This window comes from Brevibacillus agri (assembly GCF_004117055.1).
Classification (GTDB): domain Bacteria; phylum Bacillota; class Bacilli; order Brevibacillales; family Brevibacillaceae; genus Brevibacillus; species Brevibacillus agri.
In genome coordinates this window covers 4,723,409-4,815,000 of the sequence record NZ_CP026363.1, presented here as the reverse complement: position 1 = coordinate 4,815,000, position 91,592 = coordinate 4,723,409, and the positions used below count along the sequence as shown (strand labels likewise).

General features: G+C 51.6%; 76 protein-coding genes, 1 tRNA gene, 7 pseudogenes, 2 CRISPR repeat arrays, 2 riboswitches and 1 other annotated feature (2 of these 89 running past the window's edge). Of the genes and pseudogenes, 56 read left to right on the top strand and 28 right to left on the bottom strand.

Going from position 1 to position 91,592, the window contains the following annotated elements; all coding sequences use genetic code 11:
- The 3 genes from BA6348_RS23535 to BA6348_RS23525 all read left to right on the top strand — a co-directional run.
- Positions 1–60: transfer RNA gene (locus BA6348_RS23535), tRNA-Leu, on the top strand (it extends 22 nt beyond the left edge of the window).
- Positions 61–653: 593 nt separating this feature from the next.
- Positions 654–1,481, top strand: coding sequence for a helix-turn-helix transcriptional regulator (locus BA6348_RS23530; protein WP_051353946.1), 828 nt, complete (start codon positions 654–656; stop codon positions 1,479–1,481).
- A gap of 157 nt (positions 1,482–1,638) precedes the next feature.
- Positions 1,639–3,384, top strand: a complete 1,746-nt coding sequence (locus tag BA6348_RS23525; RefSeq protein WP_007779997.1) for an ABC transporter ATP-binding protein — start codon at positions 1,639–1,641, stop codon at positions 3,382–3,384.
- Positions 3,385–3,489: 105 nt separating this feature from the next.
- Here BA6348_RS23525 and BA6348_RS23520 read toward each other — a convergent pair whose 3' ends face one another.
- Positions 3,490–3,951, bottom strand: coding sequence for a hypothetical protein (locus BA6348_RS23520; protein ID WP_237716599.1), 462 nt, complete (start codon positions 3,949–3,951; stop codon positions 3,490–3,492).
- A gap of 74 nt (positions 3,952–4,025) precedes the next feature.
- Positions 4,026–5,003, bottom strand: coding sequence for a hypothetical protein (locus BA6348_RS23515; RefSeq protein ID WP_148039208.1), 978 nt, complete (start codon positions 5,001–5,003; stop codon positions 4,026–4,028).
- A 211-nt stretch (positions 5,004–5,214) separates the two neighbouring features.
- On the opposite strand from BA6348_RS23515, the gene BA6348_RS23510 reads away from it, so the two are divergent.
- The 5 genes and pseudogenes from BA6348_RS23510 to BA6348_RS23490 all read left to right on the top strand — a co-directional run bounded on the left by BA6348_RS23510 (position 5,215) and on the right by BA6348_RS23490 (position 11,870).
- The gene (locus BA6348_RS23510) at positions 5,215–6,360 is read left to right on the top strand and encodes an IS4 family transposase (protein WP_025845287.1); all 1,146 of its coding nucleotides are present in this window, start codon (positions 5,215–5,217) and stop codon (positions 6,358–6,360) included.
- A 916-nt stretch (positions 6,361–7,276) separates the two neighbouring features.
- Positions 7,277–8,132 (top strand): annotated as a pseudogene (locus BA6348_RS28130) (helix-turn-helix domain-containing protein).
- A gap of 70 nt (positions 8,133–8,202) precedes the next feature.
- Positions 8,203–9,207, top strand: coding sequence for an ABC transporter substrate-binding protein (locus BA6348_RS23500; RefSeq protein ID WP_026557984.1), 1,005 nt, complete (start codon positions 8,203–8,205; stop codon positions 9,205–9,207).
- 101 nt (positions 9,208–9,308) lie between these two features.
- The gene (locus BA6348_RS23495) at positions 9,309–10,358 is read left to right on the top strand and encodes an NAD(P)/FAD-dependent oxidoreductase (RefSeq protein WP_005835405.1); all 1,050 of its coding nucleotides are present in this window, start codon (positions 9,309–9,311) and stop codon (positions 10,356–10,358) included.
- Positions 10,359–10,538: 180 nt separating this feature from the next.
- A complete protein-coding gene (locus BA6348_RS23490) occupies positions 10,539–11,870 on the top strand; it encodes a purine/pyrimidine permease (RefSeq protein WP_005835403.1) in 1,332 nt (443 codons plus the stop codon).
- Between the two features lie 15 nt (positions 11,871–11,885).
- Here the strand turns inward: BA6348_RS23490 and BA6348_RS23485 are convergent, their stop codons facing one another.
- A complete protein-coding gene (locus BA6348_RS23485) occupies positions 11,886–12,557 on the bottom strand; it encodes a B3/B4 domain-containing protein (protein WP_025847908.1) in 672 nt (223 codons plus the stop codon).
- Positions 12,558–12,715: 158 nt separating this feature from the next.
- Here BA6348_RS23485 and rnhA point away from each other — a divergent pair, with 158 nt between their 5' ends.
- The 4 genes from rnhA (at position 12,716) to BA6348_RS23465 (ending at position 16,229) form a co-directional block, all read left to right on the top strand.
- Positions 12,716–13,156 (top strand): ribonuclease HI, encoded by a 441-nt coding sequence (gene rnhA / locus BA6348_RS23480; RefSeq protein WP_007779986.1) that lies wholly within the window; start codon positions 12,716–12,718, stop codon positions 13,154–13,156.
- Positions 13,153–14,370 (top strand): tRNA epoxyqueuosine(34) reductase QueG, encoded by a 1,218-nt coding sequence (gene queG, locus BA6348_RS23475; RefSeq protein ID WP_026557983.1) that lies wholly within the window; start codon positions 13,153–13,155, stop codon positions 14,368–14,370. The genes rnhA and queG overlap by 4 nt, the downstream gene beginning before the upstream one ends.
- A gap of 173 nt (positions 14,371–14,543) precedes the next feature.
- Positions 14,544–15,092, top strand: a complete 549-nt coding sequence (locus BA6348_RS23470; RefSeq protein ID WP_005835393.1) for a methylated-DNA--[protein]-cysteine S-methyltransferase — start codon at positions 14,544–14,546, stop codon at positions 15,090–15,092.
- Between the two features lie 162 nt (positions 15,093–15,254).
- A complete protein-coding gene (locus tag BA6348_RS23465) occupies positions 15,255–16,229 on the top strand; it encodes an amidase domain-containing protein (RefSeq protein WP_122953498.1) in 975 nt (324 codons plus the stop codon).
- Between the two features lie 19 nt (positions 16,230–16,248).
- On the opposite strand, the gene BA6348_RS23460 is transcribed toward BA6348_RS23465, so the two are convergent.
- On the bottom strand, positions 16,249–16,956 hold the full coding sequence (locus BA6348_RS23460) for a ferric reductase-like transmembrane domain-containing protein (protein ID WP_122953497.1): 708 nt from the start codon (positions 16,954–16,956) through the stop codon (positions 16,249–16,251).
- Between the two features lie 159 nt (positions 16,957–17,115).
- On the opposite strand from BA6348_RS23460, the gene trmL reads away from it, so the two are divergent.
- The 5 genes and pseudogenes from trmL to BA6348_RS23440 all read left to right on the top strand — a co-directional run bounded on the left by trmL (position 17,116) and on the right by BA6348_RS23440 (position 20,283).
- Positions 17,116–17,586 carry a tRNA (uridine(34)/cytosine(34)/5-carboxymethylaminomethyluridine(34)-2'-O)-methyltransferase TrmL gene (gene trmL / locus BA6348_RS23455; protein WP_122953496.1) on the top strand — a complete coding sequence of 157 codons (471 nt, stop codon included), beginning with the start codon at positions 17,116–17,118 and terminating at the stop codon, positions 17,584–17,586.
- Positions 17,587–17,660: 74 nt separating this feature from the next.
- Positions 17,661–18,389: an HAD family hydrolase gene (locus BA6348_RS23450; RefSeq protein WP_005835386.1), complete on the top strand. Its 729-nt coding sequence runs from the start codon at positions 17,661–17,663 to the stop codon at positions 18,387–18,389.
- Positions 18,390–18,539: 150 nt separating this feature from the next.
- Complete coding sequence (locus tag BA6348_RS26910; RefSeq protein WP_165328965.1) at positions 18,540–18,698, top strand: hypothetical protein; 159 nt, start codon at positions 18,540–18,542, stop codon at positions 18,696–18,698.
- Between the two features lie 127 nt (positions 18,699–18,825).
- Positions 18,826–19,201 (top strand): annotated as a pseudogene (gene tnpA, locus BA6348_RS23445) (IS200/IS605 family transposase).
- A gap of 5 nt (positions 19,202–19,206) precedes the next feature.
- Complete coding sequence (locus BA6348_RS23440; RefSeq protein WP_129552241.1) at positions 19,207–20,283, top strand: RNA-guided endonuclease TnpB family protein; 1,077 nt, start codon at positions 19,207–19,209, stop codon at positions 20,281–20,283.
- A 522-nt stretch (positions 20,284–20,805) separates the two neighbouring features.
- Here the strand turns inward: BA6348_RS23440 and BA6348_RS23435 are convergent.
- Positions 20,806–21,006 carry a hypothetical protein gene (locus tag BA6348_RS23435; protein WP_007779969.1) on the bottom strand — a complete coding sequence of 67 codons (201 nt, stop codon included), beginning with the start codon at positions 21,004–21,006 and terminating at the stop codon, positions 20,806–20,808.
- A 367-nt stretch (positions 21,007–21,373) separates the two neighbouring features.
- Here BA6348_RS23435 and BA6348_RS23430 point away from each other — a divergent pair, with 367 nt between their 5' ends.
- Both BA6348_RS23430 and yhbH read left to right on the top strand, forming a co-directional pair.
- Entirely contained in the window at positions 21,374–23,272 is a 1,899-nt protein-coding gene (locus BA6348_RS23430; protein WP_025847917.1) for a PrkA family serine protein kinase, read from the top strand.
- A gap of 96 nt (positions 23,273–23,368) precedes the next feature.
- Positions 23,369–24,526: a sporulation protein YhbH gene (gene yhbH / locus BA6348_RS23425; RefSeq protein ID WP_005835378.1), complete on the top strand. Its 1,158-nt coding sequence runs from the start codon at positions 23,369–23,371 to the stop codon at positions 24,524–24,526.
- Positions 24,527–24,871: 345 nt separating this feature from the next.
- On the opposite strand, the gene BA6348_RS23420 is transcribed toward yhbH, so the two are convergent.
- The gene (locus BA6348_RS23420) at positions 24,872–25,660 is read right to left on the bottom strand and encodes an IS4 family transposase (protein ID WP_242507403.1); all 789 of its coding nucleotides are present in this window, start codon (positions 25,658–25,660) and stop codon (positions 24,872–24,874) included.
- A gap of 169 nt (positions 25,661–25,829) precedes the next feature.
- Between BA6348_RS23420 and BA6348_RS28125 the strand changes: the two genes are divergently transcribed.
- The 6 genes from BA6348_RS28125 (at position 25,830) to cas2 (ending at position 38,325) form a co-directional block, all read left to right on the top strand.
- Positions 25,830–26,036, top strand: coding sequence for an NAD(P)H-dependent oxidoreductase (locus BA6348_RS28125; protein WP_412677746.1), 207 nt, complete (start codon positions 25,830–25,832; stop codon positions 26,034–26,036).
- Between the two features lie 68 nt (positions 26,037–26,104).
- Positions 26,105–26,200, top strand: a complete 96-nt coding sequence (locus BA6348_RS28120) for a hypothetical protein (RefSeq protein WP_412677745.1) — start codon at positions 26,105–26,107, stop codon at positions 26,198–26,200.
- A 166-nt stretch (positions 26,201–26,366) separates the two neighbouring features.
- Positions 26,367–26,546: a MarR family winged helix-turn-helix transcriptional regulator gene (locus tag BA6348_RS23405; RefSeq protein ID WP_005835371.1), complete on the top strand. Its 180-nt coding sequence runs from the start codon at positions 26,367–26,369 to the stop codon at positions 26,544–26,546.
- A 552-nt stretch (positions 26,547–27,098) separates the two neighbouring features.
- Positions 27,099–32,390: direct repeats of the CRISPR family, unit length 36 nt; unit sequence GTTCGAAAGCTTAGTGGAAAGCTTCGGGATTAGCAC.
- 613 nt (positions 32,391–33,003) lie between these two features.
- The gene (cas12b, locus tag BA6348_RS23400) at positions 33,004–36,330 is read left to right on the top strand and encodes a type V CRISPR-associated protein Cas12b (RefSeq protein WP_026557978.1); all 3,327 of its coding nucleotides are present in this window, start codon (positions 33,004–33,006) and stop codon (positions 36,328–36,330) included.
- Positions 36,331–36,354: 24 nt separating this feature from the next.
- A complete protein-coding gene (cas4g/cas1g, locus tag BA6348_RS23395) occupies positions 36,355–38,022 on the top strand; it encodes a CRISPR-associated endonuclease Cas4g/Cas1g (protein WP_129552244.1) in 1,668 nt (555 codons plus the stop codon).
- Between the two features lie 9 nt (positions 38,023–38,031).
- Positions 38,032–38,325: a CRISPR-associated endonuclease Cas2 gene (gene cas2, locus BA6348_RS23390; RefSeq protein WP_005836160.1), complete on the top strand. Its 294-nt coding sequence runs from the start codon at positions 38,032–38,034 to the stop codon at positions 38,323–38,325.
- Positions 38,326–38,679: 354 nt separating this feature from the next.
- Positions 38,680–41,193: a CRISPR direct-repeat array (repeat unit 36 nt; unit sequence GTTCGAAAGCTTAGTGGAAAGCTTCGTGGTTAGCAC).
- Between the two features lie 78 nt (positions 41,194–41,271).
- On the opposite strand, the gene BA6348_RS23385 is transcribed toward cas2, so the two are convergent.
- Positions 41,272–41,760 (bottom strand): C40 family peptidase, encoded by a 489-nt coding sequence (locus tag BA6348_RS23385; protein WP_007780739.1) that lies wholly within the window; start codon positions 41,758–41,760, stop codon positions 41,272–41,274.
- Between the two features lie 112 nt (positions 41,761–41,872).
- Here BA6348_RS23385 and BA6348_RS23380 point away from each other — a divergent pair, with 112 nt between their 5' ends.
- A complete protein-coding gene (locus BA6348_RS23380; protein ID WP_122952423.1) occupies positions 41,873–42,181 on the top strand; it encodes a DUF3139 domain-containing protein in 309 nt (102 codons plus the stop codon).
- A gap of 1,005 nt (positions 42,182–43,186) precedes the next feature.
- On the opposite strand, the gene BA6348_RS23370 is transcribed toward BA6348_RS23380, so the two are convergent.
- From BA6348_RS23370 to BA6348_RS23360, 3 genes are all read right to left on the bottom strand, one after another.
- On the bottom strand, positions 43,187–44,788 hold the full coding sequence (locus BA6348_RS23370; RefSeq protein WP_005835274.1) for a sensor domain-containing diguanylate cyclase: 1,602 nt from the start codon (positions 44,786–44,788) through the stop codon (positions 43,187–43,189).
- A gap of 219 nt (positions 44,789–45,007) precedes the next feature.
- Positions 45,008–46,471 carry a methyl-accepting chemotaxis protein gene (locus tag BA6348_RS23365; protein WP_039971733.1) on the bottom strand — a complete coding sequence of 488 codons (1,464 nt, stop codon included), beginning with the start codon at positions 46,469–46,471 and terminating at the stop codon, positions 45,008–45,010.
- Position 46,472: 1 nt separating this feature from the next.
- A complete protein-coding gene (locus BA6348_RS23360; protein WP_005835270.1) occupies positions 46,473–47,021 on the bottom strand; it encodes a GNAT family N-acetyltransferase in 549 nt (182 codons plus the stop codon).
- Between the two features lie 161 nt (positions 47,022–47,182).
- Positions 47,183–47,266: riboswitch (cyclic di-GMP riboswitch) on the bottom strand.
- A gap of 283 nt (positions 47,267–47,549) precedes the next feature.
- On the opposite strand from BA6348_RS23360, the gene BA6348_RS23355 reads away from it, so the two are divergent.
- From BA6348_RS23355 to BA6348_RS23320, 8 genes are all read left to right on the top strand, one after another.
- Positions 47,550–47,732, top strand: a complete 183-nt coding sequence (locus BA6348_RS23355; protein ID WP_005835267.1) for a hypothetical protein — start codon at positions 47,550–47,552, stop codon at positions 47,730–47,732.
- Between the two features lie 133 nt (positions 47,733–47,865).
- Positions 47,866–48,675 (top strand): TrmB family transcriptional regulator, encoded by an 810-nt coding sequence (locus BA6348_RS23350; protein ID WP_005835265.1) that lies wholly within the window; start codon positions 47,866–47,868, stop codon positions 48,673–48,675.
- 125 nt (positions 48,676–48,800) lie between these two features.
- The gene (locus BA6348_RS23345; RefSeq protein WP_005835263.1) at positions 48,801–49,475 is read left to right on the top strand and encodes an AzlC family ABC transporter permease; all 675 of its coding nucleotides are present in this window, start codon (positions 48,801–48,803) and stop codon (positions 49,473–49,475) included.
- Entirely contained in the window at positions 49,466–49,798 is a 333-nt protein-coding gene (locus BA6348_RS23340) for an AzlD domain-containing protein (protein WP_007780718.1), read from the top strand. Before BA6348_RS23345 ends, BA6348_RS23340 begins: the two co-directional genes overlap by 10 nt.
- Positions 49,799–49,854: 56 nt before the next feature.
- Positions 49,855–50,562, top strand: coding sequence for a DNA alkylation repair protein (locus tag BA6348_RS23335; RefSeq protein WP_005835259.1), 708 nt, complete (start codon positions 49,855–49,857; stop codon positions 50,560–50,562).
- 224 nt (positions 50,563–50,786) lie between these two features.
- Positions 50,787–51,563 (top strand): amino acid ABC transporter substrate-binding protein, encoded by a 777-nt coding sequence (locus tag BA6348_RS23330; RefSeq protein WP_005835257.1) that lies wholly within the window; start codon positions 50,787–50,789, stop codon positions 51,561–51,563.
- Between the two features lie 123 nt (positions 51,564–51,686).
- The gene (locus tag BA6348_RS23325) at positions 51,687–52,346 is read left to right on the top strand and encodes an amino acid ABC transporter permease (protein WP_005835255.1); all 660 of its coding nucleotides are present in this window, start codon (positions 51,687–51,689) and stop codon (positions 52,344–52,346) included.
- A gap of 14 nt (positions 52,347–52,360) precedes the next feature.
- Positions 52,361–53,107, top strand: a complete 747-nt coding sequence (locus tag BA6348_RS23320; protein ID WP_005835253.1) for an amino acid ABC transporter ATP-binding protein — start codon at positions 52,361–52,363, stop codon at positions 53,105–53,107.
- 58 nt (positions 53,108–53,165) lie between these two features.
- On the opposite strand, the gene BA6348_RS23315 is transcribed toward BA6348_RS23320, so the two are convergent.
- On the bottom strand, positions 53,166–53,432 hold the full coding sequence (locus tag BA6348_RS23315) for a KTSC domain-containing protein (protein ID WP_007780706.1): 267 nt from the start codon (positions 53,430–53,432) through the stop codon (positions 53,166–53,168).
- Between the two features lie 449 nt (positions 53,433–53,881).
- Between BA6348_RS23315 and BA6348_RS23310 the strand changes: the two genes are divergently transcribed.
- The 6 genes and pseudogenes from BA6348_RS23310 to BA6348_RS23285 all read left to right on the top strand — a co-directional run bounded on the left by BA6348_RS23310 (position 53,882) and on the right by BA6348_RS23285 (position 59,400).
- Positions 53,882–54,208, top strand: coding sequence for a PadR family transcriptional regulator (locus BA6348_RS23310; protein WP_007780697.1), 327 nt, complete (start codon positions 53,882–53,884; stop codon positions 54,206–54,208).
- Positions 54,209–54,212: 4 nt separating this feature from the next.
- Positions 54,213–54,962, top strand: a complete 750-nt coding sequence (locus BA6348_RS23305) for a VanZ family protein (protein ID WP_005835247.1) — start codon at positions 54,213–54,215, stop codon at positions 54,960–54,962.
- 147 nt (positions 54,963–55,109) lie between these two features.
- Positions 55,110–57,444 (top strand): annotated as a pseudogene (locus tag BA6348_RS28115) (glycoside hydrolase).
- A pseudogene (locus tag BA6348_RS23295) lies at positions 57,396–57,533 on the top strand (SDR family oxidoreductase); the annotation flags it as partial. The pseudogenes BA6348_RS28115 and BA6348_RS23295, both read left to right, overlap by 49 nt.
- A 157-nt stretch (positions 57,534–57,690) precedes the next feature.
- Positions 57,691–57,939 carry a spore germination protein gene (locus BA6348_RS23290; protein ID WP_005835243.1) on the top strand — a complete coding sequence of 83 codons (249 nt, stop codon included), beginning with the start codon at positions 57,691–57,693 and terminating at the stop codon, positions 57,937–57,939.
- Between the two features lie 312 nt (positions 57,940–58,251).
- A complete protein-coding gene (locus tag BA6348_RS23285; RefSeq protein WP_005835241.1) occupies positions 58,252–59,400 on the top strand; it encodes an alpha-hydroxy-acid oxidizing protein in 1,149 nt (382 codons plus the stop codon).
- Positions 59,401–59,715: 315 nt separating this feature from the next.
- On the opposite strand, the gene BA6348_RS23280 is transcribed toward BA6348_RS23285, so the two are convergent.
- From BA6348_RS23280 to BA6348_RS23270, 3 genes are read right to left on the bottom strand one after another with little or no spacing between them, the layout of a single operon-like run.
- Positions 59,716–60,357 (bottom strand): DUF7687 domain-containing protein, encoded by a 642-nt coding sequence (locus tag BA6348_RS23280; RefSeq protein WP_005835239.1) that lies wholly within the window; start codon positions 60,355–60,357, stop codon positions 59,716–59,718.
- A gap of 18 nt (positions 60,358–60,375) precedes the next feature.
- Entirely contained in the window at positions 60,376–60,594 is a 219-nt protein-coding gene (locus tag BA6348_RS23275; RefSeq protein ID WP_005835237.1) for a DUF7690 domain-containing protein, read from the bottom strand.
- 5 nt (positions 60,595–60,599) lie between these two features.
- Positions 60,600–60,839, bottom strand: coding sequence for a helix-turn-helix domain-containing protein (locus BA6348_RS23270; RefSeq protein ID WP_005835235.1), 240 nt, complete (start codon positions 60,837–60,839; stop codon positions 60,600–60,602).
- A gap of 181 nt (positions 60,840–61,020) precedes the next feature.
- Between BA6348_RS23270 and BA6348_RS23265 the strand changes: the two genes are divergently transcribed.
- Positions 61,021–61,923, top strand: coding sequence for a DNA adenine methylase (locus BA6348_RS23265; RefSeq protein ID WP_005835233.1), 903 nt, complete (start codon positions 61,021–61,023; stop codon positions 61,921–61,923).
- 452 nt (positions 61,924–62,375) lie between these two features.
- Positions 62,376–64,490, top strand: coding sequence for a sensor domain-containing protein (locus BA6348_RS23260; RefSeq protein ID WP_005835231.1), 2,115 nt, complete (start codon positions 62,376–62,378; stop codon positions 64,488–64,490).
- Positions 64,491–64,578: 88 nt separating this feature from the next.
- Here the strand turns inward: BA6348_RS23260 and BA6348_RS23250 are convergent.
- From BA6348_RS23250 to BA6348_RS23230, 5 genes and pseudogenes are all read right to left on the bottom strand, one after another.
- Positions 64,579–65,292 (bottom strand): annotated as a pseudogene (locus tag BA6348_RS23250) (IS3 family transposase); the annotation flags it as partial.
- A gap of 135 nt (positions 65,293–65,427) precedes the next feature.
- Positions 65,428–66,066: a nicotinate-nucleotide adenylyltransferase gene (nadD, locus tag BA6348_RS23245; protein WP_005836174.1), complete on the bottom strand. Its 639-nt coding sequence runs from the start codon at positions 66,064–66,066 to the stop codon at positions 65,428–65,430.
- Positions 66,067–66,109: 43 nt separating this feature from the next.
- On the bottom strand, positions 66,110–66,655 hold the full coding sequence (locus tag BA6348_RS23240) for a cysteine hydrolase family protein (protein WP_005836175.1): 546 nt from the start codon (positions 66,653–66,655) through the stop codon (positions 66,110–66,112).
- A gap of 36 nt (positions 66,656–66,691) precedes the next feature.
- Complete coding sequence (locus tag BA6348_RS23235; protein WP_122952428.1) at positions 66,692–67,474, bottom strand: NUDIX hydrolase; 783 nt, start codon at positions 67,472–67,474, stop codon at positions 66,692–66,694.
- A 94-nt stretch (positions 67,475–67,568) separates the two neighbouring features.
- Positions 67,569–67,955 carry a hypothetical protein gene (locus tag BA6348_RS23230; protein WP_005836179.1) on the bottom strand — a complete coding sequence of 129 codons (387 nt, stop codon included), beginning with the start codon at positions 67,953–67,955 and terminating at the stop codon, positions 67,569–67,571.
- Positions 67,956–68,198: 243 nt separating this feature from the next.
- Positions 68,199–68,443: a binding site (T-box leader), on the top strand.
- Positions 68,444–68,523: 80 nt separating this feature from the next.
- Here BA6348_RS23230 and BA6348_RS23225 point away from each other — a divergent pair.
- The 6 genes and pseudogenes from BA6348_RS23225 to BA6348_RS23200 all read left to right on the top strand — a co-directional run bounded on the left by BA6348_RS23225 (position 68,524) and on the right by BA6348_RS23200 (position 73,227).
- Entirely contained in the window at positions 68,524–69,024 is a 501-nt protein-coding gene (locus BA6348_RS23225) for an Lrp/AsnC family transcriptional regulator (RefSeq protein WP_005836183.1), read from the top strand.
- The gene (locus BA6348_RS23220) at positions 69,021–70,202 is read left to right on the top strand and encodes an aminotransferase (RefSeq protein ID WP_005836185.1); all 1,182 of its coding nucleotides are present in this window, start codon (positions 69,021–69,023) and stop codon (positions 70,200–70,202) included. Before BA6348_RS23225 ends, BA6348_RS23220 begins: the two co-directional genes overlap by 4 nt.
- 283 nt (positions 70,203–70,485) lie before the next feature.
- Positions 70,486–71,009 (top strand): annotated as a pseudogene (locus BA6348_RS23215) (PAS domain S-box protein); the annotation flags it as partial.
- Between the two features lie 14 nt (positions 71,010–71,023).
- Entirely contained in the window at positions 71,024–71,359 is a 336-nt protein-coding gene (locus tag BA6348_RS23210) for a DUF1641 domain-containing protein (protein ID WP_007781542.1), read from the top strand.
- A gap of 20 nt (positions 71,360–71,379) precedes the next feature.
- Positions 71,380–72,430, top strand: a pseudogene (locus BA6348_RS23205) (rhodanese-like domain-containing protein).
- Positions 72,427–73,227, top strand: a complete 801-nt coding sequence (locus BA6348_RS23200; protein ID WP_122952429.1) for a sulfite exporter TauE/SafE family protein — start codon at positions 72,427–72,429, stop codon at positions 73,225–73,227. Before BA6348_RS23205 ends, BA6348_RS23200 begins: the two are co-directional and overlap by 4 nt.
- A gap of 84 nt (positions 73,228–73,311) precedes the next feature.
- On the opposite strand, the gene BA6348_RS23195 is transcribed toward BA6348_RS23200, so the two are convergent.
- Together BA6348_RS23195 and BA6348_RS23190 are read right to left on the bottom strand one after the other, a co-directional pair.
- Positions 73,312–73,980 (bottom strand): LrgB family protein, encoded by a 669-nt coding sequence (locus BA6348_RS23195; protein WP_005827033.1) that lies wholly within the window; start codon positions 73,978–73,980, stop codon positions 73,312–73,314.
- Positions 73,977–74,348, bottom strand: a complete 372-nt coding sequence (locus tag BA6348_RS23190; RefSeq protein ID WP_005827031.1) for a CidA/LrgA family protein — start codon at positions 74,346–74,348, stop codon at positions 73,977–73,979. The genes BA6348_RS23195 and BA6348_RS23190 overlap by 4 nt, the downstream gene beginning before the upstream one ends.
- Positions 74,349–74,461: 113 nt before the next feature.
- Here BA6348_RS23190 and cidR point away from each other — a divergent pair, with 113 nt between their 5' ends.
- Positions 74,462–75,373, top strand: a complete 912-nt coding sequence (gene cidR, locus BA6348_RS23185; protein ID WP_005827029.1) for a cidABC operon transcriptional activator CidR — start codon at positions 74,462–74,464, stop codon at positions 75,371–75,373.
- Between the two features lie 165 nt (positions 75,374–75,538).
- Here cidR and BA6348_RS23180 read toward each other — a convergent pair whose 3' ends face one another.
- From BA6348_RS23180 to BA6348_RS23170, 3 genes are all read right to left on the bottom strand, one after another.
- Positions 75,539–76,591, bottom strand: a complete 1,053-nt coding sequence (locus BA6348_RS23180) for a TolC family protein (RefSeq protein ID WP_122952430.1) — start codon at positions 76,589–76,591, stop codon at positions 75,539–75,541.
- Positions 76,592–76,784: 193 nt separating this feature from the next.
- Positions 76,785–78,227 carry an amino acid permease gene (locus BA6348_RS23175; RefSeq protein ID WP_122952434.1) on the bottom strand — a complete coding sequence of 481 codons (1,443 nt, stop codon included), beginning with the start codon at positions 78,225–78,227 and terminating at the stop codon, positions 76,785–76,787.
- A gap of 113 nt (positions 78,228–78,340) precedes the next feature.
- Positions 78,341–78,527, bottom strand: a riboswitch (Lysine riboswitch).
- A 115-nt stretch (positions 78,528–78,642) separates the two neighbouring features.
- Complete coding sequence (locus BA6348_RS23170; protein ID WP_005827022.1) at positions 78,643–78,951, bottom strand: hypothetical protein; 309 nt, start codon at positions 78,949–78,951, stop codon at positions 78,643–78,645.
- 196 nt (positions 78,952–79,147) lie between these two features.
- On the opposite strand from BA6348_RS23170, the gene BA6348_RS23165 reads away from it, so the two are divergent.
- Positions 79,148–79,705 (top strand): CGNR zinc finger domain-containing protein, encoded by a 558-nt coding sequence (locus BA6348_RS23165; protein ID WP_005827020.1) that lies wholly within the window; start codon positions 79,148–79,150, stop codon positions 79,703–79,705.
- Between the two features lie 100 nt (positions 79,706–79,805).
- Here BA6348_RS23165 and BA6348_RS23160 read toward each other — a convergent pair whose 3' ends face one another.
- On the bottom strand, positions 79,806–80,237 hold the full coding sequence (locus BA6348_RS23160) for an inositol monophosphatase family protein (RefSeq protein ID WP_122952431.1): 432 nt from the start codon (positions 80,235–80,237) through the stop codon (positions 79,806–79,808).
- A gap of 281 nt (positions 80,238–80,518) precedes the next feature.
- On the opposite strand from BA6348_RS23160, the gene BA6348_RS23155 reads away from it, so the two are divergent.
- Entirely contained in the window at positions 80,519–81,262 is a 744-nt protein-coding gene (locus tag BA6348_RS23155) for an alpha/beta fold hydrolase (RefSeq protein WP_007781574.1), read from the top strand.
- Here BA6348_RS23155 and BA6348_RS23150 read toward each other — a convergent pair.
- From BA6348_RS23150 to BA6348_RS23140, 3 genes are all read right to left on the bottom strand, one after another.
- On the bottom strand, positions 81,236–81,646 hold the full coding sequence (locus BA6348_RS23150) for a hypothetical protein (protein WP_007781577.1): 411 nt from the start codon (positions 81,644–81,646) through the stop codon (positions 81,236–81,238). The genes BA6348_RS23155 and BA6348_RS23150 overlap by 27 nt on opposite strands.
- A 42-nt stretch (positions 81,647–81,688) precedes the next feature.
- Positions 81,689–82,213, bottom strand: coding sequence for an ImmA/IrrE family metallo-endopeptidase (locus tag BA6348_RS23145; protein WP_005827010.1), 525 nt, complete (start codon positions 82,211–82,213; stop codon positions 81,689–81,691).
- A 69-nt stretch (positions 82,214–82,282) separates the two neighbouring features.
- Positions 82,283–82,729: a helix-turn-helix domain-containing protein gene (locus BA6348_RS23140; protein ID WP_122952432.1), complete on the bottom strand. Its 447-nt coding sequence runs from the start codon at positions 82,727–82,729 to the stop codon at positions 82,283–82,285.
- 300 nt (positions 82,730–83,029) lie between these two features.
- On the opposite strand from BA6348_RS23140, the gene BA6348_RS23135 reads away from it, so the two are divergent.
- From BA6348_RS23135 to BA6348_RS23115, 5 genes are all read left to right on the top strand, one after another.
- Entirely contained in the window at positions 83,030–84,952 is a 1,923-nt protein-coding gene (locus BA6348_RS23135) for a hypothetical protein (RefSeq protein WP_005827006.1), read from the top strand.
- 23 nt (positions 84,953–84,975) lie between these two features.
- The gene (locus tag BA6348_RS23130; protein WP_005827004.1) at positions 84,976–90,465 is read left to right on the top strand and encodes an RHS repeat-associated core domain-containing protein; all 5,490 of its coding nucleotides are present in this window, start codon (positions 84,976–84,978) and stop codon (positions 90,463–90,465) included.
- 17 nt (positions 90,466–90,482) lie between these two features.
- Positions 90,483–90,770, top strand: coding sequence for a hypothetical protein (locus BA6348_RS23125; protein ID WP_005827002.1), 288 nt, complete (start codon positions 90,483–90,485; stop codon positions 90,768–90,770).
- Positions 90,771–91,171: 401 nt separating this feature from the next.
- Positions 91,172–91,438 carry a hypothetical protein gene (locus BA6348_RS23120; protein ID WP_005827000.1) on the top strand — a complete coding sequence of 89 codons (267 nt, stop codon included), beginning with the start codon at positions 91,172–91,174 and terminating at the stop codon, positions 91,436–91,438.
- A protein-coding gene (locus tag BA6348_RS23115; protein WP_005826998.1) for a hypothetical protein crosses the window boundary here: on the top strand, positions 91,431–91,592 show its 5' portion. The gene runs 129 nt beyond the window's last position; the window shows 162 of its 291 coding nt (coding positions 1–162); it begins with the start codon at positions 91,431–91,433; its stop codon lies off the right edge, out of view. The genes BA6348_RS23120 and BA6348_RS23115 overlap by 8 nt, the downstream gene beginning before the upstream one ends.

The following is a 91,592-nucleotide window of genomic DNA, read 5'->3' as shown; positions in this document are numbered from 1 at the left end:
CGCGCGCGACTCAAAATCGTGAGGGAAACCGTGGGGGTTCAAGTCCCTTCACCGGCACCATTTCTGAAATCAAGCTCTAAGGATGAACATCCTTAGGGTTATTTTATTTGTTACGATCAACATGAAAAGCAGTATGTATCGCTCCATCTCCTGAAGCCGATCAGCAAGCAAGCGAACCGGATGCAACAGGTGACTGATTCGTTACACGCAAGAAATGAAGAAATCAGTCCTGCAAGCAGCCAGAAGACCAAGCTGTAGAGTTCGACAGTTTGGCCAAGTTGATTGGTTGAAAATGATAATCATTATCTATTATGATAAACGAGAACCGAAATTTTCACAAGAGGTAAATTGCAGATTTTGTGAGTAAAAATGTGTTCCAATGCCAGGTGCTACGCCGAGCGGAGTAACAGCGCGAGCCGCTGGCAACAACACCTGAACAGAAGAACCAGCGAGAGAAGAACCAAGCGAGGCTGGCGCTTGCCTGCCGATAGGAGAAGCGTGTGCGTGACCAAAGCTAGCCAAGCGTGAAGCATATCCATGCATGAAGCATATCCATGTGCTGGGTGGTTGCAGAGCTTTTCCTGGATGCGGTAGCGACCATGCCGCGCTTACATCCAACGGTTCTTTTGAGTAAAAAGCAAGGCGGGGTGCAAATGGAGAGAGCAAAGGTTGGTCTGTTGATCGACTATTACGCCAGGGGAGCCATTACACTCACCAGTGTATCCCTCGAAGAACGACAGCCGGGAATGAAATATTTTGGGGGACGAACCGGGCTGCATTCGGCATTTATTTTCCCTCTATCCGGGAGAGCCAAAATGTGGTTTGACGGCACGGGATACGATATGGAGCCGGGGATGGTCGTACACGCTGGCCCTGACATGGCGTTTGATCGCAAGGTGATCGGCGAGGAAAAGTGGGTCTACATTCTCGTGCTCTATCAGGTGAAGCACTGGGAGCTGGCTGATGCATGCGATTACGCCGGGCAGCATTACGGCTTGCACCTTGTCGAGCAGAGCGCCCGGCTGCAGGAGAAGCTGAGGCAGCTTGAGCGGTACTGGAACAGCCCCGGCGACTTGTACAAGCTGCGCGTAAAAGAGCTGTGGTACGGCATCTTGAACGAGCTGTTTTCGCTCGTGCTGTATCGCGCGCAAGACGAGGGGCGGCTATTGCTGGAGCGGCTGCTCGATTATATTCATAATCATTACATGGAAAACTTGAGCATGAATCGGCTTGCGGAAATGCACCAGATCAATGTCAACCGGCTCGCTTACCTGTTTCAGAAGCATTTGAAAATTAGTCCGGGTGAATATTTGAACAGATACAGACTTAACCAGGCGAAAAACTTGTTGAATATCGTGCACAGCCAATTGAGCATCAAGGAGGTGGCGCAAAGGACAGGCTTTTCCGATCCGTTGTATTTCAGCAAGCGCTTCAAAAAATACACCGGCCTGTCCCCGAGCGAGTTTCAACGGGATTCATGAATAATCCATATCGATTCATGAATGTGCCATTCTCTTTCACAAGGCACATTGCTATACTTATTGATGAAATTGATAATCATTATTGCAGTTGCGTTGACAAAAGCTTGCCGGGTCAGTACTGACAGGAGCGAACCCAACGCCAAAAGGGGGCCATTGATTGATTCGACGCTTTTTCTCCTACTACCGCCCGTATAAATGGTTGTTTGTGCTTGATTTTGGCTGCGCAATCATTGCCGGTTTGCTGGAGCTGGCGTTTCCGGTAGCGGTAAATGCTTTTATCGACGATTTGCTGCCGGGCGGGAAGTGGGGCATGATTTTGTGGGCTTCGCTTGGACTGCTCGCTTTGTATGCCTTGAACACATTGCTTATGTACATCGTCAACTACTGGGGGCATATGCTGGGCATCAACATCGAGACGGATATGCGGCGCAAGCTGTTTTCGCATATTCAGAAGCTGTCGTTCCGATTTTTTGACAATACGAAGACCGGGCATTTGATTGGTCGCTTGACAAACGACATGAACATGATTGGCGAAATGGCGCATCACGGACCGGAGGATTTGTTTATCGCGATCATGACGCTTGTCGGGTCGTTTGCGCTCATGCTGTCCATCAACTGGCAGCTTGCGGTTATCACCTTCATCGTTGTGCCGGCCATCATCTGGGTCGTCGTGTACTTCAACAAAAAAATGACCCAGGCGATCCACCAACTGTTTCGCGATGTGGGCGACTTCAACGCTCGCATTGAAGACAGCGTGGGTGGCATCCGTGTCGTCAAGGCGTTTGCCAACGAGAAGCACGAGGAAGCACAATTTGCTGTCAACAACGGGCGCTTTCGCCTGACCAAGCTCAGCTCCTACAAGCTGATTGCCAAAAACGGCTCGATCAGCTACATGATGATGCGCTTTGTCACTTTGTTTGTCATGGTGTGCGGAACCTGGTTCGTCATTCGCGAACAGCTTACGTACGGAGAGTTTGTCGGCTTTTTGTTGCTGACGAACGTGTTTTTCCGTCCGATTGAGAAGATCAACGCCATTGTGGAAAGTTATCCGCAAGGCTTCGCAGGCTTCAAGCGCTATACCGAATTGCTGGACACAGAGCCGGATGTGGCGGATGCTCCGGACGCGGTGGAAATGAAGCCGTTTCAGCGAGAGATTCGCTTCGACCAGGTCTCCTTCAGCTATGACGGAGAGAAAAAAGTGCTCGATCAGGTCGATCTGGTCATCCGCAAAGGAGAAACGATCGCGTTCGTCGGTCCGTCCGGTGCGGGCAAAACGACGCTCTGCAGCTTGCTGCCGCGGTTTTACGAGGTCGAGAGCGGTTCGATCAGCATTGACGGGGTGGACATCCGCCAGGTGACACAAGATTCGTTGCGCCGACAGATCGGGATTGTGCAGCAGGATGTGTTCCTGTTCGCGGGCACGATTCGCGAAAATATTTTGTATGGAAAACTGGAGGCGAGCGAGGAGGAAATCTGGGAAGCGGCACGGCGAGCGCGACTCGATGACTTTATTCGCGCGCAGGAGCTAGGCATGGAGACGGTGATCGGGGAGCGCGGCGTGAAGCTGTCCGGCGGTCAAAAGCAGCGGCTGGTGATTGCCCGCATGTTCCTGAAAAATCCGCCGATCCTGATTCTCGATGAAGCGACCTCGGCGCTGGATACGGAGACAGAGCTGGCGATTCAGCAATCGTTGGCAGAGCTGTCCAAAGGCCGGACGACGCTGGTGATCGCGCACAGGCTGGCGACGATCAAGGATGCAGACCGAATCGTCGTGGTGACGGGGGAGGGCATCGTCGAGCAGGGGCATCATCGCGAGCTGGTCGACGCAGGCGGTGTGTACAGCCGCTTGTATCAGGCGCAGTTTGGGGTATGGAATGGCTTGGAGGCTGTCAGCAAGCCGTAAAAAAATGAATACAGACGCAAAAATGGAAGCGGCCAGCAAAGCTCCTTCTACGTGTCCTTTTGCAACCGAACAGACCCTGCTGATTCAGTAAGGGTCTTTTGGAGGTTATGACGCAGTATGCTGCTTTAATGATCGCCTGACAAACAAGCCAATATAAAAAGATAAGCACGATAAAAGGGTGCCATATAGGATGTAATTGATGCCAAAAATATAATAAGGAAGCTCTTCGCTTAGAAGTACAAACGGGTCTGCTGGAGAGAATACATACGCGAAACAGACAGGTAAAAATTTTTCCAAAAGGAAGGAAGTAACTACGGTGGCAATAGCAACAGTATGAATATTTCGATTGTGAAAAAAATGTGCTCTCCAACCAAGAAGCAAAAAAGGAACGCAATTGACAAGGGTGCCTAGAAATAGTCCAGATCCGTTTTTATCCCGATCAGTCGGCAAATCCGTGACGATTGTAAAGCTGTATACGCCGATAAGAAAGACAATCGCGTATAAAGAAACGTATATCATCCCTATTTCCACTAGCGTTCGTAACCATCCAGATTTTGTTTTCGTCATGAAAGTTTCTCCTCTCGCAAAGGAAAAGTAAAGGTCTACAGTATGATTTTGCAGACCTTTATTTTTAAATGTAATCATTTGTTGAGAGTTTCCTTCTTCCAGTACAAACCAAATGCTGGTTGATCTTCAGTTTGCACTTCTACAGCAAAAACTTTATCATTTTTCATTATCTTTTTTAAGTCTTTTCCTTTAGCAGTACCTTCAATTTCAATAATACCCTTGAAGCTATAAGAAGCTTCTTTTTGAATGCTCTCTAAAACCTCTGGTTGAATTGTTTTTGTGCCGATAGTTACAATATTTTTTTCACTATCAATACCTCTGGCATACAATTCTGAAACCTCTAAATTATAATCGGAAACCAAATCGTAAAAACTGTCTATGCTCATAGGGTTCTTTAATGTAATCACAAATTGGTAATCATCGTTACTTTTGAACCTTTCCACTCTTTTGTTTACATTGTTTTTGTAGTTCTCTAAATCACCTTTCGTTTTGATTTTATCATATTCTCTATCCGCTAAAATTTCAGTATTCAAGACGAGAGCTTCTCTATTTGACACAGATGAAGGAGTTGATAACTGGCTATATTTAAATACTCCGAGAAGTTCGGCTGTACCAGCAACAGTGTTGTAGTCCCCTCCTGGATAAATTGGTGCTACACTAATTGATGCATAAGAAGAAACCTTGGGATCATTTGTCGTATTTACCACACCAAAGCTACTAGTTACATAGTAATTCGTGTTAGCACTAATACTCCATTGGTCTCTAGATACTGCTTCTAATTCATCATCTTTTCCATCACCATTGTCATCTTCGTAATCATATTTAGGGTCGGGCAAATTTGTAGAAATGAAAGAGCCATCAAACCCATTTTTTGATTCGTCACGAAAATCATAAGTTGGGTAATAGCTTATATAACGCATCATCTCACTTTTCTGATTTGCACTATATTTGAAATCTATCCGTGCTGTAATTTTTGGATAAGGATGAATCTTTAGTAACATTAAACGTTCCTGAGTAAGGCTTCCACCATATTGTTTTTTCATATGATCCATTATTTGACCATGTTGATGATGCGGCAAATACGGAAGTAGCTGAAAGACATATACTAAGTAATGCAGCTCCACTCACTAGCGTTGCATTAATCTTTTCCCATCATTCAAAATACACATAATCTTTGGTATTTGGTTGTCTAGGGAACAAAAAAATCCTTTACACTGGAAAGGTCAGGTAGTTCCTGTCCAAATCCAACGCAAAGGATAGCTCATGGACAAGAATACCCTATTTTCTTCATTTGGTAAATGGGTTGCACCCATCAATATTATGAAACTTCAACAACGAATTGACGAAACGGATCAAGACAAGTACGTGAAGAAGCTGACGACAAAAGCGTATCTTCTCCTATTTTTACATGCCCAACTTCAGCAACGCGAAGGGCTTCGAGCCATTGCTGACGATGTTCTATCAAAGAAATTTCAGCAAGAATTAGGACTGTCATCGATCAGCCCCGCACAGCTTAGTCGAAAAAACAATCGGGTAGAACCTGCTTTGCTTGAAGAAGTTTTTGTCGACCTTGTCCAGCAAATTCAACGCGTTTCCGGAAAAGCCTGCTCTCTTCGAAAACACATAAAGATCATTGATTCCACTACAATTGGATTATGTTTGCAAAAGTATAAGTGGGCAACCTTTCGCGAAACAAAGGCAGGAATCAAAATTCATCTTCGTCTCGTTTTCGCAAGCCAGGAGGATGTCTATCCTGAAAAGATTTCCCTAACTTGTGCCAAATCCAATGACCGCACCCAAATGGAGTCGCTGATTGATGAGATCGGAGCCATGTACGTCTTTGATCGAGGGTACGTGGATTATGAAAAGTTCGATGAGTATACCGATCAGGGCATCTTTTTTGCTTCACGTCTCAAGGATAACGCGGAAACTCGTCATTTGTATACTTTCAAAGTACCACCAGAAAGCTCCGTTTTATCTGACTCCATGATCCTTCTTGGAACGCCACAAAAACGGGTGGATAATGTGTTACGACTGATTGAAACGCATGATTCGAAAGGAAATCGTATTCGAATCATCACCAATCGGTTCGACTTAGAAGCAGAAGAATTGAGCGACATCTACCGTTGGCGCTGGCAAATAGAACTGTTTTTCAAATGGATGAAACAACACGCAAAGATCAAGACGTTCTATGGAACAAGTGAAAATGCGGTCTGGAATCAAGTTTTTCTCGCTCTCATTGCTTACTGCTTGTTGCTTCTTGTAAAGCTGGAAAGAAACAGTCAGCACAGTCTGCTGCAAATCAGTAGATGGCTCAAAGTGTTTCTCTGGCAGACCTTTGAACAATGGATAGGCAGAATGGATTACCAATCCAAACGAACATCCAGAGGGCGACAGAAAAGGAAGTAAGTGTTGTTTGTTGTTGTCGATGTTGTAATAAATGTATAAAACTACCAAATGGATAGTGGCTACCTTTTGCTTGGCTGTTCTCGTTTTTGGTTGTGAAGTTGAAAATGTCATTCAGAATAATTTGACAATAGATGGATTCATTTTTTATGCAACGCTAATGAGCTCCACTTAATAATCTTTTCTTAGATTTCATGAAAACATCTCCTATCTTCATTGGTTTGATTCAACAGATTGGTTTGGAATTATTTTGATTATTAGTTTATAGCAAAGTAATTGAAAAAAATGTCGAATTATATAATTAATTGAAAAAATGAACATTAAGTACTATTTTGTTCAAAGGGATTTAAAGCAATTAAAGGATAATAGTCCTGTGATATGCACATTGTAGGTGCCTTTGTATATTTGTTGTTCTAGGAACGAATGTGGACTCCAGGGGCGCTTCTATAAAACATCTCCTTTCCGGACCGACTCTTTCGGCCAACATATCTCGACTTTCGGAACCCTTTGGTATTTTACATAAGCGTGGTTAATTGGTGTATGAGGGGGAAACTAGGGCTGAAAGGGTGCTCGTATTGTTGAAAAAATTTTACCCTGCTTCAGGAATCTCTGTATTTCGTGATTGCCTGAAAATAGAGTTTCAAAAAATAGAGCCAATCTAGAATCTTTATGTTTAATGACTTTACTATTTGGAATTGAATGGGGAGTAATCGCGATAGCTACTCTGTTTTGCCCGTGCTATAGCCGACAACCAGACATCAGCAATGCGAGGAAAAGAAGGAAAGAGAAAAACAATAAGAATGATTCTCAATATCAATATAAGTATGATTAAGTTATGTGACTGCAACGGGACTCGTCCCAGCGGACGCGGGCGATGAGCGCATGGAGCAACGGCACTTGATGGCAGGAGGTGTGTGAAATGAAGATGGATATCAACATACTTGCCGAGCATTTTGCGCGTACCTCTTTTCGAGTGGAGCAAGTCTGTCGCTATGTGCGCGATCCGGGCATGAGTTGCGATGACTATACGGAAGCATTCCCAGGCTTTGTTTTTCCCTTGAGAGGAAAGGCCGAGTTTGATTTCAGCGGAACGTCCTATGCGCTGTCGCCGGGACATGTCGTGCATGGCGGTGCCCGTATGCCATTGAATCGGCGGGTTACGGGCAACAGTAAGTGGGAGTATTTGCTTGTTTTATACCGGGTTTGCGCGCCCGAGCCGTCCGGATTTTCCTTGAGTAGAGCGCATTTTCAGCTCACTCCGGGACAAAGCCCGCGCCTGATGGAGCTGCTTGAGCTTCTCTGGCGCTCCTCGAGGGAGCCGGGTGGGATTTCTGCCTTTCAGACGGAGACGTTGTTTCGCTGCGTCCTGGAGGAACTGTTCGTTTGTGCACGCAACCAGAGCAGCGATGGGGAGCAGGCACTGTTCGAGCAAGTATCCAGCTACATACATGAGCATTACATGGATGGGCTTAGTGTACGGGCGTTGGCGGAGCAAAACGACATCAACGAAAATCGCTTGTTCTACGTTTTCAAAAAATACGGGCATGGGCCCGGGCCCGGGCAAGTATTTGATGGCCTATCGGCTGAATCGGGCGAAGGAATGCCTGTTGGCGAACGACGCGCCGATCGGCGAGGTGGCGAAAAGCGTCGGCTATGCAGACGCCTTGTATTTCAGCCGCATTTTTAAAAAGCAGGTAGGGTTGTCTCCGGCCGAATTTCGCGGACGATTCAGGAAAAATCCATATGGAATTCAGGATGGCTCCATTCCTCTCTAAAATGCGTTTTGCTAAACTGACCGTAGCTTAGTTGGTCAAGCAAAACTCAAGTCACATCGGAGGAGTCAGAATGAAAACACTCATGAGACTATTCGTCACCCTTGCGCTTTTGGCGGGGATTTTAGCGGGTTGTGCCGGAACGCCGGAGACTAACCATAGTTCCGCAGCAAACAGTGCAGCACCAGCCAAAGAGGAAAGCGCCGCTCCCGAAAAAGCCGATCAGGAAACGGGAAAATGGCCGAGAACGTATGTAGATGCTCTTGGACGCGAGATTGTACTGGAAAAGAAACCGGAGAAAGTAGCGCTCTTATTTTTCCGCAATTTTGAGCATTTGTTTTTGTTGGACGAAGCCCCGGTAGCGGCGACAGACCTGGATGTTTTGCAGGAGTGGGAATCGCTCGCTCCGTACAAGGACAAACAGATCGTCGACATCGGCTCCATGACGAGCCCGAACCTGGAAAAGCTGCTGGAAGTCGGCCCTGACCTCATCATCATGGTTTCGGGGCGGTATGGAAGCTACGGCGACAAGCTGGAGAAAATCGCTCCGGTCGTAATGGTGGACAGCAATGAAAACAACTGGCAAGGCGCGCTGCGCGAGTACGGAAAAATTTTCGGCAAAGAGCAAAAGGCCGAGGATGAAATCAAGCGGATCGAAACGCTGATTGCCGATTCCAAAGAACAGTTGAAAGCGTTCAGCGACAAAACGTTTGGCGTGATTATGCTGGGTGACAAGCAGTTCTGGGGCTTTACCACGCAGTTTATTTTCAGCAAGGAAAGCGTCCTTGGGTTGAACCCGCCGAGCATATACGTAGATATGTCGACCAAAGGGGAGCAGATTTCCCTGGAAGGACTGGCGGCGATGAACCCGGACTACATATTTGTCGCTGATATCGGCGGCTCGTCCAAAAAGCTGCAAGGCTACCTGAAAAACCTGGAGAGCGATTCTGCCTGGAACTCGCTTCAAGCGATCAAGAACGGGCATATGTACGCACTGGACAGCTCGATTGCCGCGGGCGGACCGTTGGGAATTGAGCTTGGGGTGAAAACGATCGTGAAAAATATTTTGGCTAAATAAAATGCGTCGCTGATCGAGCAGCCGCCTCTGTGCAAGCATTGTGCAGGGGCCCTGTTGCTGCGTGCGCCCATTATGGATGGGAGTAAAGGAGAGATACACGGATGACGAACGAAGAATTGTATGACGTCACGATTATCGGCGGAGGGCCTGCTGGGCTGTTCGCATCATTTTACAGCGGTTTGAGAGAAATGAAGACGAAGCTGATCGAATATCAGCCAAGGCTGGGCGGGAAAGTCCACGTCTATCCCGAAAAAATGATTTGGGACGTCGGCGGCCTGACGCCAACACTGGGCGAAAAGCTGATTGAGCAGCTCGTTCAGCAAGGATTGACCTTCGATCCAACCGTCGTTTTGGGCCAAAAAGTGGAGCGGATCGAGCGGGACGAAACAGGCGTGTTCGTTTTGCACACTTCGGCAGGCGAGAAGCATTATAGCAAAACCGTCATTTTGGCCATTGGCGGAGGGATTTTGGAGCCGCAACGAATTGACTTGGAAGGCGCGGAAAAGTTCGAAGTATCCAATCTCAGCTATACCGTCAAGTCGTTGCGGCGCTTCAAGGACAAAACCGTCATCATCTCGGGCGGTGGAAACTCTGCGGTCGATTGGGCCAATGAGCTGGAGCCGATTGCCAAAAAAGTGTATGTGACGTATCGGAAAGAAGCGCTGTCCGGGCACGAAGCACAAGTTACGCAACTGTTGAAAAGCTCCGCCACATGCTTCTTCAACACGACGATCACGAAGCTGATTGCGGCTTCCAACCAGGAAAAAATTGAGCGGGTCGAGCTGACTAACCACGTGACGGGCGAGGTGCAGGAGCTGGCGATTGACGAAGTGATTATCAATCACGGCTACGAACGCGACAGATCGCTTCTGGAGAACAGCCAGGTGAAGCTGGAAATGGCGAACGAATACTTCCTGGCCGGCAAGACAAACGGCGCTACATCCGAGCCGGGGATTTTTGCGGCGGGAGATATTATCTCGTATGAAGGAAAAGTGCATCTGATTGCTGGAGCTTTTCACGACGCAGCAAATGCCGTCAACCAAGCCAAGCTGTACATTCAGCCGGAAGCGCATGCCAGCGGAATGGTTTCGTCCCACAATGAAATTTTCCAAAGCCGAAACCGCGAGCTGATTAAGCAAATGATAAAATAGTATTTGCAGGAAACGGAAGCCGCATGGGCGGCCAAAGCATAAGGGGTAAGAAATTTCTCGCAGAGAGTTTCTTGCCCCTTTGCATGTTTGCCGAAAAACCGGATGATGATATTCTTAACTGGAGACATTTAGTTGCATAGCTCATGATTGATTGGCGGCAAGAAAACGAGGTGGATTGTTTTGAAGTACGGATTGTATGACAGACCTCCAGTGGGCACGAGCATTCTCTCGGCCTTGCAATGGATGATCGTAGCTGTCTCCAGCAGTGTTGCCGTTCCGTTGATGATCGGGGACGTGTATGGGTTACAGGCAGACGAGATGAGCCATTTGATGCAGCAGACGATGTTTTTCATCGGGCTGGCTTCGCTTTTGCAAGTATGGATCGGACACCGTTATCCGATGCTGGAAGGACCGGCTGGATTGTGGTGGGGGATTTTTATCATTTTGGCGCAGCTCGGTGCGAGTGCAGGGCTGCAGCCGCGCGAGATCGGGCAATCGTTTCAGCTCGGGATGGCGTTGGCGGGCCTGCTGTTTATCGGCTTCGGGATGCTGGGCTGGATCGGCAAGCTGCAAAGATGGTTTACACCGCTTGTATCCGGCACGTATATGATTTTGCTGGCGATTTCTTTGTGCAGCAATATTTTGACCGGGATGCTGGGGATTGGCTTTCAGCATTCCAAAGAGGTGCAGCCGGGCGTAGCGCTCGTTTCCGTCGGCATCGTGGCGCTGGTCGTCTGGATCATGCGGACGAAGCGCTTTTCCAGCTTTGCGGTCCTGTTTGGCATGGTCGGCGGCTGGGTGCTTTACGCCGTATTGGGCTGGACGGAGCCTGTGCGGCCTGCGGATCAGTTGATCTCGTGGCCGAGCTTCTTTTTCTGGGGAACGCCGCGCTGGGACTGGGGCGTCGTCCTGACGAGCATGTTGACCGGATTTGTCCTGCTGACGAACCTGGTGACGAGTATGGTCGTGATGGGCAAGGCGACAAATACGGTGCCGACCGATTCCCAATACAACCGTGGCGGGGTGTTTACAGGGGTGTCTCACCTGCTTTCCGGCGTGAGCGGCGTCGTGGGGATGATCCCGCTTTCGCTGGCTGCCGCCGTGATCCAGACGACGCGCATGGCGTCGCGCCTGCCCTTCATGCTCGCGATGGTCGGGATGATGCTGATTGGCCTGCTCCCGACCGTCGCTCATTTTTTGGCGGCTTTGCCGACTCCGGTTGCCTATGCGGCGATGTTCATTTCGTACACGCAGCTTCTCGGGTTCGGTTTGAAAGATTACGTGACAGTCAAAATGGATGATCGGGCCATCACGGTCGGGGGCAGCTCGCTTCTGATCGGGATTGGCGTCATGTTTGTTCCGGCAGCCGCCTGGCAGAAGCTGCCTGCGCTGGTCAGCTTCCTGTTCGGCAACGGCTTGCTGCTCGGGGTAATCGTCTGTTTGCTCTTGGAGCACGTTGTTTTTCGCAAGCCAACTGACAGTCAGACACAAAAAGACGGCCACGCTGCATGACGGGCCGTCTTTTTATTAAGGCGAGGCGATGGCGCTGTGGGTCAGCTCGCCGCCGTTGATCTCGGTAAACATGCGGCCCACGGAGCCGATGATTTCGTCCTTTTTCTCAGTGGAAAGCTGCTCGTGGAAAAAGACGACTTGCAGCAGGTCCCGGCTTTGTTCGGTCACACAAGTTCGCTTGGAATCGACAATCGGACTGCCGAAGGCCCCCTGCTCGTCCGCGAGCAGCAGCTTTCCTTCCATGTGGACCTCGCGACCGTTCAATCCTTCGTACACGTCTGTTTCCCGGCCCAGACGGCAAGTGACGTCGCCTGTAAGCTGCTGCCGATCGTAAATCCCAAAGGGAAGCGCATGCAGGACGGAGAAGAAGTTGTTGACGTCTACGGCGCTGTTGATCCAGAAAAAAGGATTGCCCTGCAACAGACGGCGCAGCAGTGCCTCCGAGGAGGGGCGGTAGCGGGAAGGATCGATCCCCGCTTTTTTGAAGGCGGCTCGCCATTCGCGGATGCCTTCGATCTCGGCCAGGCGGGACAGCTCGTGCTCCAGGCGCAAGCTTTCTACAAAGTAGTTGATCCGGCCTTGCAGCATTTTTGGCGAGTCGCTGACAGATACGCCACTGTATTGCAAAATGCCGAGGGAAAAGGCGGGAAGGCGCTCGGTCACGGTAGAGTCGAGTTGTACGTTCATCATGATTCACTCCTTCTATAAAGAAAATTCGCTTGCGAACGACTATTTTTGCCAAAGCTTGGAACAGGACAGATTTCTCAAGTAGTATAGCAAAATATTTTTGTGGAAGCGACTAAGCTTCGATACAATAGAAGCAACAGAGGAGGTTTCCAAAGACGATGACAATGCGTGAAGTAGAGATTTATACAGACGGCGCCTGCTCTGGCAATCCCGGGCCGGGCGGCTGGGGTGCTGTCCTGATGTACGGCCAGCACATCAAGGAGATGTCCGGTGCCGAACCACATACAACGAACAACCGCATGGAGCTGCTTGCGCCGATCAAGGCGCTGTCCACGTTGAAAGAGCCTTGCAAGGTGACCTTGTACAGCGACAGCGCGTATTTGGTCAACTGCTTCAAGCAGGGCTGGTACAAGGGCTGGCTGAAAAACGGCTGGAAAAACAGCAAAGGCCAGCAGGTAGAGAATCAGGACTTGTGGAAAGAGCTGCTTCGGCTGATGGATATTCATCAAGTAGAGTACGTCAAGGTAAAAGGACATGCCGACAACAAGTGGAACAACCGCTGCGACGAGTTGGCGACGGGAGCGATCAAACAACTGTGATTGACGAGCAAGACTTGCGCTACTGGGAGCAGACGAAGCAGTCCATCATTGATTACGCCAAGGAGATCGGCATCGACAAGATCGGCTTTGCCAGCGCCGACCCTTTTTTGACGCTCAAGGAACGACTGATCGAGCACCGGGAAAAGGGGTATGAGTCAGGCTTTGAGGAGCCGGATTTGGAAAAGCGGACGAATCCCAGCCTGCTGTTGGAGGGTGCGCGTTCCTTGATTTCGATTGCGCTCGCCTACCCGTCCAAGCTGGAGAATCCGCCCAAGTCCGAGCCTGGCGCGTACCGGGGCATTTTGTGCCGGGCGGCCTGGGGAGTCGATTACCATCACGTGCTGCGCGACAAGCTGGACAAGCTCGGCAAATTCATTCAGGAGCTGGAGCCGGGTGCCAAAATCGAATCGATGGTAGACACGGGCGCGCTGTCTGATCGTGCTGTCGCCGAGCGGGCTGGCGTCGGATTCGTCGGCAAAAACTGTGCGGTGATTACGCCGGAGTTCGGCTCGTGGGTCTACCTGGGCGAGCTTTTGACGAATTTGCCGTTGCCGATCGACCACCCGATCGAAGAAGGCTGCGGCGATTGCAACATATGTGTAGACGCCTGTCCGACCGGGGCGCTTGTGCAGGGAGGCCAGCTCAACGCTCAGCGCTGTGTAGCGTTTTTGACTCAGGTAAAAGATTTCATTCCAGACGAATTTAGAGGAAAAATCGGCAATCGGCTGTACGGCTGTGATACTTGCCAAACCGTCTGCCCGAAAAACCGCCGGATCAACTCCAACCATCATCCCGAGTTTCAGCCTGATCCCGAGATTGCCAAGCCGCTCTTGATCCCGCTTCTGGAGATGAGCAACAAGGAGTTTAAGGAAAAGTTCGGCCTGTCTTCTTCATCGTGGCGCGGCAAAAAACCGATTCAGCGCAACGCGATTCTGGCCCTGGCCCACTTCAAGGATCGCACCGCGGTTCCTCATCTCGCCCGCCTGCTTGCGAACGATCCACGTCCGGTCATTCGCGGCACAGCAGCCTGGGCGCTGGGGAAAATCGGGGGAGCCGATGCAGAAGCGGCACTCGTGAGGGCACAGGAGACGGAGCAGGTGGCAGAGGTGCAGGACGAGATTGCGAAGGGGATGAAGCTGCTGGCGGAGCAAAGTGCGCAGGGGGAGAAGCAGCGGCGACAGGAACAGCAGGAACAGCAGGAACAACTCCCCTAGTCGCAGGCTGGTACGCTGGTGAAAAGCGCGAAAGCCGCTGTGACAGACAGACGTATGACAGGCTGGCTAACCTCTGGAAAAAGTCGCCTGAAGCCGCTGGCGCTTCGGGAGCGGACGAGCGATAGCAAGGCAGCCTGCGCTAAAAAATATTTGGGAGAGAGGGAGGATGTACGATGGCACAGGAAGTAGGCTACACCACAATGGAATCGCCAATTGGCCCGCTGCTGCTCGCTTCGACGGAGGAAGGCTTGTGCTACATCGACTTTGCGAACGAGGAAGAAGGACTGCCGCGCCTTGTTCGCTGGTGCAAAAAGACGCTTCTCGGAGTCACTCCGGAGAAAAACGAAGCGATCAATGAGCAGGCCAAGCTGCAGCTTGAGCAATATTTTGCCGGCGAGCGAACAGAGTTTGACGTTCCTACCGTCCTGTACGGCACTCCTTTTCAAAAAACTGTGTGGACTGAGTTGACGAATATTCCATACGGCGAAACCCGCTCCTACAAGGATATTGCCATCGCTATCGGAGCGGCCAAAGCGGTCCGGGCGATTGGCGGGGCGAACAATCGCAATCCGATCCCGGTAATCATCCCTTGCCACCGGGTTGTCGGCTCAAACGGCGCGCTCGTCGGCTACGGAGGCGGGCTGTCCATCAAAGAATTTTTGCTGTCGCACGAGGAAGGGCCGCTTTTTGCCCATGCGACCTCCAACCAAGCTGTCCGCTAGCCGGATGGCTTTTCTTTCTTCTGAATGCACTGTCCTTGACATATTCTTTTCGTGAGATGCCAGGTGAGCTCGTGGATGGGGAGTGAGCGTGCCCCGCGAGGCGAGCTGGCGGAAGGAACGACATGTCCAGGCATAGAACGCTGGGAAGAGGGGGAGCGACGGATGGAATGGCGTGCGTTTGTGCAACGGTACTTCGATGCCGTGCACCAATCGATTCTGGATGGACAACATCAGCGGCTGCTGCCTTTTTATCTGGAGCAAAAGCCGCTGCTGCAACAAGAATGGGAACGCATCCATCGCGCCCATCGGCAAATGCGCAAGCGGGGGGCCGCGCTTCGCGGCGTGAGCGGCCAGGTCAAGCCCGTCTGTTGGCTGGAGACGGATGCTGCGATGGACATCACGGTAGTCTGGACGGGCAAGAGCCGGTATCTGTTGAAAAACAAAACGTATGAAGAGGCGAGCAGACGGATGCTTCAGCTTCGTTTGGACAAAGCGGCAGGTCAGTGGGGAATTGTCGGCACGCGGGAGCAGCGAGGTGACCAGAAAAGCGAAGGGATAGAGGAACAGGAGCTGCGGGGCACGGCGTCGGTAACAGCCGTTGAAGAGGCGGTGTCGCAGCCGTTGCTCGTCGTCCACGGCGCGGGCGGCTATCGGGCGGATAAAGCAGTCGCCTATGCAGAACGGTACTGGAATACGACGAATCCCGCTTACCCGCGCTTCAACGATGATTGCACCAATTTTATATCGCAATGCTTGTACGCCGGGGGGATTCCCATGCTGATGTCCAAGGAACGTGGCAAAGGCTGGTGGATTCGCACCGGAAAAAGCGCGGACTGGAGCTATAGCTGGACGGTAGCGCACAGCTTGTACCTGTTGCTGAAATCAGGCGGGCCGCCGATGCGCGCTGTCGCCAAAAAGTCTGCCGCCGAGCTGGTTCCGGGCGACATCATTTGCTACGACTTTAACGGCGACGGACGTTTTCAGCACAATACGATTGTGGTCACGATGGACGCGAATATGATGCCGCTTGTCAACGCCCACACGACAGACAGCAGCATGCGCTACTGGGCGTATGAGGACTCGACTGCCTATACGCCCAGCATCCGTTATGCGTTTTTTCATATTCGCGGAGTGTAGGCGGCTTTGGCTTTGCAGGTTACCACCTGCGCTTGAGCACAGTTCGGCCAAACGAGAGGCTGCGAACGAACCAGACAACGACTGCGAAGACGAGCAGGTCGGAGAAGCTGTGCGGCTCTCCTTTGATCGATTGAATGTAGATCAGGCCGTGGAACAGGACGAGAAGAAACAGCCACGGATTGGCCAGATGCAGTCTTTTCCAGGCGGAGCTGCCCAACCATTTTTCCGCGCGTCCAGAGGAAGTGCACAAGAGCGCCAGCAAAAGGATGAAGGCGATCGCTCCCAAGTAGTTGGCGACACCCGTAAAGCTCCAGTTCGGAATCGGCCATACGCCGGACTCGGGAGGCGCATAAAGAAACAGGCGCAGCCACCCGCCCGTCTGGTCAGGCCGGGTGTCAGAGATCATGTACAGCTTCGGCTCTCCTTCAAACAGGATCAGCACGAGACAGACATGCAGGATGCCAGTCAGTCCGGCCCAGATGCCGACATCTCTGCGGATGGACAAGCAGGCAGCGGTCCAGCGTCCGGGCAGCCACGACTTGATCGGGCCAATCAAGAGGGTGAGACCGATCAGGAGAAACGAGAGGTAGCCTGCGATCATGCTGCACGCCTCCATAGCCGGGAAAGCGGAAAAGTCAGGCCACATCCATGCTGCGCCAATCAGGACGATCAAAAGAGACATTATGTGGGCGAGCAGGCGAAGCAGATGACGGCGGGGCGTATTCATGTCAGCGACACTCCTTTGCATCCGTTGTTTTCCCGTTAGATGCAACAGCCCCGCTGCATGTTACAGGCACTGGCTCGGTGGTCATGGCGCGGTTGGTTTATGTATAATAGAAGAGATTTGAAGGACCCAAGTTCGTCATATACAAGGAGTTTTGCTGATATGCCGCTACATATTGTTTTGCACGAGCCGCTCATTCCTGCCAACACGGGGAATATCGCCCGTTCCTGCGCAGCGACTGGCGCTCATTTGCATTTGATTCACCCGCTTGGCTTTTCGACAGAGGATCGCTATTTGAAGCGGGCTGGCCTCGATTACTGGCACGCGGTGAACATCCACCATCACGAGAGCTTTGAGCATTTTGCCGCGGCGCAGGGAGAGGGAGCAGGCACGTTTTACTTCGTGGAGACGTGGGGCGAGAAGCTGTACACCGATGTTTCCTTTCGCGATGGCGACTACATTATTTTGGGCAAGGAGACCACCGGCTTGCCGGAGGAACTGGCGGAGAGGTACCGGGAGCAAACGATTCGCATTCCGATGAGCGGAGCCACCCGCTCCGTCAATCTGTCCAACTGTGCGGCGATCGTTTTGTTTGAAGGCTTGCGGCAGCTAGGTTTTCCGGGGCTGAATTAGGGCACGATGACAAACGCCTTCGCTTACAGCAGCAACAACAAGCAGGGCGTCGATGAAAAAGGGAGAGAACGCAAATGACTGTGAACACGATCCTGTTTGATCTGGACGGAACGCTCCTGGAAATGCAGACCGAGCCTTTTGTCAAAAGCTATTTGGTCGAGGTAGGCCGCCATGTTGGCGACAAGTACGATACGGAAAAGCTCCTGAAGCTGATTTGGGACGCAACCAAGGCGATGATTATGAGCCAGGAGCCGGAGAAGACGAATGAACAGGTGTTCATCGAATATTTTACCGCGCACAGCGAATGGGATCGCGAAGAGGTGTGGCCGCTGTTCGATTCCTTTTACCGCGATGTGTTCCCGACGCTGTCCCATCTGACCTATCCTTCGCCGTGGGGCAAAAAAATTGTGGATGCGGCCAAGGCGCAAGGCTATCGGGTCGCGGTCGCCACCAATCCGGTCTTTCCGCGCGATGCGATTTTCCATCGGCTCGCCTGGATCGGCATGAGCGCGGACGATTTCGAACTGGTGACCGTCTATGAGGAGTCGCATTATACGAAGCCGAATCCCGGCTATTTCGCGGAAATTTGCCAAAAGCTCGGCGTGGAGCCGACCGACTGCATCATGATCGGCAACCACATGCAGGAAGACATGGTCGCGTCGAAGCTGGGGATGAAGACGTACCTCGTCACGAACTGGCTGGAAGACCGCGGCGAGCCGCAGTATCCGGTCGATCAGCGAGGCTCGTTGGAGGAATTGTATCAGGCGATTACGGAGCGGACAGGCGTGTTTGCCAAAGCATAAATTGCGCTGGCTGTCGTCGCCGGCAACGAGCAAGCAGGCTGTTTGCCGCAAAAGCGGGGCAGCCTGCTTTTTCACATACTTTTCCCAAAGTCGTGCGGCAGGCTTGTTTACGTAGCAATCACGCTTCGTACACAAGAAGGAGGAACCAACGTGAAAAAAATGGTTTCGACTATGGCCATGGCTGCTTTGCTGTTCAGCGGAATTTCTGTCGCGAGTGCAGAGGAAAAAGCGGCGGATACGACCGTTACAGATTTTCCGAACGAGAAAGCCCGCTACGGTGCGATAGCACCCCCTTTAGGGGCGGGATGAGAGTGAGGTCAAATACGGAGTACCACGAATAAATCGAAGGTTTGTGGTACTTCAAGTATTTGAAAATTCCACTCTTTTTTGTTGTTCATCTGTTGTAGTATATAAAACAAACTGATACGATAGGTGTATGAACGAATACAGAAGAACAAGCACAACCCTTTCATTATTAAACTACCATTTTGTGTTCTGCCCTCGGTACAGAAGAAAGATTTTTCTGCAAGCAGATGTAGAACAACGCTTCAAAGAGTTGGTACATGAAGGGTGTGAGGAACTGCAAATTGTGATTGTTGCTCTTGAATGCGACAAAGACCATACGCATATGTTTCTCAACGCACTCCCATCATTAAGCCCTGCGGATATGATGGCAAAAATGAAAGGAGTGGTTTCCACATCTTCGGCATTTGCCGAGTTTGTGGACACGCTCATACTTCGTTTCTACCGCAGGAAATGTATCAAGTGAAACGATAAAGCGATATGTCGAACAACAGAAAACAAGGGGGTGAAAATCATGTCGCAGACCATCACAGTCAAAGTGAAATTGCTTCCAACAAAAGAACAGGCTTCTATTTTGCGTGAGATGAGTCAAACGTACCTCTCCACTATCAATGCTCTCGTTTCCGAAATGGTTGCTGAAAAGAAAAGCACAAAGAAGTCGAGTAAGGATATTTCTGCTTCTTTGCCAAGTGCCGTTAAAAATCAAGCTATCAAGGACGCGAAAAGTGTGTTTAAGAAAGCGAAGAAAAGCAAATTCACTACTGTTCCTGTTTTGAAGAAACCTGTCTGCATTTGGAACAATCAAAACTACTCGTTTGATTTCACGCACATTTCCATGCCGATTATGATTGACGGCAAGGTAACTAAAACACCTATCCGTGCTTTGTTAGTTGATAAAGACAACCGTAACTTTGCTTTGCTAAAACACAAATTAGGTACGCTTCGAATCACACAGAAAGCAAATAAATGGATTGCCCAAATTTCTGTCACCATACCTACTATGGAAGGAACAGGAGTAAAAGTCATGGGGGTTGATTTGGGATTAAAAGTTCCTGCCGTTGCTGTAACAGATGATGAAAAGGTACGTTTCTTTGGGAATGGCAGACAAAATAAGTACATGAAGCGTAAGTTTCGTTCTGAACGCAAAGCATTAGGCAAAAAGAAAAAGGTAAATGCGATTCGTAGTTCAAAAGATAAAGAACAACGTTGGATGAAAGACCAAGACCATAAGGTTAGTCGTGCTATCGTAAATTTTGCAAAAGACAATAAAATTTCTGTCATTCGCTTGGAACAACTGGCGAATATTAGACAGACGGCAAGAACAAGCCGTAAAAACGAAAAGAATCTGCATACTTGGTCATTTTATCGCCTGTCTCAGTTCATTGAATATAAAGCGAATTTAGTTGGTATTAGAGTTGAGCATGTGAATCCTGCATACACAAGTCAGACATGCCCTAAATGCTCTGAGAAGAATAAGGCACAAGACCGTAAGTATAAATGCAAATGTGGATTCGAAAAACATCGTGATTTAGTCGGTGCTATGAACATTCGATATGCACCTGTGATTGATGGTAACAGTCAATCAGCCTAAGATGCTATATGCACTGTCTTAGGAGGGGCAATGAGATGCCCTCATCTTGAAGGCTGTTCAAAACAGAAATGGACTGCGAACGCTTAGTCATTCAAGAATCCCACCCGTACACCGCAAGGTGGAAGGCTTGCGGCTTTAGCCGTGGGAGTCTCAACCAAGGCAAGGCAGAAAAAGCCGCGAAAGAAGCCGCGAAAGCCCAAAAGCAAGCGGACAAAAAATAGCAGGGACAAGAAGCGTAAACGAACGAAGCTTCAACGAAAAAAAGCAGGTTGCCGTGACAGGCAGCCTGCTTTTTTTCCTGGGAGCGCCGTGCTGATGCCAGCAAACTGCCCGTTAGCTTGTCCCTACAGATTCCAGGTTTTGTCCTCGTTGTAGCCTGCTGTCAGGATGAAGAACAGAAAAGCTGCGAAGACCAACGCTACGATAAACGTACCCATGTTGGACAGCTCCTTTCGTAAACAAACTACTCCCATTATAGCGTAGCCTGCCCACTTTGCAAACGGATTAAAGCTTGTGCGTTCCTTATGTTAAGGACAGTTTTCGGTGATCGTTCCAAAGCTTCAGGAAAGCGCCCAAGGTGATCGGAACACTAAGAATTTCACCTGTATCCAGCTCCATGCCGCGCACCCACTGGTAAACAAAGACAGCGAGGACGATCAATGCGGCGATTCCGGTCAAGTACAGACCTTTCTTGATTTGCATGCGATCTTTTTGCGTATTCATGATTCGGACCTCCCATGTTTGCAGATCAATCAACTGCGCATGAATGATGGCTGATGGATGAGTTAATTGTACGCGACGGATCGGCTTACAAACCATTGCTTTAGCTTACAAAGCAATCAACAAAACCTTACATTTCCGTAATATTCCCTGCCGCGAAAAGAAAATTTGCCACTCGTCATGATTTTTGTGGCAAGATTGCTGAAACTTGTGCTCATGTCTCGCATACACATATGTAAAGGCTTGAAGAGCCTGTTGGCAACCGAAGAAAACGGGTTCCACGCGAATGCGTGACCGCAGGCAGACATATACATGAGAGTACATTGTCGTTAGGGAAGAGAGAGGGGCTTATGAGGGAGGAGTGTCGAACATGGACATTTTAAAACGAATCGCTGAGCACCGGGCCCGAGAAGAAAACCTGATGTGGAGAGGGACTTTCGCCGAGTACTTGCAGCTTGTTCGCAAAAATCCGCAAATTGCCCAGACGGCTCATTCACGCGTCTACAACATGATTAAAAGTGCCGGTGTCGAGGAAAGCGAGGATGGCACACGCTCGTATCAATTTTTCAGCCGGGAAATTTTCGGGCTGGATCGTTCCATTGAACGTCTGGTTGAGGAGTATTTTCACTCAGCAGCACGTCGTCTGGACGTCCGCAAACGCATTTTGCTCTTGATGGGTCCGGTCAGCGGCGGTAAATCCACACTCGTTACCATGCTCAAACGAGGACTGGAGGAGTATTCCCGCACGGACGAAGGCGCCGTCTACGCGCTCGAAGGCTGCCCGATGCAGGAAGAGCCGTTGCATCTGATCCCGCATGAGCTGCGTCCGGAAATTGAGGAAGAGCTGGGCATCAAAATCGAGGGAGAGCTTACTCCTTACAACCGCATGAGATTGGAGACGGAATACGGCGGACGCATCGAAGACTTCCCGGTTTGCCGCATTCTTTTCTCCGAAGCGAACCGTGTCGGGATTGGTACATTCAGCCCCTCTGATCCCAAGTCGCAGGACATTGCCGATTTGACTGGCAGCATCGACTTTTCTACGATTACCAAGTACGGTTCCGAGTCCGATCCCCGCGCCTATCGTTTTGACGGGGAACTGAACAAAGCAAACCGTGGCTTGATGGAGTTCCAGGAAATGCTGAAGTGCGACGAGAAATTCCTCTGGCACCTGCTGTCACTGACGCAGGAAGGAAACTTCAAGGCGGGCCGTTTTGCCCTGATCTCCGCGGATGAGCTGATTGTGGCTCACACGAACGAATCCGAGTACAAAGCCTTCATTGCCAACAGGAAAAACGAAGCGTTGCAGTCTAGGATTATCGTCATGCCGATGCCGTATAACTTGCGCGTCAGCGACGAGGAAAAAATTTATGCGAAATTAATCAAACAATCCGATCTCGGACATGTGCACATTGCCCCGCATGCCCTGCGGTCAGCCGCCATTTTCTCTATTCTTACTCGTTTGAAGGAATCGAAAAAGCAAGGAGCCGATTTGCTCAAGAAAATGCGTCTGTACGATGGCGAATCGGTGGAAGGGTTCAAGGGTGCCGATCTGGAAGAGCTGCGCAACGAGCATGCCGATGAGGGCATGGCCGGGATTGACCCGCGCTACGTCATCAACCGCATCTCCAGCGCGTTGATTCGCCGCGACACCGAGTGCATCAATGCGCTGGACATTCTCCGCGCGCTGAAGGAAGGCTTCGACCAGCATCCGTCGATTACGAAGGAGCAGCGGGAGCGCTACATGAACTTCATCTCCAGCGCCCGCAAGGAATACGACGAGCTGGCGAAAAAAGAAGTGCAAAAAGCGTTTGTCTACAGCTACGAAGAGTCTGCGAAAACGCTCATGGATAACTATCTCGACAACGTCGAAGCGTATTGCAACATGAATAAAATCCGCGACCCCGTCACCGGCGAGGAGATGGATCCAGATGAGCGCCTGATGCGTTCCATCGAGGAGCAGATCGGCATTTCGGAAAACGCCAAGCGGGCATTCCGCGAAGAAATCCTCATCCGCATCTCGGCCTACGCGCGCAAAGGGAAGCGTTTTGACTACAGCACGCACGACCGCCTGCGGGAAGCGATTGAGAAAAAGCTGTTCGCCGACCTCAAGGACGTCGTCAAGATCACGACCTCGAACAAAACGCCGGATGAGCATCAGTTGAAAAAAATCAACGAGGTGACAAAGCGCCTCATCGAAGAGCACAACTATTGCCCGGTTTGCGCCAACGAGCTGCTCCGTTACGTGGGAAGCTTGCTGAACAGGTAAAAAAGCGGTTCGCACAGCCCTGACAAAAACGCACCTACGCTTTATCCCGCACATCATATTCGGCGCAGATTGCGCCAGTTGCTAGGAGGAGACGCCATGGAAGATGCACCATCGTTCATTGTCTCCCGGGAAGACTGGTCGCTGCACCGCAAAGGGTACCAGGACCAAAATCGACACCAGGAAAAAGTGAAAGAAGCGATCAAAAAAAACCTGCCCGATCTCGTCAGCGAAGAAAATATCATCATGTCAAACGGTCGGGAAGTTATCAAGATCCCCATTCGCTCCCTGGATGAATACCGATTGCGTTTTAACTTCCAAAAGGGAAAGCACGGAGGTCAAGGCAAAGGAAACAGCAAGGTAGGAGATGTCATCGCCAAGGACGGCGATCAGGCGCAAGGGCCGGGCAAAGGCCAGGGCGCCGGCGATCAGCCGGGGGTGGATTACTACGAGGCGGAAATCAGCGTCGAGGAATTGCAGGAGATGCTGTTCGCCGAGCTGGAGCTGCCGAACTTGCAGCGCAAGGACGAGGACCAGATTGTCATTGAGGAGACGCGCTTCAACGATGTCCGCAAAAAAGGGCTGATGGGCAACATCGACAAAAAGCGGACCTTGATCGCCGCGATCCGCCGCAACGCCCTTGCCGGCTACAGTGACCTGGAGCTGGGCATCACGGAAGACGACCTGCGTTTCAAGACGTGGGAGGAAATCATCAAGCCGCATTCCAACGCAGTCATTATTGCCATGATGGATACTTCAGGCAGTATGGGCGTCTTCGAAAAGTACATCGCCCGCAGCTTTTTCTTCTGGATGGTTCGTTTCCTGCGCACGAAGTACGAAAAAGTAGAAATCGTCTTCATCGCGCACCATACAGATGCGAAGGAAGTGACGGAGGACACCTTTTTCTCGAAAGGCGAGAGCGGGGGGACGATTTGTTCCTCCGCCTACAGAAAAGCGCTGGAGATCATCGACAGCCGCTATCCGCCGTCCCAGTACAACATTTACCCGTTCCACTTTTCCGACGGCGACAACCTGACATCCGACAACGAGCGCTGCGTGAAGCTGGTCAAAGAGCTCATGGAGAGATGCAACATGTTCGGTTATGGAGAGGTCAACCAGTATAACAGGCACTCAACACTCATGTCAGCGTATCGCCACATCAAGGAGCCCAAGTTCCTGCATTGCGTGATTCGGGAAAAGGGCGAGGTTTACAAGGCGCTTCGGACGTTTTTTGGGAAAAAAGAAGCAGTAACGTGAGGGGCGCGTCAGGGAAAAAGGGAAGGAACCAAGGGAGAGCCGATTTCATCCTGGTGAGGGATGGAGTTGGCTTTTCCCTTTTCGAGAACGCACGGAGGAGATAGCGTCTGGAGCACGGAAAGGCGGATTGGACTTACAGTTTGTTAGTTGGCGTCAAAAAGATAGTAATGTAGTTTGTATGTACAAACAATATGTGAACAAAGGAGCATATTCTGTGAAAACCCACTAGCGTTGCATAAAAGATGAATCGGATTATTGACTGATTATTCTGAATGTAATTTTTCAGCTTCGTAATCAAAAAGGGCAGCAACCAACCAAAAGGTAGCCACTATCCATTTGGTAGTTTTATACATTTACTCCAGCGGTGACAACAACAAACAACATCCACTTCCTTTTCTGTCGCCCTCTTGATGTTCGTCTGGATTGGTAATTCATTCGTCCAAACCATTGCTCGAACGTTTGCCAGAGAAAAACTTTCAGCCATCTACTGATTTGCAACAGACTGTGCGGACCGTTTTTTCCCAGTTTGACTAGGAGCAACAAGCAGTAGGCAATGAGAGCGAGAAAGACTTGATTTCTTACAGCATTGTCACTCGTGCCATAGAAGTTCTTGATCTTTACATGCTGTTTCATCCACTTGAAAAACAGTTCTATTTGCCAGCGCCAACGATAGATGTCACTGAGTTCATCTGCTTCCCAGTCGAAGCGATTCGTAATGATTCGAATACGATTTCCTTTCGAATCCAGCGTCTCAATCAGTCGCAACACGTTATCCACCCGTTTTTGTGGCGTTCCAAGCAAGATCATGGAATCCGATAAAACAGAGCTTTCTGGTGGTATTTTGAAAGTATAGAGATGGCGAATTTCCGCGTTATCTTTCAGACGTGAAGCGAAAAAGATGTCTTTGTCCGTGTATTCATCAAACTTTTCGTAATCCACGTATTCTCGATCAAAGACGTACATGGCTCCGATCTCGTCAATCAGCGATTCCATTTGCGTGCGGTCATTAGACTTGGCATACGTAAGGGAAATCTTATCAGGATACACATCCTCCTGATTGGCAAATACGAGACGAAGATGAATCTTGATTCCCGCCTTGGTTTTTCGGAAGGTTGCCCATTGGTACTTCTGCATTACGAGGATATTGAATGATTTGAAAAGATTAATGCAACGCTAGTGGTGAAAACATTAGTCATTGTGGCTCACCCCCATTTAAACGAATCGCGCGTAAATAAAGCGTGGGTAGAAAGAATGAAGCAGGAAGCGGACGCCTGCGCTGTTGAAGCAGTGGCAGGATGTTGTCTTGACGTATGGCTGGGCGTACGGCTCCGAAGGAAACAAGCTGCACAACAAGGAATTTTTGCTGGCGATTTCCGTCGGAGGACCGGAGCAAGCCTACGAGCGGGATGGCTACAACTATTTCACGATCGCCGAGCTGACGACGCCGCATGTTAAGGCAGCGAATCGCGTACTTAATCTCCTCACAACTATTTCACGATCGCCGAGCTGACGACGCCGCTGCAAGCGATGGCGAATTTGACGGGAATGAAGTACCTTGCGCCGTTCAGATTCCACGGTATGATGCAGGCGTCGGAGGAACAGATCAAGCACAGCGCCGAAGAATACGTCAAGCATGCCCTGAATCCTGCTCTGGCCACCGAAGGCGTGCGCTAACCATCCGATTGACTGGGAAATAACAGCTCCAGCTGCTTTCTGGCATGGTCCGTCATGAGGAAAAAGGAAAAGCAGAACGCTCCTTTTCGCCGACGTACGCCACTTTGTTGATGGCTGTGAACGAAAAAGAGAGGTCACGCCAACGGAACTGTCGCAGCTGCTGCATATGACGCCGTCGACGATCACGCGGTTGGTTGACAAGATGGTGCAAAAAGGACAGTTGGAGCGGAAGATAGAAGGAAAGCACGTCTTGATCTGGCAGACGGACAAAGGAAGAGAAGCGCAGGCAGACATCGCAGTCGCGGTGCAAGAATTGCATGGCCGCTATTCGGCAGTCCTTGGGTAAGGCGAGGGCAGAAGCTTGACTGCCATGATTCATCGCGCGAGTGAGCGATTGGATCAAGCGAAAGGATGACTGCCTCGGTTCTTGATGCAGGAAACAGAGTGGAGAGCCGACTTCATTCGCAAGAGAATGAGGTCGGTTTTTTAATATTTATAATAGCGACTTGAAAGGAGTGAGGTCTTGAGTGGTGATTTTCTACAGGGTGGATCAAATCGCGGTTGTGTTGTATTTGGAAAAAAAGTAAGATATAAGTATCGGCCGTATGCTAGAGGCGACAGGCCGTTTTGATATTCCGTGCGTGTGCATTATAGACCCTCTACAAGTCTATTCCCACGGATAATTTCGAATTTCCACTATGCTTTCGAAAAATGAAGACGCGAGCAATCTCCCAGCCCTAAAAACGCCAAGGATGCTCGCAAGCGTTGGGAGAGTAGGCGTCAAACTGAGTTGGAAAGAAAAAAGCTCCTTGAATTTCAAGAAAAATGGTACCTAAAAAAAGACTGCTCGAAAACGGGCTGAGAAAAGCCTGAGAATCAAGGGATTGAGAAGACAGGGGTTCGAAAGCTTAGTGGAAAGCTTCGGGATTAGCACTCTGAACGTGCGCCTCTCCCGGCGCACGTTGCGGCGTTCGAAAGCTTAGTGGAAAGCTTCGGGATTAGCACTCTGAACGTGCGCCTCTCCCGGCGCACGTTGCGGCGGTTCGAAAGCTTAGTGGAAAGCTTCGGGATTAGCACAACCGGGCCGCTTGTCGATGTCCGCAGGGCTCGCGGTTCGAAAGCTTAGTGGAAAGCTTCGGGATTAGCACGTTCCACGTAAACGCGTCCGCCTCGTTCCAAGTCGTTCGAAAGCTTAGTGGAAAGCTTCGGGATTAGCACTACGTGCATGCGCGCAAGATTTTCGGTGGGAACGGAAGTTCGAAAGCTTAGTGGAAAGCTTCGGGATTAGCACTAGCAGCAGGAATGCTCCCGTCATTTATTGGCATGGTTCGAAAGCTTAGTGGAAAGCTTCGGGATTAGCACTCTGAACGTGCGCCTCTCCCGGCGCACGTTGCGGCGCTGTTCGAAAGCTTAGTGGAAAGCTTCGGGATTAGCACTCTGAACGTGCGCCTCTCCCGGCGCACGTTGCGGCGTTCGAAAGCTTAGTGGAAAGCTTCGGGATTAGCACACAATAGTATCAAAAATAAATTCTCAAGCCCTAGAGTTCGAAAGCTTAGTGGAAAGCTTCGGGATTAGCACAGATCGATGCCAAATAGACTTTACAGATGAGATCGTTCGAAAGCTTAGTGGAAAGCTTCGGGATTAGCACCAAGATCTTTTTCGTTAAGGCGATCACAGCCATCTTCAGTTCGAAAGCTTAGTGGAAAGCTTCGGGATTAGCACGCGGCTGACCCGACGGTGGACACTACGCAAGTCACAGTTCGAAAGCTTAGTGGAAAGCTTCGGGATTAGCACTATTAAAAGGAGATGACAAAGAATGGAGTTTGTAAGTAAGTTCGAAAGCTTAGTGGAAAGCTTCGGGATTAGCACACAAGCACCTGTTGAACGTGAACCTGGATGAGCTGAGTTCGAAAGCTTAGTGGAAAGCTTCGGGATTAGCACTCAGACTCCAAATAAGCCAAACGCGCCATTAACTCAGCCGTTCGAAAGCTTAGTGGAAAGCTTCGGGATTAGCACGGAACATTTTGATCGTGAGCGCAAAAGGTTCCTGAGTTCGAAAGCTTAGTGGAAAGCTTCGGGATTAGCACTGGCAAAAACCTCCTAAGAGACAGGATGATTGCCACATCGTTCGAAAGCTTAGTGGAAAGCTTCGGGATTAGCACGCAGTACCAGCACCAGCATCAGGTATAACAACCTCAGTTCGAAAGCTTAGTGGAAAGCTTCGGGATTAGCACCTACAGACAAGACCAGGTATAACGTTGGGGAAACGGTAACTGGTTCGAAAGCTTAGTGGAAAGCTTCGGGATTAGCACGACGAAATGGCGGAGATCAACCGCGTCATCTGCGGTTCGAAAGCTTAGTGGAAAGCTTCGGGATTAGCACTCTGTACGTTATCGTGCCGTGGTGTTCACTGGTGTAGGGTTCGAAAGCTTAGTGGAAAGCTTCGGGATTAGCACTCGTCATTTTTTGATGAGTTGAACAAGGACGGTATCCTGGTTCGAAAGCTTAGTGGAAAGCTTCGGGATTAGCACGATCCAGCAACGGTTGGATGTCAGTTCTCGTAATGGTCGGTTCGAAAGCTTAGTGGAAAGCTTCGGGATTAGCACAAGCGCACGGGGAAAGAAATTATCGACCGCAAAACCATTGTTCGAAAGCTTAGTGGAAAGCTTCGGGATTAGCACCCTTCGCCACTTCGTCCTGCCAGTTGGCTTGCTGAGTTCGAAAGCTTAGTGGAAAGCTTCGGGATTAGCACGTGGGTGCTGCGCTCGGTGTCGCAGGTCTTGCGGCTCGTTCGAAAGCTTAGTGGAAAGCTTCGGGATTAGCACCATCGCAATCAAACACCCGTTCTTGCTCCCAAAGCTCCGTGTTCGAAAGCTTAGTGGAAAGCTTCGGGATTAGCACTTGGACGTTGATCGCGCGGGAAGTTCCGTCGTTGGATGTTCGAAAGCTTAGTGGAAAGCTTCGGGATTAGCACCTTGTCCGACGAGTGCCATAATGTTTTTCAGAGAAGAGGTTCGAAAGCTTAGTGGAAAGCTTCGGGATTAGCACAAGTACCGTTTTCGCATGATCGCTGAACGCTTCCAGTACGGGTTCGAAAGCTTAGTGGAAAGCTTCGGGATTAGCACCTTCTGATTTCCGTTGTGTTCTCTCTCTTTTTTCGTTCGAAAGCTTAGTGGAAAGCTTCGGGATTAGCACTATTTGCAGGCGCGTGTTGATGAGTGGAAGGCATCGTTCGAAAGCTTAGTGGAAAGCTTCGGGATTAGCACATGTCGAACGTTTTGGTCTTTTATACCTAAAAAAAGTAGTTCGAAAGCTTAGTGGAAAGCTTCGGGATTAGCACGTGCGTGCTATCGAAGAGTTCTACGAATTCAACAAGTTCGAAAGCTTAGTGGAAAGCTTCGGGATTAGCACGCAAAATGGAATGCTTCTAGGGTTTGAAGCCTCTTTGTTCGAAAGCTTAGTGGAAAGCTTCGGGATTAGCACTCATTTTTATGAGCTAGTCGGCGCTCCATCTGTTTCCTGGTTCGAAAGCTTAGTGGAAAGCTTCGGGATTAGCACCTTTAGAGCAGGAAATGCTAGAGCGACAGGCAGGGTTCGAAAGCTTAGTGGAAAGCTTCGGGATTAGCACCAACTCTTTCCAGCGATCATAAAAATACTGGTTATCAGGTTCGAAAGCTTAGTGGAAAGCTTCGGGATTAGCACCGATATTCATGCCGACGGGCGATCACGATGAGTTGTGTTCGAAAGCTTAGTGGAAAGCTTCGGGATTAGCACGCTGCTGCTCCAGTCGCTGCTGCTCGGTTACATCCGCGTTCGAAAGCTTAGTGGAAAGCTTCGGGATTAGCACGAAGCCGGAAAAGTCGATCAGAAACATTACTTTACCGTTCGAAAGCTTAGTGGAAAGCTTCGGGATTAGCACCGGGAATAAGCAGGACAGCTATTACGAAATTCTAAGTTCGAAAGCTTAGTGGAAAGCTTCGGGATTAGCACCCCACCAAAACAAAGCGACTGCTATCGTTTGTGCAAGTAAAGTCGTTCGAAAGCTTAGTGGAAAGCTTCGGGATTAGCACCCGACATATCGCAAATCATCCTCCGATAGCGGCAAAGTTCGAAAGCTTAGTGGAAAGCTTCGGGATTAGCACGGAAAGAGGCCGTACACACGATGCGAGATATAGACGCAGGTTCGAAAGCTTAGTGGAAAGCTTCGGGATTAGCACGTCCCAATGGGGGAGGGTGAGAAGCTGACCGTTAGGTTCGAAAGCTTAGTGGAAAGCTTCGGGATTAGCACCTGTCGCGGCCCACTCTTATGCCACTGGATCATGTTTCGTTCGAAAGCTTAGTGGAAAGCTTCGGGATTAGCACGGAATCTTCCGCGAAATATTGAATGTCCATAGGGAAGTTCGAAAGCTTAGTGGAAAGCTTCGGGATTAGCACGAGTGGATGGCGCGGGCGTACTCGTCCATTAGCGGTTCGAAAGCTTAGTGGAAAGCTTCGGGATTAGCACGTTTTTTCGCTTTAAAATTCGGAAGTAAAGGAGTTGATCGTTCGAAAGCTTAGTGGAAAGCTTCGGGATTAGCACCGCCGATGGAAAGCCCCTTTTTCCTCATAAGCTGAATGTTCGAAAGCTTAGTGGAAAGCTTCGGGATTAGCACTAAAACAAGAATGATTGCAAACATTCACGATGAAATTCAGGTTCGAAAGCTTAGTGGAAAGCTTCGGGATTAGCACACAAGCAACTCATTGTTTTGCCAGTAACAGTATTGTTCGAAAGCTTAGTGGAAAGCTTCGGGATTAGCACACAATAATACGATCCCATTCGTTTGTTGTTGGACTCGTTCGAAAGCTTAGTGGAAAGCTTCGGGATTAGCACATCGGGCAGCGCATGTAGAAAAAGAAGTCGTTTCGCGTTCGAAAGCTTAGTGGAAAGCTTCGGGATTAGCACAAATGGGTCTATACTGACTTTACTGACTATCATTTGTTCGAAAGCTTAGTGGAAAGCTTCGGGATTAGCACTCATCAATTTTTTCAATCAATGTTGGCAACAATTCACCGTTCGAAAGCTTAGTGGAAAGCTTCGGGATTAGCACATTTTGCGAATCTTCAATTTCTGCATATTTATTTCCTGTTCGAAAGCTTAGTGGAAAGCTTCGGGATTAGCACATTGTATTGCACTTTTTCGACATTGACAACCTCATAGTTCGAAAGCTTAGTGGAAAGCTTCGGGATTAGCACGGAAGCGTGCAATACCCGTTGACAGACACGATCCTCGTTCGAAAGCTTAGTGGAAAGCTTCGGGATTAGCACAAGACCTGACTGCGGGCGTTGCTACCCGTGATGCAGATGTTCGAAAGCTTAGTGGAAAGCTTCGGGATTAGCACTCATCAACAGTAGGGCTAACTTCGACAGCAAGCTAGAGGTTCGAAAGCTTAGTGGAAAGCTTCGGGATTAGCACGGACTACGACGACAATTATCCTTGGGGTGACTAGATGTTCGAAAGCTTAGTGGAAAGCTTCGGGATTAGCACAACGCATCTTTTACGGTCTGCTGTGCACCGTCCCAGTTCGAAAGCTTAGTGGAAAGCTTCGGGATTAGCACGTTGGAGCGAACGCTTCGTTACAGGCTTACGGTTAGTTCGAAAGCTTAGTGGAAAGCTTCGGGATTAGCACTGGCTTTGGCACAGCAATACATGGCAGACAAGGCGCTGGTGTTCGAAAGCTTAGTGGAAAGCTTCGGGATTAGCACCAGAAACTATAAGCGGTTGCTTGGGTTATGTTATAGTTGTTCGAAAGCTTAGTGGAAAGCTTCGGGATTAGCACCTAAAAGCTGAGGCATTCCCGAACCATGATTGTTGTGTTGGTTCGAAAGCTTAGTGGAAAGCTTCGGGATTAGCACGGTTACTCGGTATCGTTACAATTGGCATTTATTATCTGTTCGAAAGCTTAGTGGAAAGCTTCGGGATTAGCACATGCGCCTTTTGTGCAAGCATGTTCCAATCTTTCACATGTTCGAAAGCTTAGTGGAAAGCTTCGGGATTAGCACTCCAGCCTGTTTAATCGCCAATGGATCGCGAACATCGAGTTCGAAAGCTTAGTGGAAAGCTTCGGGATTAGCACCATCGAAATCGTGTGGGGAAAGAGTCGTCGCGTGTTAAGAAGTTCGAAAGCTTAGTGGAAAGCTTCGTGGTTAGCACAGCTTGTCCAACTTGATGCTCCTTTTCATCGTTCGAAAACTTGGTGAAATACCTTGAAAATTAACACATCAAAGATGCCCCTGCTTTACGTTAGGGGCATCTTTCTATTAAATAACCTATAGTGAACTTCAAAATCATTGATCTCTTGATAATAATATATACCAAATTCAATAGTCATAGTGAGAGGTTTACAGGTGCTCGATACGTTTTCTTGCAAAAAAGAAGCAGTCAGGCAAAAAATGGATTAAAAGAAAACTGGTTTCATTTGGAAAGGGAGAGCATTGGCTTTTCTCTTTGTAAATAAAGTGCAAGCTTTGTAATAAGCTTCTAGTGGAGAAGTGATTGTTTGAATCACCCAATGCACACGCACTAAAGTTAGACGAACCTATAATTCGTATTAGTAAGTATAGTACATGAAGAAAAATGCAACAAGCATTTAATCTCTTTTAAATAAAGAATTGATAGCTGTTAGTATTGATAGTATATTATACCTTATAGATGTTCGATTTTTTTGAAATTCAAAAATCATACTTAGTAAAGAAAGGAAATAACGTCATGGACAAGCGAAAGCGTAGAAGTTACGAGTTTAGGTGGGAAGCGGGAGGCACCAGTCATGGCAATCCGTAGCATAAAACTAAAACTAAAAACCCACACAGGCCCGGAAGCGCAAAACCTCCGAAAAGGAATATGGCGGACGCATCGGTTGTTAAATGAAGGCGTCGCCTATTACATGAAAATGCTCCTGCTCTTTCGTCAGGAAAGCACTGGTGAACGGCCAAAAGAAGAACTACAGGAAGAACTGATTTGTCACATACGCGAACAGCAACAACGAAATCAGGCAGATAAAAATACGCAAGCGCTTCCGCTAGATAAGGCACTGGAAGCTTTGCGCCAACTATATGAACTGCTTGTCCCCTCCTCGGTCGGACAAAGTGGCGACGCCCAGATCATCAGCCGAAAGTTTCTCAGCCCGCTCGTCGATCCGAACAGCGAAGGCGGCAAAGGTACTTCGAAGGCAGGGGCAAAACCCACTTGGCAGAAGAAAAAAGAAGCGAACGACCCAACCTGGGAACAGGATTACGAAAAATGGAAAAAAAGACGCGAGGAAGACCCAACCGCTTCTGTGATTACTACTTTGGAGGAATACGGCATTAGACCGATCTTTCCCCTGTACACGAACACCGTAACAGATATCGCGTGGTTGCCACTTCAATCCAATCAGTTTGTGCGAACCTGGGACAGAGACATGCTTCAACAAGCGATTGAAAGACTGCTCAGTTGGGAGAGCTGGAACAAACGTGTCCAGGAAGAGTATGCCAAGCTGAAAGAAAAAATGGCTCAACTGAACGAGCAACTCGAAGGCGGTCAGGAATGGATCAGCTTGCTAGAGCAGTACGAAGAAAACCGAGAGCGAGAGCTTAGGGAAAACATGACCGCTGCCAATGACAAGTATCGGATTACCAAGCGGCAAATGAAAGGCTGGAACGAGCTGTACGAGCTATGGTCAACCTTTCCCGCCAGTGCCAGTCACGAGCAATACAAAGAGGCGCTCAAGCGTGTGCAGCAGCGACTGAGAGGGCGGTTTGGGGATGCTCATTTCTTCCAGTATCTGATGGAAGAGAAGAACCGCCTGATCTGGAAGGGGAATCCGCAGCGTATCCATTATTTTGTCGCGCGCAACGAACTGACGAAACGGCTGGAGGAAGCCAAGCAAAGCGCCACGATGACGTTGCCCAATGCCAGGAAGCATCCATTGTGGGTGCGCTTCGATGCACGGGGAGGAAATTTGCAAGACTACTACTTGACGGCTGAAGCGGACAAACCGAGAAGCAGACGTTTTGTAACGTTTAGTCAGTTGATATGGCCAAGCGAATCGGGATGGATGGAAAAGAAAGACGTCGAGGTCGAGCTAGCTTTGTCCAGGCAGTTTTACCAGCAGGTGAAGTTGCTGAAAAATGACAAAGGCAAGCAGAAAATCGAGTTCAAGGATAAAGGTTCGGGCTCGACGTTTAACGGACACTTGGGGGGAGCAAAGCTACAACTGGAGCGGGGCGATTTGGAGAAGGAAGAAAAAAACTTCGAGGACGGGGAAATCGGCAGCGTTTACCTTAACGTTGTCATTGATTTCGAACCTTTGCAAGAAGTGAAAAATGGCCGCGTGCAGGCGCCGTATGGACAAGTACTGCAACTCATTCGTCGCCCCAACGAGTTTCCCAAGGTCACTACCTATAAGTCGGAGCAACTTGTTGAATGGATAAAAGCTTCGCCACAACACTCGGCTGGGGTGGAGTCGCTGGCATCCGGTTTTCGTGTAATGAGCATAGACCTTGGGCTGCGCGCGGCTGCAGCGACTTCTATTTTTTCTGTAGAAGAGAGTAGCGATAAAAATGCGGCTGATTTTTCCTACTGGATTGAAGGAACGCCGCTGGTCGCTGTCCATCAGCGGAGCTATATGCTCAGGTTGCCTGGTGAACAGGTAGAAAAACAGGTGATGGAAAAACGGGACGAGCGGTTCCAGCTACACCAACGTGTGAAGTTTCAAATCAGAGTGCTCGCCCAAATCATGCGTATGGCAAATAAGCAGTATGGAGATCGCTGGGATGAACTCGACAGCCTGAAACAAGCGGTTGAGCAGAAAAAGTCGCCGCTCGATCAAACAGACCGGACATTTTGGGAGGGGATTGTCTGCGACTTAACAAAGGTTTTGCCTCGAAACGAAGCGGACTGGGAACAAGCGGTAGTGCAAATACACCGAAAAGCAGAGGAATACGTCGGAAAAGCCGTTCAGGCATGGCGCAAGCGCTTTGCTGCTGACGAGCGAAAAGGCATCGCAGGTCTGAGCATGTGGAACATAGAAGAATTGGAGGGCTTGCGCAAGCTGTTGATTTCCTGGAGCCGCAGGACGAGGAATCCGCAGGAGGTTAATCGCTTTGAGCGAGGCCATACCAGCCACCAGCGTCTGTTGACCCATATCCAAAACGTCAAAGAGGATCGCCTGAAGCAGTTAAGTCACGCCATTGTCATGACTGCCTTGGGGTATGTTTACGACGAGCGGAAACAAGAGTGGTGCGCCGAATACCCGGCTTGCCAGGTCATTCTGTTTGAAAATCTGAGCCAGTACCGTTCTAACCTGGATCGCTCGACCAAAGAAAACTCCACCTTGATGAAGTGGGCGCATCGCAGCATTCCGAAATACGTCCACATGCAGGCGGAGCCATACGGGATTCAGATTGGCGATGTCCGGGCGGAATATTCCTCTCGTTTTTACGCCAAGACAGGAACGCCAGGCATTCGTTGTAAAAAGGTGAGAGGCCAAGACCTGCAGGGCAGACGGTTTGAGAACTTGCAGAAGAGGTTAGTCAACGAGCAATTTTTGACGGAAGAACAAGTGAAACAGCTAAGGCCCGGCGACATTGTCCCGGATGATAGCGGAGAACTGTTCATGACCTTGACAGACGGAAGCGGAAGCAAGGAGGTCGTGTTTCTCCAGGCCGATATTAACGCGGCGCACAATCTGCAAAAACGTTTTTGGCAGCGATACAATGAACTGTTCAAGGTTAGCTGCCGCGTCATCGTCCGAGACGAGGAAGAGTATCTCGTTCCCAAGACAAAATCGGTGCAGGCAAAGCTGGGCAAAGGGCTTTTTGTGAAAAAATCGGATACAGCCTGGAAAGATGTATATGTGTGGGACAGCCAGGCAAAGCTGAAAGGTAAAACAACCTTTACAGAAGAGTCTGAGTCGCCCGAACAACTGGAAGACTTTCAGGAGATCATCGAGGAAGCAGAAGAGGCGAAAGGAACATACCGTACACTGTTCCGCGATCCTAGCGGAGTCTTTTTTCCCGAATCCGTATGGTATCCCCAAAAAGATTTTTGGGGCGAGGTGAAAAGGAAGCTGTACGGAAAATTGCGGGAACGGTTTTTGACAAAGGCTCGGTAAGGGTGTGCAAGGAGAGTGAATGGCTTGTCCTGGATACCTGTCCGCATGCTAAATGAAATTCAGTATTGTGAGCGACTGTACCATATTATGCATGTGCAGGGGCTGTTTGAGGAAAGCGCAGACACGGTCGAAGGAGCAGCACAACACAAGCGTGCAGAGACACATCTGCGCAAAAGCAAGGCAGCGCCGGAAGAGATGTGGGGGGACGCTCCGTTTAGCTTGCAGCTCGGCGACCCTGTGCTTGGCATTACGGGAAAGCTGGATGCCGTCTGTCTGGAAGAAGGTAAGCAGTGGATTCCGGTAGAAGGAAAGCATTCGGCGTCGCCAGAAGGCGGGCAGATGTTCAATGTAGGCGTGTATTCGCTGGACGGTTCTGCCTGGCCCAACGACCAAATCCAATTGTGTGCGCAAGGCTTGCTGCTTCGCGCGAATGGATATGAATCCGATTATGGCTACTTATACTACCGTGGCAATAAAAAGAAGGTTCGCATTCCTTTTTCGCAGGAACTCATAGCGGCTACTCACGCCTGCATTCAAAAAGCTCATCAGCTTCGGGAAGCCGAAATTCCCCCTCCGTTGCAGGAGTCGAAAAAGTGCTTTCGCTGCTCGTTAAATTACGTATGCATGCCTGACGAGACGAATTACATGTTGGGGTTGAGCGCAAACATCAGAAAGATTGTGCCCAGTCGTCCAGATGGCGGGGTACTGTATGTTACAGAGCAGGGGGCAAAACTGGGCAGAAGCGGAGAAAGCTTGACCATCACCTGCCGGGGCGAAAAGATAGACGAAATCCCGATCAAAGACTTGATTCACGTGAGCTTGATGGGGCATGTGCAATGCTCTACGCAGCTTCTGCACACCTTGATGAACTGTGGCGTCCACGTCAGCTACTTGACTACGCATGGCACATTGACAGGAATAATGACTCCCCCTTTATCGAAAAACATTCGAACAAGAGCCAAGCAGTTTATCAAATTTCAGCACGCGGAGATCGCCCTTGGAATCGCGAGAAGGGTCGTGTATGCGAAAATTTCCAATCAGCGCACGATGCTGCGCCGCAATGGCTCACCAGATAAAGCAGTTTTAAAAGAGTTAAAAGAGCTTAGAGATCGCGCGTGGGAGGCGCCATCACTGGAAATAGTGAGAGGTATCGAGGGACGTGCAGCACAGTTGTACATGCAGTTTTTCCCTACCATGTTAAAGCACCCAGTAGTAGACGGTATGGCGATCATGAACGGTCGCAACCGTCGCCCGCCCAAAGATCCGGTCAATGCGCTGCTCTCCCTCGGCTATACGCTTCTTTCACGGGATGTTTACTCCGCATGTGCCAATGTCGGACTCGATCCACTGTTCGGCTTTTTCCATACGATGGAGCCGGGCAGACCAGCTTTGGCACTCGATCTGATGGAACCGTTCCGCGCCTTGATTGCCGATAGCGTAGCGATACGTACCTTGAATACGGAGGAACTCACCCTCGGGGACTTTTATTGGGGAAAAGACAGTTGTTATTTGAAAAAGGCAGGAAGACAAACGTATTTCGCTGCCTATGAAAGACGGATGAACGAGACGCTGACGCATCCGCAATTTGGGTATAAGCTCAGCTATCGCCGTATGCTGGAGCTGGAAGCAAGGTTTTTGGCCCGGTATCTGGATGGAGAGCTGGTGGAATATACGCCGCTCATGACAAGGTAGGAAATGACCATGCGACAATTTGTTCTGGTAAGCTATGATATTGCCGATCAAAAACGTTGGAGAAAAGTATTCAAGCTGATGAAGGGGCAAGGCGAGCACGTCCAGTACTCGGTGTTTCTGTGCCAGCTCACCGAGATTCAGCAAGCCAAGCTAAAGGTAAGCCTGGCGGAGCTGGTTCACCATGGAGAAGACCAGGTCATGTTTGTAAAAATCGGCCCAGTGACGAGAGATCAACTGGACAAGCGGATTTCTACTGTTGGCAGGGAGTTTCTGCCTCGCGATTTGACCAAATTTATCTATTAAGGAATGAAGAAAGCTAGTTGTAACAAAAGTGGAAAAAGAGTAAAATAAAGGTGTCAGTCGCACGCTATAGGCCATAAGTCGACTTACATATCCGTGCGTGTGCATTATGGGCCCATCCACAGGTCTATTCCCACGGATAATCACGACTTTCCACTAAGCTTTCGAATTTTATGATGCGAGCATCCTCTCAGGTCAAAAAAGCCGGGGGATGCTCGAACTCTTTGTGGGCGTAGGCTTTCCAGAGTTTTTTAGGGGAAGAGGCAGCCGATGGATAAGAGGAATGGCGATTGAATTTTGGCTTGCTCGAAAAACGGGTCTGTAAGGCTTGCGGCTGTAGGGGTTGAGTGGGAAGGAGTTCGAAAGCTTAGTGGAAAGCTTCGTGGTTAGCACCGGTGACGATGCACGAATCGTCGTCTCCTGCTCGTTCGGTTCGAAAGCTTAGTGGAAAGCTTCGTGGTTAGCACGGAAGGATGCCATATCGACCGTTTCGCCTTGTCCGTTCGAAAGCTTAGTGGAAAGCTTCGTGGTTAGCACGGACGGTTCGACCACCGTCATGCAGCGCCGCAACGTGCGCGTTCGAAAGCTTAGTGGAAAGCTTCGTGGTTAGCACTGAATATTTCTTAGACATTGTAACATGTATTTATACGAAGTTCGAAAGCTTAGTGGAAAGCTTCGTGGTTAGCACGCTTTACGGGAAGCATTTTAAACACATAATCATATCACGTTCGAAAGCTTAGTGGAAAGCTTCGTGGTTAGCACTCTGAACGTGCGCCTCTCCCGGCGCACGTTGCGGCGCTGTTCGAAAGCTTAGTGGAAAGCTTCGTGGTTAGCACTACGATAGTAGCAACCAAAAGTAAAGCATTTAAGTAACGTGTTCGAAAGCTTAGTGGAAAGCTTCGTGGTTAGCACTGGCAAAAACCTCCTAAGAGACAGGATGATTGCCACAGTTCGAAAGCTTAGTGGAAAGCTTCGTGGTTAGCACAAAAGGTCGATAAAAAACTGTCCCATGCTACTCATTCGTTCGAAAGCTTAGTGGAAAGCTTCGTGGTTAGCACGGTCGATACGTCCAAAGTCGTCGATAGCCAAGTCGTTCGAAAGCTTAGTGGAAAGCTTCGTGGTTAGCACTTGATACTGGCTTTTGATGTGGCAATCATCCTGTCTCTTGTTCGAAAGCTTAGTGGAAAGCTTCGTGGTTAGCACATCGCGCTCGCACCAAGCTAACAAGGCCGTGGTCGTTCGAAAGCTTAGTGGAAAGCTTCGTGGTTAGCACGATAGCGTCCTTTCGACACCCATAGAATAACATAGAGTTCGAAAGCTTAGTGGAAAGCTTCGTGGTTAGCACTGAAACTGGTCAAAAGCAAAAACACGGGACGAATCGACGTTCGAAAGCTTAGTGGAAAGCTTCGTGGTTAGCACTCGCAACCCTGTTCGCGCTCGGCCAGCTCGCGGCAGAGTTCGAAAGCTTAGTGGAAAGCTTCGTGGTTAGCACGGGCTTCTCGCCCTGCGGCTGCGCCTGCTGCCGCTCGGTTCGAAAGCTTAGTGGAAAGCTTCGTGGTTAGCACCTGCTCGTTGAACTCGTTTGGCATCTAATCTCCCTCCGTTCGAAAGCTTAGTGGAAAGCTTCGTGGTTAGCACTCACCAAGTAATACCGTAACAAAGGACTCCAACATAGGCCGTTCGAAAGCTTAGTGGAAAGCTTCGTGGTTAGCACCGGATAGAGAGAGTCGAATTGCTTCCGCTGCTCCGTTCGAAAGCTTAGTGGAAAGCTTCGTGGTTAGCACTTAACAAACGATTGTTGCCTTCCATTGGTGTTTACGTTCGAAAGCTTAGTGGAAAGCTTCGTGGTTAGCACCAGTAAATGCCACTTCATGTTCTTACCCTTCAGGTGTTCGAAAGCTTAGTGGAAAGCTTCGTGGTTAGCACCATGATACAATCCCTCCTATTCTTCTTCCGGCAGCGTTCGAAAGCTTAGTGGAAAGCTTCGTGGTTAGCACCTGTCGGCTTCAGCCATTGCATACTCATCCAATTCGGTTCGAAAGCTTAGTGGAAAGCTTCGTGGTTAGCACTCGAAGTCGATACGGGCAATAAGATCACCCGCACGTTCGAAAGCTTAGTGGAAAGCTTCGTGGTTAGCACTAAGTGACCGGACAAGTAGCGCAACGGGTGAGGTGTTGTTCGAAAGCTTAGTGGAAAGCTTCGTGGTTAGCACAGTATAATAAAGACAAGAAATCAACGAAGGAGCGAAGTTCGAAAGCTTAGTGGAAAGCTTCGTGGTTAGCACTTAATGATGGTGTTCATGTACTCCCGCAAGGCGGCGTTCGAAAGCTTAGTGGAAAGCTTCGTGGTTAGCACCGAATAGCTTGGTCACCGTCAGTACGTGCTTGGACGTTCGAAAGCTTAGTGGAAAGCTTCGTGGTTAGCACCTCACTCTTATAGTCGAATTCGTCTCCCGGATACCCTGGTTCGAAAGCTTAGTGGAAAGCTTCGTGGTTAGCACGGCCCCGACATGGTAGCCCATTTCGTTTTCGGGCAGGCAGGTTCGAAAGCTTAGTGGAAAGCTTCGTGGTTAGCACTCTATTCAACTTCGTTACGTCATCAAAAATCGGCACTGTTCGAAAGCTTAGTGGAAAGCTTCGTGGTTAGCACGCGAACAACGGATTGAAGGGTTCGGACGCCGGTACGTGTTCGAAAGCTTAGTGGAAAGCTTCGTGGTTAGCACCATTCCCCCGGAGTCGGCGAACGCCGGAGTGGTCAATGTTCGAAAGCTTAGTGGAAAGCTTCGTGGTTAGCACTCAGCAACAAAACGATATACATACTCTTTATCAGGTTCTAGTTCGAAAGCTTAGTGGAAAGCTTCGTGGTTAGCACGCTAAAGTCCGTCTAAACTACTGAGATCTTAAATCGGCGCTCAAATAAAAAACCTCGCTAATGCGAGGTTTCAGCTTCTTACTTCTCAACGTCGATGGTTTCTGTTGATGCAAGGTGATCGGAATCTCGAACATCATTTGGATAAATATGGGTTGCTCTACTGCGATCGGTAAGACCCATGCCGGTAATATCGAGATTATAACCATAGTAAAATGCTTGCCAGATGAACTTAGAACAATAACTAAGCTCAATATTATCCAAATCCATATTGAAGTAGTATTTCTTTACGTCATCAATATGGTTGATTGCCCATTTAGCAGCTTTAGAAGCTCCACTCCTGGGACGGAGAACTTCGATCTTATCGCCGTCCCTAAATCGAGATACATAGTAATCGATATCTTCAACGAACCAAGGTCCTTTTGGATGAACGTGAATGATATCGTAGTCCGGTCCTACAATTGCCACGTGTCCAACAAAAAAAGTCGAAAAGCTTTTTTTCGAGTACAATACGTCTCCTGGCTTCATATCGGTGTTAGTACCAGGATATTGTGGTTTATCAGATGCCATATAAAATTCCTCCTATAAAGTTGATTAACGATAGTAGGGCGCCCATTATCGCTTTCACTCTTAAGGGAAAAAAAGCATCATTTTACAACCAATTTTTTGGGGGATAACGAAAATGAACAAAAAAACAATGATTATAGTTTTCCTGGTCTTAATCATGATCTCTGCTCCAGTTATATATGTTCAAGGAACTTTGTTAAGCTTAGAAAATCAAGTACGCCAATATCTCATTACGGAGAAAAATCTCGATGAGCAAACAATAGTTAGTCTAGATGGCGTTTTTGGGAAGCTTCCGGTCTTTAGTGTAGAAGTTATTTTTGCTGATGAACCCGATGTAAGATACTTTTATACTGAAAAAAACGGAAACATAATACCTTTACATCCATCGCCTAAACCCAAAGGATACGAATACAAACATAAGTGAGTCCCGATAATCTACACGTCCGAATCCCCAGATTCGGGCGTTTTTCCCTGTTATGAGCGATTGGCGTTCCACCGATCGTCTCAAAAAGTCCACCCATTATGGACGTCCTACGCTGGTACCGCCTTTGGAGGCGAAAGGGGGATTGTCCCTCGCGGATGACTGCAATTAACTCCATTTTCATTTGTTGGATACTATCTTCTTGCGGTTGTTTGATATACCGCGATAGAAAAATCATATCTGGCTCAAACAAGGTAATAAGCGTTTCTCATGCTTGCCAGCGCGGTCAGTGGAGCGGTGAGCAACTGCTGCCAGCACCAGCGAAAAAATTTGACCTAGCGAAATACGAATCAGGCTAGCGCAGCCCTTGAAGCCGCGAGCAACTGCCGTCAGCATTCTACGAAAAACTGGCCCTAGCGAAAATCCACCAGCTACTGCTGTCCTTGAAGCCTCGAGCAGCTACTGCCAGCATCCAACAAAAAATCGCCCCAGCAAAATTCGCACACTAATCACGCGGCAGCACTTGCAAAGCAGAATCCTCATGGAAACCAACACAAACGATTGATATTGCGGGCAGTACATCAAAGGCGGCATACTAGAAGGCAAAACTGCATTCGCCAACGCCTTCCTCGATCGCTTTGGACGATTCGAATTTGTTGGTTACGAACTTTGTGCAAGGGACGCTATCTGTTTTCGATGCCGAAAAATTAAGCCAAATACGGCAAGTGCCGGTCGGGGAGTGGCCTACCCAAGTGTTTGTTGTGCCAAAATCGAGTGCGAACGAATAAGGAAGCAAGCCCTGATTTTGGCGTGATTTTGCGAAAGGCAGGAGGCTGAGTGTGAAGGCAGGAGGGCAGGAACACATACAGGCGGGAAAGCATAAAGCCACGAACACACGAACTCATGCCCACCCAACCAACAATTAAGCACCTCCCCAACACCCCCCGAAAGAAAGAACGACTGCACCCCCAACAGATGCAGTCGCCCTTTTCTCGCACAAAACTTTATTCAACAACCTTTCTCATTCGCAATTACAACCTTGTTCCTCCCAGACTCTTTCGCCTGGTACAAAGCCTGATCGGCCAGTTCGATGAGCTGTGTAGCGGAATCTCCGTGGAGCGGGCTGCTGACGATGCCGACCGATACGGTGATGGGCTGGCCCGTCGGATTTGTGCTGCTTTCCATCTGCGTTCGGATTTTTTCCGCGACGGACAAGGCTTCTGTGCTGGAAGCGCTGCGGAGCAGGGCGATGAATTCTTCGCCGCCGAAACGGCCGCAAATGTCGCTTTTTCGCACACAGCTTTTCATGATTTCCGCAAACTGCTTCAAGACTTCATCGCCGACCGGATGGCCGAAGGTGTCGTTGACGTGCTTGAAGTGATCGATGTCCAGCAGGAGGATGGAAAAGTTCTTTTTCTCTTTCGTCCACGTTTGCAAAATCTCTTCGACGGAACGGCGGTTCGCAAGCCCTGTGAGCACGTCGGTGGTTGCTTCATGGGTCAAGCGGTCGGTCTTTTCTTTGATTTTTTTGGCCGCTGTCCGGAATGCTTTGGTCAATAAATCGGCCTCCCGGTTCCAATGGTGCTTGTCCGGGGGCAGCTCGACTCTTTCCGAGCCCATTTTGCTCATCAGATCGGCTAGGTGGACAAAAGGTCTGGCCAGCTTGTGGGCGAGCTGAATCACAATCAGAAGCAGGAACAGAGACGGAGGCAGCAAGTAGAGCAGCATCATTCGCACCTGGCTGTGCAGCTCGTTGTAAACGAGTTCCATCGGCGAAGTGACGATGACTCCCCAGCCGTTTGCCGGAACTTGCGCATACCCGGCCAGCAGGTGATCGCCGTTGATGCTCAACATCTGGTCGTAGCCGTTGTTGCCCGCGAGCAGCTTTCGTACGACGGGATTGGACTGGATGTTCTGGCCGATCTGCTGTTTGTCCGGATGGAACAGCAACTGTCCATTCGAGCCGACAATCGAATAAGACGAGCCGCTCGTATCTATCTCCGGGTTGCCGATAATCATGTTCAAAATGTTGTGATCCTGCAAATAGATCGTTCCCCCGACGAATCCGCGATACTGTCCGTCCTTGTCAAAGATCGGTTCGCTCATAAACAGCAGGAGGCGCTTGTACTTTTTGGAAATGTAGGGCGATGAGATGTAAGGCTTTTTCAATGCCAGTGCGTATTGCGCTTCCCTGGTCGTAAGCTTCTGTCCGACAGTGCCGAGCGATGGCGGGGACACACTGCGAACCGTTCCGGTTTCATCTACGACAGTAAGCGAGTTGAAGTAGTTGCCGCTTTTGCGAAGAATCTCCAGATGTTCGATGGCTTCTTGTTGCGTCCGTGAGGGATGGTCGATTAAAACGGTGGCGGAATAGCGCAGGCTGCTGCGCATGGATAGGAACAGGGAGTCGATCATTTGGCTCATTTTGCTTGCGCTCGAATAGTTAAGAGTGAGAGTCGTATCAATCAGCGACTTCTTTTTCGATTGATACGAGGCTACGAGAAGAATCGTCAGCGTCAACAGAATGGACAAGGAAACAAGACCCGTCAAAAGGGTAGTCAAACCAATCTTTTTCCCCTGGCTCGTTGGAAAACGATGAAAAACAGGCATATGGCTTAGGCCTCTCTTTGCGTTGGATCGATTCACGATGGAAGAGAACTGTAAAAATTCCATGTGTATTATAAGCGATACAGGCGGGACATGCTATGTAGAAAAATGAATTTTATAAAAAAATCTCGCCGATTCCACAATTATCCAGACATGCACGCAAAAAAACCGCCCTCTACAAAAGAGAGGGCAGTTGCATAAAAATCCAGCCAGCTTTGCTGCTTACGTATTCAAACCGCGAATTTGTTGCTCGATCTTTTCGAAGCCGCCGGATACTTTGACGATTTCCTCTTTTTGCTCGGAGACGAGCACGAGGACTTCTTCGAGGCTTTCCTTGTTTTTGTCGGTGATGTCTGCGTTGACCTCGACTTTGGCGTTGACTTCCTGAATCATGCTGTGGACGTGGACGATGAACTCTTGCAGATTTTTCGTTTTCTCGGCGAAGTTGTGCATGTAGTTGTCCACGTTCGTAAACATTTCCTGAACCTCCATGATCCCTTCGCTGTTTTTCTCAAACGACAGTTGGGACTCGGAGATCATGTCGGAGACGAGCTTCATTTTTTCGCGAATCGTCATCAACAAGGTAGAGATTGATTCGGAGGACAGCTTGGAAGATTCGGCCAGCTTGCGCACCTCGTCCGCTACGACGGCAAAGCCGCGACCATGCTCGCCTGCACGGGAAGCCTCGATGGTCGCATTGAGCGCCAGCAGGTTGGTCTGTGCCGAAATTTCCGAAATCGTTTGGATGATTTTTTCAATGGATTCCGTTTCTTTGTTCAGCTCTTGGATCAGCTTGTTCGTGCCTTGAATGTCCTTGATAAAGCGCTCGAAGTCGTTGCCGATGTTGCTGATGCGCTTGCTGCTTTCATTGGTCGCTTCTTTGGTCGATTCTACGTATTCGTGCATTTCGGTCACGGAGCGGGTCATGTCCTCTACCTGGAGGTTGGTCGTGCCCATCTCGCGGCGCAACTCGTTGGTGTTGTCGGTCTGGATCGAGAAGGAGCGCATGATCTCCTGAAGGGCAGCCACTGTCTCCACCGCGCGGACGTTGACGCCATCTGTAACCTTGTTCAAATTCTCCTGATATTCCTGGACGGAGTTGAGCGATTCGTTGATCTGGTCCAAAATGCGCTGCAGCGACTCTTTGGAGGCGATCGCTTGCTGCTTTTGCTCCTCGCTTTCCCGCTGCAGCTTGTTGTTGAAAACTGCGTGCATCATGCTTGTCGCCGATACGAAGCAGAAGGCCAGCAAGTAGTACATCAAATGAACAGGATCGGACGTGTAGAAAATCGCTTCGCCGTTCGTCAGGAAATAGTAGGTGACGATCCCCATGGCTGCGATGATGGTCAAGATGTTAATCAGTTTGTCCTGATAAATGCCCATGACCGCGACGAAGAACATGATCGTCATGATGTTGACCAGCCAAGGATCGAGTCCCACGATGACGAACATGAAAATGCCGATGACAGCGAAGTTGAAAAACTTCATGAAGGGAGCCATCTTGTCCCGCCAGGCTGGCCGGTTGGAAAGGTAGGCAAAAGGTGCGAGCACCCCGTACAAAATCCCCAGCACGGTTAAAACGAAGGAGAACGGAACCCCCATGATGAGGTTCACGATCTGGACGATGGTAATGATGCTCGCAAAAACAATGACCACCCAGTTATTTCTTCTTTGTAAGAGTTCCATGTCAGCTAACCTCAACTTTTATTTGTTTGCAAAGCTCTTGATACCAGGCAAATTCGGGCTTGTCCTTGTTCAAATAGGCTTCTTGCAGGTGGAAGACGGTCGGAATGGCATTCGCCCCTTTGTAGAAGACCATCTCTTTCACTTGCGTCGCTCTGACGTTGTATTTACGGTTAATCAACTGAAAAAAAGCCGGATCTGCCAAACCGACTGCATGCGTATATCCGTGTTTTTCTGCATAATCGATCATGAGGGCAACTCCCCATCGTCCCAGCTTTCCGCGGAACTTGGGCAAGACAGCGAAACTGTCCACTTCGACAACTTTCATATCGCTCGTCAAAACATCCTGAAACAAATTTTGCAGATAAGCAGAAGATTTTTCATGTGGTGTAAATTCAAAAGTCCCGCCTGGTTCGTCCTCATCCGACAACAAAAGATAGACGTCGGAACCATCTTTGGCGTATTCCATCTCGAAGCCCATTGAGGTCCAGACACTTTCCTTGATTTGATGGAAAAGTGCCAAAGATTGTGCTGAATCAACCAGTTTGTACATAATACTCCACTCCATTTTTCTCTCTCTTTGTTTTTTCATGTACAAGTCTAGTGTTGATCGATAAAATGGCGCCTCCTTTCTTCCATGTGAGCATAAAAAAGGCCATTCCCCATGCGGAAACAGCCCAAAGTCACCATCATCTTCCTGCTATGCTCATGATGTATGGCAACCCGGCTGTCATGGTCAAAGACTTTAGACCCGTGGTTTTGCGTCGCCACCTTTCGATGACTTTGCCTTTGTCATTCATTTGCGAAAAATGTATAGAAGTGTCGAATTATGCAAAATATAATCCAAGAGAAACAAACTTGTCAAGTTTTGGTAGGGTAAAGTAACCGATTGTTCATAAATAGTCGGCTCCAAATTGGTAGTTTGGACAGAGAAAGATGCGAGGAAAAACAGAGAAAAGATAGGAACATAGTCAGGTTGTGCCGGGACTTTTGCCAATGGCCGACTCAGCTACTTGCGCCTGATGCGTAACAAAAATTTACCATCCGTCCGATAACTAGAAAGAACAGGAGGGATGCGAAAATGAGTCAGGCCAAAACGATTGAGTTTCACTTTTCCGGTGGCGAGCTGGTTAAGATCGAGACAACCGAGCCGGAAGAAATCATCCAAATGGTCGCCAACCAAAAGGATGGGTGGCTGCAATACGATGACATCGTGATTAATGTAAGAAACGTTTCTTACATTAAAGTGCGCGATCTCGCTTAGGCTGCTTGCTTGCCAAAAAGGCCCTCGTTCACGGAGGGTTTTTTTTATTTTCGCTTGTGCCGGGAAAAGCACATTGACAAAGGAACGAACCTGAACCTATAGTGAGTATAAAACTAACTACTAAGAGGTCGGGATGGAAGACATATACAAGGAATTGCAAAAGCTCGGATTTTCCCAGTACGAGTGCAAGGCTTACATCAGTCTGCTCAAGCACTCTCCGATCACCGGATACGAAATCAGCAAACGCTCTGGCGTGCCGCGCTCCATGATTTACGAAGTCGTGGGCAAGCTCGTTGACAAAGGGGCTGTTTACACCGTGCCTTCCGAGCCTGTCACGTATGCGCCGCTGCCAGCAAGAGAGCTGGTCCGCAGGCTGCGCGGGCAGTTCGAAGCGTCCTTCGACTATTTGGAAAAAAACTTGTCGGCCTTAGAGTCCGAGCAAGAGATCGACGTCATTCGGCGAATTAGCGGTGACGAGCTGGTGCTCATGGAAATGAGGCAAATGATCGAGCAGGCTGGCGAGGAAGTGTGGCTGTCGATCTGGGAGCCTCAGGTGCCTTTTATCCAGGAGGCGGTGGACAGACGAACCGAAGAAGGGATTTCCGTCTTTACCGTTTTGTTTGGACAGCAAGAGACGCGCGTAGGGACGACGTATCACCATGACTATATGGCGCCTGATGTGGCCGAGGAACGGATGGGCGGGCATCTTACAATCGTCGCGCGTGATCTGGAGGAAGTGCTGATCGCCAACTTCACGCCAAATACGGCTGCCTGGGCGGTCAAGACGAAGGATCCGGCGCTCGTTCTGGTCGCTGTCGAGTACATTCGCCACGATATTATGTTTGCGGAAGTGACAAAGGTGCTCGGCCCGGATAAGGTCGAAGCGCTCTGGCGCAGCAAGCCGGACTTGTACCAGGTGGTCACCGGGAAGAGATTCAAGTAAGCGGAGCGAAGCAGGAGGCAAGCGCGCAAGCCGGAGTGAAATAAAGAGAGAGTGAGGGAGAAGCAGTGGGGCGAGAACAACTGCAAGTAGAAGCATTGTCGAACGCGGGTGAGCAGGGAAGCTTCATGCAGGGGGTCAAGGATTGCATTCCAACCTTGCTCGGGTATTTGAGCATCGGGTTTGCGGCAGGTGTGCTGGAAAAGACCGCTGGGCTGAGCATCATGGAAATTGCCTTGATGAGCATTTTGCTGTACGCAGGCTCGGCGCAGTTTATTGCTGCGGGCATGATTGCCGCAGGAAGCTCGGCGATGGGAATTATCATTACGATTTTGTTTGTGAATTTGCGGCATATTTTGCTAAGCGCGGCTCTGTCGCCCTACTTCCGCCATCTGACGGCGTTTCGGAACATGCTCGTCGGTTCGCTTCTGACAGACGAGACGTTCGGGGTTGCGATCAACGAGGCGGCGAAGCGCAAGCAGATCGACGAAAAATGGATGCACGGTTTGAATGTGACGGCTTACCTGAACTGGATTGCGGCCAATTTGGCGGGAGCCTATTTCGGACAGTGGATCGCCAATCCCGAGCAGTTGGGCCTTGATTTCGCTCTGCCGGCGATGTTTATCGGCTTGCTGGTGCTGGCGATGATGAGCCGCAAGCAAATCCGGCTCGATATCGTCGTCGCCATCAGCGCAGTCGTCATTGCTGTAGGCGTGTCTGTCTTGTATCCGGGCAACCTTGGCGTCATCGTAGCTACGCTGTGCGCATCGACAATCGGGATGGTGATCGAAAGATGGAAGTGAGATGGGATATCTTCCTCATTATTGTAGGCAGTGCGCTGGTCACGTTTTTGCCGCGGGTGCTGCCCTTGATGGTGCTGTCGCGCATGGAGCTTCCCGCGTGGGGCGTCCGCTGGCTGCATTACGTGCCGATCGCGGTCATGGCTGCACTGGTCGGGCAGGAGCTGTTTTTGCAGGAGGGAAAGTTGTCGCTACTAGCCAATGTCGAACTATTGGCGGCGATTCCGACGTTTCTGGTTGCGATCGTGACCCGCAGCCTGCTGGGCACGGTTGTCGTCGGGATGGTTTCGATCATGATCTTGCGCTACCTTTTCCCGCTCTTGTAGCAGGGAGAAAGCAGCCGGGAAATGGGTAAACTAGGAAAAAAGGGAGGCGGACGCGAATGACCGTGGAAGAAGTCATGCAACAGTTGGAAGCGTTGGGCACGGAGCAGACGAAGAAGACGTTCATGCGCCATGGCGCCAGGGAGCCGTTTTTTGGCGTGCGAATCGGCGACATGAAAAAGCTGGTGAAGGCAGTCAAGCGCGATCAAAAGCTGGTGCAAGCGTTGTACGAGACGGGCAATCACGACGCGATGTATTTGGCGGGCCTGGCGATCGACCCGCAGACGGTGACGAAGGAACAACTGCAAAGCTGGGTCAGGCAGGCGTACTGGTACATGCTGGCCGAGTACACGGTTGCGGGTGTTGCCGCCGAAAGCTCGTTCGCCCTGGAGCTGGCACGGGAGTGGATCGAAGCGGAGGAGGAGATGATTGCAGCTTGCGGCTGGAGCACGTACGCCAACTACTTGTCGATCACGCCTGACGAGCAGCTCGACCTGGCGGAAATCAGCGCCTTGCTTGCGCGGGTGAAGCAGACGATCCATCAGGAAAGAAACCGGGTACGCTATGTCATGAACCAGTTTGTCATCGCGGTTGGCGCGTCTGTCACGGAACTGCATGCGGAAGCGGTGCAGACAGCGGAAGCGATCGGAAAAGTCCAGGTGGATGTAGGCCAGACGGCGTGCAAGGTCCCGTTGGCGACGGAGTCTATCAAAAAAATCGAAGAGCGCGGCAAGATCGGCCAAAAAAGAAAGACGTGCATCTGCTGATCGGCTGCAGGACGAAAGCGCCTGCAAGCCCGTCTCGCGCGCGAACAGGCAAAACGCTGGGGAATCCGGCGTTTTTTGTTTAGGAATGCTTTTCCTGTGCGCTTTTCTTTGCTAAAGTCTCGACTCTTTTTGGATGATGTGCTATCATGATACCTTGTTAACGTATTACCACTTTATCAGAGTAAAAACAAATAGAGACTAGCCGAACTAGGGGGAGAATCACGATGAAAAAATTTGCTTTGCTGTCACTGCTTTTCGGAGCTGTCTTTTCACTGGTAGTGGGCTGCTCCAGCGAGAAAACAGGCGCTGACGCCAATAAACTGATTATCGGAATCGACGACAAATTTGCGCCAATGGGCTTCCGCGATGAGAAAAACGAGCTGGTCGGCTTCGATATCGACTACGCTCGCGCCGCTGGCGAAAAGATGGGCAAGCAGGTCGAGTTTCAGCCTATCGACTGGGGTTCCAAAGAATCAGAATTGAACAGCGGCCGGATTGATCTGATCTGGAACGGATACACGATTACGGATGAGCGCAAACAAAAAGTGCTGTTCACGAAACCGTACTTGAAAAACGCGCAGGTCGTCGTGACGCTGGCCAATTCCGATATGACGAAGCTCGCGGATTTGTCTGGCAAAGTTGTCGGGCTGCAAAAGCTGTCCTCTGCCGCTGACGCTCTGAATGCAAGCGAGCTGAAAAACCAGGTGAAGACGATCACGGAGTTCCCGGACAACGTACTGGCTTTGAGCGACCTGAAAATCGGCCGCGTCGATGCCGTGGTCATCGACCAGGTCGTGGCGGATTACTACATGACCAAAGATCAGGGAACGTTCAAATTGTTGGACGAATCGTTGTCTCCTGAAGAGTACGGCGTAGGGGTGAAAAAAGGCAACGAAGCGCTGCTGAACGAGCTGCAAAAGGCGCTCGACGCGCTCAATCAGGATGGAACCGCCGCGAAAATCTCGGAAAAATGGTTTGGCGAGGATCGCGTATTGAAATAATGAAAGAAACGATGGCTTCGCCAGGAAGATGGGCGAAGCCACGCTTATGTCACGACGAAAAAACAAGGTCAGGCTCCTGCCAGGAAAGCCAAAGCCTGCCTAATCCACATAGGAGCATGAAATATGAGCGCAGACTACATCCTTTCGATTACAAAACCGATGCTGGAAGGAGCGCAGATGACGATCCTGCTGTTTTTGATCGCCATCGTGCTCTCGATCCCGTTGGGCTTTCTCATTACGTTAATGGCAAAAAGCAGCGTAAAGCCGCTGGCGTGGCTGGCACACACGTACGTGTACGTGATGCGCGGGACACCGCTGCTTTTGCAACTGCTGTTTATTTGCTTCGGGCTGCCGCTATTGCCCGGTATTGGCGAATATTTGGTGATGGATCGCTTTGTCGCTGCCTGCGTAGGCTTTGTGTTGAACTACGCGGCCTACTTTGCGGAAATTTTCCGGGGCGGGCTGTTGTCCATCGACAAAGGCCAGTACGAGGCGGCACAAGTGCTCGGCTTTAGCAAATGGCAGACGACGACCAAAATCATTTTGCCGCAAATGTTTCGCGTAGCGCTGCCCGCCGTGTCGAACGAATCGATCACGCTTGTGAAGGATACGGCGCTGCTCTATGCGGTCGCAGTGCCTGAGCTGTTGCATTACGCGCAAACGGCTGTGAACCGGGACTTTACGATCGTTCCCTTTTTTATCGCGGGCGTCATCTATTTGCTGATGACCCTCTTGTTGACTCTGTTCTTTAAATGGCTGGAAAAAAGATTTAAATTCGAATAAAGGACTGGCGTGAAATGGCGATCATTCAAGTAAGCAATCTGAAAAAATCGTTTGGCGAGCTGGAAGTTTTGAAAGATGTCTCGTTTGAGATTCAAAAGAACGATGTGGTCGCAGTGATTGGCCCGTCCGGTTCGGGAAAAAGCACGATGCTGCGCAGCCTGGTCTATCTGGAGCAGGTAAATGGCGGGAGCATCCGTGTCGCGGATGACTTTCTGGTGAAAGACGGCGTTTACAGCTCCAGCCAGCAGATCAAGCGGATCACGGGGAAGATGGGGATGGTGTTCCAGCACTTCAACTTGTTTCCGCATCTGACCGTGCGCGAAAATCTGGAGATTGCGCCGCAGGTGGTCAAGGGGGAGCCGGAAAACGTCATTCGCGCGCGAAGCGGGGAGTTGCTGGAGAAGGTCGGGCTATCAGACAAGGCAAACGTCTATCCCGCCAAGCTGTCAGGCGGCCAAAAGCAGCGCGTGGCGATTGCCAGAGCGCTCATGATGAACCCGGACATTTTGCTGTTCGACGAACCGACGTCTGCGCTCGATCCCGAACTGACGGGCGAAGTGCTCCAGGTCATCAAACAGCTTGCCTCCGAGCATATGACGATGATGGTGGTCACGCATGAGATGGGCTTTGCAAGAGAAGTAGCGAGCCGGATTATGTTTATGGATAATGGAGAATTTGTCGAGTCGGGAACGCCGGAAGAGCTGTTTACGAATGCGCAGCACGAGCGGACGCGCGCCTTTTTGCAGCGGGCGTTGAAATAACAAAGCAGCCCTCTGGAGGCTCCCGGAGGGCTGTTGCGTGCCCGGCCCACGGCTTGAATTACATGACCTGGTAGTGCAAATAGCGTTGGCTAATAAACGAGTGAAAATGCTCACTGAACGAATCGGCATTCAGGAAGGCGTTGTAGGCATAAGGGGAGACTTTGCAGTAGACAAATTCGCGGCCGTCGTGAAACTGGATGTAAAGGTGTTGCGACTCCAAGTCGTAGCGGGTGGCTTTGATGAGGTCGGAATCCAGTTGCTTGTACTTGGGCTCTTCTTCGGTCTTGTTTTTACGAGAAAACCATTGGCGAAAAAAAGATTTCACTTCGCGCCATACTCCTTTTTGTCTATTTCTCCGAGGCTTTTATTTTACTCAAAAACTTGTATTCGGAATATAAAAATAACGCACCGATGACAAAATGAGCCAAGAGAACCGTATGTAGAGCATAGTGTGGAAGGGTAGCAAGCATGTGTATTCCTCCTGTTTGAGAGAATGAAGTCACAAAATGAAAGGCGACTCGCGTGTGCTGCTCGGGACATCTTCCTTCTGCCCGGTTCTTCGGACCTGTATTCTAGTTGTGGAGCAAGGAGGAATTTTCTGAACCATCCTGTCGATCTATGGAAGTGCTTGTCGAAAATAGTCTATATTACCTATTTTATTTTTGCCAATAGTAATTTAGGATCAATAAATGTTGTCGTTTTTCTTTTTCAACTACCTTGTAACACGATGTATAATGTGCTACTCTCTACTCAGGCTTGGAAGGAGTTGTTACTGTGAACAAGGAGTTGCTGAAAGGGAGCATTGATCTTCTGCTGCTCTCGCTGATTGCGCAAAAGGATCAATACGGCTATGAGCTGGCGAAAAAGATCCGCGAGAAAAGCGAGGAAGTCTATGAAATCGGGGAAGGGACGCTGTACCCGGCTTTGAAGCGGCTGGAGAACCAGAAGGCCGTGGAATCGTACTGGGGCGAGTCGAAGGAAGGCGGTCGCCGCAAGTATTACCGCATCACCAGGGAGGGGCAAAAGCTTTTGGCAGACAAGATGAAAGACTGGCAGAGTCTGACGCGGCTGGTTGCGCTCTGCAACGAGGGAAGTGAGTAGGACCGTGAAACTGGAAGAATACGTCGATCAAGTCGTCAATGGTTTGCCCTGCTCCAGGCGGGAAAAGCAGGACGTGAAGGACGAGTTGCTCGATCATGTGACGAGCATGAAGCAAGAGTTGATGGAGGAGGGCTATGCGGAGCAGGAAGCGGCTGCGCTCGCTATCCAGCGCTTTGGCCCTGTGGCTGAGCTGAAAAGCCAGCTTGCTGCGTCCATGCCGCTCATCGACAAGTACGTGCGCAAATGGGTGCTGGCTTTGTTCGGCCTCTATGTAGCGGCTTGCAGCTATTTGCTGCTGCTCTCGCCGGACAGGTGGCACCGCAGACGGTTCACGCTCGAATGGAAGGAGCGGATGCTGCGGCACGGCGCCCCGGAGTACACGTATATTTTTCAAAATACGAAGCCGATGCGCACGCTATTCGACTACGTGTTCCACTACGAGCATTACAGCGCCTATACGATCGCGTACAACCTGCTTGGCAACATCGCGCTGTTCATGCCGCTCGGGCTGCTGCTGCCGTTGTTGTTTGCGTCGTTCCGAAATAGGCACCGCGTGTTTTTCACGGCGTTGTTCGCCAGTCTGGCGATTGAGTTTTTACAGTTTTGGCTTGCTTTGGGCAGCTTCGATGTCGACGACCTGCTGCTCAACGTGCTGGGCGGCCTGTGTGGATACGGACTGTTCCGGGCGGGCGCGGCATTTGTGTACAGGCAGCGGAGCAGAGAAGCGGACAAGTCGTTTTCCACGCTTTCATGAGCAGAAAAAGGGGATGGCGGTCGAGCCTTTGCTGCCTGCCAGCGCAAGAAGATCGCGGGAGAAGAGGTTGCTGCTTTTCTCTACGCTTCTTGCGCTCATAAACATCGTAATACGAGGTATATAGTCATTCGATTGTGGAGGGAAATTATGAAAAGAATCGTTCTCGCTTTGCTGCTGCTTGTCATGAGCGGCTGCGACAGTGCGGCGCAAAACCAGCCGCAAACCAATCAACCGCTAATCGAAACCGGGCAGCAGCTCGCGGCGCCAAAGCAAGCGCTGCCCTTCTCCTTCGAGGTGAAGCCGGAGACGTTCGAGCTGTTTGTGGAGAGCGGCGGCAGCCGGGAGCGTGCGTCAGAGCCGCTGCCGGCGCGACGCGTCGAGCAGTTGCAAAAAAGCGAACAGGAAGTGAGCTGGAGCTATCCGGACGACAAGCTGCAGGTGCGGATCAGGCAAGCGGCCGATCACTTGCAAATCACCCTGACCTCGACGGGGACAGAGAGCTTTTCCTGGCCGCTTGTGAAGGCTCCTGCTTACATGCTGCCGCTCGGCGAAGGCAAATGGATTCCGGCAGGCGACAAAGTCTGGCAGTCGTTTTTGCGGGAGGAGAGCCTGACCTTTAGCGAATCGTTTTCCATGCGTTTTTTTGCGCTGAACCATGAGAAGTACGCGATCTTTTACATGGTGGACAACATGTTCAACAACACGCTCGATTTTGCCGTGGACCCGGAGATTTCGCTGCGATTCACGCATGAGTTTCCGACGATCAACCATGACAAGTCGTACAGCTTCCGGCTGTATGTCACGCAAAACGATCCGGTCCAGATCGCCGGACTGTACAAACACGTCATCCAGCAGCAGGGCGAGTTCGCTACTCTGGCGCAAAAGGCGGCGGCAAACCCGAACGTGGAAAAGCTGTACGGCGCACCGCACTTTTATTTGTGGAACAAAACGTTTTTGAGCGAGGACGATGTGCAGTGGGACGCGCTTAAAAAAGCAGCTTGGCGACGGCTTTACGGACTGGCTCGTGCAGCTTTTGGCTGGCAACAAGGAGGACGGGCAGGAGGCCATCGCGCAACTGCGGGAAATCCAGCAGCAGGATTACATCGCGCCGTACCAGCGCAAGGCGATAGTGGACGGCCTCAACTACGCGCTGCGCTCCCGCGACTTTTACCATCCGCAGTTGTTCGCCCGCGTCGACGATCCAAAAGCGAAAGCGCTGATCCAAAAAGGCGTGAAGCAGCTTAACGAAGTCGAGTTGTACGAGTTGAACAAGCGGCTGCTGAAAAGCGTCTTGCAGGATGCCGTCCCCGCTGTCGAGCAATGGGCAGACAGCGATTCCACACGGTTGCTGGAAAAAATGAAGGCAGCGGGCATCGCTCGTGCCTGGATCGGCTTGCCGGACTGGACAGCCGCTTACATGAAGCCTGCGTTCATCCAGCAGGCAAACGATGCGGGCTATCTGATTGCGACGTACGATTCTTACCACTCGATCCACAAGGAAGAAAACCCGGACTGGAACACGGCTATTTTCGCGGACAAAAGCTTGTATGAAAACGCGACGATAGAAAAGAAAAACGGGGAGAAAAAAGGCGGCTTCCTGCAGCGGGGCAGGCTGTTGAACCCGACCTTGTCGCTGCCGAGCGTCAAACAGCGGATGAACGAGATCATGGGCAACGGCGTGGCCTTCAATTCCTGGTTCATTGACGTGGACGCGGCGGGGGAGTTCCACGACGACTACTCCCCGGAACATCCAACGACACAGGCAGAGGATATGCAGGCAAAGTTGGCGCGGATGGACTACATTCGCGACGAGTGGCACATGGTTATCGGCTCGGAGACGGGCAACGATTTCGCCAGCAGAAGCATCGCCTACGCGCACGGTATCGAAACGCCTGTCATCCGCTGGGCTGACCCGGACATGCGCGAGAACAAAGCAAGCCCGTACTACGTGGGCGGTTACTGGGCCCCGGCAGGAGACATTCCCGAGCGCTACGCCAAGCAGGTGCCGATCAAGGACGAGTATCGGCACGTCTACATCGACCCCGCGTACTCGCTGCCGTTGTTCAAGCTGGTGTACAACGATTCGGTCATCACCAGCCACCATTGGGAGTGGGACAGCCTGAAGATCAAAGGCGAGGTCGGCACACGCATGCTCTATGAGCTGCTCTACAACGTGCCGCCGCTCTACCATCTGAACAGTCGCGTCTGGGAGGCACACCACGAAAACATCAGGCAGCATCTGCAAGTCTGGGCGCCGTTCCATCAAAAAGCGGTGCAGCGCCCGATGACCGATTTTGCCGTGCTGACCGCAGACAGGCTGGTGCAAAAGGCAGCGTACGGGGATGACCTGCAAGTCGTCGTCAACTTTTCCGAGCATGATTTCCGCTACGAAAACAAGCTGGTAAAGGCAAAATCGGCGCTCATCCTCGACGGCTCCGCTCGCTGCATCCGATGGGACGCCTCGGCAAGCCGGAGGAAGTAGCCAAGGCGGTTCTGTTCCTCGCCAGCGACGATGCGTCGTTTGTGACAGGGACAAGCCTGCTGGTGGACGGCGGCTACACCGCGCAATAAAGCGCACGGAAAAGCAGAAGAGAAGTCTCCTGCGCGGCGTCTGCCATACGGGAGGCTTTTTTGTGGCACCGACCTATCAACCATCGTCTAATCAGGCGCGTTTTGCCGTACATACTGTATAAGTAGTCCACGGCGAACGCGGGAAGGAGGGAGCGGGTTGGCGACATTTGTAGGAAACGTGCAAATTACGAACAACTCGGGTACCATCAATTTCGGTGATACGGCCAACAACTCTCCGAAAAGCGTGAGCAAAACGTTTTCCGGCTCCGGCGGCGAAAACAGCGGCAATGTCGTGAATGTCATCAACGGGCACAGCGAGACGAACACATATGGCAGCGGGGGAGCCGTGAGCGGGCTTTGCTGCAGCAAACGGTCCAGGCGGGCGAAAAGGCGAAAGCGGAAGTAACGTTTTGGCAGATAGCTTACTGAAGCAGCGCGGACAAGCCCAGGCTGGCAGCGCGGAGAAGTGTCGCCTGATCGCCTGTTGGACAGGCTTGTGGGGTTGTTCGTTTTTGCTCTGGAATTGACAGAGGGCAAGCTGAACGTATATGATTTTTTGTATTAATTTTCGAATAATTGCGTGACTACAGGCGGAGCCGCCAAAAACAGTGATTCGCACAGGAGAACGGTCCTGGCAAAGCAGGACGGGCCTTGGGCACAGCGGGCAAGCCAAAATGCGCCTGACGGCTTGGAGCACAGATAGAAAGGGAGAGGAAAGATGACGAAAGCACAGGAAGAAACTTTGCTCTTTACGCGCGTGAGCAAAAGTACGCAGGCACTGCCCGTTTCGATTGAAGATTGGGAGAAACAGGCGAGAGAAATCCTTCCGGACGGTCCGTTTGACTATATTGCCGGAGGCTCGGGAGCCGAAGAAACGCTTGCCGAAAACAGGAGGGCTTTTTCCCGCTGGGCAATCGTGCCGCGGATGATGCGCGATGTCACGAATCGCACCTCCGCGATTACGATGTTCGGCCGAAAGCTGAGCGCGCCGATCTTTTTGGCTCCTGTCGGCATGCAGTCCATCGCGCATCGTGACGCAGAGCTGGCGACGGCCAGAGCGGCGGCTGCTGCGGGTGTGCCGTTTGTCGCCAGCACGGTTTCCTCTACGAGCCTGGAGCAAATCGCCGAAGCGATGGGAGCGGCGGAGCGCTGGTTCCAGCTTTACTGGTCCAACGATCGCGAAGTAAGCGCGAGCATGGTCAAGCGCGCGGAAGCGGCTGGGTACTCCGCAATTGTGCTCACGGTAGATACCGTCATGCTCGGCTGGAAGCGCCGCGATTTCCGCAACGGCTATTCGCCGCTGCGTGAAGGCAGAGGGCTTGCCAACTACATCACGGACCCTGTCTTTTGCTCGCGGCTGGCCGAGGTGACGCCGGAGAATGCGGTCGAGGAAGTGTTGAAAAACATTTATCATCCGGCGCTGAACTGGAGCGATATCGGCTTTTTGCGCGAGCATACCCGCTTGCCGATCCTCGTCAAAGGTCTCTTGCACCCGGATGATGCGAGACTCGCCCTGGAGCACGGCGTGGATGGCATTATCGTTTCCAATCACGGCGGACGGCAGATGGATGGAGCGATTTCTACCCTTGACGCGCTGCCTGCGATTGCGGAGGTAGTAGCGGGAAGCATTCCTGTCCTGCTCGACAGCGGCGTGCGCACCGGCGCGGATGTCGTCAAGGCAATCGCCTTGGGAGCCAATGCGGTGCTGATCGGACGCCCGTTTTTGTACGGACTGGCAGTAGCGGGAGAACAGGGCGTGTCCAGCGTCCTCGATACGCTGCTCCACGAATTTGACGTCGCGATGGCTCTGTCCGGCAGCCGCTCGGTCGAGGATCTGAACCGCAGCATCCTGGTGCGCTTGCCGTAGACGGTTTGCCAGCGGGAAACGCCCCTTTGGACTGGGCGCTGTCAGGAAGACCGAAGAGAAAAAGCACACAAGCAACCTGAGTTCGGTAATCATACTGGCTCAGGTTGTTTTAGGTTCGCTGTAAAAACGCGCGTGATGGATACGTGCTGCTTTCTTTTGCTGCACGTTTCGTTCGTTCGCGGCTGTTTTTTTGCACGCAGCGTCAGTTGCTCTGCGGATTTTCCGATAAAAAACCCCTCTCGGAAGACAGAAGCAGGTGCCGACTTTGGCTGTCTACCAGAAGGGGGATGCGATTATGGCGCGGGCGTTTTCTGTTTACCGTCCCTGTACGGCTACTTCGTGTGCGGCCAGCAGCTCGTGCAACACTTTCGGCCAGCGCTCCAACACTTCCTTGCCGAAGATGACTTCGTCCACGTGACCGACGTGCAGCATGTCGACGATCCGGCAAAGATAAGATTTTCCCATGTTCCACCACGTATTGAAATCATCAATGAAATAAATGTGCTGGATGTTCTTTTGCGTTTCTTTCGAGATGGTATTGATCTCAAAGCCGTCCAACTGTGTTTCATACACCCCGTCTGCGATTCTGCTGCCGAACGTGGTGGTGTAGTAGTATTCTTTGACTTCCCAGATCGCGAGCGGATTTTCCGTACCGGGGTAGGCTCCGTCAAAACGTCTGGACATGATCCCTTGCAGCCTGCCTGCTTCGTCTGTAATATAGGACAAGCTTAGCGGGTTATCGTCAAACTTGACGTCGCGTCCGTACTGCAATCCGTTCTGCTTAGCATATGTGCGAAGAGTGTGTTCAGTCAAAATGTTGACGATGCCTGTAAAATAGGCGTAGTCTTTCTTTTCGCCTTTTTGCTTGTTAAACGGCAGCGCACAAGTATAGCCGTTCTTTTCATAAAGTTCTGCCTGCAGCTTGTAAAACACAGCTCGGGCCGTATGGACATCCATGAACAAGCGCTTGATGATTCAGTTCAGCAAATCTGCGCGATAGTCGAGGTACGCTTTTACTTCGCCGAGCATTTGCGGGTCAATGATAATCCCCAGCTCCTGCAGCTTGTAGACCATTTCTGTCTGCGAGTACTTTTTAATTTCGCCGTCCTTGGAGTAGTTGAGCTTTTCCGATATGAGCTTTGTGTACGCCCAAAAAGCAGAGCTGCGATTTAGAAACTGCGGATTCGGTCTCACGGTGGCTATTCCCCCTTTTCAATCAATAGAAATACGGAAGAGACATGGGTGCGTAAAGCGTTTGCCAGTTTTACGATGTTTTCCAAAGACACATTTCTTTCTCCGCGTTCGACTTCGCTGATGTAGGTGCGATGCAGTCCGGTACGTCCCGCCAGCTCTTCTTGCGTCATTTTTTGTTCCATGCGCAGCTTTCTGATCGCTGCCCCAAATTGTTGCTTGATCTCTGTATGCTTCATCGGCTTCATCTGGTATCAACCACTTTGTATCGGTTTCTTTCTTTTTCCATTTGAAACAAAAGTACTATCATGTAGACTATTGGTCTACAGACTATAAGTGACATCATGGTTACTTTTTTCTCTCCATTCATGCTAAAATGGGGCATGGTTGTCAGTCGGAAAATCTAGAAGTTGTGTGAGGTTCTTCATGATGAGTCGATACGTACAAGACAAGCTGGAACGGCAAAAGCTGGCGGACGTCCCGCAATTGCTGAAATGGATCGGGAATAAACACCGTTTTGCGGAAGAGATCGTTTCCTACATGCCCGAAGAAATTCACACGTATGTAGAGCCGTTTTTGGGGAGCGGCGCCGTATTGGGAAAGCTGGCGGCAGAAAACCGGAACAGCTTGTTTCCCCGTTACAAGCAGGCCATCGGCGGCGATATTCTTCCTTTTCTGATCGGCATTTTTGAGTATGTGAAAAACGATCCGGACACATTGGTCCGCCATTACGAGGCTTGTATAAAAGATTACAACGACAACAGAGAACAAAAATATTTGGAAATCAGGGAAAGATTCAATCAAACGTTCAATGCGCTCGATTTTGCGGTTTTGACCAGAACGTGCTATTCCGGTGTCGTGCGCTTCCGAAAAAGCGATGGCTATATGAGCACACCGATTGGGCCGCACAAGCCGATTCCGCCCGAGGCGTTTGCCAAACGGGTAGAAATTTGGCATCAACTGGTGAAGGAAGTAACGTTTATGCATAAAGATTTCCGAGAAGTGATGGGACTGGCTGGCGAAGGCGACCTGGTTTACTGTGACCCGCCATACACGCACAGCCAAAGCATCCTGTACGGTTCGCAGACGTTCAGGATCGAAGACTTGTGGGATGCGATATACGCCTGCAAGCAAAGAGGCGCAAAAGTAATGCTCTCGATCAACGGCAAGAAAAAATCGAAAGCCGAAGACATCGGCGTGCAGCCGCCAGCCGGCTTGTTTGCGAGGAGCATATTGGTAAACTGCGGCATTTCCATGATAAACCGTCTGCAGAGAGCGGGCGAAGAAATGGTCAACGAAGATGTGCACGACAAACTGTTTCTCACCTGGTAAAAGAACCTGAAACGGGTTCTTTTTTTTTTGCGCCTTTGGTCCCTGTTTTCCCCGGAGTGTCAAGCCTCCCGCCAGCGAGCGCGAAGTTTGCAAAAATGTCGCTTCTAACACATGCGTGCTTATTGATCTTTAGCCGATACATGGTAAAATGAAGCAAACTTGTCGTCATCATATCGCGATCCTTGGCATGAGGGTCATTTTTTTGAACGCTCTTTTCGCAAAGCTTGTCGTTTTGCGAAAAGTCCGTGAGTAGCGACGCTGCTGCGAAGCATATCAGGGCGAGCATTTACGCAACGCGTCTCCCTACCAAAGAACTACTTTTTCTTTCCAGCACTTTGGCAAAGGCTTTGCTGCAACGCGCTTTACGATTAGACAAGTGCTTTTACGAAAATTATCGGCGCCGTGCCTGCCGCATGAGCGCAAACGGGTGATAGATGATGAGAAACAAATTGATGGAAGTTTTGACTCCAGAAGAGTGGGAAGAGTTGCTGCAGGAAAAGGACGGGGAGCTGAAAGTCGTCCTGCGGGAGCTGGCTGACGTAAAGTATGCGCTCGACCAGTCGACGATCCTCGCGATTACCGATCACCGCGGGATTATTCTGCGGGCGAACGAGCAATTTTGCCGCATATCCAAATACAGCCGCAGCGAGCTGCTCGGGCAAGACCATCGGCTGCTCAACTCCGGGCACCATCCCAAGTCGTTTTTCCAGCAGATGTGGAAATGCATCGGCTCGGGCAAAGTGTGGCGGGGCGAAATCTGTAATCGGGCCAAAGACGGCAGCTTGTACTGGGTGGACACCACGATTGTGCCATTCGTCAATACTGCCGGGAAAATCTATCAGTACGTTTCCATTCGCAACGACATTACGGCGCGCAAGCATATGGAGGAAGAAGTCAGAAAAAGCGAGGAGCTGTACCGGATCATCGCTGAAAATACGTCCGATATCATCAGCATGATTAATGCCGAAGGCGACTTTTTGTACTTGTCTCCGTCGCATAAGGCTGTGTTTGAGCATGACATTCCAGATGAGCGCTTTCACAACATGTTCGAATGGATCGTGGAGAGCGACCGGGACGTTATGGCCTATGCGATTCAGCATACGTACTCGACGCGAAAAGAGTACACGGTGGAATGCCGCATCCTGACGCGCAAGGGCGACACGATCTGGACCGAGAGCAAAATCAATCCGGTTCTCGACGAGCAGGGGAACGTGAGCAAGCTGCTGCTCATCACGCGCGACATTACGGATCGCAAGCAGTCGGAGGAACTGATCCATCACCTGGCCTACCACGACGCTTTGACAGACTTGCCGAACCGCCGCATGTACGTCCAGCATCTGAGCAGGGAAATCATCCAAGCCAAGCGGTTCCAGTCCAATCTCGCCGTCCTGTTCCTCGATCTGGACCGCTTCAAGGACGTCAACGATTCCTTCGGGCATGACGTAGGGGATTTGCTGCTGGTGGAAGCGTCCAACCGTTTGCGGGAATGTCTCAGACCGGGCGATGTCGTGGCGCGGCTCGGCGGAGATGAGTTTACCGTCTTGCTCAGCCAACTGACTGACCGGGAGGAAGCGGCGGCACTGGCCGACCAGATCATGAATGCGCTGCAGAGGCCGTTTGAACTTCACGGGCATTCCTTCAACGTGTCGTGCAGCATCGGCATCGCGTTGTTTCCGCAGGATGGAGACAATGCCGACGACCTGCTCAAGCGGGCGGACACCGCGCTGTACACGGTCAAATCGCACGGCAAAAACGGGTACGAGTTTTTTGATCCGACGATGGAGGCGAAGTCGCTGGAGCGCATCCTGATGGAAAATGAGCTGCGCAAAGCGATCGAGCAGGAGCATTTCCAAATCTACTACCAGCCGAAAATAGACATTGTGACAGGGAAGCTGACCGGGATGGAAGCGCTCGTCCGCTGGGTTCATCCGGAGCTGGGCGTGATTTCGCCGATTCGGTTCATCCCGATCGCCGAAGAGACCGGAATGATTATCAGCCTGGGAGAGTGGATTCTGCGCCAGGCGTGCCGCCAAAACAAGCTGTGGCACGACCAGGGCTTCCCGCTGAAAGTGTCCGTCAATCTGTCTGCGAGGCAAATCTACCAGAAAGACCTCGTAGACATGATAAAAAATGTGTTGGAGGAAACCGGGCTGCCACCGGAATGGCTGGAGCTGGAGATTACCGAAAGCATTTTCGTGAAGCTGGAAGAAGCTACGGCTATTTTGCAGCAAATTCGCGACATCGGCATCCGCATTTCCATCGACGACTTCGGGACAGGCTACAGCTCGTTTAGCTACATCAAAAGCTTGCCGGTGGACACGATCAAAATTGACGCGTCCTTTATTCGCGATATTCACCACAATCAAGAGAGCCAGGCAATCGTAAAAGCGATCGTGACGATTGCGCAAAGCTTGAACATGAACGTGATCGCAGAAGGCATCGAGCTGGACGATCAGGTAGCGGCCTTGCAGGAAAATGGCTGCGATCTCGGCCAAGGCTACTTGTTCAGCCGCCCGTTGGCTACGGATGACTTCGACCGCTATTTGCGCAAAGATTTGGCGCAATAGCATGACCTGTAGCACCAAAAGCGCACACAAAAAGCCGGGGAGCACTGGTCATAGCCCCGTCAAGTAGACAGTAAAAAAAGACATTGTATTAAGCGGCGATCGATTCCCGGTACTCTATTGGGGAGAGGTCGCCAAGTTTTTTCTGGAACCGCTCTGTATTGTAAAACTGAAATGTATTCAGCGATCAGTTTGCGGGCGTGAGCCAGATCCCTCGGTTTTTCTAAATACAACTTTTCCGTCTTCAAATGGGAGAAAAACGATTCTACACAGGCATTGTCGAAGCAGTTGCCACGTTGTGCAGATCGAGCACCACAGACAGATACAGGAATCCATCGACGACGCGAATGTAGGTAATATCGGTGACCAATTTCTTTCCGGCCTCCTGTGCAGTGAACTGGCGGTGAAGAACATTGTCAAATACAACGGAAGGCTTACGGCCGGCAAATGGACGTTTCTTGCGGATCACCGATCGGATACCTAATTCTCGCATCAGTCGGCGAACTTTCTTGCTGTTCACGTTACGTCCCTCTTTACGCAGGGCGGTGCGCATGCGTTTATATCCAAAGTAAGGGCGAAGGCGGTGGATCGAAAGGATATGCTCCTTTAGATCGGCATCCTGCACTGCTCGTAACCTACGAGCCGTTTCCGTCGCTTTCCACTTGTAGAACCCTGCCCGTGAGACTTCTGCTATTTCGCACAGCATGATGATGGCGTACCGATGGCTCATTTCTTCGATGGTCCTGAACCGGGTTTGCTTATCCAACTTCCCTCTTTGTTCCTTCGTCATACCGCTGCTGCTTTTGCCCTTTATGTGGTGGCATAAAAAATCCCCTCCGGTCAACAGTGTTCCTCTCATGATACCATGAGGGCTTTTCTCACAGTCTACCGTAAGGGGATAATACCACACACACCCGGCTTTTTTGCGTTGGGAGAAAAGTCAAACCCGCTGCTCGCGGTAAATGCCCTGCTCGTAAATGTACGCCAGGCACGCATCCGGCAGCAGGAAGCTGGGATCGCCGCCTTTGCGGATTTCATCGCGGATGTACGTCGAACTGATGCCCATGTTGATGCCTTTGCTCATAATCAGGAAATGTTCGTCATGGTTGCGCAGCAGCGGGTCTTCCGCGATCAGATCGGCCGTCGGGTAGCCTTCCCGCGTCATGACGATGAAGTTGAACCGGGAGACCAGCTTTTCGGCATTGCCCCAGTTCGACAGCCCGACGAGCAAATCCGAGCCCATGATGAAAAACAGCTCATCCTGCGGGTACTTTTTTTGCAGGTGGACCATTGTGTCGTACGTGTAAGTTTCGCCAGGTAGCGCGTCCATCTCTACGGTGGAGATTTCAAACAGCGGCTCCCCGAATTGGTTCGTCTTGTGCTGACACGTCGCCAGCGCTAGCTTCAGCATGTGCAGGCGATGAACGTCCTCCGTCTGCATTTTTTTGTCGTGGCGCTTGGACGAGCAGGGGACGAAGATGACTTTGTCCAGGCGTCTGCGATGAGCGACGGTGGCCGCCGTGAACAGGTGGCTGTAAGTGATGGGATCAAAGCTGCTGCCGTAAATGCCGATGCGCATGATCGTACCTCCCGTATATCTGGCATGACAAGCCTGCCAACGCTTATTTTTTCACGACGGACATGCCCAACTGGTTTTGAAAATGTCCCAAAGCCCACTCGTGTCCGACCGGATTGAAGCTGGCGACGGCATCCTCGTGAATGACGACGCGAAAACCGTGATAAAAGCCTTCGATCGCCGTGTGCAGGACGCAAATGTCCGTGCAGACGCCGACCAGGTGAATTTCCGCAATGCCGCGCGAGCGAAGCTGCAGCGCGAGGTCTGTGCCCTGGAAGGCGCTGTAGCGCGTTTTGTCCATCCAGTAAATCGTGTCCTCAAATTCCTCGTAAATGTCCTGAATGCTGCCGTACAGGTTGCGGCCAGCGGTGCCGATGATGTTGTGCGGCGGGTACAGTCCGGTTTCCGGGTGGTACGGGTCCTGCTCCTTGTGGGCGTCCACCGCCATCACGACAAAGTCGCCTTCTGCGAGAAAATCGCGAATCAATTCGCCGATGCGCCCTTCGATAACTTGCCCAGGCTCCTTGCAGGTCAGCGCTCCGTCCGTCGCGACAAAGTCATTCGTGTAGTCGATCACAATCAACGCTTTCATGGACAACAACCTCCTGAAATGAGTGTGGTTGTGCTTTTAATAAATCATGGCAGTCGGGGTGTAATCGGTAAAGCGGTACAGCTTGGCGGGAGAGTTGGAATACTCCGTGGAGTAGACAGGCTTGCCGTCAGCGTCTACTACCGCTTCGAGGATGCCTTGCCGTCTCGTGGTCGCGAGCAGGCGCCGCTCAAAATTGCCGCGATCGCTCACCTTGAAGCTGGGGACGACCGTTTCGATGACCTGCAGCAGCTCGCTCAGCGTGAACTCGTCAGGGAGAAACGCTTTGGCGATGTTGGTCTGGAGCATTTTTTCCCGCACGCGCTGCAAGGCGTCCGTCAGTATCTCCCGGTGATCGAAGGCCAGGTCGAGAGCGAATGCTTCCTCGATGGGAAACAGCCGGGCATCGGAGGCGTCGTCGGCTGCCCGCGCGTGCTTGAGCAGGTCCTCGTGCACGAGCGAGACGTAGGCGACGCTCGGAATCCAGCCGCGCGGATCGCGTCCCGGCTTGTAGTAAGTTTTGAGCTGCTCGATGTGGACGTTGCGGTCGATGTTCGTCTCTTCCTTCAACTCGCGGTAGGCGCATTCGTCGAGCGTCTCGCTTTCTTTGGAAAAGCCGCCGGGCAAAGCCCACTGCTGCCCGTACGTGTCGCTTTTTCGCTCGATCAGCAGGACGGCGAGCTGCTTGTGCGGCAACGATCTTGTTTTGGTCGGGCGCGGCACGGAAAGGATGGTAAAGAGGCAAATATCCGTCGGCAGCCCGTCTGGCGAGCGGTGTTTTTTGGGGCGAAACCGGATGCGTTTGGCTTGCAGGCGATGCATGCTCACAACGCCCTCCTTTCTGTATGCGCAGTTCGTTAGGTTGCTTTTATATTATGATATCGTTTTAACAATGTCAATGTGACAATATAAAAATTTACCAATAAAAAACGCCTGAGAGACTCAGACGTCGGTTAAAGCGGAGAGGCTGCTTCCAGCAGGGCGGTAATCGGCTTGAGGCGCTGCTGCAGCGAGTGGGCAGGTTGGCTGGACTGAAAGGCTTCCTCCCAAAAAACAGTTGGCTGTTGAACGGGGAGGGGCTTCTCGGCTGCACGCGCACATACGTGCCGTCCGCCATGAGCGTGGCTGTCAATGTCTTCGCGATTCCTTCCTCGTCCAGTCGTCCAGCGTGCAGGTGGTTGCTGAGACGCAAGCTGTATTTGATGTTGTCTACTTCCGTTACCATTCCTGAATCGTCTTGCTCGTAAATGACCAATCTGGCTGTATTGGAGCCAAGATCAATGACACCGATGCTCTTTTTCATGCGATTTTCCACTTTTTTTCATGTGAAAAACGTCCCTGTTTGCGGGCCGCCGTTTTTCGTCCGAAGGTAAAATTGGCCGCTTGCCTCAACAAAACAGTCGTGCCTGCTTTGTCCGAAAAGCTGTCGATCTTTTCATTATGCCATACAACATGCGTCCTTCCACCCAGGAAGTTGTCTGTTGACAACGGCCGAAAACCTTTTTATAATCTGAGACATTCAACCAAACAGTTCATACGCATACGATACATGGCTGTGAAAAGGAAAGTAAAAAAGGGATTTGACGTCCAGAGAGCTGCCTGATTGCTGGGAGGGCGGCCGCGAACTCTTTTTGAAAGCCACCTTGGAGCTCTGCTTTTGAACAATCAGTAGAAAGCAGCGGACTTTCCCCACGTTACGGGGCGCATGTCTTTTTGACAAGACTGCACGAGTTTGCCTTTTGCGAGAAAGGCAAAAAAGCTGAGTGGTACCGCGATACCTTCGCCTCAGCAATCCGATTCATGAAATCATGAGTTGGGTTGCTGGGGCTTTTTGATTTTTGCCAAAAAGAAAAAAACGGGAGTGGTAGGGAATGGATCGCTTGAAGCAAAGAGAACTGTTGCACCTATTGGAAGAGGACAGCCGCATGAGCGCCGAGCAGATCGGCAAAATGCTGGCGGAGCCGACAGAGGCAATCGAGCAGGCGATTGCGGAGCTGGAAGCCGAGAAGGTGATTGTGAAATACCCGGCGCTGGTCAACTGGGAGCGCGTGGAGGACCATCCGTACGTCAACGCCATGATCGACGTCAAGGTGACGCCCAAGCGCGACGTCGGCTTTGATGAGGTGGCCCAGCGCATTTGTCGCTTCCCGGAAGTGAAGGCCGTCTACCTGATGTCCGGTGCCAGCTACGATTTGTCGATCATTCTGGAAGGAAAGACGATGAAGGAGGTCGCCACCTTCGTATCGCAAAAGCTGGCGACGCTCGACTCCGTAGTATCGACAGCCACGCACTTTATTTTGAAACGCTACAAGCACGACGGCATTGAGCTGGAAGATCGTGACGAAGATCGCAGGATGGTGGTTACGCCGTGAATACGCAACTGACAGTCAAAAAAAATCGCTTGTCTTCTACAGTCGCATCCTTGAAGCCATCGGGCATTCGCCGCTTTTTCGACCTGGCGGCGTCGATGGAAGGGGTCATCTCCCTGGGAGTTGGGGAGCCGGATTTCGTGACGCCCTGGCGCATGCGCGAAGCTTCGATTTCCTCCCTGGAGCGCGGACACACCGCGTACACGTCCAACGCAGGGATGCTGCCGCTGCGCGTGGAGATTCAAAAATATTTGGAGGAGCGCTTTTCCGTCAGCTATCATCCCGAGACGGAGATTCTCGTGACCGTCGGGGCCAGCGAAGCGATTGACATTGCGCTGCGCGCCATTCTCGATCCGGGCGACGAGGTGCTGGTAGTAGAGCCGTGCTACGTCTCCTACGAGCCGGTGATTCGTCTGGCAGGCGGCGTGCCGAAGTTTTTGAAAACGACGATGGAGAACCAGTTCAAGCTGACGCCGCAGGAGCTTGAGGCCAACATCTCCGAACGCACGAAGGCGATCATCTTCTGCTATCCGAACAACCCGACAGGGGGCACGATGACGGCGGATGAGTGGAAAACGCTTTTGCCGATCATCGAAAAGCACGACCTCTTGGTGATCTCCGACGAGATTTACGCCGAGCTGACTTACGGACGCATGCACGACAGCATCGCCGCCCTGCCCGGGATGAAGGAGCGGACGATTTTGATTTCCGGCTTCTCCAAGGCGTTTGCCATGACTGGCTGGCGTCTCGGGTACGTGTGCGCGACGCCTGACCTCTTGGCGGGCATGCTGAAAATTCACCAGTACACGATGCTGTGTGCGCCGACGATGGCACAGATGGCGGCGCTCGAAGCTTTGCGCCATGGCCGCGCCGATATGGAGCGGATGGTCGAGAGCTACCGCCAGCGCCGCAACTACGTGGTCGACGGTTTCCGCCAGATCGGGCTTGCGTGCCATGAGCCGGACGGAGCGTTCTACGCCTTCCCTTCTGTGGCGGCGACAGGACTTAGCTCGGCTGAGTTCGCGGAAAAGCTGCTGCTGGAGGAAAAAGTGGCAGTCGTGCCGGGGGACGTGTTCGGCGAGAGCGGGCAAGGACACATTCGCTGCTCGTACGCGACGTCCATGGAACAGTTGAAAAAGGCGCTGGAGCGGATGGAGCGGATGATGGGCAAACTGTCGTAGCTCGCCCGGTGCATGAAGACATAAGCAAAACGAGAACGAAAAACGGCAATCCGAACGTCTAACGGGACGGTCAGGATTGTCGTTTTTTTTCGCAGACCACAAGATAGGGGAACCCACCTATACGATGAACGCGCTGCAACCAGTATGATTAGGCTTGGCTCAGGAGGAAAGCACGGGGGCCAAAGTGACACTTGTTCGCCCCCTCTCTGGCTCTGTAACGTAAAATACGTACAAGGGCAGACAAGAAAATGACCTGGAATCCAAGCTGCGTGGAGGACCTACGATGGATCAAAATCGCTTGTTTTTTGAACGGCACGGAAACGATGGATTAGGGATGGAAGGCGGCTATTTGAGGCAGATTTTCGACCACCTGCAGGACGGGATTATCCTCATGAACGAAGAGCGGAAAATTTTGCTGATGAATCCGTCCGCAGAGAGGATTACCGGCTGGAAATTGGGCGAAAAGGTTCCGTACTGTTCTTATTGCCAAACGAGAAAGCTGGAGCCGGGCGAAGAACGCTGCTATTTGATGGCGAAACGGGAGATTCCCTATTTCCTCTCGTCGATGCCCACCTATGAAGGCCGATACGTTGACATGGAGATGAGCACGGCGATCATCTACGAGAATGGCGAACAGCGCAAGCAAGAAATTCTTTTGGTGCTGAAAGACTTGACGGCCAAGCGAAAAGAAGAAGAGGCCAGAATCTCCAAGCTCGTGTTGCAAAAAACGTTGGAGGCGCAGGAGAGCGAGCACAAACGACTGGCTCAGGAGCTGCACGACGGCGTGGGCCAATTTGTATCGCGTTGACGAGGAAGCAATTGTGGCCTTGTTTGCCTTGTTGGAGAAGCTGCCGAAGCTGGTCAAATATGTAAACGCGATCGAACAGGTCGCTGATTTCCTGGAAAGCGTCGGCCAAGACAAACAGTCTCAGCAGTATTTGCTCGACGGAGTGAAAGCGTACATCACGCCTGTCGCTGCCCAGATGGAAAACGGCGTAGCCGTCCTCCGCGAAGCAAAAGAGCGAGCGGAGCGCAGGCACGAAACGGTTTCCGTTTTCACCCTGCTGCGCCTGATGAAAGATCCTGCCGTGCAAAAGGCGCTGCGCTTTGCCCAATCGCTGTTGGAAGTGCTCGCCGAAAAAAATCGGAAATCTTGAAGAAAAGGGAGGACGTTTCCATGCTGTTGCGTTACTTTTACGATGAAAAGCTGGCCCACGCATCTTATCTGGTGGGCTGCCAAAAAACGGGCGAAGCGATCGTGATTGATCCGGGCCGCAATCTGCAGCCGTACTTCCAGGTCGCGCAAGCGGAAGGCGTGTCGATCGTCGCCGCCACAGAAACCCATATTCATGCAGACTTTGTCTCCGGCGTCCGCGAGCTGGGCGTTGCCCATCAAGCGAAGCTGTACCTGTCCGACGAAGGCGATGCGGACTGGAAATACCAGTATGCCGATGGGCTCAATCATCAAGATGTTCAACTGGGCGATGCAGTACACCGATGAGGAGGAATTTGTCCATGCTCTGCTCGACGGTCAGCCGGAGCCGCCGAAATACTTCGCTGTGATGAAGCACGTCAACAAAGTCGGACCTGCCCTGTTGCGCGACCTGCCTGCGGTAACGGAAGAAACGGAGGCGGAAAAGCTGAAACGGTGGCTGGCGGAAGGACAGCAGGTCGTCGATACGCGTTCTGCCCGGGCGTTTGCGCAAGGACATGTAGCGGGAACGGTCAACATTCCGTTTAACAAAGCCTTTCCCAACTGGGCAGGCTGGCTCGTCGACTACAACCGTCCCGTGTACTTTTTGACCAATCCAGGCGAGCTGGACGAGTTGCTGCAGGCGCTTCGCTCCGTAGGAATCGACAATGCAGCAGGAGTGATGGACGTGAACCGGATTTTGCCGGAAGGCGTCTTTGAACTCGAATCGTACGCGGAAATCACCCCGCTGGAAGCAGCGAGACAGGTAGAAAGCGGAGAAGTACACGTCGTGGACGTACGCAATTTGACTGAATGGCAGGAAGGACACATTCCAAACGCGCAGCACATCATGCTGGGAACATTGCCTGGAAGGCTGGATGAGATACCAGAAGACAAGCCGATCCTCGTGCAATGCCGCTCCGGGGCGCGCTCTGCCATCGGTGCCAGCATCCTGCAGGCAAACGGCTTCAAGCAGGTGCTGAACTTGAGCGGCGGCTTTGTCCAGTGGCAAAAAGACGGATTGGAGAGCGTATGACGTTCAGCCTTGCTCTCACCCTGTTTTTGATCGGCTTTGCGGGGTCGTTCATCTCCGGGCTTGTCGGAATCGGCGGCTCGATCATCAAGTACCCGATGCTCCTCTACATTCCAGCGGCACTCGGACTGGCTGCCTACACGGCCCACGAAGTTTCCGGAATCAGTGCTGTGCAAGTGTTTTTTGCCACCTTATCCGCGGTCTGGGCTTTGCGAAAAGACAAGCTGATTCATTATCAGCTTGTTTTGTACATGGGCAGCGCGATCGTTGTCGGCAGCCTGGTCGGCGGATATGGGGGCAAATATCTCTCGGCTGACGCCATCAACGTCGTCTATGCTATTTTGGCGACGATTGCCGTACTGATGATGTTTATGCCCAAAAAAGCGATCGACGACAAGGAAATGGCCGACATCGCGTTCCATAAGCCTACGGCCGTAACCTCCGCGCTGATTGTCGGAGCCGCTTCCGGCATTGTCGGAGCCGCTTCCGGCATTGTCGGAGCGGCGGGCGCATTCATTCTCGTGCCGATTATGCTTGTCGTCCTTAAAATTCCTACGCGAGTTACTATAGCGTCTTCGCTTGCGATCACCTTTCTGTCTTCCATCGGCGCGACGATCGGCAAACTGATGGCGGGAGACGTCTTGTTCTGGCCTTCCCTCATCATGGTAATCGCCAGCGTGTTGGCTGCGCCGCTCGGAACTGCGGTCAGCAAGCGGTTGAACACGAAAAGCCTTCAGGCGATTTTAGCGCTCCTGATTTTGGGCACGACGATCAAAATCTGGACAGACCTCATCATGTGAAAAACGGACAGGTTTTCCGCGAAAGGGGGAACCTGTCCGTTTACGATCATCTGTTGCATCTGGTGTCAGCCAGTCAACGGGCTGTTAGACGAGAAGCGTCGTCGCCAATTGCGTGACCAGCGCCGCCAAAATCATGGAAATGCTCGAAACCGTCCCTGTAATCGGACTAATCTCAAACGCCTTGGACGTTCCGGCTCCATGTGCGCTCGTGCCGAGCAGCACGCCGCGGGCGATATCGTCGGAGATGCGCAAATAGGAGATGATGTACGGCCCGATGATCGAGCCGAGCAGTCCGGTCATCAGGACGAGCACAGCGGTGATCGAAGGGACGCCCCCGATCATTTGCGAGACGTTCATCGCAATCGGCGTCGTGATTGAGCGCGGCAAAAGGCTGTACAGCACCTGCTCGTCTGTGTGCAGCAAAAGGGCGAGTACGGCAGAAGAAACGACGGCCACCGCTGAGCCGGACACTACGCTAATCATGATTTGCGCAGCGTGTTTCTTCAATAAAGAGTAGTGTTTGTACAGCGGCACGGCAAACGCGATGGTCGCGGGCTGAAGCATGTACGCCAGCCATTTGCCGCCTTCATTGTAATCACGGTAAGAAAGATGAGTGCAAAGCAGCAGCACGACCAAAACGATTGGCGTAAACAATAGCGGCGAAAACAAGAGAATCGGTCTGTAGCGGTAAAGCCGCTTGGCGATCAGGTAAAGCGCGATGGTGAATAGAAAGCCGAGCAGTCCGATCATCATGAGCGCGAATGCTCCTTTCGCTTGGAAATGCTTTGGGCGATCAAGCCGCTGCACGCCATGACAAACGCCGTGCCGATGACGATAATCAGGACAATTTGCAGCCCTTCATGCAGCATCAAGCTTTGATACGAGACGATGCCGACAGACGGCGGAATGAAAAACAGTAGCAGCTCGGCCATAAGCCAGGCCGCGCCCGATTCGATCCACTCCAGACGCAGCACTTTTGCCTGGAGCAGCAAAAACACGACAAACATCCCCAAAATGCTGCCGGGGATTTTCCAGCCAAGGACGGAGACGAGCAGGTTCATCAACGCGGACACGATGATGAAAAACGCCACTTGCCCCACGATGATAAGCAGTCTTTTCATGTTGGTCCTCTCCCTTTGTGAAAAGTGTACATCACCTCTTTTCATAGGTAAAATGCATATATAGAATGAGTATCATTCATCATATCTATAGATGAAGCGGAGGGAGCAGCGGGATGGACATTCGCCATTTGCAATATTTTTTGGAGGTAGCCCGCCACAGCAGCTTCACCAAGGCGGCAGAGGCGCTGTACATTACCCAGCCGACGATCAGCAAGATGGTGCGGAACCTGGAAGAAGAAATCGGCGTCGAGCTGTTTGAGCGGGTCGGCAAGCGGATTACGTTGACCGACGCGGGCTGGGTCTTGTTTTCCCAGGCAGAGGTGATGGTGAAGTCGTTTGAAAACATGAAGCTGCATCTCGACGATTTGATGGAGCTGAAGCGGGGGAGAATCCGCATCGGGCTGCCGCCGATGGTAGGGGCGAGCTTTTTTCCGCAAGTGATCGGGAAGTTTTGCGAGCAGTATCCGGGGATCGTGCTGGAGCTGCTGGAGGTCGGCTCCAAAAAAGTCGAGGCGGACGTGGCGTCAGGGATGCTGGACAGCGGCGTTGTTTTGCTGCCGACGAGTGAGGAGCTGTTTGAGTCGTACTCTTTTGTCAACGAACAGATTCGCGTAGTCGTCCACCCTACGCATGCGCTGGCCGGGCGGCAGGAGGTGTCGCTGGCCGAACTGGCAAACGAGCGGTTTTTGCTGTTTCACGAAGATTTTTCCTTGCACAACCGGATCATTGACGAGTGCGTGCGCGTAGGCTTCCACCCGACGGTCATCTACAAAAGCTCGCAGTGGGATTTTCTCTCGGAAATGGTGGCGGCCAACGTCGGGATCACCCTGTTGCCGCAGACGATTTGCCGGGAGCTCGATCCGCGGCGCTTTCACAGCCTCGCGCTGGTCAATCCGACGATCAAATGGCATCTGGGGATGATCTGGCGCAAAAACGCCTATTTGTCGTACGCCACCCGCGAGTGGATTCGCTTTACAAAAGAAATGCTGCCTTCTATAGAAAGAAAGGCTTCATCGCGAGGATGAAGCCATTCTTTGCGCGGTCGGCCACAGCAGAACGACTGCAGGCTGACGACTGCTTCTTTGATTTATATAAAGGCAGCTTGGCCTTGAAAAGACGCCTGTCAAAGCTGGCGTAAAGCTTGGAAAAAGGAAGGAAAAATGAGATCGAATATTTCGTAACGCGAAATATTAAAGGCCAACCGATTGATTCAAGGTGCTGACAGCGATGTTGTATTGATAGAGAGAATCGGCTGCTTTTGTTTCAGAATCAAACAATTCAGCTTCTGTTTCGATCTGGTCGTTCAGAGATACTTTTTTGTTCGCATAATCGGTGAGTGTGGCGTGATAAGTTTTCCATGCTTCGTCTTTTGCGGCGGTGCTTTCATCCAGCGCTTTTTTTGCTGCGACCGCTTTTTCGTAGGCGTCGCTCACTTCCTGATCGACTTTTTGCTTGAGCTTTTGCAGCAGCAGCTCAGCTTTGCGCAATTCGTTGAGTGCGATTCTTCCTTTGTATGTGCTGATAGCGGCGTACTCGGAGGTGTAGTCCACTTTTACCTGGGCAAACGCTCTCTCTGCTTCCGCTTTCACCATGTCAGGGCGTTTTTGGTAGGCGAGAGCTTTGGTTTCTTCCAGCGTTGGCAGCGGGGTATAGGAGAGTTTGCTGGTTTCCAGCAGCCATTGTCTGTCCCTTTTTTCGTTCAGCAATTCATTGAGCTTGGTTAATGCTTGCTTGAAGCTGTTTTCCAGCTCGGACAGCTTTTCTTTCGCAGCGCTGTCCTGGGCCCAGGTTTGGCGTCTGATGCTGTTCTTTTGCAGCTTGATTTTTTCTTCGAGCGCCCGCGCTTCAAAGTACGCTTTTTGTACTTGCATTTGCAAGCTGATTTTCGAAGCGTTATAGGATGCCTCGTCTACGAGCAATGTTTTTTGCGCCTTGGCTGTTTCTTCGTATTTTTTCTTTGCTTCATCCAGAGTATTGATGTCATCTTTCTTGATGGCGGCCTTATCGCGCAGCGTCATGAGGGTTTCGTAGCGGGTGTTGTCATACGTCAGCCGCAGCAGTTCCAGATCAACGTCGTTTTTCAGTGCCTGCTCTACGGCATGGTCGAGGGACAAGGGAACGATTTGGGTCTGTTCCGCTGCTGCGACGAGAGGTTCTTCCGCCAGAGCGAGATGAGCATTGCCTGCCAACAGCGCGGCAACCAGCGTGGTGCTGTAAATGTGCTTGGACAACCTGGATTTCATTATGCTACCTCCTATAAAAAGTAAGAAAATATAATGATAACGATTATCATTATCAAATTTCATGAACAGTATATATTTCCATGCGTTATTCGTCAATACGAAATATGAAAATGTGATAGGAAATATAGTTTGCGCCAAAAAAAAGATTCCCTGCGACGAGGGAATCTTGTAGAGAGTTGTTGCAACGCTATTTTTATTTTTCGTCCATGCTGAGATCGACTTTGTTCAGTGGTACCAGCTTGCTTTTTTTCGTGTATTTGTAAACCAGCCAGACGATCAAAAACAGCGGCAGTCCGATGTAGGAGACGAAAACGCCGTTCCAGTCGATTTCTCCGCCGATGAACGCGGAGTAGTTTTGGCCGATGATGACGATGCAGCAAATGATGAAGGCGAAGATCGGGCCAAACGGGAACAGCTTCGCCCGGTACGGCAAATCGCGCAGATCGCGGCCTTGCGCCAAGTAAGCTTTGCGGAAGCGGTAATGGCTGACGGCGATTCCCAGCCAGGCGATGAACCCGGACATGCCGGAAGCGTTCAACAGCCACACGTACACTTCGCCATCGCCGAACAGCGAGGACAAAAACGCCAGGGCACCGATGGCCGCTGTCATGATGAGGGCATTGACGGGAACGCCATTGCGCGTCACTTTGGCAAACCATTTGGGCGCTTTGCCTTCCTTCGCCAGCGTCCACAGCATACGGGTGGATGCGTACATGCCCGAGTTCCCGGCTGACAGAACGGACGTGAGGATTACTGCGTTCATTACGGAGGCGGCAAAGGCAAAGCCTGCTTTTTCAAACACGATCGTAAACGGACTGATGGCAATATCCGTAATATCTCCGCTAATTAGATTCGGATTGTCGTACGGTACGAGCAGCCCGATAATCAGGATCGCGAAAATATAGAACAGCAAGATGCGCCAAAAAATCTGGCGAATCGCTTTCGGGATGTTGCGGGCAGGGTCTTCGCTCTCCCCGGCGGCCACACCGACCAGCTCAGTTCCCTGGAACGAGAACCCGGCAATCATGAACACACCGAGAAGGGCCATGAAGCCGCCGTTGAATGGCGCGTCGCCTTTGGTGAAGTTTTGGAAGCCGACTGCTTCGCCGCCCATGATGCCGAAAATCATCAGGACACCGATCACGATAAAGACGATGACCGTCATGACTTTAATCAAGGCAAACCAGTATTCGGATTCGCCGTAGCTTTTGACAGACAACAAATTCAGAGCAACCATCAGGCAGAGGAACAGGGTACTCCACAAAATGGCGGGAGTATCCGGGAACCAGTATTTCATAATCAGCGCCGCGGCAGATAGCTCGACGGCAATCGTAATCGCCCAGTTGTACCAGTAATTCCAGCCCAGCGCAAAGCCGAGGGACGGATCGACGAATTTGGTGGCGTACGTAGAAAACGAGCCGGATACAGGCATGAAGGCAGCCATTTCCCCCAGGCTGGTCATCAAAAAGTAAACCATGATGCTGATGGCGATGTAGGCGACCAAGGCTCCGCCCGGTCCGGCCTCGTGAATCGAGCCTCCACTTGCCAGGAACAGGCCCGTCCCGATGGAGCCGCCGATGGCGATCATCGTCAGATGGCGGGCTTTCAAACCACGTTGCAGTTGATTCTGTGACATATGCTGCTTGCACGACCTTTCTAAAAATTTGAGAAGGTCGGTCGGAAAAGAAAAAACCGCCAATAGCCAAAAAACGGCACAGGGCGGTATGATCCAATCCCCACCAAGCCTTCACTGAAGATAGCACACCACGTTTGCCCGGCAAGCAAACGTGACAGTTCTGTCCCTTTCGGGTACAGCCCCAGCCCATGCGCACAGAGATACGCCATGAGCTTCGGCGGCTTTTCCCTTTCCTGGAGTCATTGATTTCTTCTGAATCTCGTACAGGATGACATAAAAGCCGCGACCTCTACCCTCACCGTGAATGATGAGGATAACATGTATGAAATTGATTTATTTATCAACTATATAAGATTGACGGTTATTTATCAACGAAAAAAGTTGCGCTGCAAAATATTGGCATGGAGCGGTTTTGCTACAAAAAGGATCGGCGTGCAGGCCAGGAGCCTTGCAACTTGCGGATCTGCACGATTTGCCCTGTGTGAAAAGCGTCGTGCAAAATAATGCTCATCACGCTTTGCCCGGCAGGGATGCTCGGAAGCGGCTGGTCGAACGCTTCGTCTGACAGAGCGACGAGCTTTTCATGAATTTGGCGATGGACGGTTTCCATCCGCTGTACGGTGGCCTGCCAGGCTGCTTCGTCGTCGGGCGATCCCGAAGGCTGGAACGTGTCGTCGTTCGTCTCGGCGGTATTGATAAATTCCGTGCCGACGTGCATTCCCATTCGTGAACAAGCAGTTCCATCCGATTCATGTGGTTCCTCCTCGTCTGTCAAACAGATTGGTGAAACGTTATAATGGCAATAAGAAGCAGCTTGTAACCACCTAAATATTTTATGTTGGTTACGGATAGAGAATACCATACACAGGCTGAGCATACAAGAAGCAAAAGAAACGAAAAGCAGATGGGGGAAGAGTGGAGTGAACTGGCTGTGCATTGATTTTTTAAACAGTGATTGGCGCGATTGGCGCGGGTCTGGCCGCAGGGAAAATCGGCTGGCGAAGCAGGAATGGCTGGAGCAGCTTTTGCGGGAATACGCTTTGCACGCCCCATTGCCTATTGATGAGGCGAGTGCAGTGGCGCTGTTGCGTTTGCGCGAATATATGCGCAGTCTGCTGGAGCGGGTCGTGCGCGGGGAAGCGTTGCGGCAGGAGGAACTGGAGGAGCTGAATCAGACGCTCGCGAAGGCGCCTTTTCACGTTCGCGTCATCTCTGCGGGCAAGGAGAGCGGGTATGAGCAGGAGCTGGTCAGCGCCTCCAGCGGCTGGGAGCTGGTGATGGCCCGCATCGCGGCTTCCTTTGCCACGCTGCTGCTTCCTGAGCACGTGCAGCGCATCAAGATTTGCGACAACGAGGACTGCCGATGGGTGTTTTACGATGAAAGCCGCAATCGGGTACGCCGCTGGTGCGATGACAAAATGTGCGGCAATCTCATGAAGGTGCGCCGTTTTCGGGAGCGGCAAAAGGAGAAAAAGTAAGGAATCGGCCGTAAGCTTGCCGACGGAGAGATTCATCGGTTCCGAGGACGCAAACAGCGTGCCCAGGACGGATTCGGACAGCGCTGTTTTGGCCGAGACGCTAATTTTGCTGCCATTCAAAAAAAGCGCCCTGTCTTGCAATGGCAGTAAACATCTCATCCCGGCAAGGGTCGTACACAAAGGAAACGGCCGTCTGACCGTCGCGGACGAGGCAGAGAGAGACGGCCCACATCGGCATGCCTTGCAAAAAGTAGACGGCTCCGTCGATGGCATCGCAAATCCAGTACGGGGTCGAGTATTCCGGCTGTTTTTGCAGGGAGGCATCAAATTCTGCATCGGACCAGCGATACGCGGGAAAGCGCTCCGCCAAACCGTGCCGGAGCAGCTCTTCTGCTTGCGGATTTAAGGCGTGAAAACGTTCGTTCATCGCTTGCTTGCTCGTGCAGGCTGGCTCCTGCGCAAATTCGGCAAACAGCCTCTGGCCGACTTTTCGCAGCAAAGCTTCGCAGTACAACACATCGTCTTGCTTCATAACGGTTCCCCAACCTTTCTTGTTTGGATCGTGTCCTTCGGCGCATCGACAGCGCACGTTCCGCGTTCAAGAGCGGTCTGGCCCATTGGTTTGAAAGCTGTTCAGCCAAGGGCAAACGACACGATTTTTATTAGTGGTATGTAAAAGTACTACTAATAAAACGGGTTGCCGTCAATACATGTGCACGCTTTTTGACGGGAATGGGCAAATGGCGCACATGGAAAGGAAGATTGAGACATAATAAGAAGCAAGCAACAAGGGAACGGAAGCGAGGTGGCGGAATGAGTCGGAAACGGAAACGATGGTGGAGGGTGCTGGTCTTGCTGTTGCTCGCCGGAGCTTGTACAGCGATCTGGTATTTGCGGCCGTATCAGCCCGATCAGGCGGCAAAAGACGCGATGCAGGGAGGCGAAGGGATCACGGTGATCGACACGGGCGACTGGATTGCTTTTGAAGGTGGGGAAGCGCGTGAGCCTGGCTTGATTTTGTATCCGGGCGCTCTGGTCACGCCAGAGAGTTATGCGCCGCTCGCACGCACCCTGGCTGGTTCCGGCTATCGGGTATTCATCGCGCGGATGCCGCTGAATTTGGCGATCACCGACGTCGAGCGGGCCAATCAAGTGTTAAAAGCGTATCCGCAGCAGTCGTTCGTCATCGGCGGGCACTCTCTCGGCGGCGCGATGGCAGCCAGATACGCAGCCAGCCAGCTCGAGCGGATTGACGGCGTCATTTTCCTGGGGGCGTATCCAGACAAGCGCGGGGATTTGAAGGAAGCGGATGTCCCCGTGCTGTCGCTGCTCGGCTCGCGGGATGGAGTCATCGACCGGAAAAAATACGAAGAGAACAAGCAATTTTTGCCTGAGCGCACGGTGTACATGTCGATCGAGGGCGGCAATCATGCGCAGTTCGGAAGCTACGGGGCGCAGGAGGGCGACCAGCCTGCCGCCATCACTCCCCAGGAGCAGTGGCAGCAGACCGTGGCGGCGATCAAGGACTGGCTACTGACCGACGTCATTGCCCGTTAGCGAGACGATGCCAGATACGACGCCGGTGATGCGGATGTTTTCGGATGGCAACAGCAGCGGCTCGTCCTCTGCGCGAGTAGTCGTAAACAGGCATTCCACCGGATTGACGTCCGCCGCGATCCGGACGAGAAACTGCCCTTCCTGCCTGACCAGAACGGGCCTGTTGTGAATCGGTTCCGCGGAAAAGTCGGAAATGAGCAGCGCATCGCCCGGCAAGATGCCGAGGCCGCGCAAACCGTCGTCGCGCATGATGAGAGCAAAGCGCGCGACGTGGTAATTCGCCACCGCAATCGACGGCCGCAGCGACAGCTCCTCGTCTTGGTCGAGGGGCAGCTCGAAAAAATGGCGGCTGTATGCGTCTCCGGCTATGAAAATACGTTTCACGAAAATCGCCTCCGAAAAGATGGTCAAAAAACGAACGGCCTGCTAATCGTAGACGGGAAACCCTTTGGCGTACAGGCGGCTGAGAATCCGGTCAAACCGGGTGCGGGCAAGGGCGAGCGGCACCTGAAAGCGGGTGGCCAACAGCGCGGGTGCCTGGTAGCGCGAGCAATCCGCCAGCACGGAGCCCATCATGTAGAGCGGCAACAGCAGGTGCTCGGCGAAGTGGTTCGCCTGTGATTCCTGCCAGTCGATCATCCATTCGCTGCATTGGGGCTGTACCCCTTCGTGCAGCAGCAGGTGTCCCAGCTCATGGGCGATTTTGACCCGCTGCGTCGCGGGGTCCAGCCGCTCGTCTACCGCGATGATGTAGCGGTTCGGCATGGTCGGATGTGCGTGGGCGCGGCTTCGGCCGTGGATGAAATGGATTTCGATGCCGTACGTTTCGCAAAGCTGTGTCAGGTTGATTTGCTCCGGCAGCTCTATGCCGTGATGGCGAAGCAAGAGGTACACGCGGCTCTCCAGCCATGTTTGCGGCTTGCCGATTTCTTGCAAAAGGGAGAAGTGCATCAGGGACCTCCTGAAATGATTGGAACATACGTTCTGTTTTGTCACGAAAAGAAAACCCCCGCCAAGGGGTTAGTTTTTTTTCAGCTCTTCTGTGATGTCGAACAAGGAAGGAGGTCGTGTCTCGCGCACCTGGCGCGTTTTCCACTGCTTTTTCAAGTCGTACCAGTAGCGGCGGATTTCTTTCTTTTCCTCCTCTGAAGCTTCCAGATAGCCATCCAAAAAGTAGTAGTCATCCGGATCGTCGATCTTCTCCTGCAACAGCTCGTCCAGCGAGCGCTGACCAGCCTGGGCAGATGCGGTCGCGACATAAGCTGCCCCATCGTCGGTCCGTCCCAGCAGCCAATCGGTCGTGACCTCCAAAATGTCTGCCAGCTGCATCAGCATGTCATTGGGAGGGGTGCTGTGATTGTTTTCGTAGTTGCTGATCGTTCCCTTGGTCGTGCGGACACGTTCTGCCAGCTCTTCCTGGGTCAGACCTTTTGCCTTGCGAGCTGTGCGTAAGCGCTGAGATAGCATGAGCGCGCCAGTCCTTCCGTTGCATATGTACAACTATATTGTACTAGAGTGAAAGCAAGAAGGAAAGGTTGTATGTGATTTTTATATTTTTTCATTTGACATACAAGAATGTTGTACATTAAGATGCTTGTATAAACAAAACAAGAACATTTGTTCTGTTTTGCGCGAAAGGAGGGAGACATTTTGGAGGGACAAGTGCCTGACGCCGATGGTCTGTTTCAGAAGCGATCCGGATTTGCTGCGAGAGCAGGACATGGATGAAGACCAGACAGGAAGCAAAAAAGGAAGAGGGGAGAATACATGAGAGGAAAACCGGTTGTTTTCCTGCTGCTGTTGGCTGTATTCGCTGTTGCTTGTTTTCCTGGGCGAACGGCTACAGCAGGAGAAGATCCGCTCGCTGCCATCTATGAAATGGATCAGGAGCTGTTGAAGCTTTCGCAGACGTTTGCCTTTTTCCAGGAGGTCGCGTCGCGCAAAAATCATCTGTCGCTCGCCAAGCAAATAGACGAGGAAGCGTCCGCGCTGTTGCGGCAGGCCAAGGAGCTGCACCACATCGAGGCAGCATCGGGCGAGGCGGAGCGGGCTGTTCAGCAAGCGGCAGTAGAGCAGCAGTTGTTGGCCCAAAAAGCGCCGCTTGCCGATTTGCTGCGTACGTACAACGAAAAGGCGGACGCTTACTGGGAGCAACTTCTGCCAGAACTGTCCGCCGCCCGAACGAGCAAAAGCAGCGCGAAGCAGACGAGTCTGCGCGCAACAAGCGCCGTCCTGGATCCGTTCGAGCCGAATGACGATGTCGATACCGCTTACCCGATCACGAGAGGCAATCTGTACAACTCCAAGCTCACCTGGAAAGAGGACATCGACGGATATCGCTACGATTCGGGAGCGCAAGCCGGACAAGCCACGGTCACCTTGTACGTCCCCAACGACGTGAACTATGACCTGATCGTCGTCGAGGCCCCGAACAAGGTGCTTGGCACGAGCATGAGTTCGGCATTGGGACAAGACGAGATCATCACGTTCCAGGTCCAGCCGAACAAGACGTATTATTTTTTCGTATTCAGCATGGATCGCCACTACAGCGAAACTTCGGAATACACGCTCGCCCTCAGCGAAGTGACGGCCGTACTGGGACTCAATCAGCCTGTCGATATCAGCCTGCCTGCCGGGGAGATCCCCACGTATCGCTTCACGGCTCCGATCACAGGCCAGTACCGGATTTACACCAGTCCGTACGGCGGGTTTGGGCCGTTGTTTGACACCTACCTGTTCCTGTCTCGCGACGAGCAACTGAAGCAGATCGTGACCTTCAACGACGAAGCGACGCCAGGCTCGCTTTTTTCCGCCATCGACGTTTCGCTTGAGGCAGGGGTGACTTATTATGCCTACGTCGCCTCCTACGACAAGACAAAAGGCGTTCACGCCAGACTGACTGCCGCGCTGGATACACAGGCAGCAGTTGCCTCGCCTGTCCTGCATGAATCCGCCGCCAACGATGGAAGCGTCACGGAGCAGCAGACCATCACGATCACGAACGGAATGCTTGCAGCGGATGCGGCAAACGCGGTATCCGTCAGCAACGTGCCGCCCGGACTGACGCCACTGGTAACAAGGGAGAGCGATTCCCGGCTCACGATTCAGTTCGCGGGAAAAGCGCTCGCTCATGAGCAAAAGCACAGCGCAGACAATTTGTTCGTGACGATTCCCAAAGCGAAGGTGGCCGGGATGGATGCAGATGTGATCGCGGGTCCTTTTGCCATCGCATTTGCCGATACAGAAAGCTTTTTCATACACGCGCCGCAAGATGTCCATCTGGAGCCAGGGGGCAAAAAAATCGTGAAGTTTACGCCGCCGTCTTCGGGCAGCTTCGAAATTTTTACGAGTTTTTACGGCGGCAATCCTGCGGAGGGAGCGAGCAATACGCAGCTTGCCGTCTATGAAGATTACGCAGGCACGCGGCTTTTGGCGGCCAACGACGACGGCGATCAGCCGCCTTTTTCCAAGGTGAGCCTGTCCATGCAAAAGGGAGAGGATTATTACCTCGTCCTGTCAGCGGCAGACAATGGCGCGGTGCATGCGCGGCTTGCGGCCCGTTACCTGGGCGTGGAATACGTCTACAACGCCAAAGGTCAGCTCGTGCAGATCAAGCAAAACGGCAAAATTTTGGCGGAGTTTACGTATGACGGCAACGGAAATCTCATGCGCAAGCTGATTCATCCATAAGCAGCACAAAGAGGAGGGATAGGATGCGATACAATCGCTGGATGAAGAAAATGGCAGCCGTGGTGTTGAGCGGCACGCTGCTTTTGCCGAACATGGCTTTTGCAGAGGCGAGCCTGCCCGCGAAGCCGCAAGCTTCCTACGCTTCGGGCGAAAGCGCCACGACCAAGAAATGGCTTTCCGCTTATCAGGCTGCCGTGCAGGCGGAAGCGGGGAAAAAGGAACAACGGCCGGATGAGAAGCCGACCTACAGCAAAGCAGAGGTGATGAAGCGGGACTGGACGCCGCTTCCGGCAGAAAGCGTCTGGCAGTTGTACCAGACAGGCAACAGAAAATTGCTGCAACTTGCGGCGTATGTGTATCCGCAAGTCGATCAACTTTTGTCTCATAACGAGCAGGTCGACAAGTACCAATGGGAGGGAGAGACGTTCCAGCAGAAAATGGACGGGCTGTCCGCTGCCGAGAAACAGCAACTGGAAGCGTCCGTGCCGCAGGTCGTCGCCTTGTACGAAAAAGGCAAGCAGGCGGCGGCGGAAAATCAAGCTGCCACGTCAAGCAAGGCGAAAGCGACAGATAGCCTGACGCCAACCGCGGCCGCGACGGCAAGCATCCCTGACGCCATGTTTGAAACCGAAGGCCTGACTTACAAATACCAGCGCACCAACACGGACAATCCGGTGGACGAGCTGTATCGGGCAGCCAACGTGCGGGAAGTCGACGTCCACCTGGAAGGCAAGCACGGCATGGACCTGACCATTGAGCGGCGCTATTCGTCGCTCGATGCGATGACCGAAAACATTTACTTGTCTTCGTCCGGCAAAAACAAGACGTATCCGCTGCAAGGGGACCCCAATCCGTTGCCGACGGGCTGGAGCTACAATTTTCCCCGCTTTCAGGAAGTCTCGAAGGAAGACGCGAAGTGCGGCTTCCGCGCGGATGGATCCAGATATACGTGCGGGGCGTCCGGCGAAGGCAAACGGTACATTTTCACGCTGGAAGACGGGACGATTCTGGAGTCTTCGTCCATCAAAGGGGAATGGGTAAACACGCCGTATCAGCCAAATGGCGGCATGCATTTCTATCGCAAACGCTACGGGGAGTTTGGCGACAACCATATCGTCACCCTTTCCGTGGATGGCATGACCTATGAATTTGGCGAGGAGAGTTACTACCGGAACGAAGAATTGTACGTGACCCATCTGGTCAAAAAGACGAACGTCTACGGAGATACGATCCGCTACCGCATTCCCGAAGACTGGGACGAGCCAATCGAAATCACCGACAGCGTCGGTCGCCTGGTCGTCCTGGAGCGCAACTGGGACATTGATCTCAAGGTGTACCAGGACAGCAGCAAGACGAAGCTGCTCAAGCATTTGCAATACGAAAAAGGAGTCGCGGTGAGCGACAAGGACCGGGTTATCGAGTATAGCGTCACGGGCGGGGAGAGCAAGGTGATCGCCGAGTACACCTACCTCAATCCGCGGACGTACGGCACGACCGAGTTCAACCTGCATCCCGCCTACACCTTCCCGGCTCCGGACGGCGTCATCGCCTTTGACGACGGCGGCCTGGAGTCGACGGCGTACACGAGCCTGGACCAATCGCGAAAAGCGACCGTCAATTACCGCCTGCTCAAACAAGTCACCTATCCGGTGGAAGGCTTGTCCATGACCTATACGTACAGCATCTACCAGCCGGATGCGCCGGGCTTTCTCGACCGGGGGGTGACCCGGATTTATCACGACAGGGAAGCGTTGACGTACACCAGCTATTTGCCGGTCACGGCGGTCAACTTCCGCTTTGCGAAGACGCCGCATCCCGACCAGCCTGCGACGGAGTGGTATTCGTACACGAAATACTACCCGCACATCACGAAAGAAATCTGGAAGTCGCCGAAGTCGCAATCGGGGCGCCTGGCGAAGCAGTCGCTGGATCGGGACGGTTCGATCGTCGTTTCGCGGATGGTACAGGCAGGACTGCCGAGTGAAGACAAGACGTACCGCGCCAACGAAGACCGCAACTTCGTGCTGCAATCGGTGAAAACGTACGTCGGCAACGGAGCCGATGACGACACGATCCAGGGCGCGCTTTCCGTGACGGAAGACGGCAAGACGTATCAGTATGCGCCCGCGAGCTACACGAGCTACTTGTACGAAGACCGTGCCACCAAACCCGCCTATGTGTACCACTTCCTCGGCCGCCCGTCTTCCTTGACCGCGGATGCGGACGTGTACGCGTTCCTGCTCGCCCCGACGTCCGGACGATTGGACAAGGTGCAGGCAAGGCTCGGCCGCTACGCGCACATCATCCAGTACCGCTACAATGAATACGGCGATGTAACCAAGGAAGTCGATCCGAAAGGCAACGTCACACTGTGGCAATACCTCAATCTGTCCGGGCTGCGCGTTCCATCGAGCGTGAAGAAAACGGCGGCGGACAACCCGAACCATTTTCATCACGAGACGTACACATACGGGAGCAATCTCCTGGTAGCGACGGAAAAAATCGTCGACTCGTACCCGGATGGCGCCGGAACCAAAGTAGTGCAGGTCGACCGCACGTACACCTACAACGACAAAAAGCAGCTCACCTCGATGACGGAAACGAGCACCGGACCCGATGCCAAAACGGTCACGCAAGACATTTCGCGCTACGATGCGCTCGGCTTGTACCCGGCCGACATCATCCTGGACGTCGAGGTCGCACCTGGGGAGAAGGACATTTTGCATCACGTTTTTGCCTACGACGGACTCGGCCGCCTGATAGCCCGCGCCTATCCGGACAACACCGTCGTCCTGTACGAGTACGACCTGCTCGGCCGGCGGACCAAGGAAAGCGTGACGAGCAAACAGCAGACGCGGACAACGACCTACGCCTACGACGATGACGCGCGCAAAGTCACGATGACGCTCCCGGACGGCAGCAAGCAGGTCACGCAGTTTACGCCATACGGGGAAGTCGAGTACAAAGCACAGGTCGGCACAGACGGCAGCGTTCGCCCGCTTTTGTACAACACGTATTCCCTGGACGGCAACCATTTGTTGTCCAGCGCGCCGTACGCCGACAACAATCGGGCGACGACCTACGTCTATAATGCAGACGGCAGCGTCTGGCAGCAAAAAGACCCGGTTGGCACCACCGTCTACCTGACAGCCAACGCCGTCCGCGACGAAACCAGCTACGTGCCGGCGCTCACCCGCCTGACGCTCGCGCCTAACGGCTTGCAAACCGTTCAATACCACGACCGCCACGGCCAGGTGGAAAAAGAAGTCCGGCGAACCGGGGACGGTACGCAAAGCTTGACGACGAAGCTCGTCCGCAACACGTTTGACCAGGTCATCCAAAAAACGGAGACCGACCAGACCGGAAAAAGCCGCACCTGGACGTATCGCTACACCAATGACGGCAAGATCACCGATTTGCGCGATCCGGAACAAAACCACTACCAGTACGAGTATGACGCGCTCGGCAACCTGGTGACGGTCAAGGAAAACCAGGTGCTGACGACGAAAAACCATTACAACGCTCTGTCCTGGAAGCTGAGCGAGCAGGATGTCCCGTCTGGCGCCACCGAATCGTCCGCCTACAACCCCAACGGGACGCTGAACACGTTTACCGACAAGGCAGGCAACCGCCATACGTACAGTTATACGCCTTTCGGGGAGTTGGCAAGCATCACGACCCGCAACGCAGCAGGCACGGTGACCAACCTGGAGACGAAAGACTACGTTCCGAACACGTCGCTGGTGCAAAAGGAAACGAACAGCAACGGCGCAGACACCTTCCCGACAGCGAGCCACTACCGGGAGATAACGTACAGCTACGATGCGTTCCAACGCTTGCAAAGCCAGACCGTGTTCGGCCGCACGTACCGATTGGGCTACACGGATCGCGACGATCTCATGGATTCGCTGACGTATCCGGACGGGACGAAGGTGGACTATCGCTATGATCGTGCCGGGCGTCTCACGGAAGTCAACAGCAGCCTGACAGGGAAAATCGCATATGCGTACACGGTGGACAACACCGGAGAGCAAACACAGACGACCTATCCGAACGGCCGCGTCAACAAGCGCAAGACCGATTCTTTCGGACAAGTCGAAACCGTGGCGCACGAGCAAAACCAGGCCGCGATCTGGCAAGAGACCAACCGGTATGAATTTGGCAACGTGGTTTCCATCCAGCGCAACGGCGTCACTCATCAGTTCGCATACGACAAAATCGACCGTTTGACCAAGGAAGTCGTTCCCGGTACGACGAATCAATATTCGTATGACGGCCGTGGCAACCGCTCGGCTTTCGCCGGCACCTTGCCAACCGACTCAGCCAGCTTCACCTACACCTTCGACGAGCGCAACCGCCTGCGCGGCGTTTTGAACGAAACAACAGGCGAGACGTCGACGTACACGTATTTCGGAGACGGCCTACGCGCAACCAAAACCGAAAACGGTGCGCAAACCAAGTACGTCTACCTGAGCGGCAAAGTCATCGAAGAACTGGACGGCACGAACCAACTAAAGGCGCGCAACGTCTGGGGCAACGAACTGCTGTTCCGCCAGGACGCTTCGTCCGGCAAAAACGGCTATTACCACTACAATAGCCACGGGGATGTCGTCACCATCTCAGACGCAAACGGCCAGGAGCTGAACCGCTACGACTACGACACCTGGGGCAATGTCCTTTCCAAAACAGAGGGGATGTCCAATCCGTTCCTGTACAGCGGCGAAATGTACGACGAGCAGACAGGTTTTTACTACTTGCGGGCGCGGTATTACGATCCGAAGGTAGGGCGGTTTATTTCGGAGGATACGTATAAGGGGCAAGTGGATAATCCGCTGAGTTTGAATCGGTATACGTATGTCAAAAACAACCCTTTACGTTATATTGACCCGACAGGGCATTGGGATCAAAAAATTGGCGCTAACTGGGTAATAAACGAAGCGAAGAATAGATGGGCACTAGCACAAACTGTTGGAGAAAAAAGGTATTGGGGAAATTATGCTAATGACATTAGAGCAAAAATGACCAAAGCAGGATATTCCCAGTCAGACATAATGCAACCCTCGGATGCTATGATTCCAGATGAACAAGTAATGAAGATGGCAAGAGAGTCTGCTCCAGGGCTTACATTTATTGCTGACTTTAGCAAAGCAATTTGGGATTACCCAGGAGAAGCCGCCGCAGTAAAAGGTGCGTTCTTTATTGGAAGTTTATTTAACAAGGGGAAAGGCTTTAGTAAGTTAGACGAAGGATTAAACTTTGCTGCTAAAGCTGCTCAGCATATGGACGAGGCTGGAAGATTTGTACCCGTTCAAATTCAACAGGCTGTTATTAAGTATGGTAAAGGACTACCTGACCCTAGAGGCTCAAATGCCACGATGTATTATGATGTTATGTATCGAAACGGCAAACAATATAATATCGAAGTACTATACGATGCTAAAACGAATACAGTTTATCATTTCCAATATACAAGGGAGGCTATTGGCCCTCTTCCAGCTATACCAAAGCAATAAGGAGTGAGGCGGAGAACATGAAAGAACGAACCCCTAAAGAACGCTTGTACTGGTTGATTGAATTATATCAGCAAAACGAGATTGAATTACCAAGATTCTGCGATGAATTCTCGTATACCTATAACATTGATCTCGATTATGATGAGTTAACAGAACTTGAGCGTGAAATGTTTCGTAATCTAGCGGGTATCGCTTCAAGATTTTCTCCATTCGAGGAGGATCATAAACTTGATCCAAAGGCATTTTATAAAGAAGAGGACGTCAGAGAGATGGTAAAGCTAGTAGTAGGTAAATTGAACATTTGAAAGTAAACGTAGCCCCACCCCAAACGAGTAATCAACAACTCGTCTGGGGTTTCTTTTCGTATTTTTGGCACAACCCCGCCCGTAAGCGCAACACGCACCGCCAATTATAAGCTCCTGATAAAGTGAAGCTAGACAATTTTGAGGATGGGGGCAGGGAGATACCAGAACACTACCCGCCCCGCCGCGAAATGGCGTGTCTTGGTGTTGTAGAGAGCCACGTATGACGCCCGAATTGCACAAGGATTTGCAGAACCGAGGTTCAGGCTTTCAAAGCAGTGATGTGACAAAATTAAGGATGATTTGCTGTCTGCTCTCTGAATGGTGGGTATACATATGTGTTAGCCTCTAGCGGTAGCCGCCTAATCTATTAGAGACAAAAACTAATAGAGGGGGTTATGCTCATGAACCATCCAGTTAAAGAATGCATCTCTATGCTGGGAGTATCGCAGGTATCATTTGCCGTGTTGCACGACTTATCGTTTCAACGATTGAAGGCTTGTTTATATGGGCACACTCCCGCCATCCCGCCGAGAATCGTAAACGCTCTAGTACAACATGGCTATGATGAGCAGGAAGCACAGAAGCAGTATCAACAATGGCGTAAATGGAAAGCGGAGCAAGAACTCCTCGCCGCCGCCCGCAAGGAGGGAGGTGAAGACAATGAATAGACTACCGTTGGATATTGTCGTCACGTTGATGAGGCGGGAGCAGGTACTCGCTCAAAATGAGATTGACCAACTAGCCGCGCTGTTTGGAAAGCATGTCAAGGACTTGCTGTCTTCGGAAGATGTCGAATACGCTCTTGCCTGTTATCTTGCTAAA

Excerpts from the sequence above, each read along its gene's own strand:
- BA6348_RS23530 (WP_051353946.1), top strand. The coding sequence starts at position 654 with ATGGAGAGAGCAAAGGTTGGTCTGTTGATCGACTATTACGCCAGGGGA.
- BA6348_RS23520 (WP_237716599.1), bottom strand. The coding sequence starts at position 3,951 with ATGACGAAAACAAAATCTGGATGGTTACGAACGCTAGTGGAAATAGGG.
- BA6348_RS23515 (WP_148039208.1), bottom strand. The coding sequence starts at position 5,003 with ATGGATCATATGAAAAAACAATATGGTGGAAGCCTTACTCAGGAACGT.
- BA6348_RS23510 (WP_025845287.1), top strand. The coding sequence starts at position 5,215 with ATGGACAAGAATACCCTATTTTCTTCATTTGGTAAATGGGTTGCACCC.
- BA6348_RS23500 (WP_026557984.1), top strand. The coding sequence starts at position 8,203 with ATGAAAACACTCATGAGACTATTCGTCACCCTTGCGCTTTTGGCGGGG.
- BA6348_RS23495 (WP_005835405.1), top strand. The coding sequence starts at position 9,309 with ATGACGAACGAAGAATTGTATGACGTCACGATTATCGGCGGAGGGCCT.
- BA6348_RS23485 (WP_025847908.1), bottom strand. The coding sequence starts at position 12,557 with ATGAACGTACAACTCGACTCTACCGTGACCGAGCGCCTTCCCGCCTTT.
- rnhA (WP_007779986.1), top strand. The coding sequence starts at position 12,716 with ATGACAATGCGTGAAGTAGAGATTTATACAGACGGCGCCTGCTCTGGC.
- BA6348_RS23470 (WP_005835393.1), top strand. The coding sequence starts at position 14,544 with ATGGCACAGGAAGTAGGCTACACCACAATGGAATCGCCAATTGGCCCG.
- BA6348_RS23465 (WP_122953498.1), top strand. The coding sequence starts at position 15,255 with ATGGAATGGCGTGCGTTTGTGCAACGGTACTTCGATGCCGTGCACCAA.
- BA6348_RS23460 (WP_122953497.1), bottom strand. The coding sequence starts at position 16,956 with ATGAATACGCCCCGCCGTCATCTGCTTCGCCTGCTCGCCCACATAATG.
- trmL (WP_122953496.1), top strand. The coding sequence starts at position 17,116 with ATGCCGCTACATATTGTTTTGCACGAGCCGCTCATTCCTGCCAACACG.
- BA6348_RS23450 (WP_005835386.1), top strand. The coding sequence starts at position 17,661 with ATGACTGTGAACACGATCCTGTTTGATCTGGACGGAACGCTCCTGGAA.
- BA6348_RS23440 (WP_129552241.1), top strand. The coding sequence starts at position 19,207 with ATGTCGCAGACCATCACAGTCAAAGTGAAATTGCTTCCAACAAAAGAA.
- BA6348_RS23435 (WP_007779969.1), bottom strand. The coding sequence starts at position 21,006 with ATGAATACGCAAAAAGATCGCATGCAAATCAAGAAAGGTCTGTACTTG.
- BA6348_RS23430 (WP_025847917.1), top strand. The coding sequence starts at position 21,374 with ATGGACATTTTAAAACGAATCGCTGAGCACCGGGCCCGAGAAGAAAAC.
- yhbH (WP_005835378.1), top strand. The coding sequence starts at position 23,369 with ATGGAAGATGCACCATCGTTCATTGTCTCCCGGGAAGACTGGTCGCTG.
- BA6348_RS23420 (WP_242507403.1), bottom strand. The coding sequence starts at position 25,660 with ATGCAGAAGTACCAATGGGCAACCTTCCGAAAAACCAAGGCGGGAATC.
- BA6348_RS28120 (WP_412677745.1), top strand. The coding sequence starts at position 26,105 with ATGATGCAGGCGTCGGAGGAACAGATCAAGCACAGCGCCGAAGAATAC.
- BA6348_RS23405 (WP_005835371.1), top strand. The coding sequence starts at position 26,367 with ATGACGCCGTCGACGATCACGCGGTTGGTTGACAAGATGGTGCAAAAA.
- cas12b (WP_026557978.1), top strand. The coding sequence starts at position 33,004 with ATGGCAATCCGTAGCATAAAACTAAAACTAAAAACCCACACAGGCCCG.
- cas2 (WP_005836160.1), top strand. The coding sequence starts at position 38,032 with ATGCGACAATTTGTTCTGGTAAGCTATGATATTGCCGATCAAAAACGT.
- BA6348_RS23385 (WP_007780739.1), bottom strand. The coding sequence starts at position 41,760 with ATGGCATCTGATAAACCACAATATCCTGGTACTAACACCGATATGAAG.
- BA6348_RS23380 (WP_122952423.1), top strand. The coding sequence starts at position 41,873 with ATGAACAAAAAAACAATGATTATAGTTTTCCTGGTCTTAATCATGATC.
- BA6348_RS23370 (WP_005835274.1), bottom strand. The coding sequence starts at position 44,788 with ATGCCTGTTTTTCATCGTTTTCCAACGAGCCAGGGGAAAAAGATTGGT.
- BA6348_RS23365 (WP_039971733.1), bottom strand. The coding sequence starts at position 46,471 with ATGGAACTCTTACAAAGAAGAAATAACTGGGTGGTCATTGTTTTTGCG.
- BA6348_RS23360 (WP_005835270.1), bottom strand. The coding sequence starts at position 47,021 with ATGTACAAACTGGTTGATTCAGCACAATCTTTGGCACTTTTCCATCAA.
- BA6348_RS23355 (WP_005835267.1), top strand. The coding sequence starts at position 47,550 with ATGAGTCAGGCCAAAACGATTGAGTTTCACTTTTCCGGTGGCGAGCTG.
- BA6348_RS23350 (WP_005835265.1), top strand. The coding sequence starts at position 47,866 with ATGGAAGACATATACAAGGAATTGCAAAAGCTCGGATTTTCCCAGTAC.
- BA6348_RS23345 (WP_005835263.1), top strand. The coding sequence starts at position 48,801 with ATGCAGGGGGTCAAGGATTGCATTCCAACCTTGCTCGGGTATTTGAGC.
- BA6348_RS23340 (WP_007780718.1), top strand. The coding sequence starts at position 49,466 with ATGGAAGTGAGATGGGATATCTTCCTCATTATTGTAGGCAGTGCGCTG.
- BA6348_RS23335 (WP_005835259.1), top strand. The coding sequence starts at position 49,855 with ATGACCGTGGAAGAAGTCATGCAACAGTTGGAAGCGTTGGGCACGGAG.
- BA6348_RS23330 (WP_005835257.1), top strand. The coding sequence starts at position 50,787 with ATGAAAAAATTTGCTTTGCTGTCACTGCTTTTCGGAGCTGTCTTTTCA.
- BA6348_RS23325 (WP_005835255.1), top strand. The coding sequence starts at position 51,687 with ATGAGCGCAGACTACATCCTTTCGATTACAAAACCGATGCTGGAAGGA.
- BA6348_RS23320 (WP_005835253.1), top strand. The coding sequence starts at position 52,361 with ATGGCGATCATTCAAGTAAGCAATCTGAAAAAATCGTTTGGCGAGCTG.
- BA6348_RS23285 (WP_005835241.1), top strand. The coding sequence starts at position 58,252 with ATGACGAAAGCACAGGAAGAAACTTTGCTCTTTACGCGCGTGAGCAAA.
- BA6348_RS23280 (WP_005835239.1), bottom strand. The coding sequence starts at position 60,357 with ATGGATGTCCATACGGCCCGAGCTGTGTTTTACAAGCTGCAGGCAGAA.
- BA6348_RS23270 (WP_005835235.1), bottom strand. The coding sequence starts at position 60,839 with ATGAAGCCGATGAAGCATACAGAGATCAAGCAACAATTTGGGGCAGCG.
- BA6348_RS23265 (WP_005835233.1), top strand. The coding sequence starts at position 61,021 with ATGAGTCGATACGTACAAGACAAGCTGGAACGGCAAAAGCTGGCGGAC.
- BA6348_RS23260 (WP_005835231.1), top strand. The coding sequence starts at position 62,376 with ATGGAAGTTTTGACTCCAGAAGAGTGGGAAGAGTTGCTGCAGGAAAAG.
- nadD (WP_005836174.1), bottom strand. The coding sequence starts at position 66,066 with ATGCGCATCGGCATTTACGGCAGCAGCTTTGATCCCATCACTTACAGC.
- BA6348_RS23240 (WP_005836175.1), bottom strand. The coding sequence starts at position 66,655 with ATGAAAGCGTTGATTGTGATCGACTACACGAATGACTTTGTCGCGACG.
- BA6348_RS23235 (WP_122952428.1), bottom strand. The coding sequence starts at position 67,474 with ATGCATCGCCTGCAAGCCAAACGCATCCGGTTTCGCCCCAAAAAACAC.
- BA6348_RS23230 (WP_005836179.1), bottom strand. The coding sequence starts at position 67,955 with ATGAAAAAGAGCATCGGTGTCATTGATCTTGGCTCCAATACAGCCAGA.
- BA6348_RS23225 (WP_005836183.1), top strand. The coding sequence starts at position 68,524 with ATGGATCGCTTGAAGCAAAGAGAACTGTTGCACCTATTGGAAGAGGAC.
- BA6348_RS23200 (WP_122952429.1), top strand. The coding sequence starts at position 72,427 with ATGACGTTCAGCCTTGCTCTCACCCTGTTTTTGATCGGCTTTGCGGGG.
- BA6348_RS23195 (WP_005827033.1), bottom strand. The coding sequence starts at position 73,980 with ATGATGATCGGACTGCTCGGCTTTCTATTCACCATCGCGCTTTACCTG.
- BA6348_RS23190 (WP_005827031.1), bottom strand. The coding sequence starts at position 74,348 with ATGAAAAGACTGCTTATCATCGTGGGGCAAGTGGCGTTTTTCATCATC.
- cidR (WP_005827029.1), top strand. The coding sequence starts at position 74,462 with ATGGACATTCGCCATTTGCAATATTTTTTGGAGGTAGCCCGCCACAGC.
- BA6348_RS23180 (WP_122952430.1), bottom strand. The coding sequence starts at position 76,591 with ATGAAATCCAGGTTGTCCAAGCACATTTACAGCACCACGCTGGTTGCC.
- BA6348_RS23175 (WP_122952434.1), bottom strand. The coding sequence starts at position 78,227 with ATGTCACAGAATCAACTGCAACGTGGTTTGAAAGCCCGCCATCTGACG.
- BA6348_RS23170 (WP_005827022.1), bottom strand. The coding sequence starts at position 78,951 with ATGGGAATGCACGTCGGCACGGAATTTATCAATACCGCCGAGACGAAC.
- BA6348_RS23160 (WP_122952431.1), bottom strand. The coding sequence starts at position 80,237 with ATGAAGCAAGACGATGTGTTGTACTGCGAAGCTTTGCTGCGAAAAGTC.
- BA6348_RS23155 (WP_007781574.1), top strand. The coding sequence starts at position 80,519 with ATGAGTCGGAAACGGAAACGATGGTGGAGGGTGCTGGTCTTGCTGTTG.
- BA6348_RS23145 (WP_005827010.1), bottom strand. The coding sequence starts at position 82,213 with ATGCACTTCTCCCTTTTGCAAGAAATCGGCAAGCCGCAAACATGGCTG.
- BA6348_RS23140 (WP_122952432.1), bottom strand. The coding sequence starts at position 82,729 with ATGCTATCTCAGCGCTTACGCACAGCTCGCAAGGCAAAAGGTCTGACC.
- BA6348_RS23135 (WP_005827006.1), top strand. The coding sequence starts at position 83,030 with ATGAGAGGAAAACCGGTTGTTTTCCTGCTGCTGTTGGCTGTATTCGCT.
- BA6348_RS23130 (WP_005827004.1), top strand. The coding sequence starts at position 84,976 with ATGCGATACAATCGCTGGATGAAGAAAATGGCAGCCGTGGTGTTGAGC.
- BA6348_RS23125 (WP_005827002.1), top strand. The coding sequence starts at position 90,483 with ATGAAAGAACGAACCCCTAAAGAACGCTTGTACTGGTTGATTGAATTA.
- BA6348_RS23120 (WP_005827000.1), top strand. The coding sequence starts at position 91,172 with ATGAACCATCCAGTTAAAGAATGCATCTCTATGCTGGGAGTATCGCAG.